Below are 95,809 nucleotides of genomic sequence, written 5' to 3'. Positions count from 1 at the left end.
GGTTTTGAATTTAAAATCAAGAACAAATTTGAAATTAATTTTTAAATTTTGTTTGATTTGTTTGGTGTTTCTTTTGCGTTACTAATTAAGCAACGAAAATAAGTTTACCAAGTATCAGCGCATCGGTCAAGCCTATTTTTGAAAATTTATTCAAATTTCTTTCGGGCATCCCGTAACCATGATTTACGACTTGCCTCAATTGGTGCAAAACCCGAGTTTAAATGATAGTTAGTCCAATAATTCTGAGACTGGCGATTTGGCCGTAAATGTTGATCTAATACCTTAAAATCAACGTTATTAACCCTAGTAGATAAACTAATTCGTCCAGTATATTCATCAATATCGATAATAACTGCTTCAACAACATCCCCAATTGAAAACAAGTCATGAATATCAGTTACATATCCTTCTCTGCATTCAGAAATATGAATTAAGCCTCGATACTCACCCATGATATCTACAAATGCACCATAAGATTGAACTCCTGTAACCTTAACTTGCATAATCATACCGACTTTTGGTTTCATTAAACATCGCCTCCTAACTTAAAAACATTTTACTTGCTTTCATACTAAGTGTCCAATGCCAAAAGTTTACTTTTTTATAAACACTACGCCATTTTAATTTTATTCCAACGGTTTTTGGTATTATAGTAACTAAACATTAAAGGGACTGATTTTTTGAGTACATTAATCGATTTTGTTCTCCACATCGATAATCATCTAGTAAACATTGTCACAACTTTTGGTAACTGGACTTACCTAATACTGTTTGCAGTTATCTTCATTGAGACTGGGGCTGTAATTCTTCCATTCTTACCTGGTGATTCGTTATTGTTCGCTGCTTCAGCTTTAGCTGCTAATCCAGATTATGGACTCCATCCTTGGGGATTCGTATTCCTGTTCTTAGTTGCTTCAATTTGTGGGGACTCACTAAATTTCTATCTTGGAAGAAAATTTGGCGAATTGATTCCTAAGCATCCTGTGTTGGGAAGGTTCATTAAAGAGAAGAATCTTCAAAATGCCCGCAACTTTTTTGATAAGTATGGGGCATGGGCGATCTTCTTAGCTAGATTCATGCCAATCATCCGCACACTAGTACCATTTGTTGCTGCAACATCCAATTTTCCTACCAAAGATTTGCCAAATATAATATCCCCGCTTGCATTACTTGGGTAATTATTTGCTGTGGCGGTGGTCATTTCTTTGGTAATATTCCATTTGTTAAAGAACATTTCTCAATGGTAGTAATTGGAATTGTATTGGTTTCTCTAATTCCGGCTGTGTTCGGATTTATAAAAAGTAAGTTATCAAATTCCTAAATTTATCAAATTACGATTTACAACCATAACTCAGATTGATATAATTATGGTTGTTGTGGTGAGTTGGCAGAGTGGTAATGCACCGGACTCGAAATCCGGCGAACCCGTGTTGAACGGGCGCGCAGGTTCAATTCCTGTACTCACCTTAAAAATAAAAAACGGACTAGTCTCATTGGCTAGCCCGTTTTTTTATGTCAAAATTACTTGCTATGTGCTTTTTCATAATCTGCGATAGCTTGCGTACCCTTATCAGTTAAACCATTTATAAATCGATCAGCGTTAATGTACCCTTCTGCAATCAATGGGCGCGGATCACCGCCAATTACATTATCACAATAATCGACAAAATGGCTTGGACTAGTTCCCGATTCCACTCTACCTGACTGAATTGCCTTTAAAATATTATAATCTGTTTCTGTTAGTTCCACGATGTACGCCTCCCCTTACTCTTATACCAAAATAATACCACATTGGTAATTTTTGCATAAAAAAAGCACTCACTCGAGTGCTTTTTAGCTTAATTAATAAGTAACCAAGCTTAAAATGTCATAGTCTGCGATCTTGTCGCGACCTTTTAAATCTTTTAGTTCAATAATAAATGCAGTTCCAACGACGATCCCACCAAGTTCTTCAACCATTCTAATAGTAGCATCAATGGTTCCACCAGTTGCCAGCAAATCATCGGTAACCAACACACGTTGGCCCTTCTTAATCGCATCTTTACGTAAGCAAAGGCTAGCTTGGCCATACTCAAGATCATAACTTGCAGTAATTACTTCACCAGGTAACTTATCTTGCTTACGAGCAGGTGAAAAACCAATTCCAAGTTCATTAGCTACAGGACAACCTACAATAAATCCCCGAGCTTCTGGTCCAACAACCATGTCGACGTCACGTTCACGAGCAAACTTGACGATTTCATTGGTAGCAGCTTTATAAGCATCCCCGTTTTCAAGCAGTGGAGAAATATCTCTAAAGAGCACTCCAGGTTCAGGGTAGTTTTCGTAAGAAGCTATATACTGTGTAAAATCAATTGCCATTTAATTTCTTCCTTTCATCAGTTTCTAAATATTGCGAAACGAAACTGACTAATTCACTTGTGTTTGCTAACAATAGGTGTTGTTCTGCGTCAATCTGCTTTTCACGGAGTTGATAACTAGGCGCCATTTGTAGCTGCTTGCTCTCAGGATTGGGATTTAGTTTAATAACATTCCCAGACCGTGAAACAAATCCCAGTTCCAAAAACACCTTAATCATAAACGCTAATGACCGCTTATCTAGCTTTAAGCCCTGAGCAGCCTGGTTTAATTGATTAACTATGTCAAAATCTCGATGACTTGAAACGAACTTAAATAGTTTAGCATAAGATTGTCTTTCTGGCATCCCTATTTTTGAAACCATCTGTTTTTTATATAAATAAAAGATGGTCGTAGTGGGCCTTGTACTTTCTAAAACTGCCTTTAAATCATCAACTGTATCTGGACAGTCGACAACAAACAACGTATTTGAATGAGTATTTTGATTAACTAAATCTGTAAACAAATACGCATCCCCAGATTCAGGCACCACTGATGCTAACTGACGTTTGATAGAATCGTGGAAAAAGACATACGTCCCAGAGTTAGTGAACATCTTAGTGTGCAATTGATTAGTCCTTAAATCAACAATTGGCGGCATAATTTGATCAATATCTTCCACCATAATCTGCAGATTAGTTCGGTTACGCCAAGTATTAGCACCTAGTTCACCAATAATTTTTGTAGTACATGTTTGATTTGCAAGTTCCTCAGCATAATGGCCAAGTTTAAAAGCAATGGCCGCTATCTGATTTTGATTCCCTTTAATTGCAAATTTAAGATGTGATGAATCCTGCCCAATTCGTTTAACTTCAACCACTTCATTAAAATTAAATTCAAAAATTGGTTCAAGATTGTCTTCACCAAATGGAGCTAATTTACGTAAGTCCTGATAAAAAGCATCGGTAACCCCATCAATATTAACTTTCGCTGTGATAATTTTAGTGGGTTTGGATGTTAAATCCAACCGTTGCTCCTGGGCAGCTTTGCCTAATTGCTCTCTTAATATTGAAACTCGATCGGCTGACATTGTTAAGCCAACTGCTGAATGGTGACCACCGAAACCAATCATTTGTTCACGAATTGGATCAATTGCTGCAAATAAATCAAAATTAGAGATACTTCTCCCTGATCCCTTAACCTCTTTTGAATCAACTAATGTGGTTAAAACAATTGCTGGGCGCTGGTACTGATCGACTAACCTGCTAGCAACAATCCCTAGTACCCCCTGATGCCATCCTTCGCCCACAACAACCGTAACTGAGGCATCTCGATGTTCTTCGTCGGCTTCAATCATATCGACAGATTTTGCAAAGAATTCATCAACTAATTTTTTGCGCTCATCGTTTTGGTGATCAGCAAAGTTAGCAATTTCTTGAGCCTCTTCCTCATCGAATGTATGCAACAGGTCAACACCAACCCTTGCGTCACCCATTCTCCCTAAAGAATTCAAACGTGGTGCTAATGCAAAACCAATATCTTGTTCATTAAATGTCCCAAGATTTACCTTAGCTTGCTTTAACAGTGCTAGTAACCCTGGACGCTGGGTATTTTGAATCGCTTGTATCCCGAACGAAACGATCACTCGGTTCTCATCGGTTAACGACACAACGTCGGCCACTGTCCCGATGGCAGCAATATCCAATAAATCGTATGGAACCTCTTCTAACAGCGCAGTTGCAACTTTAAAGGCAACCCCGGCTCCAGATAACATCCCAAATGGATACAGCTTGCCATCTGCGGCTGCTACTCGTGGATGCACAATAGCATAAGCATTAGGCAATACTTCAGGTAGGTCATGATGATCAGTAACAATCACATCACAACCTAATTTATTGGCCAGATCTATTGACTCATTTCCGGCCACCCCATTATCAACCGTAATCATTAGAGTAGTCCCACCATTAATGATAGTTTCAAACGCCTGATTATTTGGTCCATATCCATCTGTAAACCGGTTAGGAACATATACATCCACATTCCCACCCAAGTCTTCAATCGCTTCCGACATAATAGTAGTACTCGTGATGCCGTCAGCGTCATAATCGCCATACACCGTAATCTGTTCAGCATTCGCAATTGCTGTTTGAATCCTTTCTACCGCCTTTTGCATGTCTGGCAGTAAATATGGATCATGTAAATCATTAATATCTGGAGTTAAAAAATGCTTGGCATCATCAATACTATCAATGCCCTTCGCAATCAAGATGTTAGCAATTAATTCACTAACCCCTAGTTGGTCTACAAATTGAGTAACTAACTGTGGATTTGATTGCTTGGTTGCAACTTGCCAATTGTACTTAGAATTAATCATTAATTATCTACCTTAACTTATAATTACAAATTCTGGTTTAGCTTCTCAATTTGCCTTTCAAGTTCCGTAATTTGCTGGTCTTTCTCGCCAATTGTTTGCTTTCCTGTAGAATTTTTCAACCGAGTTTCCATCATTTTTAAGCTTTTCTTTAAATCTTGGATCTGGTTTGATAATTCAGACTGTTTAGCATCACTCAACTTTTCGAAGCGCTTCATTTGACGATTCTTCTTAACCGTCTGTGTTGAAGAAAATGTAAAGATAATCAGTGACCCTAATAAAAGTGAAATTAAAATCAAAAGTATTAGTGGTGACTGAACTCTAGCAAATCCAAAGTTAACTTCGACCGAATTTAAGTTCATCAATGAGAAAATCGCCACAATAATAATTAAGATGATGCCAACAATTGTCCCTATTTGCTTCTTCATTTTATCTCCCCCTAAAACTACTGATGTTACTTATTGAACGGAACGTCAATCACATCAAAATCCCGAACCACTTTAGTATCCGCAAATACTGTTTGTGCTTGTTTTTCTAGCTCATGAGCCATTTTTCCTGTATAGCGAGCAGAAATATGATTTAATAATAATTTCTTCGCACCAGCGCTTTTAGCAATATTAGCTGCCTGAATGTTAGTGGAATGATAGTAGTTACGGGCTAGCTTATTCTCACCTTTGCCAAAGGTGCTTTCGTGAACTAAGACATCTGCGGACTCTGCTAACTTAATGGCATTGTTTGTTTGGCGGGTGTCCCCTAAGATTGCAACGGTTCTGCCTGGTTGGGCAGGGCCAATCATCTTACTACCATCAATAACCCGACCATCCTTTAAAGTAACTGTCTCACCATTTTTTATACGGCCATAAACCGGCCCAGATGGAATATTTAGTTCTTTTAGCTTATCAACCATCAACTCGCCTGGATGATCATGTTCAACGACTCGATAACCAAAACTTTCGATTCTGTGATCTAATGGGGCAACATATACTGAAAACTTATTATCTTCAAAGATTAATCCTTCAGCATTTGCCTCAAGTTCATGATAACGCAATTTATAAGAAAGTCTGGTTCCAGAGACTCGCAAACTGACATCAACAAATTGCTTAATTCCTTTTGGACCATAGATATCTAGGTCGCTCTCACCACCTTGATTTGATCGACTACTTAATAAGCCTGGCAAGCCAAAAATATGATCGCCATGAAGATGAGTAATAAAAATTTTTTCAATTTTCCGAGGTCGAATAGTAGATCTCAAGATTTGGTGTTGAGTTCCTTCTCCCACATCAAATAACCATACAGCATTAATTTCATCTAATAATCTAAGCGCTAAACTTGAAACGTTACGAAACTTTCCTGGAGAACCGGCTCCAGTTCCTAAAAATTCAATTTGCATAATTTATTTTTCCTTGTTTAAGTCGATTTACTAATCTAATTTTCAAAAAACACTATATAATTGTATCATAATTCGGTATTAAATATTCACAGACGGAGGTGTAACTTTGAACCTAGACGAATTTGTAAGAGCAACTAATTCACTTAATCCGACCCTAATATTACTAGTTGCAAAGGGACAGCATTTTGAACCGGTTACTCAAATCTCCCTAATTGAATCCACGATTTTTCTACAAACCAAAGCTGACAGTCCAAGCATCAATTCAACCTTGAATCTGAATCAATTTATAAAGATGCTTAAGAAAGTTCCAAATTCTTATGATATTCGGTTCTTTAACACTAAAAAATTGGTATTTGGGTTTAGAATTATTGACAAGACATTAGTATTCTACTAGGGGGAAAAATATATGAAAAAAATCGGTTATCTATTAGGCATCACGGGGCTCGTCCTCAGTCTGGCTGCGTGTGGGAATAATAATTCAAAACAGGCAAATGATAACAGTCAAGATAAAGATTCCTACTCTGCTAAAATGCAAAATAGTTCCTCAAATAAATCCGCTAATTCAACTGCATCTAAGCAAAGTTCATCTTCAAAAACAGCCTCAAAGGATCCTCAGAAAAAAAGCCGCACCAATCTAGCTAACTATCACTACACGGTGCCAGCAGCAGAGCGTCATCAGCCAAACTACACTAAAAACGGCAATCTAACCAAGCCCAAACAATTTACCTTTGATAATTTTGGCACCCGGCAGCAACTATCGAAAATTAACAGTCAATCTAAATCATTAAGCGTCGATAATATTATTTATAAAGTCACTAAGGCTAAAGTTATTAAGAACACGCCTAAGACAGCGGCTGCTAAGCAAGCTGTTGCTCAAACTCTAAATCTGCAGAGCGTTCCTAATCAGTACTACACCTTTGTTATCAACTATACAATCACTAACAAGCAAAGCGACACAATTGCGCTTAATGGAATTAACAACGTTAAGACTGATCAAGGCGACACACTAGCAGTAAATAATCAACTTAGCGATTCTTCCGCTGGTAATCATATTGAGCCAAATGAGACAAAAACTTTCACTACAGTTGGCTACCTACGCGATTATGCAAATCAACCAACCAATAAAGTAACCCTTAACTTTGGCGATATTTATAATTTACAGGGTAACAAAGTATCATCTGCTCCAACTCAGGGCTTAACAATTGATTTGAATTAATAAAAAAAGAGTTTAATCTCAGTTGAGATTAAACTCTTTTAATTTACCCAAATTTTAAAATCTTACTCATATCAGTAGCGACTAACTGAACAAACTTAGTGTTTCCAGTTGGGTTTGGATGAACATTGTCCTGCCAGAACCAGCTTGAATTACCTTGACTGTAGCCGTGCCAATCAATCATATACATATTCGAGTGTTTTTTAGCTGCAAGAGCTATCGTTCGATTAACTTCAGCTTCCCAATTTCTCGTTGGAACATGACAATTAATCCAGAAAATTTTGCGTTTAGGACCGATTTCCTTAATAACACTGTCAATTTGTTGACTAGTCATTGGTGAATTGGTTCCTAGATTAATAACCACATTATTGGCTAGTTCGCCCTTACTCTTTAATTGCTTAATGACAGATGACGCTTGCCAGATTTGTCGACCAACGGCAGCTGACACATATGCTTGCTGAAAGACAGTTTGTAAATCGTGACTGGTATCCGCCATGATTGAATCACCAATTGCCGTAACTGGTTGCTGGTGAACAGTTAAATATTGGCGTTTGGTCAAGCCAAATCTATTGGCAATTTGTTTTTGGGTTGGAGTTAATTTCTTCTTTAACAACTTCTGCTGCCGTTGAGTACTCTTAGCAGCAGCTTCTGCCTGCTTTTGTTTAGCTAAAGCCAACTTATTCTTTTTAGCGGCCTTAGCTTGATTCTTAGTGATATCAGTCTGTAGTGCCGTCTTGGCCTCTTTACTTGGAGCAATTGCACTACCATAAGCACAAATCCCTACTAATAGCACAATTGGTACTGCCCACAGCCGTTTCAGACCATAAGTTGACTGTTTACCAAAAAGTTTCTGATTGCGCTTGGAGTTCGTGTGTAATGATATCTCCGAAGCGGGTTCTCAATGTATCGATAAGATAACTCACTAATGATACAAATGATTGCAATTTCGATGATTGCATTCATAAATGGGTGTGCAGCGATGTTCGTAACCCGCATTTCATAGAAAATCATTACTGGAAATTGATAAAGATAAATCCCATAGCTTCTAGTTCCGACCCATGCAAATACTGGATTAGTTAGCCAACGATTTACATCAGACCCTGGATGTGCACAAGCAGCAATCAACGCGACTGATGCCAGTGACATCAAGAACATCCCACCACGGTAGGTAATGATATTTGACCAGCCAAGGTAAAATACAGCCATCCCATGATGGCAAAAGCTCCAATTCCTAACCCATTTAAGGTCCATCGACCACGATTAGAAATTTTGGCTTTTAAATGAGTTGCTGGCCAAATTATCGCTAATGTGACACCAAGAATGATTGAAAACATTCGCGTATCGGTGCCGTAATATACCCGATTAAGAGCATCCGGTCCCGTGTAGATTACTCCCATCAATCCAGCTGATAGCAGTGCGAATGTGAACATAATCCAAGCAATAATCTTTTTTCGCTTGATTAAAATAATCATTGCTGTAAGCAGCAGTGGCCAAATTAAGTAATACTGACCTTCGATTGATAATGACCATAGATGAGTAAATGGTGATTCACCATTAAAGCGATCAAAGTAACTTTGACCATGTCCAACTTCCCACCAATTATATAAATAAACCAAATTAGTACTAATGATTGATCTTAAGTTTGCCAACAAAGACCGTTGAAATAACGTTATGTATGCTCCCGTTCCGATAAGCATCGCAACCAGAGCAGGATATAATCGTTTCAATCTTCGAATATAAAAACCAATAAAATCAATTCGACCATTTTGCTCCCATTCTTGAAGCAGCAGGTCAGTAATCAGGTAGCCCGAAACCGCAAAGAATATCGGTACCCCCATATAGCCACCTTGCAGATTGTACGGTAACAAGTGATAAATAATCACTCCTGCCACCGCTAAGGCTCTAATTCCGTCAAATCCAGTAATATAACGACTTTTTTTCAGCCGTTTTCCCTTACTATTAGTACTCCCTTGTGCTTGTTGCATGTTGAATTCCTACCTTGTTTTACTTTTTAATTAGTCAACATAAGTAAAGGAGAAATCAAGGATTGTTACGGTGTCCCCATCTTTAGCTCCGGCATCTCTAAGAGCTTTGTCAATCCCCATTCCCCTCATTTTGCGAGCAAATCTTAACATACTTTGTTCATGCATCGTATCAGTCATTTTGAACAGCTTTTCAATTTCTGCTCCTCTAATAACCCATGATTCGAGTTCATCATCAAACGTAATGCTAAGATCATTACTTGTTTTATGATACTCGTATTCAGCAGTTTCTTCCACATGCTTAGTAGGAATTGCGACAGTTTGCTCTAATAAGTCAGCAGTTTTTGCACTAATTCTTGGAGACCATCATGCGTAACCGATGAAATTGGTAGTACTTCGAAATTCCTTTGTTCATTATCTGCAAGCTGTTGCTTAAATTCAGCCAAATTATCAGCTGAGTTAGGCAAGTCCATCTTAGTGGCAACAATGATTTGTGGCCGTTCAAGAATTGCTTCATCGTAGGCTTCTAGTTCTTTGTTAATAGCTAAGTAATCCTCAAATGGATCACGTCCCTCTTCACCAGACATATCAACCAAGTGAAGAATTACTCGCGTTCTTTCAACGTGACGTAAAAATTGAATTCCTAGCCCAACGCCTTCTGATGCCCCTTCAACAAGTCCTGGTAGATCAGCAACCGCAAAATCACGACCATCATTTAATCTGACCATTCCTAGATTAGGTACCAAGGTCGTAAAATGATAACCAGCAATCTTAGGCTTAGCACTAGTTATTACTGATAATAATGTACTCTTACCAGCAGATGGAAAACCAACTAATCCAACATCTGCTAGCACCTTTAGTTCTAACTTAAGCGAAACCTCTTCCCCAGGTTCACCATTTTCAGCGATTTCTGGAGCAGGGTTCTTGGCGCTAGCAAAATGGATATTTCCACGGCCACCACGACCGCCCTTAGCCACAACTAGTTCTTGATCTGGTTCGGTCAGGTCGCCAACAACTTCACCGGTAACCTCATTGATTACCGTAGTTCCTTCTGGTACAGGAACAACCAAGTTTTCAGCACTACGGCCAGTCATCGACTTATTGGCCCCATTACCACCAGCTGGAGCCTTAAACTTCCGATGATAACGGAAATCCATCAGTGTATTCATTCCGGAATCTACTTTAAAGATAATGTCGGCTCCGTGACCGCCATCACCACCAGCAGGGCCGCCATTAGGAACGTACTTTTCGCGCCGAACGCAACCATTCCGTTACCACCGTTTCCTGCTTTAACATCAATTTTAACTTGATCAACAAACATATATTTTCACCATTTTTTACCTTAATCTATTTAGTTCAGTACAGATGTACCCAAAGTGCAGTATACAGAGAATATAAATCAACGTCAAAGTAATTCTGCTAGTTGTTAGAAACAATTACCTATTCCTTAGTCGCATCAGCTTTCGCAATTTTTCCAAGTGAAAATTTAATTGTTTTTGCAACGGTTTCGCTAATCCCTAAATCTCTAATTTCTTGTTCTGGCGCATCAGCGATTTTCTTTAACGATCCAAATTTACGAAGTAACTTATTTCTAGTCTTAGGTCCGACCCCTGAAATAGCATCTAGTCGGGAAGTCAATGTATTCTTCGTATGCACCTTGCGATGGAACGTAATTGCAAATCGGTGAACTTCATCTTGAATTCGTTGTAGCAGATAAAAGCCTTGGCTCTTCGGGTCTAAGTGAAGGGGCGTGTCTGCCTTTCCAAATAATAAGTCTGCCGTTTGGTGATGATCATTCTTAACCATCCCCCCTACCGGAATGTTCAAACCAAGTTCATTAACCAGGACATCCTTAGCGGCATTCATCTGAATGTCACCGCCATCCATTAAAATTAAATCGGGCATATCTGAATGCTCTTTAAGTAACCGAGTATATCGCCGCCGAATTACTTCTCTAGTACTAGCAGCTTCATCAGCATGATCGACAGTTTTTAACTTGTACTTTCGATACAAGTTCTTATTTGGTTGCCCATCTTCAAAGACTACCATGGCTGACACTATATCTGCTCCTTGAATATGAGAATGATCAAATGCTTCAATACGATGTCCAGGAGCTATCCCCATTGCATCAGTTAATTCGTTCATTGCCCCAGTAGTCTTAGACTCATCCAATTCCATTAACCGGAATTTCTCTTCCAGCACTAGCTTAGCGTTTGTACCAGCCATATCTAGCAAATCCCGTTTTTGTCCCCGTTTAGGTGTTCTTACTGGAACACCCTCCACAACGTTGCTAATCACATCAGCTGGCAACGTGCTGGTACCAAAATCTCTTTTGGTAAGATCTGATTCTTTTGTTGATAAAACTGTGCAATAAAGCTAACCATTTCTTCATCGGGATCATTAATGATTGGAAACAAGCGCTTTTCACGTTTCATCAATCGTGATTGCCGGATAAAGAAAACTTGAATTGATAGCCATCCTTTATCCATATAATAATTAAAGATGTCACGAGGCGTATTGTCATTGCTAATAATTTTCTGTTTTTCAACCGTAATTTCAATATACTTAATTTGATCTCTAATCTCAGCGGCTCGTTCATATTCCATTTGTTCAGCCGCTGCTTGCATCCGCTGTGTTAGCAATTTTTTTGCACTATCCACATTCCCACTTAAAAACGATTTAATCTTTTTGATTTGTTCATCATATTCTTCTTTAGGAACGTCTCTAAAACATGGTCCCAAACATTGGCCCATATGATAATACAGACATGGCCGGCCTTGGTACCCATTACAACGTCTCAATGGATAAACTTTCTGCAAAAAGTTAACTGTCTCATCAGCTGCATATACGTTTGGATAGGGTCCATAATAATAAGCACCATCCTTAGACAATGAGTTAACGATTTTAATTTGTGGATCACGTTCATTAGTTATTTTAATGTACGGATATCCACCATTACCTTGCTTTAACTTAATGTTAAAGTATGGCCGATGCTTTTGGATTAACGTAATTTCTAAAAGAAACGCTTCCTTATCGGTAGAAGTGACAATGGTTTCAAAGTCAACAATTTCCGAAACAAGCTTAGCCGTTTTCCCTTCATGACTACTCTTGAAATAAGAACGAACTCGGTTCTTAAGATTTTTAGCTTTCCCAACGTAAATAATCTTACCGTTAATGTTTTTCATTAAATAACATCCCGGCATATCAGGCAATAACGCTAGTTTGTGTTCTAAATATTCACTAGCCAAGTTGTCCACTTCCCTTTAAAAGTCTAGTCAAAATTATAACGCGAATACATGTTTGCTTCAATCAAACTGAATTACAATCAAAGAAAGAGTGTCAACGAAGGCTTATTCCCTTATTGACACTCTTTTATGCTGCATTCTCAACTAATCACCAATGATTTTAGAAATGAAATCTTTTGCTCGATCATTTTGTGGGTGCTGAAATAATTCTTTTGGTTGGTTTTTTTCTAAAATGTAACCATCTGCCATAAACCAAACTTCATCAGCAACTTCCTTCGCAAATCCCATTTCATGAGTGACAACGACCATCGTCATCCCATCATCTGCCAATTCCTTCATAACCGATAACACCTCACCAACCATCTCAGGATCAAGCGCTGATGTCGGTTCATCAAATAACATTACTTCTGGATTCATTGCTAACGCTCGCGCAATAGCCACCCGTTGTTTTTGACCACCAGACAAACTATCTGGATATGCATCAGCCTTTTCAGATAATCCTACTCGATCCAATAACTTCATAGCTGCTTCAGTGGCCTCAGCATCACTGATCTTTTTCACCCGTTTTGGAGCCAACTTCAAGTTGTCAAGCACTGACATGTTTGGAAACAAATTAAAGTTTTGAAATACCATGCCCATTTTCTCACGAATAGTAACCAATTCCTTATCAGTTAATTCTAGCAAATTCTGGTGATCAAAGGTCACGGTTCCGTTAGTTGGCTTTTCAAGTAGATTCAAACAACGTAAGAAAGTGCTCTTTCCCGCTCCTGAAGGTCCAATAATACAGATTACTTCCCCAGATTTAACAATTCCTTCAATATCCTTGAGAATCACATTCTCACCATATTTCTTTTCTAATCCTTTAACTTCAATCATTGACTTATCCAGCATGTTTCATCTTCCCTTCGTAGTAGTTCAATAGTCTCGTTAATGCAAACGTGATAATAAAGTAAATAATCATTGCAACGAATATTGGCATTACCCCACGATAGGTGTCAGCCCTGACAATATTGGCTTGGTAAATCAAGTCAGTAACTCCAATGATTGAAACAATTGAGCTTTCTTTAATCAATGAAATAAATTCGTTTCCAAGGGCTGGCCAAATATTTTTAAACGCCTGAGGAAGAACAACGAATCGCATCATATCTGATTTAGATAACCCTAAACTAGCAGCCGCCTCCGATTGACCTTCAGCCACTGAGTTAATTCCCCCACGAATAATTTCTGCCACGTAAGCTCCACTATTTAATGAAACTGCGATAATACCCGATAGTAAAGCCGGAATATTAACAATCAAGCCAATCCCAAAATAAACAAACATCACCTGAACCATTAGTGGAGTTCCTCGAACAAATTCAGTATAACTAATGGAAATTCCCCGAAGCAATTTTGATTTGCTAAATCTAAGCAATGCTAAGGTAACCCCCAGAATAACCCCAAAAATTGATGCCAGTACCGAAATTAACGCCGTATACTCAACCCCTTTTATGAAATAAGGTAAGTAATGCACCATTGATGTATTAACAGTATTAACTTTCATATACTTACCTGAATCAGCCAGATACTTTTCAGTTAAATTATGCTTTTTGATTTGATCAATACTTTTATTAGCTGCCTTGACTAAACTAGTTGAGCCTTTTTTCATTGCGATAGCAGCCCCAACCTCGTTAACATTCAAATTATATCCTGAAGGAATCATTGCCAACGACTTATCATTTTTAACGTAAGCCTCAGCTGATGGGGTTTCAATTCCTAGCGCATTAAGTTTATGAGTTTTCAAGGCCAGAATTAAATCCGTTGTCTTATCCATCCCTTTAACACTTGAACCGGGAATTTTCTTTTTGGCCAAATCATACTGTAATGTACCAGTCTGGGCCCCAATTTTGGTATTACTTAAATTTTTTCTACTCTGATACTTATTGGCATCTGCCTTATTGATTAAAAAGCTTTGCCCACCGTTATAGTATATTTTTGAAAAATCAACACTTTGTCGCCGCTCTTGGGTTGGATTAATTCCTCCGATGGCCATATCAGCTTTACCAGTCTCAATCGCAACTAATAGTGAATCGAAACTCATACTTTTAACCACTAACTTGACATGAAGGTCACGAGCGATCTTGTTGGCGACGTCCATATCCATTCCTTTAACTTCTTCCTTACCATTTTGATTAACCTGAAATTCATATGGCGGATAATCAGGGCTAGTAACCACAATTAACTCTTTTCGCTGTTCCACGTTTTTAAGAGAATTATCTGCCGCATATGTATTTATTCCTAATATTGCAATCAAGCTAAATGCCGCTAACAGAATTAGTGTTCCTGCTTTTATGCATTTTTTAATAATAATATTCATAAATATAACCTCTTTTAAATTTAATATTAATTAGATTACACTGTTTTTTCGTTTTATGCAATAAAAAAACGAAAAAATGATTTTTATTCATAAAATCAAATTTTTAATGCATATTTATATCCAATCCAATCATCAAGTGACATTATTAGTGATATCTGCTATTATGCAGTTAAAGGAGTGAGATTAATCCATGGGACTAAAAGTAAACCGTCAAGATAACCTTGATGCAATGTTTGGTAAGTTTGCCGAACTTGACCTTGATGATGAAAAACGCGATAAGTTTTTAAAACACGATCGTAAAGATGATAAAAAACGTAAAAACGAAAAACGGCCTGAAAACAAGCATCATGATGTTGATACCGATAAATAAGTACAATTAAAGAACCTGACAAAGACTATTCCGTCTTCGTCAGGTTCTTTTTTAGTCATCAGCCAATTCTGATTTAGCAGCCTTAATTTGCTTTCTTACTTGATCAAATCCCGTACCACCTAATGAGTGACGGCGTTCCACCGCAACTTCAGACTTTAAGTCCACATATACGTCAGGCGCTATCTGATCTGAAGCCGCTTGTAGTTCCTCAATTGACATGTCCTGTAAATTTTTGCCTTCATTAATTCCTTGAAGGACAAGTTTACCAACAATTGCATGTGCTTCTCTAAACGGCACTCCCTTAGCCGCCAAATAATCTGCTAATTCGGTCGCATTTGAAAAATCGTTTTCCGTTGCTGATTTCATCCGTTCTACATTAGGCGTGGCCGTCTTAATCATTCCATTGAAGACCTTTAAACAAGGTAAAATAGTTCTGACAGTGTCAAATACCCCCTCCTTATCCTCTTGCAGGTCCTTGTTGTAAGCTAATGGCAGTGACTTCATCGTTGTTAATAAGCCCATTAAATGGCCATACACCCGACCACTTTTACCACGTATTAATTCAGCCATATCGGGGTTCTTTTTCTGTGGCATAATTGAGCTCCCTGTGGTGTAAGCATCGCTTAACTCGAGATAATTAAATTCATGTGAAACCCACATACTAATTTCCTCGCAGAATCTGGTTAAATGCAACATCAGCATTGAAGCATTGCTTAAAAACTCTAATGCAAAATCACGGTCTGAAACCGCATCTAGTGAATTTAAGTAAATTTGTGAAAATCCCAGTTCATTTGCTGTATATTCCCGATCAGTAGGAAAAGTCGTTCCTGCTAACGCCGCCGCCCCGATGGGCGAAATATCTGTATGAACCTTATTAAACTCGAATCGTTCCTTATCACGTTTAAACATTTGGTAATAAGCCATTAAGTAATGGCCATATGAAATTGGTTGAGCATGTTGTAAGTGAGTATATCCTGGCATAATGGTTTCCACATTTTCTTCTGCCAACTCAACTAATGTCATTTGCAATGTGGTAATCGCATCAATTACTTGTGGTAAACGATTTCGAACGTATAAGTGAAAGTCCAAAGCTACCTGATCATTTCTTGATCTAGCTGTATGCAGTTTGCCAGCAACCGGACCAATTTTGTTTGTTAACAGTGCTTCGATGTTCATATGAATATCTTCATTTTCAGTAGTAAATTCTAAACTTCCAGCATGAAGTTCTGTCCTCAAATCTTCTAAACCCGCAATGATTTTATCACAATCATCTGCTGGTAAGATGTTGGTATGCTTCAACATTTTAACGTGAGCTAGCGATCCCTCAATATCTTCATCAGCCATCAACTGATCAAAAGAGATTGATGCCCCGAAATCGTCGACCCATTCCTCAGCTTGGTCCGTAAAGCGACCACCCCATAATTTCTTGGTACTCATTAATGGTTCGCTTTCTTGGAGCTGTTATCAACTGCCACTTTTTCTTTGGCCTCGCTGTGAATCACTGCATCAACAAACTGGGCTTGTTTGTTTTTTAATTGCACTTGTGAATAGACTTGAGTTGGAAGCCCCCAAAGCTTAATAAAGCCTTTAGCTGCCTCTTGATCAAATGAATCTGATGATGTATAAGTTGCCAAATCCTTATCATATAGTGATGAACCTGATCTACGACCTAATACCATCACATTACCCTTGAATAGTTGCAATTTAATAATACCGTTAACAACTTCTTGAGTCCGATCAATAAAGGCTTGCATTGCATCCATTAATGGTGAAAACCACAATGCATTATAAATCATTTCACTAAGTTGTTTCTCAATCACTGGTTTGAAGTGAGCTAAATCTCGTTCAAACGTTAAATCTTCTAACTCTTTATGCGCTTTCAGTAAGACAGTCGCTGCTGGAGCTTCGTAAACTTCACGTGATTTAATCCCAACTAATCGATTTTCAATATGATCGATCCGACCAACTCCATGCTCGCCAGCAATTTCGTTTAATTTAGTGATAATATCCGCAAAACTCATTGCTTGATCGTCTAAGGCAACGGGGATTCCCTTTTCAAAAGTAATCTGAAGTTCCACTGGTTCATCAGGCGTTGCCGCAATTGGATTAGTAATTGCAAATGCATCTTCAGGAGCACTTTTCCAAGGATCTTCTAAAATTCCGGCTTCGTTAGCACGGCCCCAGATATTCGCATCAATTGAATATGGTGAATCCAAATCAATTGGAATGGGAATATTATGTTCCTTCGCATACTCAATTTCTTGTTCACGAGACCAGTGCCAGTCACGAACTGGACTCAATACATCTAATTGGGGATCAAGTCCATGAATGGCAACTTCAAATCGAACTTGATCATTTCCCTTACCAGTACACCCATGGGCAACGGCTTCAGCATGCTCTTGATGAGCAATTTCAACAAGTTTCTTAGAGATGAGAGGGCGAGATAAGGCAGAAATCAAAGGGTAACTACCCTCATAAAATGCGTTAGCTTTAAGGGCCACCGCGGCATAATTATCTGCGAATTCATCTAATGAATCTAAGACATACGCTTTAATTGCACCGACTTTAAGAGCTTTAGATTTAACGAAATCCAAGTCCTTACCTTCACCAACATTAATACAACATGCAATTACGTCATATCCCTTATCATTTAACCATGCAATTGCAACCGAAGTATCAAGACCTCCAGAATATGCTAAAACTACTTTTTTATCTGCCATAAAATTTCCCTCTTTCATCTAATTGTTATACAAGAGAATAACACTAATATACATTTCAAACAAGGTTTTATTAATTTTTATTCAAAAAGCAGAGAAATGATATTAAAAATATTCATTTATTAGGATGAATATGATTAAAAAACAACTAAAAAAGACCGACTAATTAACTTAGTCGGTCTTTTTCCTTAACAAGTAATTTAATTATTAAGTGCAGATGGATAGCGTTGCTTTAAGCGGTTAATGTTGTTGTCAGCGACTTCATCAAATGGAATATCTGCCCATTCGGCAATTTGAGATAAGTACCATAATACATCGCCCATTTCTTTGACAATTGCATCATGATCTAGCTTTTCATTATTAAATGTATACTTCCGAATTAAATCAGCGACTTCACCAGCTTCACCAGTTAATCCTAATGCACAATTAGTTAATACTTGTTCTTTGCCCATTAAAGTTCGATTAGCTGCTTTTTGATAATCGTTAAAATCCATGTTTACATTCTCTCCTCAATCCATTTCCAAACTTCGTCCTTACCCTTTTTACTAACCGCAGAAAATAATACTAAATCATCTGACTGTGACATTGATAGGGTTTTTCTAATTAACGATTCTTGCTTATTCCACTTGCCTGGAACGATTTTATCCATTTTGGTAGCAACCGTTAACACATCAATATTGTAATAATTCAACCACTCACGCATTGAAACATCATCAACGCTTGGTTCATGACGACCATCAACAAGCGTAATAACTCCCTTAAGTTGATCCCGTTGACTTAAATATGTTTCAATCATTCGTCCCCACTTCTCACGGCTAGCCTTTGAAGCCTTAGCATAACCATAGCCAGGGACATCAACAAAAAATAGCTCATCTTCAACATTATAAAAATTCAAAGTTTGTGTTTTTCCGGGTTGGCCAGAAGTATGCGCTAAACTCTTACGGTTGATTAAAGTATTAGTTAATGATGACTTCCCAACATTTGAGCGCCCAACCAGCGCAATTTCCGGATAATTCGTCTTAGGATATTGTTTTTCTTCTACAGCACTAATCGTCAAATCGACATTATGAACGTCCAAAAGTAACCCTCCAATTTTATGTAAAAACTGATGCAAACCAATTGTAGTTTACATCAGTTTATTCCAAATTACGATGCTTGTTTTAATACTAATTCTGGATTTTGGTGATCTGTAACGGTTTCAGGAGTGATAATTACTTTTCAATATCAGTTCGACTAGGAATATCAAACATAATATCTCTCATTACCCCTTCGATAATTGATCTTAATCCACGAGCACCTGTGTTTCGCGAAATTGCCAATTGAGCCATGCTCTTAAGGGCAGCAGGTTGAAATTCCAATTCAACGCCGTCCAATGAAATTAGCTTCGTGTACTGCTTAACTAAAGCATTTTTAGGTTCAGTTAAAATTCTAACTAAATCAGCTTCGGTTAACTTATCAAGTGCTGTCAAAATTGGTAAACGACCGATAAATTCAGGAATTAACCCAAATTTAAGCAAGTCTTCTGGAATTACTGATTGCATAATATTGTTATCATCCAAATCAGGAGCAGAGTCGGAGTCAGTTCCAAAACCAATAGTCTTATCTCCTAGACGACTCTTAACAATTCCTTCAATTCCATCAAATGCACCACCAACAATAAACAAAATGTTAGTAGTATCAATCTGAATGAATTCTTGTTGAGGATGCTTACGACCACCCTGAGGTGGAACATTTGCAATTGTACCCTCTAAAATCTTTAATAATGCCTGTTGAACACCTTCACCAGAAACATCACGAGTAATCGAGACATTTTCTGATTTCTTAGCAATCTTATCGATTTCATCAATATAAATGATTCCCTTTTGGGCTCTTTCAACGTCATAGTCGGCATTTTGGAGCAACTTTAGGAGAATGTTTTCAACATCCTCACCAACATACCCTGCTTCAGTCAAAGTAGTGGCGTCAGCAATTGCAAATGGCACATTTAATGTCTTAGCCAAAGTTTGGGCAAGATAAGTCTTACCTGAACCAGTAGGCCCGATTATACAAATGTTACTTTTTTGCAATTCTAAGTCTTCATCAGGATTTTCGATCATGTCATTAACCCGCTTGTAATGGTTATACACGGCAACTGACAAGGTCCGCTTAGCATTTTCCTGACCAATAACAAACTCATTGAGCTTATCAAGGATTTGTTGTGGAGTAAGTACTTTTAATAAATCATCTGGGGTACTTTCGGGAGCAAGTTCTTCATCAATAATTTGTTTACACAAATCAATACATTCATTACAAATATATACTCCAGGACCCGCAACGATTTTTTTTACTTGGTCTTGTGACTTGCCACAAAATGAACAGGTCACAGTTCCGCTAGTTTCTGTATCATCAAACAATATATTCACTCCTCCTACATATCGGAAGCATCATTACTTATAAACAACAAAGGTAACTTTATCACATAACTACTAAAAAGCAATCATATTGATTAAGCCCAATAAGGGAAAAAAGACCGTCAATAAATAACGGATCTTTTTTAGCACAACAACTAATTAGTCGTTATCTTTAGTATCTTTTGCTTTAGTATCTTTTGCTTTTGCATCTTGCTTAGAAGAATCAACAATTAAGTCAATTGCTTTCTTGATAGCAATATCATGCTTCAACATATCTTCAGTCAATGCGTTACGAACTGCATCTTCCTTCATACCGTATTGGTCAGCTAAGTTCTTAACTTCAGCATCAATATCCTTAGCATCTGGTTCAATGTTTTCAGCGCTTACGATTTCTTCAAGAACTAAGTTAGTCTTAACGCGCTTTTCAGCACCATCGGAGAATTGTTTCTTCAAATCATCTGGAGTAGTACCAGTCAATTGGAAGTACATTTCTGAGTTAATACCTTGTTGTTGCATTCCTGCAAGATATTGATCCATTTGACGTTGAATATCATCATCCAACATTGATTGAGGAATATCCTTAACTTCAGCGTTATCAACAGCTTCGCTAATTGCGGCGTCTTCGATGGCGTCACGAGCTTCGCTCTTCTTTTGTTCCTTAAGTTCTTCTTTGATCTTGTCTTTCAATTCATCAAGACTATCAACGTCTTCGTCAACATCCTTAGCGAAGTCATCATCAAGTGCAGGCAATTCCTTAGCCTTAACTTCATGAATAGCAGTCTTAAAGATTGCTTCTTTACCAGCAAGTTCTTTTGCTTGGTAATCTTCTGGGAAAGTAACTTTAACGTCCACTTCATCGCCAGCCTTGTGACCAACTAATTGATCTTCAAAGCCAGGGATGAATGAGTTTGATCCCAATTCAAGTGAGTAGTTGTCAGCCTTACCACCATCAAATGCTTCACCGTCAACTGAGCCATCAAAATCGATAACGACAGTATCACCATTTCAGCAGCTTTACCTTCTTTAAGAACTAATTCAGCTTGGCTTTCGCGACGCTTTTCAAGTTCTGCATCGATATCTTTTTGGTATACTCGAGTGTTTTGCTTAGGAACACTAAGCCCTTCATAATCGCCAAGTTTAACTTCAGGCTTAACATAAACAGTAGCCTTAATTACCCATGGTTTACCCTTTTCCATTGATTCAACGCTAATTTGTGGTTGATCAACAGGATCAATATCAGAATCCTTAACTGCATTTTCATATGATTCTGGTAAAAGAATGTTTAAAGCATCTTCATAGAGTGCTTCTTCACCGTACATTTGGTTAAATACTTGGCGTGGAACCTTACCCTTACGGAAGCCAGGTACACTGATACTATTTTTGTTTTTTTGAATGCTCGTTCCAAACCATCTTGGATTGAGTCAGTACTAATTTCAAAAGTTAATTCTCCATCGTTAGTACCCTTTTTTTCCCATTTTGCAGACATCTTGTTTCCTCCGAGACAAAAGATTATTTGTACAATTTCTCATTGCATAACATTGTTATTTTAACTTATTAACCAGTAAAAGTAAAATACATTTAGAATTTAAACAAAAAAGCCATGGGAAAATTCCCATGACTTTTTTGGTAATGCCAGATAAGAGAAGGAAATTAGTCCTTAACTTCACCAACAACACCGGCACCAACAGTATGTCCACCTTCACGAATAGTGAACTTAGTACCTTTTTCAATGGCAACTGGCTTAGTTAATTCAACGTTGAATTCAACATTATCACCAGGCATAACCATTTCTACGCCATCTTCTAGTTCAATAACACCAGTAACATCGGTAGTATGGAAATAGAATTGTGGACGGTAGTTTGAGAAGAATGGAGTATGACGTCCACCTTCTTCTTTGCTCAAGATATAAACTTGACCAGAGAATTTTTCGTGGGTTTGGATTGAGCCAGGGGCTGCAAGCACTTGTCCACGAACAACTTGTTCACGGTCAACACCACGAAGAAGGGCACCAATGTTATCACCGGCTTGGCCTTCATCAAGTGTCTTACGGAACATTTCAAGACCAGTAACAGTTGTTTTCATTACGTCTTCGTGAAGACCAACGATTTCAATTTCGTCACCGACTTTAACGATACCACGATCGATACGACCTGATGCAACAGTACCACGACCTGTGATAGTGAAGACATCTTCAACTGGCATCAAGAATGGTTTGCTATCATCACGTTCTGGAGTTGGGATGTATTCATCAACAACGTCCATCAAATGTAAGATAACTTCTTCTTGTTCCTTATCGCCTTCAAGGGCTTTAAGAGCTGAACCACGGATAACAGGAATGTCATCTCCAGGGTAATCGTATTCTGAAAGTAATTCACGAACTTCCATTTCAACCAAGTCAACTAATTCGTCATCATCAACTAAATCAGTCTTGTTTAAGAATACAACGATGTATTCAACACCAACTTGATGAGCAAGCAAGATATGTTCACGAGTTTGTGGCATAGGACCATCAGTAGCGGCAACAACCAAAATAGCACCGTCCATTTGAGCGGCACCAGTGATCATGTTCTTGATGTAATCAGCATGTCCTGGGGCGTCAATATGAGCATAGTGACGAGTTTCAGTTTCGTATTCAACGTGGGCAGTGTTGATCGTTATACCACGTTCACGTTCTTCTGGAGCTGCATCGATATCAGCATAGTCTTCAGCCTTTGCAAGACCTTTAGAAGCCAATACTTTAGTGATAGCAGCAGTTAATGTAGTTTTCCCATGGTCAATATGGCCGATAGTACCGATATTAACATGGGGCTTTGTTCTTTCATAATGTTCTTTAGCCATTAATGAAACCTCCTGTTGTTTTCAAGAATTACATTGATTTTTGTCAATGCATTTCTGATAGATATTATACTACATCTTCTCTAAAAGACAAAGCCGTCAATTTTTCGAAGAATCCTTAAGTATTATATCCATTGTTAAATTGTTTGTAAACAGATTAATATTATTTTTTTATTTTTTATTTTATATTACATATATTTTATTCGTTGTTCTTGCTTAAGGATTGCCTCTAGCCAGCGGATCATCCCCTCATCAGCAACACCATCACCAATGACATGTTGTTCTAAAACATATCGACTAACAATTGTAACCCAAGCCTTAGGGTTGTTAATTACTTTGAATGCATACGGAAATAAATAATTTCCCAATTGATAAATTTGTGTGATTAAAAGTTGGGCAGTAATTGGATCATTATTTTCATATTCGCCCATAATTATATTTTCTGAATCGGTTAATGGCTTCATTGATTGATTTAAATCAATCTTGGCTGGAATCATTGTATGAATTTGATCATCTAACCATAGAAATTTAACTTGATCATCAATCTGCAAACTAATCAATTCGAATAGAAATTGAGTTTTAATTACTTGCCAACCAGCCTTATCTATCAAGACAGCGGTTACTCCTTCTAAATATTCAGTTAATGGCAAATGTAATGCTTCTTTAACAATTCTTGCTTGGAGATCTGCACTATGGCTACCAATATAGAATAGTTTTCGCTGTAATTTAACCAAATCATGCCGATGATTTCTTCGATAACTATGCTCTGCCATCACAATTTGATCAAGTATTTCATTTCTATGTGGTTGCCTTAATTGTGATACTAACTTTCGAGCAGAAATAAATTGTGAATCATTCAGATACGTGGTTACAATGAAGGTAACATCTCCTGGCTGAACCTCTTCATTTGCAATTTCGTTAATTATATTAATAGCCACCTCTTGGTTACCAAGTTTTGCGTATGCTCGAGCCTGCAACAATAATAACTCATAGCTCTCGCCTACTGTTACCCGTAAATTATCCATTTTCCTAATTGTCTGTTGATAGTTTCCATTTACAAAATCATCCTTAGCACTTTGAATAATCACTTTATCTTGTTCTGATAATGACATTTAATCACCTCTTCTTATGCCATAATATAGAAATAAGGTACAAATATATCTCAATCGAGGATATTTGTACCTTATTTATCTAAACTTCTGAATTTTCAGCAGATTCAACTTTATCTGATTTGCCGTTACCCTTTGAATGCTTTTTGTTTGTCCGTTTATGATGTTGATTAACTTCCATAATGACAGGCAAAATTACTGGGTGTCGCTTAGTTTGATGATATAAATAATCGCTAAGGCCATCCCGAACATCCTGTTTTAAGTTGCTCCAATCAAACTCTTTGTTCTCTAAGTTATCTTGAACCGTCTTTTTGATTATTTCCGAGGCTTCATTCATTAAATCTTTGTTAGCTTTGACGTAAACAAACCCTCTAGAAGTCAATTTAGGCGATGAAATAACCCGTTTCTTCTTCCGGTCAATAGTAATTACCGCCACGAAGATTCCATCCTCAGACAATACTTTTCGATCTCTGAGCACGATATTACCGATATCACCAATTCCACTACCGTCAATCATCGTATCAGCAATATCAAGTCCACCAGATACCCAGATTTCATCTTCACTAATGGAAATAACATCACCCTTGCTAGGAATCACAATCTGAGCATCTGTATAACCTAATTGCTTAGCTAATCTAGCATGAGATGATAATAACCGATATTCGCCTTGCACTGGGATAAAGAATTTAGGCTTGAGAATGTTCAATAGTAATTGAAGATCATTTTGACTGGCATCGCCTGCAGAGTTCATCTCATCAGAGATCATCTTAACTTCAGCATCAGCCCGATAAATCATATCCCTAGTCTTGGCAACAGTTGTTTCCATTGCGGTAGATGGCGTAGTGGTAATGAATACTAAATCACCTGGTTCAATGTTAATATCCTTTTCTTCTTTGTTCGCCATTCGTTGAAGAGCCTTGATTGGCTCACCCATCTTTCCGGTTTGAATAATTACTGTTTGGTTAGCGTCAAGCTTTTCTAAGTCGCTAGCGTTATTAATCAACAAATCTGGACTAGGGAGCTTTAACATTGATAATTTTAAGGCGGTCTTAACAATCTTATCTAAGTCTTTACCGCTTAAGAATACTTTTCGACCAGATTGAGCGGCAGCATCGAATACCTGTTGCATTCTAATGATATTTGAAGCAACACTGGCCACGATAATTCTTCCTTGATGGTCATTGAAAACGCCTTTGATGTAGTCGCTAATTTGATTTTCAGATGCTGACGGTGCAGGGTTTTCAGCATTACTTGAATCACTTAATAAAGCTAAGACACCTTGATCACCAAGCTTAGTTAACTGAGAATAATCCGTGCGATATAAATGAGTTGCGGTTTGATCGAATTTAAAGTCTCCAGTATAAACAATTGCTCCAGCATCAGTATGAACTGCAATTCCCAGTGAGCCTGGAATGGAATGGGTAGTTCTGAAGAATGTAATTCTCACATCTTCAAAGTCAATCTCACTTCGGTCACTAACTACATGGAAATCATCGAAACTAGCAGCTTCACTAGATTCGCTAACACTAATCTTGGCCAGTTCAATGGTCATTTTTGAACCAAACACTGGCACATTAAACTCACCTAAAAAGTATGGTAAGGCACCAATTGCATCAGCGTGTCCATGAGTTAAAAATACTCCAACGATGCGATCACGATTTTCTTTCAAGTATGAAAAATCAGGAATAACAACATCGATTCCCAATAATTCATTTTCTGGGTATTTAAGCCCACAATCTAATATATATATTCCATCATTGATTTCAACAGCATACATGTTTTTACCGTTTTCACGTACGCCGCCTAGTGGAATAATCTTAATCTTACTGTCCATGTTTCACCTCAAAATTTTTTTCTTTTTTTTACGTCCATAATTCAGCTTCCTTTAGTTTACCATATTTACGCTAATTGCGAAATTTGTATAAAAAAAAGGAGTCGAATATTTCGACTCCAAAATTAATTTTAATTTTAATATTAACGACGAAGGCCCAAGCTCTTGATAAGATCACGATAACGAGCAACGTCATTGTTACGTAAGTAAGCAAGAAGATTACGACGGTGTCCAATCTTCTTCATAAGACCACGTTGTGAATGGAAATCCTTACGATGATCTCTCATATGAGCATTAATTTCATCAATATCAGCAGTTAGAACAGCGATTTGTACTTCAGCTGAACCAGTGTCACCTTCGTGACGAGCATACTTTTTGATAATTTCATTCTTTTCAGTTTGAGTTAAAGCCATGATATATTTACCACCTTAGTATTTTAGTCCAACAACTGAGTACCCGGTAAGTGGCCCCGCAGTACTAAGTTGAGGGTTGTGTTCAAGACACAAATGATATTATAAGGGATTTATCCAGATTAAACAAGTGTTTTCTGACTTTTCACTATTAACCACCCTTGCAAACATATTCTCGATTCTGTATAATGATGCTTGTTGAAAATTTACTTATAATAGTTATCGACTCGGAGGTGAAACCAATGCCAATTATTAAATCAGCCATCGAACGTGTGAAGACTAACGAAAAAGCACAAGAAAGAAACGCTTCACAACTCAGTAAAATGAGAACAGCAGTTAAGAAGTTTGAAAAAGCTCAAGCTGCTGGTTCAGATGATGCCAAAGATCTTTACATCAACGCCATCAGCGCCGTTGATCACGCAAAGTCAAAGGGATTAATCAAAGCCAACAAAGCTGCTCGTGACAAGTCACGTTTAACTAAGTTAGCTAAATAATTAAAAAGCCCCATTATGTGAGAATAATCTCACATAATGGGCTTTTTTATGCCGTTTTTTTCATGAAGTTCACTACGAATAATTCAAACAATAATTCTGTCGAACGCGATGACGACTTCATTTCTCGTTCAATATTAACTAACCCTAAATAAGCTGATGTCAATTCTTCATAAGCAAATCTACGAATTGATTGTAATGCTAATTTAACTCGGTACGGATGAACTTTTAATGACGAAGAAATATTTCCCTGTGAGGACCCGTGCTGCTTCAATACCATCACTTGGATAAGCAATCTAAATTGTTGAATCAATACGGCATTAATTTGAATTGGATTATCACTTTCTAGAACTAGCTGGTGATAAATCTCTAATGATTTGGTTGGTTGTTTATCAAGAACCGTATTGACTAAATCAAACACATTCTGTTCCATTGACTTTGGTACTAACGTTGCCACCGATTTTGAGTCGATTCGTTTAGTGTCATTGTTATATATCGTCAGCTTAGGTATTTCATTCATCATCTTAGTTAGATTACCAGACGTTAATTCCATTAACTTATCGATTGCAGCATCATCAATTGCACAACCAGCTTTTGCAACTTCATTTTTAATAATTGCTTTAGTTTCATTTTCAGATGGTTGACCAATGCTTACCACAGTTGCCAATTTTTTTAACTGCTTGGTAATTTTCTTTCTGGAATCTAACTTATCATAAGCAGCAAAAATTACCATAATCGTGGATTCTTGGGGATGATTAATATATTCAATCAACTCGTCAACATCGTGGTCAATTTTACTTTTCTTTTTTGTTCCAGTTAAAAAGAACGGATGATTAATCATTACTAATCTTTTCTCACCAAAAAATGGCATAGAAACTGCATCTTCGATGGCGTTACTCAATGATGTCTCTTCCATATCGAACACAGATAGATTCATTGATCGTTCCTCTTCAGGGATTAGTTGAGTAAAAGATTGCTTAATTTTATCTGAAAGATAATCTTGAAAGCCATCAATCAAATATACCCCTGCTGGTGGATTGTTTTTAATTTGTCGCATAAATTCAGAATAATTCATTACCGTGTCCCTTCAAATTAACAACTGGTATTGCTACTTTATTCCAAGTGCTAATGGATCAATATTTAATAATCAATTGAAATCTTAATTAGTTTATCATCAAACTGTAAAACACAAAAGCAGACAATATTAATCGCTATATACTAATTCTAACTATCATCTTTAGTTAAGTTGACCGTTGCTTCAAATCTACCTAAATTGTGCCAATATTTATATCTTACCATTCCAGAAATTTGAGAATTAATGATCAATCTTCGTTTATTAGTTAGAGTAGCAATAGTCTCGTCGTTAGGATGATGATAACGGTTATTACGGCCGGCAGAAATAAGTGCAACTTGTGGCTGGATAGTATGAATGAATACAGGATCAGAAGAAGTTTTACTCCCATGGTGCCCCACCTTCAAAACATCAATTTGCAATCCAGGGTACTTATGGATCACGTCTAATTCTCCTTGTCGATCTAAATCGCCAGTAAATAACCAACGTTTGCCGCCATAGGTACCAAATAACACCATAGAATCATGATTTTCTCCCTTTCCAGGAATAAAGGGGTGTAGAACTTGCAAACCAGAAATAAAATTATTGTGCTTATTAGAGACTGTTATGACATGATCTAACGGATAGCCTGCCTGTCTTAACCGTTTAATAAAGCTCTGATTTTTATCCATACCCCAAGGGACGATAACACTATTAACTTGCATTTTATTAAGATATGCCGGCAAGTCGCCACAATGATCTGCATCTTGATGACTAATACATATTTCATCAATCCTACTAATTCCAATACTTTTAAAAAGTTAATTCCTAGACGATCAGCTTGATAATTTTGTGTTTCTCGCTGCCACACTTGCTCCTTAAAATGAACTTTGCCACCAGTATCAATCAGTGTCACATGACGATTAAATGGCTGGCGAATTAAGAAGCTATCGCCTTGGCCGACATCAATCATCGTCACTTCACCTGTTAATGGGAAATGTAGCCAGCTAAATGCACCCAAATATAAACTTACTATGATCATAATCGCTCGCTTTGAGTTGGCAATACCATTAACTGCCAAATAATATGTTAATACTAGTTCCAATATTATCAGCCAAAGTGGCGGTTTCCCAAACACGACCATCCCAGGTAATTCACCAACTTGATTAATTAATTCGTTAAATAATTTAATAAACCACTCACAGGTTGTGGTAATAAATATGCCATTACCAACAATACATATCAAAACCACCATTGGAAAGATAACACTGGTCAATATTGGTAAAAATATTACAGTTGCGGCAATTGACAGTAAATGCCATTCGTAAAAATTATAGATGATAATCGGAAAGGAAATAGCATTTAACATGACTGTCTTTGAGATCATCCGCCAATTGGCAGTCACAATTATTCCTAATGCCAGTGAATAACTAAGTTGCACGCTCAGCAAGTAAACTGCCTGGGGTAACACAAATAGCTGCATAATTAACGTTAAACTCCAGCAATCAATATTTGAAACTTTAAATTTAAAGGCTTGGCTTAATAGCCCGATAACTGCCATGACAACCGCTCTAAATAATCCTGGGCTACCACCAGCAAATTGAAAGTAAACAATCAGAGAGCCCACCTCAATAGCTATTCTAAGCTTATTAGGTAATTTGATCAGCAGCAAAATTTTATCAAGTAATATTAAAAAATAATAAACATGCATTCCCGATACTGAAAATACATGCATTAACCCTAATTTAGAACTTCCGATCATTGCTTGATAAAAATCACTATCTCGAAAGCCGATTATCAATGCCAGACAATATCGCCTAAGTTCTACTGGCAAGCCGGCAGTACGTAATAGTAATCCAGTCCTCAATATGTGAGGTAAATCAGACACACTAATTGACCTATCATTAGGTTGCATATGCAACTCAGATATTTGGACTAGCTGATTGATTCCTTGATAGTGATAATACTTTTTAATATCAAACTCATTAACATTAGTGGGATTCTTAAATCGAGAAAGTTTCGCACTTAAGCTTAAATTTATAGCCCGCGAATAATTCTGTAACATCCATTTTTGATCGTGACTTCTTAGCTGACCAAAGTACACTGACTTTTGCCGATTTATAGTATTAGTAGTTACAAAACTAATCTTATCTCCGTTAACTTTGATTTGATCTGGATAAAGTCGAATTTGTTCAGTATTCTTGATTATAGTCTTCTTTGGGTGGGAATACTTTAGTATTAAACACATCAAACGTGAATAACAGTCCCATTACCCCAGCCACCATCATTAATCTCCGGCATTTACAGTACCACACACGAATTCCCCAAACACAGAGGCTAACTAGTCCAATTACTGGGTGAACACTTGCTAAAGCTATAATCATTAGTAGTAAAGCAACGAAAAGCCATAAATCTTTAATTTTTAATCAGACAAATAGGCATCAAAAGGTACTTTAGTTAAATCATCATGGGTTAATTTAATCTTGTTTAGTTCAATCTGTTTTAACCGAATTAATTTTTGTGCATATTCATCATTATGATAATTTCGTAAATAATTAATTTTGGTAATTCCTGCCTGTAGAAGCATCTTCGTACATTGTAAACATGGAAAATCAGTTACATAGACTTCAGCACCATCAGTTTGTTCACCAAACTTGGCACACTGTAAAATAGCATTCATCTCGGCATGAATTGTCCGCACACAATGACCATCAACTACATAACATCCCTCATCAATACAGTGATCGTCGCCGGCAACGGAACCATTATACCCACCCGCGATAATTCGCTTGTCTCTGACTAAAACCGCTCCGACTGATAACCGCTCACAAGTACTTCTAGAAGCCAACAAAACTGCTTGAGTCATAAAATATTGATCCCATTTAATTCGGTTATCCATTATATTAACCTCCAAGAAATTTATATCGTTTAAAATTATCTCACGTTATACACAAATTGACGACTTTAAGTTCATAAATGTTTTATCACCAAATCCTGGAACATCCTTTAATTCATCGATTTTCTTAAAATTACCATGGGCTTGCCGATATGCGATAATTTGATCAGCTTTTTTTTCGCCAATTCCAGTAAGTTCCTGAAGTTTAGTCTTGTCTGCAGAATTAAGATTAATTTGGTTATTATCTGAATTAGTATTTTCAGAATTAATTATATCTTCGTTACTTTCTGATTGTTCTGAAGCAATTGGTTTCGCATCACCATCCTTAAATTGGTTACCTTTAATCTCTCCTCTGATAGGAATGTACACCACTTGTTGATCAGTTAGCCGCTTAGCAAGATTTACTTGTTTTTATCAGCTGAACGATTAAAACCCCCGGCTAAGTCAACCGCATCACAAATTCGCATATTCGACTTCACCTGATAAACTCCCGGATTTCTAACTGCCCCCTTAACATCAACATAAATTTGCTTATGTCCACCTTGAGTATTTAGTTTAGTATTTTCAGGATTTTGCCTTACTTCGGTAGATGATGAGTTGTCACTTGTTCTAGAATCTTCCTGATTAATGCTTGCTTGCTCACCCACACTAGTAGCTTGATAATTCTGAGCTATTGAAGGAGTAGCGGGCCGCATTATTAAGATTAACCCCAACAATAATCCTGCACATACTACAACCATGCCCCCAATAATTTGGTATAAATGATCTTCAATAAATTCCTTGAACCTATCCATCAGTCTCACCCCTTTCTATTATTAAATACGAAAAAAGAGTTGGATTTCTCCAACTCTAATTATTTTTTAAATATGAAACTGCTTGTGAAAATGTCGTAATCGGAATAACTTTCATATCCGGAGCATACTTTTTAGCAGTTTGTTTAGCAACCTCATAATTTGTCTTATGGCCCGGTTCCAACTTCAAAATTTCTTTATTAGGTTTAATATATGGCGCTAAGAAAATTTTAGCACCGGCTCGTTTAGCTGTGATAACCTTCTTATCAATTCCACCAATCTCACCAACATAGCCATTACCACTAATCGTTCCTGTTCCAGCAATTTTTTGATTGTGCCGTAAATTTTGATTAGTTAGTTGTGAATAAATTTGAAGTGAAAACATCAATCCTCCAGATGGACCGCCAACTTCTCCCGGGTCAACTTTGATAGGTATTTGGCTCTTTACGATCACGTCATCAGTCAATGTAATCCCAATTCCAGGACGATTCTTAGAAATTTCAGCTAACCTCCTTATAACTTGATACTGCTTGCCATTCCTAATAAACGTAACTTTAGCTCGATCGCCAATCTTTTGATGTCTTACATAGTTAACAAATCCCGCCGATGTCTTAAACGAGCGATTATTAACTCGTGAAATCACATCGCCAACCTTTAGCACCCCTTGAAAATTAGATTTTTTCGAAATATTTAATATATAGATTCCACGATATTTTCGTTCAACTTGTTTGTCAGCAGCTTTATAAGCAGTATAAATTGCCTCACTGATTGAACTTTTCATATAGAAATTTTGAACTTTATCATATTCAGCTGCATTTTGACCAGCAGTTACCGCGTCATCAGGCTCAATTGAGTAATGTGGATTCAACTTCGCATATAAATACGTAAATGGTCTTGCCTTAGCAATACCAACTGATGTCAATAAGAACTCACCCCTATGCTTATCTGGGTGATTCTTAATGGTCACTACTTTACTAAGATCAAACGCTGCTCCAGGCCCTTCTATGTATTGTGGTAACGGAAGAAGAAATCCTAGTACCACTAATACCATTACCACTATACTAATTAAAAACCGTTTTGAAACTGGTTTTTCATGAATGAAGAAGCCTCCCTAATTGAATTTAGAACTTAAAGCCACTGCCACATTTTTGGGGACCATCCCAGTGATATCACCATGGAACTTGGCAATCTCCTTAATCATTGATGAAGATAATGCTCGATACTTAGGATTAGTTGGTAAAAAGATTGTTTGAATTTTATCATTCAATTGCTCATTTAAATCAGCAATTGCCATTTCACTGTCGATGTCATTACTCCCGCGAACTCCGCGAACGAGGAATTTAGCTCCATGATCCAATGCAAATCTTACAGTTAATTCATTCGATTGCATCACTTTAACATTTGAAATTCCAACCAAAGCTTCTTTAATCATTTTCTCCCGCTCATCAATCGAAAACATTGCGTGCTTACTAGTGTTAACACTGACCACAACTAATACCCCATCAAATACCTTAGCCGCTCGTTTGATCACATCTACATGACCTAACGTAATTGGATCAAAACTACCAGCATACACAGCAGTTTTCATGTTAAACTTCCTCCTTATACTTATAGATTACTAAATTAGTTAATCCATAATTTTTCCGCTTGATTGCTGTAAAAGAATTATATTCTTCAGGCAAATCAACAGTATTATCGGTTTCTGCGATTACCATTGCATCATCATTAAGTAAGTTTAAATTTATTAATTTATCTAAAACTAGTAAGATCTTTTGTTGTTTATATGGTGGATCAATAAATACCATATCAAATTTAGTTTCATTAGCAGCCAACTCAGACAAAATAGTAAACGAATTTCCTTTAATTACTTGAACATTATCATCATGCAGCTTAGCCAAGTTTTCATTAATGGTATCAATGGCTTGCCGCGAACGATCAATCAAGATTGCCTGACCCATACCTCTAGAAATCGCCTCTAATCCAACAGCTCCAGATCCTGCGAACATATCTAAAAACACCCCGCCGTCAAAATAAGGACCCGTCATACTAAAAATAGCTTCTTTTAACTTATCCGTCGTGGGTCGGGTTTTGTCACCTTTAACCTGATTTAACCTAATTCCGCCATATTTTCCAGAAATAATTCTCATTCTTCTGTCTCATCCTTTACCTCAACTTCACCCGAAAGTGACTGTAATGCACTGATTCTTAACTTAAGTTGTCTTGATTCGATAACTTCTTTAACGTAATGTTTCGCCTTTAGTTTTAGCAATGACTTCTTCCTTTGCTTCAGCGTCAACGTAAATCAAAGCATATCTCAATCGTTTTGAAAAATAAATAACTTTACCAAATGTGTTTAAACTTCTCACTTGGCGTGGTGAATGAAGGTACACAATTAATTCAACTCTGTTACTTAGTGAAAAGTCCATAACCAATCCTCCTACTTACGATCTGCTTGTAGTCGTTCTTCTTTTTGGCGGCCACTGATATTAAGGACCACCCCTATACATAATGAAAGGGTTAAAATACTAGAACCACCATAACTAATAAATGGAAAAGTAACTCCGGTAATCGGTAATAAACCAACAACTCCTCCAATATTAAATAATGTTTGAATAGTAAAATATGTGGCCACTCCATAACAAATTAAGCTATGGAAGGTGTCTGTACTTCTGATTCCAATCAAGATGGTCCTAGCAACAATCAACGTTAATAATCCAATAATTACTAAAGCAGTAATGACTCCCAATTCTTCAGTTAACACTGACATTATAAAATCAGTATTGGGTTCTGGTAAGTAACCTGTCTTTTGGATACTGTTACCAAGGCCTACACCAAATAGTCCCCCGTTACTAATCGCGTAATATGAATTAACCAGCTGTTGTCCCGTTCCTTGAGCATGGCCAAAGGGATCCGTGAAGGCAATAATTCGTTGGAATTGATAAGAATTAGCCGCGAAACTTGTATGTGACAATGGAATTAAGATAAAGGCCACCACACCAGCGACTGCCGCAACGAATCCTCCTAACACGGTCATTGCTCTTTTAAATGAAATTCCACTCGTAATCATCAAAATGAAGAAAATCATGAAATTAATTGCCGCCCCACCAGAATCTGGCTGTAGAAGAATCAACATAATGCTAATCATGACTCGAATAATTGTCCCCCGCATGGCAATCCACCAATCACTAGCTGAGCCAATCATTTGGTCTTGAAGCTTATCCACACTATTAGCAACTCGGATAATCAAGAAAAATTTAAAGAATTCAGCTGGCTGAATATTTATAAATCCTAGATTAATCCAGCCAGCAGCTCCATTAATCTTACTTCCAAAGAATAGTAGTCCCACAAATGTAACCCAAAAAACAATTTCAATAATGGACAAAACATTTTTATTTTTTAATTTATTCAAATTAGCTGCAGTCATTGCAGCAACAATCACTAGACTAACTATTACAAACAAGCTCTGTTTAATTAAGTAACTTAATGGTGAACCGCCATTTTGATCACCAATATTCGCACTGGCTGAATACACCATGATAATTCCAACCGCACACATAATTATGTAAGGTAAAAATATATAATAATCTAAATTTCTTAACCTTTTCATACCCTGTTCCCACACCTTACCTATTTATTAAACCTCAATACGGACAATTATATCACAACCGCATAGTTGCAAATTCTAAACTTATCTTAATCCGTCATCTGTTTTAAATGCAAAAAACCGTAAAGACAAATGTCTTTACGGTTTTAATTATTATCCCCAATTACTTGGTTTAATTAGTTATGCTTACGACGCTTAGCATCCTTTTCACGTTCACTAGTGTTTAATAAACGTTTGCGGAGACGGACGAAGTTAGGTGTGATTTCACATAATTCATCTTCATTGATGAATTCCAATGATTCTTCAAGTGAGAAATGGGTTGGAGTCTTAATCCGAGCCATATCATCAGAACCAGCAGCACGAACGTTGGTCAAGTTCTTACCCTTAGTGATGTTAACAGTAATGTCGTTTTCACGGTTATTTTCACCAACGATCATTCCTTCGTATACTTCAGTACCTGGATCGATTACTAAAGTACCACGACTTTCGATTCCCATCATTGCATAAGTAGTAGCTTTACCAGAGTTCATAGAAACTAAAGTACCCTTTGACGACCAGGGTTCCAGTTCTTAATAACTGGCATGTATTTTTCAAATGTATGGTTCATAATCCCGTATCCACGAGTCATTGAAAGGAATTCTGTTGAGTAACCAATCAAACCTCTAGAAGGTGCAAGGAATGTCAAACGAGTTTGTCCATTACCAACACTTTCCATGTTTTGCATTTCTGCTTTACGTTTTGAAAGGCTATCAATGATTGAACCAGTGTACTCATCAGGTGTATCGATTTGAACAGATTCAAATGGTTCGCTCAAGACACCATCAACATCCTTATAAATAACCTGTGGACGTGAAGCTTGTAATTCAAGCCTTCACGACGCAAGTTTTCAATTAAGATAGAAAGATGAAGTTCACCACGACCGGAAACAGTCCATGCACCAGGGTTGTCAGTATCATCTACTCGAAGAGAAACATCAGTGTGTAACTCACGTTTCAACGATCTTCAAGTTGACGAGCAGTAACAAATTCCCGTCTTGGCCGGCAATGGTGATGTGTTAGTTCCGAATGTCATTTGAAGAGTTGGTTCGTCAATTCTCAACACTGGAAGTGCTTCTTGATGAGCAGCATCAACAACGGTTTCACCAACACTGATTTCATCCATACCAGAAATGGCAATCAAATCTCCAGCTTTAGCTTCTTCAATATCAAGACGCTTTAGGCCAAAGAATCCCATTAGCTTAGTAACTCGGAAGTTTTGAGTTGAACCATCAAGCTTCATAACAGTAACACTGTCCCCAACCTTAATAGTTCCACGGAATACTCGACCAATACCAACACGACCAACGAAGTCATTGTAATCCAACAAGGCAACTTGGAATTGTAATGGTTCGTCTGAGTTATCGATTGGTGCAGGAATATCTTTAACAATTGTATCAAAGATTGGCTTCATAGTATGTTCTTGAGTGCTTAGGTCAGAATCAAAACTTGAAGTACCATTCATAGCTGATGCATAAACAACTGGGAAGTCCAATTGTTCTTCGTCGGCGCCAAGTTCAATGAACAAGTCAAGGACTTCGTCAACAACTTCTTCAGGACGAGCACCATCACGGTCAATCTTGTTAATAACAACGATTGGAGTTAGATGTTGATCAAGGGCTTTTTTAAGCACAAAACGAGTTTGTGGCATAGTTCCTTCATAAGCATCAACAACAAGCAAAACACCATCAACCATTCGCATGATTCGTTCCACTTCACCACCGAATCGGCATGTCCTGGGGTGTCCAAGATATTGATTTGCTTACCGTCGTAACGAACAGCAGTGTTCTTCGAAAGAATCGTGATTCCACGTTCCTTTTCAATATCATTGGTATCCATGGCACGATCTTCGATTTGAACGTGTTCGTCAAGTGTATCTGATTGTTTAAGTAATTCGTTAACTAAAGTGGTCTTACCGTGGTCAACGTGGGCAATAATGGCAATGTTACGAATGTCGTCTCTTGTTTTCAAATTCAGTTGCTCCCCTTCATCTTTTAAATCATAAAGTTATTTTCTACAAATATTAGCATAAAAAAACTGTGACATGCGTCACAGTATGACTACTTCTTCACTATTGTAAGAATGTCGTGATGTGCATTTTCTGTCGCTAATAATACCGGTTCCGATGATAACACACCTAATTGATGTCCGTCAATAGTAGTGATTTTTAATCCGATGGTTTCGGCAAGGATCCTACCAGCACCAAAATCCCAAGGTTTTAGATAAGATATATATCCAACCAATTCACCCTTCAAAACAGCAATCATGTCAATTCCAGCACTACCATACACTCTCATTCCCAAAGACGTATTAGCAATTTCTTGCATATTAAAATCATTATGAATAACCATTGGTCCACTTAAACCAATTAAGCCATCCTTTAATTTTAAGTTATTAGCTTTGGTCATCTGATTTGAGTTCAAAAATACACCAAAATCTGGTCCGCCGTACAACAATTCATTGTTCATAACATCCATTATGAAGCCAAGAACTCCGTCACCGTTGATATATAAACTTATCATCATCGCAAAGTGATTGCGTTGTTTTACAAAGTTCATCGTACCATCAATTGGATCAACAATCCAAACTCGACCGTCAGAATTAGTAACCTGATCGCCAAAGCCTTCTTCACCCAAAATTTTTGCTTTTGAATCAAATTCCCTGATCTTATTCACTATAAATTGTTCATTTGATCGATCGATATTCGTGACTAAATCGCTTCGACTACTCTTAGTGGCTACCTTTAGTCTGGAATCAATTTGTCTTAAGACATTGTCCCTAGCTTCCATTAACCAGCTTCTAACAACTTTAACTGTCCTACTTAGTTCGTCATTATCCATTCCTATCACCAACTTTAATAAGGCTTGATTCAGTCTGTTCAAGTTGTTTAATCGCTTGGTATGAATCAAAACCAGATTCATCAGCAAACCGTTTTTCTAACTGTTTTTGTTCCGATTTAGCTGGAATGATTGCTCGAAATTTGTTATATGCACTTTGGAATTCACTACGCTCAATTCCCCCGCGGATTCTCATAAGCCTGTTCAACCGCATTATAAAATTCAATTAAATCAGAAAGTTCCGTTACACTCAATCCCTCTACCAGGGGGTACTCATAATTTTCTGCCATTAATTTTCTCCATCACTTTATTAAGTTAATTATAATCTAACCCGCTATTTGTGAAAAGTCATTTCACAAACTTTAGAAACAAGAATTTATTTTTTATTGGCACGTTTTTATCACCTGGTTTTAAACATAAAAATAATTAAAATTGGCAATCAAAAAACTCGTATTATCAATACTAATACGAGTCTTTTGATTATTAATTTGTCTAACAAGTCTAGATATGAGTTGGGAAACCAAGTGCAATATCAGCAGCTTCTTGAACTGGTTCACTCAAGGTTGGATGTGGATGAATTGTTAACGCGATGTCCTCAACATTCATTCGTCCATTTACTGCCAAACTTAATTCGGCAATTAAATCACTAGCGCCAGGTCCAGCAACTTCACCACCAAGAACTGTTCCTTCATCTTTAGTAAAGATTAGATGGACAAAACCATCAGCTTCGTAAAGGGAAACAGCTCTTGCATTTCCAGCAAATGGGAACTTAGCGGTTTGAACTTCGAGGCCTTGTTCTTTAGCTTGAGATTCAGTTAAACCAACAACGGCTAACTCAGGGTCTGAAAAACATACAGCTGGGACGCCAATGTAATCGTTGGCAGTCTTTTTACCCGAAATTGCTCCAGCTGCCACTTTTCCCTGGAAGAAAGCCTTATGAGCCAAAGCAGGACCAGAAGCAATATCACCAATGGCAAATATATGTTCAGAAGCCGTTCTACCTTGTTCATCTGTCTTAACTAAACCACGATCATCAAGTTCAACCTTAGTGTATTCGAGACCTAACTCATCAGTGTTAGGTCTCCGGCCAACCGTAACCATGCAATAATCAGCAGTCACAGTCGATTCTTTACCGTCAACTTCATAAGTGACAGTAACACTATTATCATCTTGAGTTGATGACTTAGCCTTAGCGCCTGTAATCACATCAACCCCTTTGGCCTTAAGTTGCTTCAAAACAACGGCAACCATATCTTTAGTAAATCCGGCCAATATAGAATCAGTCCCTTCAATAATAGTTACATGGGAGCCAAGATTAGCGTACGCACCGGCCAATTCAGTTCCAACGTATCCACCACCGATAACAACGAATTCTTTAGGAACCTCAGGTAAATTAAGGCCACCAGTTGAGTCAACTACTCGTCCGTCGAACTTAAATCCCGGAATTTCAATTGGATGTGAACCACTTGCAATAATCAAGTTATCAAAGTCGATTACTTGACCATTGTTGTTGTCCATAAATTGACGTGGACCAACTGGCATAACTCGTAATCGAGTATCACTATCTAAGACTGCTTCGCCTTGAATAACTTCAACTTTGTGCTTCTTCAATAACATAGAAACCCCATTAGTCATTCGATCAACCACGTCGTGTTGTTTCCATTCTTGAGTTTTAGAAAAATCGATTGTAGCACCTTGGCTAGTAATTCCATATTCATCAGAGTTATTAGCTTCTTGTAATCGATGTCCAGCCGCAATCAACGCCTTTGATGGTACACAACCAACGTTTAAACAAACTCCGCCCAAGGTATCCGATTTTTCAATCAAGGTAACCTTTTGACCAAGTTCAGATGCACGAATGGCGGCAACATAACCACCAGGGCCTGCTCCGATAATTACTGTTTCTTTCTTTTCAGCATCAGCCATTATTCAATCATCCTTCCATCAAAAGCATATCTGGATCATGTAACAATTTATTAAGCATGTTAAGTGCATTCTGAGCCAACGCGCCATCGATTAACCGGTGATCGTAACTCAATGATAACTTGAGCATGTTACCAACTTTAATTTCACCGTCATCATCAACGTATGGTTCTTTAGCAATTTTACCAACTCCAAGAATGGCAACTTCTGGGTAGTTAATAACTGGGGTAAACCAGCCACCACCAATTGAACCAACATTACTAATAGTGATTGAACCGCCACTCATTTTATCAGCGGAAAGTTTATTATCGTAGGCAGCCTGACTATTTTCAGTAATTTCCTTGGCAATTTCAAACATACCTTTAGAATCAGCATTCTTAACATTTGGTACATAGAGTCCGTGTTCAGTGTTAGTGGCAATTCCAACATTATAGTAATGTTTATAAACAATTTCTTGTGTTGTGTCATCAATTGAAGCGTTCAATTCAGGGTAGGCCTTCATAACAGCAACCAATGCTTTAACAATGTATGGCAAGAAGGTCAAGTGAATATCGCGATCCTTAGCAAGTTCCTTGTAACGTTTACGGTTTGCCATCAAAGCCGTTACTTCAACATCATCAAATGATGTTACGTGTGGCGCAATGTCTTTAGACAAGCGCATTTGTTTAGCAATTGCTTTACGAGTTAATGACATCTTTTCGCGTGTCTCTAATTCTGGAGTTGCTGAAGTGTAAGCTTGAATTGGAGTTGCAGCAGGTTTATCAGCCGCTGCTGTAGGAGTAGTGGCTGCGGGTGCACTTGTGGAAGCTGCAGGAGCTGCAATACTACCATTAAATCCATCAACGTCAGCCTTAGTAACTTGGCCATGATTTCCAGTGGCCGGAACAACTGAGATATCAATTCCCTTATCACGAGCATATTGACGAACAGAAGGCATTGCTAAAACCAATTTATTTGGGTCAGCAGCAACTGGAATTGTGCTGCTTGCGGCTGGAGCTGATTGTTCTACTGGGGCTGCACTAGCTGCAGGCGCTTCAGCAGCTGGTTTCTCTTCTGCTGGGGTTGCTGGAGTATCATCAGCTGAGTCAGCTGAACCATCATCAATGACAACTAACACATCGCCAATTTCAGCAGTTTCCCCTTCTTGTTTTTGAATTTCCTTGATTGTACCAGCTACTGGGGAAGGTAATTCAGAAACTGATTTATCGTTTTGAATTTCAACTAATGGATCGTCTTCTTTGACTTCATCGCCAGGTTTGACTAGCCAAGTGGCAACTTCACCTTCGGCCATTCCTTCTCCTAGCTCTGGGAGTTTAAACTTGTAAGCCATAGGGTCAAACTTCCTTTCTTAATTAGAATTAATAATTCAAGATTTCCCGTACTTTTTCTTCAATATCGTCGGCATTTGGAAGCCAGTCGTTTTCTGCCATTGCAAATGGGAAGATACTATCAGGTGCTGCCACTCTTCCAATTGGAGCATCTAATGACATAATCTTATTTTCTGCAATTTCAGAAGCAACATGGGCGCCAACGCCAGCCATTTTTTGGGCTTCTTGAACTAGCACGACCTTATGAGTTTTTTCAACTGAGGCAAAAATTGTGTCAGTGTCAATTGGTGAAAGTGATCGAAGATCAATTACTTCAACCGAAATGTTTTCTTTTTCCAATTTATCGGCAACTTTAAGTGCTTCGTTAACTTCAGCACTGTAAGCCACAATAGTAATATCAGTTCCTTCACGAACAACATTAGCCTTATCTAGCGGTACCGTGTATTTACCTTCAGGAATTTCGTCCTTCATTGAACGATATAATTTCAAGTTTTCCATAAACAATACTGGGTCATTATTTTCAACTGCGGAAATAATTAATCCCTTAGCGTCATAAGGATTAGAAGGTGTTACCACTCTAAGTCCTGGCACACCAGTAAAGATGTTTTCCATTGAATCACCATGAAGTTCAGCAGTATGTGTACCACCACCAAATGGAGTTCTAATTGTAATTGGCATTGACATCTTGCCATTAAATCTGAAACGGTTACGTGACATTTGACCAACGATTGAATCGACAGCTTCAAATGTGAATCCCATGAATTGAATTTCTGGGATTGGACGCCAGCCGGTAGCTGCTAGTCCAATTGATAGACCTAAAATTCCCGATTCGGCTAATGGTGTATCAAATACTCGATCTTCACCAAATTTTGCTTGTAATCCATCGGTAGTTCTAAATACCCCACCGTTTTTACCAACGTCTTCACCGAAAATAAGAGTCTTTGGGTCGTCTTGTAACACTTGATCTAATCCGTCGGTAATTGCTTTAATATAAGTTAATTTAGCCATGATTACTTCGACTCCTTTGCTTCATATTTTTCAATGTCCCGTTGAACATTAGGGGTTGGGGTTTCAAAAGTAGTCTTCAAGAAGTCAGTTACCTTTTGTTCAGGTGCTGCTTCAGCGTTCTTCATTGCTTCCTTAAATTCACCCTTGTATTGTTCAACTAATTCATCTTCTTTGGCTTGATCCCAAAGCTTTTTATCAGTAAGAACTTTTCTTAAACGAATCAATGGGTCACGATCGAACCAAGGTTGTTCTTCTTCTTTAGTCCGATAACGACTTGGATCGTCACCAGCTGAACTGTGGGCACCAAAACGGTAAGTCAAAGTTTCAACTAACACTGGGCCATTGCCAGCTGCTGCGAACTCACGCGCTTCCTTAGCAACTAAATAAGTTGCTAAGATATCCATTCCATCAACTTGAGTTGCAGGAACCCCTGAAGCAACACCCTTTTGGGCCAATGTTTCAGCAGCGGTTTGTTTGTATCGTGGAACTGAAATTGCAAAGCCATTGTTTTGAACAAAGAATACTGCTGGTGCTTGGAAAGCACTAGCGAAGTTAATTCCTTCGTAGAAATCACCTTGAGATGTACCACCATCACCGGTAAAGGCGTATGATACAGCATTTTCTTCCCCGTTCTTCTTAATTCCTAAAGCAGCACCTGCTGCTTGAACGTATTGAGCGCCAATAATGATTTGTGGGAAGAATGAGCGTGTTCCCTCAGGATTATATTGGTTTGCTAAATAGTGTCCCTTAGACCATAGGTATCCTTGTTCAACAGTCGCACCATGTTGGATCAATTGTGGTAAGTCCCGGTAAGCAGGGAATAAATAATCTTGTTTTTGCATTGCATGCGCAATTCCCATTTCCGAAGCTTCTTCCCCGTAGGTAGGAGCGTAAAAACCGAGGCGACCTTGACGAGAAAAGTTCATAGTTTGTTCGTGAAGTGTACGTTCCCAAACCATCTTTTCCATCAAAGTAACTAATTCATCATCGCTGAATGTATCAAACAGTTCTTGATTAACTATTTTTCCATTCTCATCGATTATTTGAACCGGTTTTTTGTATGGATCGCTCATTGTTGATTTGATTTTTGCGAAGTCAACAATATGCTTACTCTTTGCTGCCATATATAACACTTTCCTTTCCTAAAAAGCTAGACTTGTGATACACAAATGATCTTTTTCAACCACAACTAGAATTTATCATTGTTTCAGAAAATATGCAAGCCCTTTCAATCGCTTAAAACCAAGTTTTTCATAAACTGTTTCTAAAATTAATATACGGGTTTCACTATTCTTTCATTTTTATAGTTTGTGAAAAAAATATCAATCCCATCAAATAAAGGCTCATAGTATTTTTTCTCAAATTAAGCTAGAATAGAGTGTAGATAATTTTTATTTTGGAGGTTTTAATCGTGTTTCTTATGAAAGATATTGTCCGTGATGGTGATCCAGTATTACGACAACAAGCTCAAAAAGTAACCTTTCCCCTTTCAGATGAAGATCGCCAATTAGCACATGATCTAATGGAATATCTTGAAGTCAGTCAAGACCCAGAATTATGTGAGAAATATGGTCTTCGTGCAGGAGTCGGATTAGCTGCTCCTCAAGTAGGCGCTTCTAAGATGATGGCTTCCGTAATGGTCCCCGCAGAAGATGAAAATGAGGAACCGGTTTTCAAAGATGTTATTATCAATCCTGTGATTGTTTCTAACTCTGTTCAACGCGGTGCACTAACTGAAGGCGAAGGTTGTCTATCAGTAGATCAAGATGTTCCTGGTTATGTTCCCCGTTCAGCTAGAATCACCCTAGAATACACTGATGTGGATGGCAACAGTCACCATATCCGGTTAAAGAACTACCCAGCAATTGTTTGTCAACACGAAATCGATCATTTGCACGGCGTTCTATTTTACGATCATATTGATAAAGAGAACCCCTTCTCTAAATCAGACGATGAAATTTTCATATACTAAATTGAAAAATGATAAAAAGCCGCTATTCCTAACCATTAGGAATAGCGGCTTTTTATCATTTTTCATTAATTTAATCGATTTAAATCCTCAACATATTCAATTGTTGTTTGGTTAATTAAGAATGCAATATCAAAGTGGATTTTTCCTTCAAATTCCCAAATGTCAGTCACTCGGAAAACTGATTGTATTTCTGGCGTGGTACTTGCATCAAAATGATGATTCCTACTATATTCATGGAGTTCGTCAACCAACTGCTGTTTAAAATCCAGAAGCGTTAGCTGAAGTTTATCAACTGGTAATTCATATTCGAAAGCCATTACTCCTCGTCCCCACACTTTAGCGATGGCTTGAGACTTCAGTGTGCCTCGATAATCATCATCAATGATTTGGGGAAGGACTCGTTCAACCGCTTGGTCAACTATTGATTGGCTCATGTTTAATCGCCTTTGAGTGGGTCTAGTAACAAAAAATAATGCACAATATTATATAAATCACTGCTAGCACAATGCCAACAATCACCTGAAGCAAGAGCGTCATTAATATCCACCTCAATTCTTATTATCATTTTAGCACTTCCTATTTAAGGTTTGCTTAAACCAGTTACTAAAATCCAGATTTATATACTTATTTTGCAGTTATGGTAAACTACTTATTATTAGTTGTGCTAAAAGCAACCACCTGTGCGAAAAGGAATCATCGATTTCTTAAAAAACAGAAATAAATTTTAAAGGAGTTTTTTTTAATGATTTTTAAAGTATTATACCAACCTCAGGAAAATGAAAACCCAAGTCGCGAAAACACTCAGAGCCTCTATCTTGAAGCTGATACTGAAGTAACTGCTCGCCAACTCGTTCAAGACAATACTAACTATAATATTGAATTCATTGAACCATTGACAGGCAAACATCTAGAATACGAACAAGAAAATCCCGATTTCAAACTTACGGAGTTCAATAAATAATGAAAAAACTAAACGTCAAAAATAACGAAGCGGCTATTTACGGCGTTGGTGGTTTAGGTGAAATTGGAAAGAACACTTACGGAGTACAATTTCAAGATGAAATCATCTTGATTGATGCCGGAATCAAGTTTCCGGAGGATGAACTTCTAGGTGTCGACTATGTTATTCCAGACTACCAATATATCGTAGATAATAAGGATAAAATCAAAGCCTTAGTAATAACTCATGGCCACGAAGACCACATTGGTGGCGTTCCTTATCTGCTCAAAGCTCTTAACGTCCCTATATATGCTGGACCGCTGGCCATGGCTCTTATCAAGAATAAGTTAGACGAACATGGCTTGCTAAGTACAGCTGAATTACACGAAATTAATGAAAGTACTGTTTTAAAGTTTAGAAAAACTAGTGTTTCATTTTTCAGAACGACCCACTCAATTCCTGATACTTTAGGAATTGCGGTTCACACTCCCGTTGGCGTAATTGTAGAAACTGGTGATTTTAAGTTTGACTTAACTCCAGTTACTAAACAGGCCCCTAACCTACAGGCAATGGCTAGACTAGGTGAGGAAGGTGTCTTGTGCTTGATGTCTGATAGTACAAATGCTGAACGACCTGTTTGGACTAAATCTGAAAAATGGGTGGCTAATTCAGTTGCTCACATTTTTGATCAAATGGAAGACCGTATCATCTTTGCAACCTTTGCTTCTAATATTTCTCGAATTAAAACCGCCTGCGACAATGCTTTAGCTCATGGTCGGAAAATTGCCGTATTTGGGCGAAGCATGGAAGCCGCCATCGTGAACGGCCGCGAATTAGGATATTTAGATATTCCCGATGATGCGTTTGTTGACGCCAATGAATTACAATCATTGCCTGCTAATAAAACAATGATTCTCTGTACTGGTTCTCAAGGTGAACCAATGGCAGCCTTATCTAGAATCGCTAACGGAACTCACCGCCAAATTTCTATCCAACCTGGTGATACCGTTATTTTCTCAAGTAATCCAATTCCTGGAAATACTACTAGCGTTAATAGCGTTATCAACAAATTAGAAGAAGCCGGTGCTAATGTTATCCATGGTAAGGTGAATAATATTCATACTTCAGGACATGGTGGTCAAGAAGAACAAAAATTAATGTTACGCTTGATGAAGCCTAAGTTCTTTATGCCAATTCATGGTGAGTACCGGATGCTTAAGATTCATACTGAGCTTGCTGAAGAATGTGGGGTCCCACTTGACCATAGCTTTATTATGGAAAATGGTGATATCTTAGCATTATCAAAAGATAGCGCTCGCCTTGCTGGTCATTTTCAAGCTGGCGATGTTTATATCGATGGCAGCGGTATTGGGGATATCGGTAATATCGTCTTAAGAGATCGACAATTGCTTTCTGAAGAAGGAATTGTGGTAGTCGTTTCAACAATTAACTTAAAGAATCAAGAAATTCAATCTGGTCCAGATATTCTATCTCGTGGATTTGTTTACATGCGTGAATCAGGTGAACTTCTAGATGAGGGTCGTCGGTTAGTATTCAAAACGATTCGTAAAGCCATGCGTTCTAAAAAGGCTACTGAATCGTCAATTAGAAATGCAGTAATTGATGAACTTCAAGAATTTCTTTATGAAAAGACTGAACGTCGTCCAATGATTTTGCCAATGCTAATTATTAGCGATAAAAACAAGTAACAAGTAGCTTGAATCTAATAAAGATTCAAGCTATTTTAATACATATAATTAATTATTAGGAGAACTGTAATGTCCAAACATTTCATTTTCATCGTTAATGAAGCCGCTGGCGGTGGTAATGTTCGCAACCTTTGGCCAGAAATTGAAAACTATTTAAATCAACTTTCAGTTGATTATCAAAGCATCAAGACTCACTTTGTTGGTGATGGAATTCAGATTACCAAACAAATTCTCAGCGCCCTTGACAACTATTTAGATGATCAATTAGTATTGGTTGCCACCGGAGGTGACGGGACCCTCCATGAGGTCTTAAACGGTTGTAAAGAATTTTATCATGCTCACCCATTAACTAAACAAGTTCCCATTTCATTCTTACCAATTGGTTCTGGAAATGATTTTGCTCGCGCATTAAAAATTTCTAATAACTGGAAAATTGCCCTCCAACAAATTTTATCCGTCCAGCGACCTAAAAAACTGATAGTTGGTAAATACCACAATTTAAATCAAGCCAATACTGGATACTTCATTAATAATTTCGGGATTGGCTTAGATGCAACGATTGTTCATAAGGCAAACCACTCTAAAATCAAGCATAATCGATTTTTAGGTAAATTTAGCTATATCATTGCTGCAATTAACATAATTCGGACATTTGAACCGGTCAAGACAACTATTTACTATGGCGATAACTCACAATATGTGAGAGAATTCACTAAAGGCTTCCTAATAACTGTTACCAACATCCCCTACTTTGGTGGTGGCGTTAACATCGTCCCATCAGCTTCTACAAATGAAGATTCCCTAGATATTGTTATAATTGAGAAGCCAACTTGGCGGCAAATCATTATTTTCATTGTTAACTTACTTGCTAAAAGGCACTTAAAGTTGAGCTTCGTTAATCACTTTTCTCAAAAAAACTTTACAATAGTAACTAATGGGGATCGCTTTGGCCAAATTGATGGTGAAGAAACCTCAAAACAATCGTTTAATATTAACTTTAAAACCTCTACCTACTTATTTTGGGTCCATTAAGGGGTTTAACTACTAATAACGAGGTATTTGCGTATGTATTCAACTAGCTACCTGTTACTACAGGCCATGACTGCCGTTGCAGTCGGAGATGCCCTTGGAGTACCAGTCCAATTTACCGATCGGCCTACATTGCTTAAAAATCCCGTTGATCAAATGATCGGCAATGGGGCTTTTGATGTGCCTGCAGGTACTTGGTCTGATGACACCTCTTTAACATTGGCAACTCTTGCTAGTCTATCCCAAGGGTTTAATTTAGATGATATGATGATGCGTTACCGGCAGTGGTATGATTTTGGCGATTATACTCCGTTTGGTAAATCATTTGATATTGGTCAAACCACTCAAAGAGCGATCAATCGATATAAACATGGTGTACCTCCTGAAAAATGTGGCGGCGCTACGGAATCCGATAACGGCAATGGGTCTTTAATGCGCGTAATGCCATTGGCGTTTTATCTGTTATCGCAGTTTCCAAATTATCGCTTTAATAGTGATGTTGCCAATATATGTGAGCGATTCTCCTCGCTTACCCATCGCCATCCCCGATCACTTTTAGCAACATCAATTTTGGTTAATGTAACGACTACTGTCATCTTAAGCCCAAACAAATATGCAATGCTTAAATCCATTCGCGAGGTCTTGGATTATTATCAGGAACTCCCTAAATTTAAAGATGAAATCAAGTACTTTAATCAAATGGATGATCCTAGTTATTATCGCAAACCAAACTCCGAGGTTCAGAGTTCCGGCTACGTAATCGATACCTTAAACTCAGTTTTTTGGTGCTTAATGAATTCTGAAAAATATGTTTCTGCGGTAAAAAAAGCAGTCAATATGGGTAATGATTCAGATACCATCGCTTCTATCACATCAATGCTAGGATCGTTATTATATGCACCAGTATCATTTCCTCCCGAATGGGCAGTCTTGTTAAAGGGGAAGACCCACATCAAATGGGCGGTAGCTCTTGCTTTACAAACAACTTATTTTGACTCAAAAAGGGTTTCAATCGATAAACGATTGAAACCCTTTTTATTAAATAAAAATTCATCAGACAAGCAAAATATATTTGTATTAATCTTCGGAAGCATTCATTGCTTCAATTACCATACTTAAATGGGCACACTTATCATTTAAAACTTTCATTTCGTCGCCGAACTTTGGCTGAATTACCACGGTATCATCAGAATGATCATTTGCAGTGACAGTTTCGCTGTTTTTTAATTGATTTAACTTTAATTCTGCTTGTTTGAACTCTTCAAGAATTTCTAACTTATTACTCATAGCTAAAACCCCTTTAAGTGATTAAAATATCAACTCAAGTTGAATATAACACTTAAACCTTTTTTTTGTTAATGTATTGTTTACCAACGAAAAGTATCATAGCAAATACAAATCAACAAATCAATCGTTTATTTGTATTCATCAGTTAATTTTTTTACTAGTAGTGAAATATGTAATCAACTATTCTTGGCAACTAATTAATTTTTCTGACACTATCCCGTTCAACTAATGAAATTGGTAATGCAATTTTTTGATTTTCAATCTTCTCATTTTCAATTCGATTAATAATTAGTTTAGCAGCATTGGTGCCCATCTCAAAGGCCGGTTGATGCACCGTTGTTAACTTAGGAGTAACATATTCACTCAAATCGATATCATCATAACCAACAATTGAGATATCATCTGGAATAGATAATCCGGATTCTCCCAAACCACGATATAAACCTATTGCTAATTCATCATTAATCGCGAAAATCGCAGTTGGCTTATTAGCCAGCACGGCTTCAGTTGTTTCATAGCCGCCCTTTTTAGTTAATTCAGTCTCTATTATTTGTTCAGAGTTTATTACAATCTGGTGCTCTTGATAAGTGTCTAAAAAGCCCTGTAGCCGTTCTTTCATGTTTCTGGTAGGTTTAGATGCTGTCACAATTACAACTCGTGTATGACCGTTTTTTATCAAGTATTCGGCCAACAACTCACCACCATGGTAATTATTAACGTCAACCATATCACTTTTATGAATTGGTGCCTGATCAATTAACATATATGGAATTTGATTCTGACTTAAAACATTATCAATATAGCCCAGATCAGATACTGCAGAGGCAATAATCATCCCATCTGCCGCTCGTTTCACCGATTCAAACACATACCGCGATTCAAGTTGTTTATTATTATTAGATCCAAAAATTAAAGGAACGTAGTCCGCTTTAATCGCCTCATCTTCAATTCCGCGAAGGAAACGACTAAAAAATGGATTATTGATATTAGGAACCAGCACTCCAATAGTCTTACCCGACTTTCGAATCAAACTTTGAGCATTAAAATCAGCAACATAGCCCAATTGTTTTTGGAGTGAATTAACTTTATCAATGGTCTTTTTACTAAATCGTTGTTCTTTACCGTTTAAAATTTGCGAGACGGTGGTTACCGATACTCCCGCAAGTTTTGCTAGATCAGTAATTGTCACTTTTTTTGTCATCGCTTATATCCATCCAATCATTCTTATTACATCGATTATAACAAATAAAAGCACTAAACGGAGTAAATCCATTTAATGCCTTTATCTTAAGGATTATGATTTAACAATTGAATCGATTTTATCCAATTCATCTTGGGTGAAATCAAGGTTATCTAAAGCCTTCAAATTATCTAATAAATGTTCAACCTTAGAAGCACCCGTGACAATGCTAGCAACAACTTCGTCATGAAGTAGCCAAGCCACACTCATCTGGGCTAAAGTTTGGTTCCGGTTTTTAGCAAGATCATTTAATTCATTAAGCTTTTTAACTAACTCATCCTTGCCATTGTTGACAACAAAGTTATTACTCCAATGAAGTTTAACATCATCAGGGATACCGTTAAGATACTTATCGGTTAATAACCCTTCAGCTAATGGTCCATAAGCAACTAAGGCATCGTTATTAGCCTTTAAAACATCCAGCAGTCCATCATCTTCAACAGAGCGATTCAACATGTTATATGATGCTTGGTTAACTACAAATGGCGTATGAAGTTCCTTAAAGTACTTAATGATTTCTTCTGTTTGCTTATGATCATAGTTTGAAATTCCAACATAGAGAGCTTTACCAGACCTGACGATATCATTTAAAGCGTCAGCAGTTTCAGCAAGATTTGTGTCTGGGTCAAATCGATGACTATAGAAAATATCAACGTAATCTAAGCCCATCCGTTCCAAACTACCATCAATAGCATTAATCAATGTTTTTCTAGAAGAAAAGTTACCATAAGGTCCAGGCCACATATTAAATCCGGCCTTAGTGGTAATTACTAGTTCGTCTCGATATGGTTTTAAGTTAGCTTTGTATACATCGCCGAACATTCTCTCAGCAGCTCCTGAACCAGGACCATAGTTATAAGCTAGGTCATAACTAAAGATTCCCTTATCAAAAGCCTCTAGCATTACTTTTTCACTATCACCATAGTTAGCATCGTCCCCAAAACTATGCCACATTCCAAATGATAACGCTGGTAATTGGAGGCCAGAATTACCGGCCCGTCTCACAGCCATCTTATCGTATCTGTCTTCACTTGCTTTGTACATATACATTACATATCACCTTTCAAGTTAAGATTTATCTACCAAACAGTTTACCAACTGACTGTTGGTTATGAATTAATTTAATAGCTTCCCCAAATAATTTATCCACAGAAACCACCTCTAGTTTATCAAACTTTCGGTCATCACTAAGCTTAATTGAATCAGTAACGATAACTTTTTCAATTGGTGCATCAGATAAACGTTTAATAGCATCTCCTGAGAAAATTGCGTGGGTAGCAACTGCATAAATTTCTTTGGCACCTGACTTCTTTAAAGTTTCAGATGCAATTTGAGTTTTAATTGCGGTATCGATCATATCATCAACAACAATTGCCCGTTTACCTTTAACATCACCAATAACTGATTCTGGAATTGTATTAGCGTCCTCAGGGGATCGGTTATCAATGATAGCGATGGGAGCGTTCAACAACTCAGCAAAGGTTCTTGCTCTTGAAACACTAGCATGGTCAGGTGAAATAATTACTAAGTCGTCCTTACCATGTTGCTTTTCAAAGAAGTTAGCTAACAGTCTAGCAGCACGTAAATGATCAACGGGAATATCAAAGAAGCCTTGAATTTGATCCGCATGAAGATCAAGCGTAATTACTCGGTCAACCCCATCCATTTCCAAGAATGATGATAATAACTTAGCAGTAATTGGTTCCCGTGAGCGGGCTTTCCGATCAGCTCGTGAATAACCATAATATGGAATCACAACGTTAATCGAACCAGCAGATGCTCTTCGCAAGGCATCAACCATAATCAACAATTCCATTAAATTTGTATTTACTGGGTTAGAAATAGATTGAATAACGTATACTTCAGTTCCCCGAATGCTTTCATCCACACTAATTTTAATTTCATCATCGCTGAATTTTTTTACGGTTGATTTGCTTAAAGGAACCCCAACTGCTTCACTGATTTTTTCAGCTAGCTCCGGGTTTGAGTTTAGGGAAAATAATTTAATTTTTGGTCGGGTGTTGTCGTCCGTCATGATGGCCTCCAGAGTTATTGTTTATAAAAATCATAACATAAAAATTAATAAAATTTGAGTTTTTAATTCACTAATCAGCAGCTAAAAAATCTGCTGGTTTTAAACCACTCATTCCAATCATTGGATCAACTGTATTTTCTTGAATCATTTTCATTGTTAAAATACCGTCATTTTGTGGTTGAGTTGCTTTGCTAATTTGTTGTTTCTCCTGGTCATCGACCACAACTTCAGTAGATTCAGTATCAGTTTCTGAATTTGTGGTTTGCTGACCCAGAATGATATTTTGTAGTCTCTCAACTAAGCAAGTTTTACGGTTAGCTGAAACGGTGTTAACACATTGCTGATAAGCTGATTGTTCACCAACTAGTATCAAAAAGTTACTTGCTCGAGTAACTGCCGTATACAACAGGTTTCGCTGTAACATCCGGCTAAATTGCCTAACTAGTGGCAAAATTACCATTTGAAACTCACTACCTTGAGCTTTATGGATAGAAGTACAATAAGCCAAGGTAAATTGGAGCCATTCGTTTTTTGATAAGTGACTTCTATATCATCATAATCAATCGTGATCTGGGAAGGAGTATCTTCATCCTTAGCCTGTTTCATTGACACAATCATGCCAATATCACCATTAAAGACATTTTTTTCGGGATTATTTTCTAGCTGGAGCACTTTATCACCAATTCGATAAGTATGTTGCCGAATTGTAACCGATTTTGTCGATCCCGCAGCTTGCCAAACTTCCTGAATTGTATCATTAAGCTTGTCAATTCCGGCTCGCCCCCGATACATTGGTGCTAATACCTGAACGTCCATCTTGCTAAAGCCTTTACTCTTAGCCCGTTCGGTAACTTGCTGAACAACCGAAGCAATCTGATTTTCATCACAGGGAATAAACGATCGATCACGTTGATTAACCGTAAAATCAACCGGTAATTCACCTTGGTGAATCTCATGAGCTAAAGAAATAATTGATGAGTTAGCATCCTGTCGGTAAATGGTATCTAATTTCATATAAGGAACTGCCTTAGCTGTTAACAAATCATGAAACACCTGTCCGGGACCAACAGATGGTAACTGATCTTGATCTCCCACTAAAATAATTTTCATATGATTAGGAACCGAACTTACCAACATCTTGAACAAATAAGTATCAACCATCGACATTTCGTCAATAATTAACAGTTCACCATCAATATCTTTTGTGGCGGCCGCTTGCTCACTGTCTGAACGATTCAACCCCAATAATCGGTGAATCGTACTTGCAGGAAGTCCTGTGCTGTCAGTCATGTGCTTTGCAGCCCGACCAGTTGGCGCAGCTAAGATTACCGGAAACGGCTTATCCTTATACTGATTAATATCCATCGAATAATCATTCAATTCACAAAAGGTATTAACAATTCCGTTAATAATGGTTGTTTTCCCGGTTCCAGGCCCACCGGTCAACACAAACACCGGTGATTTAATTGCATCAGTAATCGCGTTGGTTTGTGATTGGTCATAACTAATTTGATACTTTCGTTCGACTTTTCGTAGTTGCTTCTCAATTTGGGCATCAGTAAATGAAACCTCATCGTTATTCTCGATGACTCGTTGCAGATGCTCGGCAATTTGAAACTCAGCTCGATATAAATTAGCCGGAAAAATCCTATCGGACTCACCAATAATTTGATTGCTCTTTGCTAGTTCCACTAGCCCTGCGGCAATCTTGTCAGCACTAATTTGTGGTTGTCCATTAGCTTCTAATAACCGAGTGGTCTCACTTAATAAAGGACCAGTAGTTGTATAGGTATCCCCATTTTTCCACAAAGTTGATCGATAGCATACATTAATCCGGCCGCAATTCGTTCTGATGAATCAACCTTAAATCCATTCTCTAAAGCAATTCCATCAGCTCGTTTGAACCCAATCGATGGAATATCGGTGACTAACCGATATGGATTTTCAGCAATAATTGATAATGCATCCCCCCGATATTTCTCGTATATCACCGAGCTAAGTTGGTTAGAAAAGCCATAGCTATTTAAGCCAATGATAATATTTTCCAAATTATCACTTAGTTCTAAGTTTTCAGTAATAACGGTTTTAAGCTTATTGCTTAATCCAACTTCATTTAAAACTTGAGGATCTCGATCAATTTTAGTTAATGCATCTGCTCCTAAAATATCAACAATTTTTTCTGCAGTCTTTTCACCCACTCCGGGGAATTTATCTCCAGACAAATACTTAACTACTCCTGTTCGGGTTGTTTTAGCTAAGTTTGAATAATTGGCCGCCTGAAATTGTTGACCATATTTGGGATGATTAACCACTCTCCCCGTAAAGTGATAAGGGTTTTCTTCAATCAGATCGCCAAAATTACCGGTGACCACAACTTCATCATCAGGTAAAGAGACGTTGGTATTAGTAACGTGAATTAAAATCACTTTATAGAAACTGTCTTCACTAGCAAAAAGACGGCCTTTAATTGCCCGTCAACATACTTTTCTTCATTTGGATTATCAAATAAGTCTAATGATTCAGCCACTTGAACTCTCCTATGCTATTGTTCATCATTCTTGTTAGAATCAGCATCTTTGTTTATCTGGATAAATTTTTCAATATCTTGTAATTTCTGTTGACCCTTTTCATAATAATCAGGATCTAATTGCTTAGCCTTTTCAAAGTAAGGTTGATAATTCTCACCATCTACCATAGCCACAAGACCCCGGTCAAAATTAACTGGACCATTATCTGGCTCTGTCTTTAAAGCTAAGTCATAAAACTCACCAGCCTGTTGAAAATTGCCTAATGATAATAAATTATCACCAATTAATTTGTTAACCTCTGGATCATCTTTAGCTTCGCTTTGGGCAGTAAGTGCAAATACCATTGCCCGCTTGTTATCACCTTTAGCCATGTAACTTTGAGCAAGCATTACATATGCCTTAACTTTTAATTGATGATCTTCCACATTTTGAAAGATATCAATTGCTTTATCATATTCTTCAGCCGCGTAATAAACGTTTCCCAAACCATATTTTAACAAATCTGTCGCAGGTTGGTTCGCATCTGAAAACAATCCTAAAGCTTTCATTAACAATTCTTCTGCCTGCTCATAATCCTTGCCTTCAACTAAGACAGTCGCTAATTCATAGTAATTATGATAATTGTTGGGCTCCTGATCAATCTTAGTTACTAGTTTGTGAACTATTTGCTTGGCCTTTTCTTCTTCTTGTTCACGGGTCCTCATATATTTACGTTGATTTTCTTGATTCTTTTTTTGTAAGTCCGTTACTTTTTTATCATCATTTTTCATTACTTTCACCTACACAATATCAGTCTTATCAATTCTACGATTTAAGTATGTTGTGTCATTCCAGCTAATCAATTCAAATGACTGGCCAGCATTTTTGGTTTCAATAGTTGTAGTACTAGTATTCGCTAACCCACCCCGTTTTTTCAAGTTGGGGAGGCTTGCGCCTAATAAATGATTCATTTCTGCATTTAAAGCCGCACCATGACTAACAATCATAACATTTTCAGTCGGATATTCCGTTACAATCTGCATAATCGCTGGAGTCATCCGCTCAATTACGTCTGGATAAGATTCGCCTCCAATTTTAATTGGATCATACTTATCAGGGTAATTTCGAAAATTGATAAACTCTTCAGGATATTGTTCTTGAACCTCAGTGAACTTCATCCCTTCCATTTTTCCTAAATTAAACTCAGCTAGCCGTGATAGTAACGTAATTTGGGGTCGGCTCTTCAAATGTTCTGCAATCGTTTCAGCGGTTATTCTAGCTCGCTTAATTGGACTGGCAAAATATGGGCAAAGTCGACATCATAGAAATGCTTAGCCAACTCCTCCATCTCTTCATAACTTTGCGTTAACAATGGTGAATCGCCACCTGATCCTTGATAACGGCTTTCTAAGTTCCATTCAGTCTTACCATGGCGAACAAAATATAGTTTTGTCAAAACGTTGCCTCCATAAATATCTCTATACCATTATGACAGGACTTGCTTACATTTTCAAAAGAATCCTCAAAGTGAATTTTCAAGAAAATAAAAAGTGAGCTTGACAGTTGTCATAGCTCACTTTAATTTAACTATTAAACGTATTGTAATTCCTTTTGGTCCTTATAAGCAGCATCGATGATTGCAGAGCCTAGACACTCTTCGCCATCATAAAATACAACTGCCTGACCAGGCGTGATTGCTCGAACTGGCTCGTCAAAGTCAACTCGAACTGTCTTACCATCATCACTAATGTGGACAGTAACGCCCTGATCCTTTTGGCGATAACGGAACTTAGCAGTACAGTGGAAATCTTGACCACGATCAAGGGTATTGACCCAATGAATATCAGAAGCGTCCAAGTAATCCGCATACAATAACTCGTTCTCGTATCCCTTACCAACATAAAGAATATTCTTCTTTAAGTCCTTACCAACGACGAACCAAGGTTGATTATCAACCCCATCGCCACCGATTCCTAGACCCTTACGTTGACCAATTGTATAGTACATAAGGCCAGCATGCTCGCCCTTTACTTCACCGTCAACAGTAACCATCTTACCTGGCGTTGCAGGAAGATAGTTGCCTAGGAACTCTCTAAAGTTCTTCTCACCAATAAAACAAATTCCAACGGAATCTTTTTTCTCAGCAGTTGCTAAACCAGCTGACTTAGCAATCTTACGAACCTCAGGCTTAGTCATGTCACCAATTGGGAACATAACGCGATCAAGTTGATCAGCAGATAATTGACTTAGGAAGTAAGTCTGGTCTTTGTTCATGTCAGTTGACCGAAGCAAATGATTATGACCATCCTCATCCCGAGTTAATTGAGCATAATGTCCAGTTGCAATGTAATCAGCACCAAGTTCAATTGCATAGTCTAAAAATGCCTTAAACTTGATTTCTTTATTACAGATAACATCTGGATCAGGAGTTCTGCCCTTCTTGTATTCGTCAAGGAAGTATGTGAACACACGGTCCCAATACTCCTTTTCAAAGTTAACCGAATAGTATGGGATTCCAATTTCATTGCAACCTTAGCTACATCTTTATAATCCTCTGTAGCTGTACAGAAACCATTTTCGTCAGTATCGTCCCAGTTCTTCATGAAACCCCAATCACGTCGTATCCTTGTTGCTTTAATTGATAAGCGACGACTGAAGAGTCGACGCCACCACTCATCCCAACAACGACTCGAGTTTGACTGTTGTCTTGCATTAAAACCACCATCATTTCAATATAGATTCTGGAGAATCCACGAGTTGAAGGTCGTAATTTCCAGTAAATGTTATGATAACTCAAATTGAAACGAAATTCCACACTTTTAGTAAGTTACTTTAAATATCCCGGTTAAATTAACAAGATGAGCGTTAAAGTCTAGCTTTAAACTTCGACCTTTTGAATCCAACCTTCGGGAGCATCCACATCACCGAATTGAATTCCAGTTAATTCATCATAAAGTTGTTTAGTTAATGGGCCAACCTCAGTCTCACTATAGAAAATGTGCTTATCACCATTATGGGTTAGACTTCCAATTGGTGAAATTACTGCTGCCGTTCCACAGGCACCGGCCTCTTTAAATTTATCAAGGTCATCGACGTCAACCACTCCTTGGGATGCCTTTAGGCCAAGACGATGTTCAGCAAGCCAGAGTAGTGAAAACTTAGTAATACTTGGCAGGATCGATGGTGATTTAGGGGTAATGAACTCATTATCCTTAGTAATTCCAAAGAAATTAGCAGAACCGACTTCCTCAATCGTTTGATGATTAATTGGATCCAAATAGATTACATCTGAATATCCAGCTTTATGAGCTTCGTCACCTGGAAGCAAACTTGCAGCATAGTTCCCACCAACTTTTGATTGACCAGTTCCATGATGGGCAGCTCGATCATAATCAGAAGTTACATACTTAGTTGGCACCATGCCGCCTTTGTAGTATGCGCCAACGGGCATAGCAAAAATGGTGAAATAATATTCTGTGGCAGCATGAACTCCGATGTTACCGCCAATTCCAATCATTAGTGGTCGTAAATATAATGTACCGCCTGTCCCGTATGGTGGCACATAATCAGCATTAGCTTTAACAACTTTCTTAGCTGCTTCGACGAACTTATCTTCTGGGAATCCCGGCATTAATAGTCGTTGACAACTATTTTGCATCCGCTTTGCGTTTTCGTCTGGTCTAAACAATTGAATAGAACCGTCTTTAGTGCGATAAGCCTTTAGGCCTTCAAAGTCAGCCTGGCCATAGTGGAGAGCAGTTGAACCTTCACTGATATGTAGAGTACTGTCTTCAGTTAATTTGCCTTCATCCCACTTGCCATCCTGATAGTGGGCAAGAAATCGATAAGGTAAATCCATATAATCGAATCCTAGGTTGTTCCAATCAATTTCTGATGCTGGTTGTGCTTTTGCCATAAGTATGCCTCCAATTCAAAAATAAATCTAATCGATTTTTAATATGATTCTAATTTTAAAATCCCTGACTGTCAATAGTATTCGCTAAATCTAGTTACAAGTATATTCAAAAAAATGGGTTGTTGAGGAATCCTCAGCAACGATTTTAATTTTAATCCTTGATTTTAAAAACACCACGATCAATTAGATTTTGCATTACAAATCTAAATTGTTCAACGCTTTCTTTAGTATCTTCAGTTTTAAAAATATTTACTTTAGCTAAACCATTTCCAGTAGTTGTCGACATCTTAAAGCCACTGAGGTCTGTGTTAACCATTATTTTTAATTTGTATGAAGCATTGTAGGGAGACGTTGGATCTAACGATCTATCTAATGAATAATTACCATTTTTAGTTTCCACAAATCCAACATCTTTAAGGGTAAATTTTTTAATCGTATCAGCGATTTCGTAAGTAATAGAATCGCCAAGAACGGTTACTTCGCTTGCGAATGCCATTAGCTCTTCACTCCTCTTTTTTCCAATCGACTAATTATACTAGCGATTGTATCAACTAATTTAGTAAGGTCGTCTTTGGTTGTATAACGGCCAAAACTAATTCTGATTGATTCACCAATTCGAGGACTGTCCTCACCAAACATGGCAACTAATACATGTGATGGCTCGATGCTTCCAGCAGTACATGCTGAACCACCTGACACGGCAATACCAGCCAAATCAAGGTTGGTTTGCATCACATACGTTGAAACCCCTTCAAGCCAGATGTTAAGCACATGATTTAGATTATCAGGTTCGACTTCACCATTAACCTTAAATTGAACACCCTTTTCTGTTAGTTGCTCAATTATATATTGCTTAAACTCATAGTACTTTTGTTGTCGATGTCGTTTTTCTGCTGAATCAATTGTTTCCACGGCTCGGGCAAATCCAGCAATTGCTGGAACATTTTCAGTTCCAGCTCGGCGCTTGTCCTCTTGTTGACCACCCTTAACAAAGCTTGGAAAGTTAACTCCTGCACTCTTATAAAGAAAACCAATCATCTTGGGACCATTAATCTTATGCGCTGATGTTGATAACAAATCAATGTGATCACGCTTAACATCAATATCTAACAATCCGTATGCCTGAACGGCATCCGTATGGAACCAAGCCTGGTGATCCTTTAAGATTTCACCAATCTCATGAATCGGCATTACGGATCCAACTTCATTGTTACCCATCATAATTGAAACCAAGATTGTATCGTCAGTCAAAGCAGCTTTGAAGTCAGCTAATGAAATGTTACCATTTTCATCAACTGGAAGATAAGTCACATTAAATCCTTGCTTCTCCAATGCCTCCATTGGTTGAAGTACCGCCTCATGTTCAATAGCAGTGGTAATAATATGATTACCATTTTCTTTTCTAGCAAGTGCCGTTTGCATAATAGCAGTATTATCGCTTTCGGAGCCACCACTAGTGAAGATAATTTCATCAGGTGCTGCATTAATACTGTTAGCGATAATTTCCCGAGATGTTTCCATGACAGATTTAGCTTCACGACCTAGTCCATAAAGCGTCGAAGCATTACCGTAAACATTCTTATACTTATCCATCATTTCTGTATAGACTTCATCCGACAACCGAGTAGTTGCCGCGTTATCTAAGTATATTTCTTCCATCTTTTTCACTTCCTCGATGCTTGTTCCTCAAATAAATTAATTAACATTTGACCGGAGCGTTTACCGGCATCAATAATAAATTCATCAAATGATTGGTCTGCGTCTTCATCTCCAACATCAGACATTGCCCGAATAACTGCATACGGAACATTATTCTCATATGCAACTTGACCGATTGCTGCTCCTTCCATTTCGCAACAAAGCGCGTCAGGAAAATTCTTTTTAATTGTAGCAATCTTTTGTGAATCAGCAATAAATTGGTCGCCAGATACAATTAATCCACGTTGTGATTCCATGCCACTAGCTTTAGCAGCAGCCATGATTTCATCAACTAATTCTTCATCAGCATCAAATCGAGCTGGAAGACCAGGTAATTGGCCGACCTCATAATTAGATGCAGTTACATCAACATCATGATAAGCAGTTTGGGTAGAAACCACAACTTCGCCGACTGATAATCCTTCGCCAATTCCACCTGCGGAACCAGAGTTGATTAGCGTATCCACATTAAAATTATTAATTAAAATTGAAGCAGTAATCGCAGCTTGAACTTTACCAATTCCTGATTGTACTAACACAACTGGTTGGTTAGCAATTGTACCTTCAAAGAAGTCGGTGTGGCCAACCCGTTTACTAGTGCCGTTTTCTAGTTTACCTTGCAAAATGGCCAATTCTTCGCCCATTGCACAAATAATTCCGTATGTCATTGTAATCTCCTAGTTTATAAAAATTAAAATTAAATACACGATAATAATTAAAGCAATTAAAATTCCCATTGCAATATTTAACCGGCGATTAATCCGGTGCCAACGAGGTGTTTTGTAATCTGTGCCATCCTCACGCGTTACATTTTCAGGTTTATTCCGACCAATTGGTTGCTCACTAACTGGTGGAACTGCTTCACCAGAATTTGATTCATCACGTTTTGGCCGTTTCCCGTCTTTTAACTCTCGATATTGTTTTCTAGTTAGTTTTCCTGGTTCATCTTGGTCATTATTCAAGTTAATCACCTACTTTTGCTTAAGCATTTGCCAGTAAAGAATAGCTGTGATAGTTTTAGCATCTTCAATCTTGCCATCTTTAATCATTGCCAATGCAGTTGGTAAAGAAACTGTGGATAATTCTAAGAACTCCCCTTTATCTCGAGGTAACTTGTCCTCAACCGGTTTTAAACCAGAGGCCAGGTATAATTCCATGAATTCATCACTAAATCCGACTGAGGAATAAAACCCACATAATTTTTCCACGCGATCTGGAACCATCCGAATTTCTTCATTTAATTCCCGATATACAGCATGGGTTAAATCAGCTTCATCTCGATCATCTACTTTGCCAGCAGGAATCTCGAGAACCGTTTTAGCTACTGGTGCTCGCCATTGTTTTTCAAGAATCATTTCATCCTGATCATCAATAGCCAAAATGCCAACAGCTTTAGCATGTCGCACAATTTCTCGATGACTGGTTTGACCGTCAGGCAACTCAACTGTTTGACGTTCCACATCAATGATTGCACCATTATATATCTCTTCAGTTGAAAGTACTTTTCTTCAAAATTCACAAAATCACCTATTTTCATCATTAAACCCATTCTACATAGAATAAACGCTTAATGCAATTCCTGCTTAAGCTTCATCTTCAATGATTGTAATTTTCGCACCCTGTGGACCTTTTTTACCTGGAGCAGTGACAAACTCTACTCGTTTGCCGGGAGCAATCTCACGGATTTGCTCTGGCCGTACAGCATCCTTAAAGAAGAATAAGTCGTCCTTATCCTCATCCTGATCAATAAATCCAAATGCATTTTTTTCGTTATAACTTTTAATTGTTCCTTTTAACATTATTATTGTTCCTCCTTAAATAAATAACTCCCACAGACTTAATCTACGGGAGTTATCAAGTAAATGCAATTATTTTTCTTCGAAACCTTCAGTAGCAGTTTCTGGGAACTCGCTACGAACAATTTCAGCACATGATGCGCATAGAGTTGGATAGTCGGCATCGGTTCCTAAGTCGTCCTTAGTTAACCGGCAACGTTCACATACTTCACCTTCAGCATGTTGAACTACCAGTGCCAAACCATCAGCATCAAATTTTTCTGCTTCATCACTGGCATCGGCAAAATCAGCAATTGAAAGTTTTGAAACCATTAGAACAGTTTCCAAATCCGTGTTTAGACTGGCAAATAAATCTTTGATTTCACTAGTAGCATAAATTGTTAAATGGGCTTCAGAAGATTTACCGATCAATTTGTTATCACGAGCTTCTTCCAGCACCTTTAAGACATCTCCACGAACGTCCATAAATTTATGCCAGTTAGTTATTAATTCATCGGCACCTGGATAATCAACCACCTCAGGCATTTCTGCAAGTTGCACGTAGTCTTCGGGTTCCTTAAGGAATTCCCAAACTTCTTCAGCAGTATGCGGTAATACCGGGGTCATTAGCTTAGTTAAAGCAACTGCAGCGGCGTACATAACTGTTTGCATTGAACGTCGGTTATGTCCATCTTCACGATCAATGTAGACAACATCTTTGGCAAAATCTAAATAAAATGCCGAAAGATCGTTAATAACGAAGTTAGACAATCGCTTATTCAAATCAAGGAAATCGTAGTTGTCATAATCAGCTTTAACACTTTTTACAAACTCATTCAAAGTTACCATCATGTACTTATCAGCAGGTTCTAAATCAGCAAAATCAACGCCATTTTCTTTAGGATCAAAGTCTGAAGTATTAGCCAATAGGTAACGAACCGTATTTCTAATTTTCTTATATGAATCAGAAATTTTAACGAAATTATCAATTGATACCCGAACATCAGCAGAAGTATCCACAGATGTTACCCAAAGCCGGACAATTTCAGCCCCCATCTTTTGAATAACTTCGTCAGGAGCAATTGTATTGCCAAGAGACTTACTCATCTTATGGCCTTCACCATCTAATGTAAATCCTTGTGACATAACTTGCTTGTATGGAGCGTGTCCTGAAACTGCCACACTAGTAATCAAACTTGAGTTAAACCAACCACGATACTGATCTGATCCTTCAAGGTACAAGTCCGCTGGATAAGTTAATTCTTCACGTTCTGCCAATACACCTTGGTGAGAAGAACCAGAGTCAAACCAGACATCCATGATGTCATTTTCCTTAGTAAACTTACCATTGGGTGAATGTTCGCTTGTAAAGCCGTCTGGTAATAGATCCTTAGCTTCGCGTTCAAACCAAACATCCGAACCATATTCAGCAAATAAGTCAGCAACATGGTTAACCGTTTCTTCAGTAATAATAGCTTCACCATCTTCACCATAGAAGATTGGTAGGGGAACACCCCACACCCGTTGACGTGAGATAACCCAATCGCCACGGTTCTTAATCATGTTAGCTAAACGAACTTTACCCCATGAAGGGAAAAATTCAACATCCTCGATTGAAGCCAAAATTTCGTCCTTAATCTTATCAACTGATGCAAACCATTGTGGCGTTGCTCGGAAGATGATTGGCTTCTTAGTCCGCCAATCAAATGGATAACTATGAACAATTGGCATGTAATGGAGTAAGAGGTTCTGTTCTCTTAACTTATTTAAAGCAATTTCGTTGGCGTCATCATAGAACACTCCAGCAAAATCTTTACCGGCTTCTTCAGTGAGATAACCCTTGTCATCAACTGGGGCAAAAATATCCAAGTCGTATTGCCGACCAATGTTAAAGTCATCTTCACCATATCCAGGCGCAGTGTGGACAAGTCCTGTACCAGCGTCAAGTGTCACAAAGTCGCCTAACATGGTAACCAACTTACGGCTGTGGTCAAAGGGATGCTCAGCAAGTACATATTCAAGGTCACTACCTTTAACAACCTTTAATTCTTTAACGTTATTCCAGCCAAATAAATCTTTGTCTTTAGCTAAAAGTTCACTGGCAATAACAAACTTCCGATCATCGCCTTCTGGTTGAACAACCGAGTAATCAAAGTCGGCATCAATGGTAATTCCTTCTGAAGCAGGAATAGTCCAAGGGGTGGTGGTCCATACAATCATGTACGTATTATCGTTTTCCAAGACACCTTTACCATCAATAACTTTTTCTGCGTAAAAAGCAGATGGTGAGGTAATATCATGGTATTCAACTTCGGCTTCGGCCAAAGCAGATTCTGATGACCATGACCAATATACCGGCTTCTTTCCCTTATAAATCAAGCCACGCTTAGCAAACGCTCCGAATACGCGTACTTCTTGAGATTCAAATTCTGGCTTTAAAGTAAGATATGGATTATCCCAGTCACCAGCAACCCCTAACCGCTTAAATCCAGCTTTTTGGCGTTCAACTTGTTCTAATGCGTATTCCCGACAAAGTTTCCGGAATTCATTAGTACTCATCTTTTTCCGATCATGTCCGGCTTTTGCCAGTTGTTGTTCAATTGGTAGTCCATGTGTATCCCAACCAGGAACATACGGAGCTCTAAATCCATTCATTGACTTATATCGAACAATAATATCCTTAGAAATTTTGTTCAATGCATGACCCATGTGGATATCGCCATTCGCATATGGAGGACCATCATGAAGTACAAAAGATGGTTTGCCCTCATTTAATTTTTGTCTGAGCTGATAAACCTTGTTTTCATCCCAGGCTTGTTCACGCTCAGCTTCCTTAACTGGAAGATTTCCACGCATCTTAAACTTGGTTTTACCAAGGTTTAAAGTATCTTTAACACGCATAGCTGACATCCTTTCTGTATATAATTTAGGTAATAAAAAAAGACCTCATCGCAAGGGACGAAATCTTCGTGGTACCACCCAAATTTAGAATTTTAACATTCTCTCATTAAACTTCGATATATGTAGAGCTGATCTGAAATTAACGTTGAATACTAACTCTCACCTACGTTAGCTCTCTGAAATTATCGTTAATGACTTTCTATTCTCTAATCGAAATACTATTCAGTTTGACCATCTGGAAAATCACTACGGTTTCCCCATCATCGTCAGTTGCAGGAGTATCTTCCACTAATTCAGCGGAATTTCCTGCTGTGAATTTGATTTTACGCTCTTAGATGAATTGCTGTCAAGCTCTGAAACAACCTTTTCAATGTCTTCATATGTTGCGGATCCTGAATCATCAAGCAATTGATCCCAATCACGACTTTTAATTACTTCAAGCTGACTTTCTAACATAACTTGAAGACGTTGACGGAATACCCGTGTGTCTTTTTTAAGATCATCCGTTTCAATCGCTAATTTTTTAGCCCGCTTGGAAGCTTCCTCTAAAATCCGGTTAGCTTTATCCGTTGCTTCATTGACCGTATCATTAGCTTGCTTTTGAGCTTCACGATTAATAATTTCAGATTCTTTGTTCGCATTAGTCTTAACTTTATCAGCAGCTTCCTGCGCAACAATAATTGATTGATTCAAAGAATCTTTTAAATCGTTAAAGTAAGTCAACTTATCGTTATTTTCATCTAGTTGCGATTTTAAATCGCGATTTTCTTGTAATACTGTTTGGTAATCTTTAATAATTTGATCTAAAAAATCGTTTACTTCGTCAACATTATAACCCCGTAATTTTGACGAAAACTCTTTATTATGAATATCTTGTGGACTTAATACCATGTGTGACACCCCTCCTATTTATTACGCCTCAATAAATTAATTACGATCCTAATTTTACCTTTTTTAGTAAGACCAGAAATTTCTTTAATTTTAATTCTACCAAAATGGCGAACCGACACGACATCTGAAACTGACACTTCAACATCAGGTCGATCAATCGTTTCCCAATTAAGGCGGACTGCTTTACCTTCTACTAATTCCTTTGCATGATGTCTAGACAAATTAAACCCTTCTGATATCACAGTATCTAACCGTAATGAAGAGACCGTTGTGCCGGTCTCTTCTGATTCATCAACCGGAAAAACCAGCTGGTCAACATCAATTGGTTTTAACTTAACCTTGATCTTACCGATTTTTTCAATTTGCGACTGTAAGAAATCGCTCATCTCGGATTCACAAATAAATTGCCAGGTATCTCCATCAGTGATAATGTCCCCAATAACATTCCGATTAATTCCACTGCCCATAATGGTACCCAGTATTTGTCCGTGGGATAAAGTAGCAAATTTAGTTGGATAATCAATTAAAAATGCTGCGATATTGAAATCAGTCGTCTTAGGCTCAAAATACTCTGGATATACTAACGCGCGTTTCATTTCAGCATTATCATATCCACCAAAGAAACGATAAGAAACGGAATCAAACCGGTTGGCTATTGCCTCAAAAATGTACATTTCACGAGGATTCAAAAAATCAGTTTGAATTGGACGATACTCATTTTCAACTCGACTACAAATATCAGCAACAGATTCGACAAACGCTTGTTCATCAGGGCGAAAGTGCTGTGACACATTTACATCAACCATCTTTTACTCCCCCGTTACTTAGATTCCAATCAGTAATTTACCAAGATAAATTATCCCCATTTGAATGAAATACAGGACCAAAATTGCCACCACTGGCGCAAAGCTTAGCATTCCAAATGAAGCAAAATTAAACATACTCTGGTATGGCTCAACGATTTTAGCAAGCCAACGCCCTAATGTGGAACTATACGCACCAGGAAACCAACTTAATAGTGCGTAAACCATAATTAAAATCATGTATAAATTAATTAATCTTGCCAGAATCGTAACGATATAACTTATGATTGTTACCAACTAATTTCTCCTTAAAGTACAAACTACTTAGAAACTTTAAAATTGGCTGGAGTACAAATAAAAATATTTTGTTCCAGTCTTGTGATAGAACCGTTGATTGCATAAACAATCCCGTTTAAAAAATCAACCATTCTTGCTGCTGAGTTAGAATCTAACTTATTGAATTGTACAATTACAGCAACCCCATCCATCAACTTCTGAGCAATCTCGTCAGTATCAGAATAGTTAGCAGGGGTACAAATAATCAATTCACTTTTCATTGGTTCTTTAGGTGCCATTGGCACGACATTATTTCTGTTTTGCTGAGGCTTTTGAGGTTGTTCATTTTCAACACCAAAAAAGTTAGCAAGATTGAATTTTTGTGACATAGCGGCTCCTTTCAAACGCAAATCCTAGCAATCGAACCTTTATTAATTAGCGATTACGGCGGTGCTTCAAGAATGGTGGAACATCATCGTCACTGTCACCATTATCGTTAATTTGATCATCGGCTGGTGTATCAGCTTGGAATGGATCAAAATCTCGTTTTTCAACGTTATTAAATTGACTATTGTCTGAAGTATCTGAACGCGAACTAGAAGGTTGGTTACGAATATCCCAATTACCAAGTGGGTCTTCATTTACTTGACGATCAGTAGCTGCATTAACATCACGATCAGTCATTTGATTTGGTTGATTATTAGTTTGTTGAGGGCTTGTAAATCTGTTGGTTGAACGGAGCCGGCTACCACGTTGTTGTTGATCACGACGTCTATCGATTCCCGTAGCAATTACAGTTACCCGTACCTCATCCCCAAGGTTTTCATCGATTGAAGTACCGAAAATAATGTTAACGTCACTAGTAGCAGCTTGGGATACGATATCTGAAGCATCTTGTGCTTCAAACAATGACAAGTCTGGACCACCAGTAATATTAAGCAATACTTGCTCTGCACCATCAATTGAAACCTCAAGTAGTGGTGACGAAATAGCTTTCTTAGTCGCCTCAGCTGTCCGGTTCTCACCATTGCAGTTCCGACTCCCATAAGAGCTGATCCCTGGTTAGACATAGTTGTCTTAACGTCAGCAAAATCCAAGTTAACATATCCCGGACTAGTAATTAAGTCGGAAATACCTTGGACACCTTGGCGCAACACATTGTCGGCTTCTTTAAAGGCTTCCATCATTGGCGTCTTCTTATCAACCATTTCTAGTAATCGGTTGTTAGAAATAACAATTAAGGTATCAACATTTTCTTTTAATTGAGCTACCCCATCATCAGCATATTTAGACCGTTTAGGTCCTTCAAAACTAAATGGACGAGTAACTACCCCAACGGTTAAAGCACCAGAGTCTTTAGCAATTTTGGCAACAACCGGGGCAGCACCGTTACCAGTACCTCCGCCCATTCCTGCAGTAACAAATACCATGTCAGCACCCTCAAGTGCTTCAGTGATTGCTTCTTCGCTTTCTTCAGCAGCTTTTTGACCAATTTCAGGATTAGAACCTGCCCCTAATCCTCTGGTTAGTTTAGGTCCTAATTGAATTCGAGTTTCTGCCTTAGATGTTTCCAATGCTTGGACATCAGTATTGGCAACGATAAATTCAACGCCTTTAACATCTTGGCTAATCATTTGGTTAACGGCGTTACTACCACCACCACCGACTCCAAATACTTTAATTTTCGCACCATGACTTTGTGCGGAATCAAGTGAATATTCCATAACTTTACTACCTCCGTTTGTTGATATTCCTAATCGAAGAAATCACTGAAGAAGTTTTTAATGCCTTCTCCACGCTTCTTTTTATTGTTTTTTTGATGTTTTGAATCATTCTGAGCAACAGGCTTACTACTTGTTGGTTGAGAGCTCCGTTCTACTACCTTAGGTACCGCGGTCATTGTTGCACTGACTGCTGATCTAACTGTTAGTTGAATATCTGATAAGTCTGAATAATATGAAACCAATGACAATACTGATGAGAATGATGGGTGTCTTAGGCCCATTTGATCAGGAATATAAACCCTAACGTTGGTGTTAAACTGATCCGCCGCCAAATCGGCGATTCCTGGCAAAGCAGCAACTCCACCAGTCAAGACGATGCCACCAGGCAACTCTAAAGCAGACACTTGCTCCAGTTGATCCTTGAGCCGATCAAAAACTTGACTCAATCGAGCTTCAATAATCTCAGCTAGGTACTTTTCATCAACATATGTTGGTTCTGATTGACCCACAACTTCCACGGGAAATTCATTATCAGCAGATGCTTGAAGTGAATCAGCGTAACCATAATCACGTTTTAACTTTTCAGCATTGCTCATCGATGAATTTAATACGATAGAAATATCCTTAGTGATATATTCCCCACCTTCTGGATCAGTCGTCGCAAACTTAAGTTGGTGATCATGGAATACCGTGGCCGTGGTTTGTCCACCACCCAAATCAACAATAATCGTTCCAAAATCTTGTTCACCATCATTTAAAAGCTGATGGCTTTCAGCTAACGGTGTTAGGATCATTGACTGAATATTTAAGCCAGCCTTTTCAACTGCCTTTTGTAAGTTATGCATGATGCCTTTAGAACCAGTAATTAACTTACCTCGCATTTCAAGTCTGACTCCGACCATTCCACGAGGATCTTTGATTCCATCAAATCCGTCGACAATAAATTCTTCAGGTTGAATATCAACCACTTCACGTTCTTGAGGTAAACTAGTCCCCATTGCTGAAGAAGCGACATTTCTGACGTCTTCAGCAGTAATCTCCCGAGAACGATCATCAATTGTAATCAATCCATTGCATGGTTCAATTTTTAACATGTTAGCTGGTGCGCCAACAATTACATCTTTAATTTCAATACTTGCTTTTTCTTGAGCTTGATCTACTGCACCCCTAATTGCTTCTGCCGCTTGGTCGATATCGACAATAACACCACGGCTTAAACCATTAGATGGCTCATTCCCCACACCAATAACGTTCAATTGCCCTTTTACTTTTTCTGCAACAATCACTTTTATTGAGGTGGTTCCTATATCAAGTCCCACATATAAACCTGAATTATCCATAATTATGTAAGGAACCTCCACACTATTAATTAATTTTAATACATTCCAATTCTACCACATACCGATTCAATAAAAAAAGATAATTAGACTTCAAAATCCTTATCTATCAGTAACGGAACGGGTGTTCTGTTTTTTCTTAGTAGCTCTTACTTTTGATTTTTTGGAAGCGGTGCCAGATGTAGAACTTTTCTTACTACTCATTGGATACGAATAAGCTCCAACTTGCATGTCAATAATACTTTTAGTAGTAAGCTTTTGTGCCATGCTAGGATAGTAATTCATCTTATTGCCAAAGGTTTTAATAGTACCTAAAACCACATTCTGATCATGCATTTTCAAAACGACTCGATCCTTATTCAACTTAGTCGGTGAATAATTAACGGTAACAATATTGGCTCGAACATTTGGCTGAATCTTTTTATACTGTGCCAAACATCGCTTAAGAATTTGCGGATCTTTAAAATTTTTCACAATTGGATAATCGGCATTAGGATTAAGCACTTTGCTTCTTAAAATCACGCCGCTCTCTAAAATTGGCTCATAACCGCGATCAACATATAAATAACCAATCGTCGGATATTCTTTAACCTTGATGTTGACGTTATTAAAGTTAGCTGTATTAACAGTTACTGATTCTAACCGTTGGCTTTTATCCTTTAGCTCGCTAGCTAATGCCCGTTTATGACCCCAAATTTTAATCATCGATTCCTGTGGTTTGATGGTTGTATATTTTTTAATTCCTGCGGTCGAAATCATCTCATTACCAGTAATAGTCACTTTGTTGACTCGACTATACGGAGTAATAAAAAATAAACAAATCATCAACCCTAAGATTAATAAAACCAGTAGTGGCGATAATCGCTTCAAGTTATCAACTTGAAAGTTACTAAGGTTTAGTTTAGGAATTTTAACATGCTGCCGATTATTCTTTTTTTGGCGTTTCTGCTTTTCTACCTGGTTTTCGGTATTTAACCGTTCCCAAGGTGTTAGTTCTTCTGTTTCTTTTTTCTTTTTTGCCATCGAACTTTCCCCTTAAATGGCTACTTATTGATTGACCTCGCTAAGTTAAGTACCCGATCGCCGAATCAACAACCCCCATTTTTTTCGACTGTTCCGCCATATGTTCACGCTGCTGGTTATCAAGCATTAAGTGATCAATACTCTTTAATAGGGATTCCCCATTTAATTCTGGTTCTTTAATCATCAATGCCGCATCATTTTCTACCAAACTAAGTGTATTTTTCGTTTGGTGATCTGCCGTGACGTAAGGGCTTGGAATTAAAATGGCTGGAATTCCCAAAGCCGTAATTTCCGCAATACTAGTTGCGCCAGATCGACCAACAATCAAATCAACTTTTGGTAAAACCGAAGGCATGTTGTCAATGTATGGCAAAACTTTAACATTATCAGCAACCTTAATGTTAGTTAGTTCTTGCATAATTCCATCATAACGTTTTTGACCCGTTACAAACACAACCTGATAATCTCTTTGACTAAATTTAGTAATTGTATCAACAACTGCTGAATTAATTCTAGGAGCTCCCTGACTACCACCAAAAATTAGGACGGTCCGTTTATCATCTGATAATCCGATACTAGACCATTTAAAATCCGATTTCATATTTGCAACTTGTTGAGCTCGAGGATTACCCACAAATTCAACTTTCTTTGCTGGAAATTGTCCTTTAGCAGCTTCAAATCCGACCCCAATTTTATCAACAAACCTACTTAGAAATTTATTGGTAAGGCCTACGACACTATTTTGCTCATGAATCAAGGTTGGCACCTTCATTCTGGCAGCAGCATATACTACTGCTCCTGATACATACCCACCAGTACCAATGACAACATCAGGTCTAAAATCCCTGATAATTTGCTTAGATTTTTTAACACTCTTTAAAAAAAGTGAAACGGTTTTAAAATTCTCTATGGATAATGAACGCTTAAAGCCTTGAATTTCCAGTGGAATAAATTTAATCCCTTGTTTTTTAACAATCCCGCCTTCTAATCCTCGCTCTGAACCGACATAGAGAATTTCCGAATCCGGTTCTTGTTGTAGTAAATCCTCAATAACCGCTAATGCTGGATAAATATGACCGCCAGTTCCACCACCAGAAATAATTAATCTCATTATGCTTCCTCCCGTTTATGCGTCAGATGCTCTACTTCCGTAATGAATTGGTCACCACGTTCTTCAAACGTCTTGAATTGATCCCAACTAGCATTGGCCGGTGAAAGGAGTACGATATCGCCGCTTTCACTATAAGCATAGGCCTTGGGGACGGCTTCGGCTAAGGTATCAACAACTGACACATTTTCAATACCAGCTTGTTTAACCGCATCTAATAACAATTCCTTAGTTTCCCCATACAACACTGCGGCTTTAACGTGATCCCGGATTTGTGGAACTAACTTATCAAATTTATAACCACGATCAAGACCACCAGCAATCCAAACGATTGGTCGATCAAACCCCTCCAAAGCAAATCTGGGTTGCTTCGATATCAGTAGCCTTAGAATCGTTATAAAATCTTCGACCATCTGATTCCAATACAAATTGTAACCGGTGACGAACACCCTTAAACGTTTCAAGGACCGTGGTAATTGCAAAGTTTGATTTTCCTAATGCTTTAGCAGTTGCAATTGCAGCGAGGGCGTTTTCAACATTTTGCTTACCAGGAACTTTAATATCGTCAGCATCCATAATAAATTCATCATTGTAGTATAGCTTACCATCGCGTTCATAAGCTCCCTTATCAGTGATTGACTCTCTGGCAAATGGGACAACTGTCGCTTTGGATTGTTCGCTTAGTTGTTTCCATTCATCATTATCAAAATTAACCACAAAAAAATCATCAGCGGTTTGATTCATCGTAATCCGCATTTTGGCATTAACATAGTTTTCTCGAGTTTTATGGTAATCCAAATGATTTGAGAAAATATTAGTTAGGACTGCAACATGGGGATGAAGTTCTTTAATACCTAGTAACATAAAACTAGAGAGCTCCATCACAATTGTGTCGTCCTTAGTCGCTTTTGGGCAACCGCGGTGGCAGAAATTCCAATATTTCCGGCGGCGTAAGCTCTCCCCTTTTCGCGGTTTTGATTAAGAATATCTGTAATCATGGTAACCGTTGTTGTTTTACCGTTGCTTCCAGTTACACCAATGATTTCAGCATCGGTAATTTTGGCGGCTAATTCGACCTCGGTAATGATGGGAGTACTCTTACTTTCGGCAGCAACTACCACCGGATTCTCATAATTAATTCCTGGATTTTTTACTATTACATCAAAGGCACGAGCAATTAAATCAGCGGGATGTCCCCCAGTAACCGTTTCGATTCCTAATTCTTCAATCTCATCTAATTCAGGCAGTTCAGTTCTTGGCTTAGAGTCATTTAGCGTGACAATTGCGCCTAATTCTCTAAGGACCTTTGCCGCATTGGTTCCGCTCTTTCCAGCTCCCAATACTAATACATGTTTTTGTTTATAATCTTCAATCATTTTCATGGCTTTATCCCTTCGAAATAACTTTAATGTTAAATATAATAAAAAACTGGATAAAATCCAGTTTAGTTAGACAATTGTAATGATTGCGAGAATTGCCATAATTAGCCCAATTCCCCAAAAAGTTAAATCAACTTTCCATTCCGACCATCCAAGCATTTCAAAATGATGATGGATTGGCGTCATTTTGAATACTCGCTTACCAGTTAACTTAAATGATGCAACTTGAATCATTACACTCATTGTTTCAAGTACAAACACAAGTCCAATGATTAATAATGAAAATTCATGGTGTAATAAAATTGATACCGCAGCAATTGATCCACCTAAAGCTAATGATCCCATGTCGCCCATGAAAATTTTTGCTGGTTTGTGGTTAAAAATAAAGAAACCAATCAACGCACCAACCACAGTAATACAGAACACCATAACATCAATTTGATGCTGCATATTCGCAATAACTGCATAGGCTGTAAAAGCAATGATGCCTAAACCGGAAACTAGGCCATCTAATCCATCAGTTAGATTAACCGCATTAGAAAAGCCAACAAGCCAGAAGATAACAAACAGTATATAAAAATAACCAATATTCCAGTCGCCTGCAAACGGGATTTTGATGGCCATTGGAAAGCCTTCGGCAATATAAACCCAAGCAAAAATAACCGAAATCACAATTTGACCAAACATTTTTTGCCATGCCTTTAATCCTTCATTTTGCCGCTTGAAAATTTTGATACTGTCATCGAACATCCCCAGTAATCCAAAACATACTAGTACAAACAAAAGAATCAATAGTGATGGACTGAGTAATCCACTAATACCACCATAAACCAAGTCAGCCAGAGTGATGGCAATGATAAACAAAATACCACCCATAGTGGGGGTTCCAGATTTCTTTTCGTGCCAAGAAGGGCCTTCTTCACGAATCATTTGCCCCTCTTTCTTATTTCTAAAATACTTAATTAAGCTTGGCATTCCTAACGCTGTTATTAAAAATCCAAGAATTGGTGGTATTAACCAATTATTCATTATTGTCTTCCATCCTTTTAATTATTCAAAATTTACTTTTAATACTTTATTTTCTTTGATTGCTTCGGAGGCCGTAATGCTTTGGCTATCAGCGTATCCTGAGCCTGTCGCCTCAAGTTTAAGACCAGTCAATTTGCAAAGTCGTTCAACATCGGCCTTCTGCCAACCGATAATTCTTGGCATCGTCAAGTTACCATTAGTAATCAAAATCACCCGCTGATCACCTTTGATTTTGGTGCCAGCAACAATTGATTGCTTTGATACCAAATTACCATTACCAATAACGGAAACATCAAACTCCTTATCAGTTAACAATTTTTTGCTGTATCAACCGATTTGAATTCCGTTTCTGGAACCGTCCTAACACTAACGTTTTCTCCCCCATTTGAACTCTGAAGAGCCCGACTAAGAACAGGCTTGAAAATCTGTGCCATTAACTGCGTAGCAGTCTTGGTTCCCGTTAATTTAGGTTGTTTCATAGTAATGTACATGACATACTTAGGGTTCTTGGCTGGTACCATTCCAGCAACTGAATATAGATAACTATCATCACCAGAAGCATAACCGCTGGCACCATTACTTACTTGTGCGGTTCCCGTTTTGGCAGCAACTCGATAACCTTTCATCTTATAATCGCCACCAATTCCGTAGCTCTTATAAACAACATCCTCCATGTGCTTACGAACTTTTTTCGCCGTATTTGAAGAAATTGGGTGGCCAACCACCTTGGGACTATACTTCTTAATTACCTTCTTGTTATTTGCGCTGGTAACTTTAGAAATGAAGTAAGGCTTCATCATTTTACCATCATTAGCAACCCCTGATAAGGCCCGCATCATTTGCATAGCAGTAACCTCAATTCCTTGACCAAATGCGGTATCCGCCTGTTCAATTGGGTATTTGAATTGAACTTTACCAGTCGTTTCACCAGCTAACCCACTATCCGTATTCTGAATAAATTGAAATTTTTTAATGTAGTTCCGCCAAGTATTAGCACCCATCTGTTGTTCCAAATGAGCCATCGCAACGTTACTTGATAATGCAAATCCTTTGTTATAGGTAATGTACCCCCAACCTGCTTGATTCCAATCGGGAACAATTTTGCCATCAATCGCATACCGACCAGATTCATAAAGAGCATTACCATTATAATTTCCTGAATCAATCGCAGCTGACATTGTAAAAATCTTCATCGTTGATCCCGGTTCAAATGAGTCTTGAACCAAATTATTAGTCCATGCAGTATCTAATCCCTTCAAAGTTGAGGCATTGAATGAAGGCCGCTGTGATACAGCAACGATTTTTCCCGTTTTAGCTTCCATTAAGATTGCATTCATTGAAACCGGATTAGCTTCTGCCTGAACCGCACTCATTTCAGTTTCCATCAAATTTTGTAGATGGTTATCAATGGTGGTATAAACATTATCCCCATTTTTCGCTGGTCGCTCCCTTTGCTTACGACCAGGCAACCGATAACCGTAAACATCATATTGGCCATCACGATAACCGTTCTTACCAGACAGCTCATTATTAAAGGCCTTTTCAATTCCCATTTGGCCAGTTAAATTATTCGTACCATTATCTTTAGCCGTAGCTAGTCCAACTAAATTAGATGCAAACATTCCATTAGGGTAAGAACGAGCCTGCTGTTGTACAAAATTAATTCCTGGCAACTTTAATGCTTCAATTTTCTCTTTAGTTAATACTGAAATTCCTGTTCCAGCACTGCCAAACTCAACCTGGAAAGTATCTTGATTCTTTGGATTTAGTGTTTTATAAATCTGCTTTTCCGACATTGATATGTACTTAGCTAACTGTTTTGCAGTTTTATGTTTATTAACTATATACAATGGTTTATTGTCGTTATCTACCTGATTCTTGCTAAGGACCGCATACATTGAATACGTACTTGTGTCTTCAGCAATTGGTTTTCCGTTCGCATCATAAATCGTTCCCCGCTTAGCCTTCAGTGTTCGCGTTTGCGTATATAATTGTTCAGCACGCTTTGACAAATTTACGTTCTTAACATTCTTACCAACCGCAATTACCAACATTCTTGATCCGAGGGTAAAAAAAACCAAAATAAAAAAGAAAAAGAGGGCCATCCCCACTTTTTTTCGATTTCGTTTTGGCTTCTAATTCTTCTTGAGTTTGATTAGGTGAATCGTTCATTTAGTAACATTCCTTATGTTTGCATTAGAAAGTGACATTCCGCTATCTTTAGCAATCTTTTCTAGCCGATTGCTACTTTGAAGTTCCCCAATTTGTTGCTTATAGTTAGTGTTTTGACTATGCACTGTCGAAATTCGATCATCAACTTGTTGTAATTCGTGTTGAGCATTTGTTAAAGCAATCTTAGCCGAAACCACAAATATCATCATCGCAACACAAACTAGTGCACCCACAGCAAATAGTACCTTTTCAAAAGTTGAAATACCGACTTTGGTCTCGGTTTGCGTTTTAGGCGCCGCAGGTGCCACCGGTTGTGTTGGTGTATATGTTGGTTCTGCTTGTTGAAAAATTTCCCTTGCTAAGTTATTTTGTGCCATAGTATGTATCCTCCCCTAATAATACTAATCCTTAATTTTTTCAATAACTCTTAACTTTGCACTATGTGATCGATGATTTGCTTCTTGTTCTTCATCGCTAGGCAAAATCGGCTTCCTAGTAATTAATTTAAATTTAGGTTTAATCCCTTCAGGAATAATCGGTAAATTAGATGGTAAATCATCTGGTAAAGAGCTCTTCTCTTTAAACATCGTTTTTACTAATTTGTCTTCCAAAGACTGAAATGTAATTACACAAATTCGACCACCAACATCTAATAGCTCAAACGCCGCCTCTAATGAATCTTCTAATGCCGAAAGTTCATCATTAACTGCCACTCTGATGGCCTGAAATACTTTTTTAGCCGGATGACCCCCATGTCTCCGGGCAGCAGCTGGAATGGCCTCCTTAATGATGTCCACTAATTGTCCAGTAGTATCAATCGGTTGCTGTTCTCTTTGCTCTTCAATTTTACGAGCAATTTGCTTAGAAAATTTCTCTTCACCATATCTAAAGAAGATTCTAACTAATTGTTCGTATGGCCATTCATTAACAACTTTCCAAGCATCCAGTGCTTGTTCTTGGTCCATTCGCATATCTAGTCGTGCATCATACCGATAACTAAAGCCTCGATCAGCGTCATCAAATTGGGGTGATGAAACTCCAAGATCATAAAGAATCCCGTCAACTTTAGAAATTCCCCGCTGATTCATTTCCAAAGCTAAATTTCTAAAATTACTATGAATCAATGTTAATTGGTTACTTTTTATGTAGTCACCAAGGTTTTCACTATTGTATTTAATTGCCGTTTCATCTTGGTCAAAAGAATAAAGATGGCCATTATTTAAATGTTTCAGAATATTGCTAGTGTGGCCGCCGCCCCCAAGGGTAGCGTCAATATAGTTGCCATCTTCACTAACGTTAAGCTCATTAACTGCTTCATTAAGCAATACCGTAACGTGAGAAAATTCCGCCATTCTTTAGTTCTCCATTTCTATTATTAATTAATCAGTTAAAAATCAATCATATTTTCAGCAATCTCGCTAAAGTTTGCTTCAGCATCCTCACTAAACTCGGACCATAGTTGCTCACTCCAAATTTCAAATCGATTGGAAACGCCAACTACGACACATTTTTTAATGATACTAGCATATTCCCGTAGGTTACTTGGTAAATTAATTCGGCCTTGTTTATCAAATTCACATTCGACAGCGGCCGAAAAGAAAAATCTAGTAAATGATCTTGCATCCTTCTTGCTAACTGGTAGTTCATTGATTTTATTTTGAAAACTTTCCCATTCAGTCATTGGATAGCCAAATAAACAGCCATCCATTCCCCGAGTAATAACAAATTTATCCCCAAGTTCTTGCCTAAATTTAGCCGGGATGATGATCCTGCCCTTGGCATCAATATTGTGTTTATATTCACCCATGAACATTCCATCACCCCCTGAAATGGTTCCGCATTCACATTCTACCACAATTCCCCACAATCAACCACATCACTCTAAAAAATCAACTGATTTTAATTTTTTCAACAAACATCAATGATTTCAGGGGCTGAATAAACCCTTCGGCTTTATAAAAAGATAAAAAAATAGAGCTAAAATCTACCAAGTCGTAAATTTTAGCTCTATCTGCATAATTCCAATCAACAATTGTGAATACTATCACTTATATTCACATTTAAATTAATATTCATTATCGTAACTATCCACTATAGAAATAATCCTAAAAATATGATGAATAGCCACGCTACCACAAACCACAAATCGGCAATTCGCCATAACATTACTGCAGATTTTCGATATGTTAATCGCTGATCAACAAAAATCCGCCAAGACAAGACTGCTAGGCTAACAATGATCCACCCTAATAAAACATGGGGAACGAATGAACCCTGGGCCTGATTGCTAGTCAATTGATAAATTGCTAGGATTAAAAATGGTGGCCACAAGTCTAAGGGCGTTAATTTTAAATACTTTTTTAACAGTTTGGCCCGCTTACCTAATTGTACTAAAATTGTTAGTCCAATTAGCACTAGCACTTGCATAATAACTAATTGCCAATTGATTATCATCGTTGCTAAGTCCAAAAATTCATCCCCTTACTAAAATGTTCATATTGCAATGATTAAGAAACAACGTTACACTATCAGAAGGTAAAATATTGAGAAAGTGGTGCAAATATTGGCTCGCAAAAAAAGAACTAGATTTCAAAAAATAACCCTTGTTTTTGTTTGGTTAATGATTATCGCAACTGTTGCTTCTTTGGTTTTATCAGCTGTGATTACCTTGATGGGTCAATTTTAACCCACATAATAATAACTAACATCTAACAGTAGAGAGTGGCGGATTTATTCCGTCACTCTCTTTTTTATGCTAATTATCATTATTGATTAGTCTTTTGTTTGTATACCTGTCTTGGTCGACTACCGTCTTGGGGGCCAACATACCCGCGCTGTTCTAAATCATCAATCAGTCTGGCAGCTCGATTATATCCAATTCGGAAATGCCGTTGCAATAGTGACGTACTAGCCTTTTGTTGCTCAACCACAAAATCTAGCGCATCATTAAACAAATCATCATCTGAATTTTCTTGCTCTTCTTCTTTAACTTCTTCATCGGTAACCATCATTGCTTCATCGTATTCCGCTGAAGCTTGTTGGGTAACAAAATCAACTACCTTTGAAACATCTTTATCGGGAATAAATGCCCCTTGAATTCTGATTGGGGTATTAGAATCGATTGGTAAAAATAGCATATCTCCTCTACCTAATAGCTTTTCAGCTCCGTTAGTGTCAATAATCGTTCGTGAATCAATTCCCGATGACACTGCAAACGCCATTCTAGAGGGCACATTCGCTTTAATCAAACCAGTAATAACATCAACCGATGGCCTTTGGGTAGCAAGAATCATATGTATCCCGGCTGCCCGACCCATTTGGGCTAACCTAATGATGGCCGCTTCAACATCATTTGAAACTGTCATCATTAAGTCGGCCAATTCGTCAACAACCACAACAATATATGGCATCGGTTGGAGTTTAACTTCATTTTCCTGATTATTTTTTACAGCAAACTCATTATAAGTACTAATTTTTCGTTGACCATACTTAGCAAATAATTCATAACGATTTTCCATTTCGGTAACTACCTTTTGCAAAGCTCGAGCTGCTTTTTTAGGTTCTGAGACAACGGGACTAAGTAAGTGGGGAATTCCATTATAGACTCCCAATTCTACTTTCTTAGGATCAATCAGCATCAATTTCACTTGACTAGGCTTGGCATTCAATAAAATACTGGTGATAATGCCATTAATAGCTACCGACTTACCACTACCAGTGGAACCTGCAATCAGTAAATGTGGCATTTTCGTTAAATCTGCTGTGATTACCTTACCATTCACATCTTTTCCCAGGGGCACTTGCAATAGATGACCTTGATTATCAGGTGATGATTCAACCACATCTCTAAAGGAAACCGTCGCAATTTGTCGATTTGGAACTTCAATTCCAATTAATGATTTACCAGGGATCGGGGCTTCAATTCGAATATCTCGCGCAGCCAAGGCCAATGCAATATCGTCAGCTAAATTAACAATTCGACTAACTTTTACGCCAATATCTGGATGTAATTCATATTTGGTAACTGCTGGCCCCAGACTAACATGCTTAATCTGAGCCTTAACCCCAAACTATTTAGAGTCTCTTGTAAAACTTTAGCATTCTGATCAATCGATTTAAGTTCTTCTGATTGGTCTTCCTGCTTAAATTCCGTTAATAAATCAGCCGTAGGTAGTTGATAATCGTCGTCTTCTTGAACATTGACTAATTGGACGTCATCATGCTTAGGCTCATCAATCTCAGGACTATTGCTAGAGGAATTTTCCACGGATTCCTTTTTTTGTTCAGGTTGAACTTTATTTTGGTTAACCTGCATCCCAGAAACCGTGATGTTAGCCGGTGAAAATGATTCATCGGGTACGGATTCGATTGACTCGGTTGATTTATCAAGTTTTCCACGTTTCTCACTAGGTTGTAAAGATTTGTCTAAGTCAGTCCTTGGTTTATCTCTAGCATCATTAACTTTTTGTTGAACATTTTTACCAATCTCGTGTCCCTTTTGTACAGACCTTTTTACAGTCTCAACGCACACAACCACTGCTTTTCTAACCGTCCTAAAGGTCTTAGCCGCTGAAACATTAAATAGGGTCAGTCCACCACCAAGAATTGTTCCAGTCGCTACAACCCCAGCACCAATAACCCCAATCAACAACTTAATTCCCGCAAATAATCCCGCAGCAATAATTCCCCCACCAATATTTGAAGTAGTATTAGCAGATTGAATATCATCAACTAATTTATCAACATTAGTCGTCACGAAGTCAACCGGTTGAGGAGCTGCCACATATTGAATTAAGGTTAACCATAGCGTTAATCCAATCACTATTAACAAGGTTCCTGACCAATATCTAAACGAGATTTTCGGAACCTTTGCGAATCCAGCAAGCAACACCCCAATAATCAGTAGGGCCACTAAGCCAATCACATAAATACCACCAACAAAAAAGCGAATGCAATTCACGATAAACGCGCCAATAATCCCAGCTGAGAACAAACCTGCAATTGCAAATAATGCAATTAGGATTCCTGTGATGTTAATCCAGTAACGAGTAAAAAAACTAGGTTGTTTTTTACTAGTTTTTTTCTTGCTAGTCGATTTACGCCGTTTTTTTTCGTAGCCATCACTTAATTCCCCCCAAAAAGATTCATTACTTCAATTTATCATTTTCGTAAGTATGTGTTTTTTCTAATTGATTAAAGTTCTGTTGTCGTAGTACTTCATAAATAACAATGGCACAACTATTTGATAAGTTTAATGCCCGAATATGACTATCATCTTGTGGAATTCGGATGGCCTTTTCAGGATTTTTACGCATAAATGGTTCTGGTAACCCCGTAGTCTCTTTACCAAATAAAAAGTAGTAATCCTGATCACTATTTGAATAATCAGGTTCCGTGTAATCTTGTTCAGCAAACTTAGAAACCAAGAATAGTTTGGTTGGATCATCAACCGTCGCCAAGAAAGCTTGCAAGTTTTGATGGTAATGAATATCAACTTTATCCCAATAATCTAACCCCGCTCGCTTTAAATGCTTATCGTCAATGCTAAAGCCCAGCGGTTCAATTAAATCAAGAACGGTATCGGTTCCGGCACAAGTTCTTGCAATATTACCAGTATTAGCTGGCATTAGTGGTTCAAATAATACGATATGATTTGCCATAATTATTCTCCAATTGATTATTAATCTTGAATGATAAACGAAATCAATTATATCACAGTCCCTGGCCTCTTTTAAAACCCAGCCAAAATAAAAAACCGTTCATTTAAAGTGAACGATTTTAAAAATCTCGAGCAGCAACATAATCTGCCATGTCAGATGTAATATCAGCATTCACAGTAATTTGTTGCTGACTAAATGGATCAAAGAAGCTCACGGTCTGACAATGTAACGCCTGCCGATACATTCGATGATCGCTTTCGTTATACAACCAATCACCAATTAACGGATGACCTAACGATGCCATGTGAACCCGAATTTGGTGGGTTCTTCCAGTATGCAGGACGACTCTAATTAGCGTACTATCAGCCATTCTTTTAACTGGGTAAACACTTGTATAGGCTTGTTTGCCATCATCTCTTATGGTGCGCTTCACAAATGAGTCTTCAGCCCGTCCTATTGGCAAACGAATCTCAATTTGATTAGATATTAACGTTCCATCAACAATGGCTCGATATTCTTTGTAGATTGAATGATCCTTCAAAGCTTTATCCAATACGGAATGAGCAAAATGATGTTTAGCAAATATAACTAATCCAGATGTATCTTTATCAAGTCTGGTTACAATATGAATTCGTTGGTCTGGCTTACCAGTTTCAGTAAAATATCCCTTAACGCGATTAACCAATGAATCAGTCGCATAGATATGAGATGGAACTGAGGCAACGCCGGCTTCTTTATTGACAATTAAATAATTGTCATCTTCGTAGGCAATAGCAATTGGTCCATATGATGGGGTCACGTGATCATTTCCCTCTTCAGGAGGCAAGATAACGGTAACGTCATCTCCTTGATAAATCATTGTATTTGCAAAAACTGATTTACCATTAACTAATGTATCACCGCCATGAAACTTAATTCTTTTTAGTAGCGTTCTAGTTACTCCATGTCCCATAATAAACGTCCGTAATTTCATTGGTTCACGTCCAGAGTATTGATAGCTAAATTTAATCACCTGTACCAACCTCGCCAATGAATGAATTAGTTACTCGTTTCCAAAACTGGGTATGACGATACTGAGCAAATGCCACCTTCCGCTTTGAAATTCGATATTCAACTGATGAAATCACTTTCGTTGAGATTATTTGCTGATCACAAGTTAAAACCGTTCGTTCATTACTATTGGGAAGAATCTTAATCCATTCATCTGGCGAAATAATTAAAGGTGATCCCAGCGTTCTAAACACCCGGTTATTAATTGATGAAATTTCTGCCATCTGAATTGCACTCAATGTTGGATTAATAATCGCCCCGCCAGCTGACTTATTATATGCCGTTGAGCCACTAGGAGTCGATATACATAAGCCATCGCCCCGGAAGCTTTCAAACAATTGCTCCTTAATAAATACGTCAGCCACCATTGATCCACTAATTTGTTTTAATGTAGATTCATTAAGGGCCATCCCATAATCACTTGGTGAGTGGTCGGCATAATTAACTTTAATGTCCAACAGTGGATATGTAACGCTTTGACCATCGTCATGTTCCAAACTGTCAATCAGTTCTTGAACCTCATAATCCCGCCAGTCAGTATAAAAACCCAAGTGCCCCGTGTGAATTCCGACTAACCGCACTTTTTCAATAATATCTTGGTAGTGATGAAACGCTGATAAGAGTGTGCCATCCCCACCAACCGAAATTACGATTTCGGGATTTAGACCATCCATGGTCAATACATCGGAGTTTTTTATTTTATCTTTTAGTAATGACGCTACCCGGTTAGAAGCCGGATTCAAATTACTATAAATCGCTATTCTCATTTGAAGGATCCCCCGAGTTATGTGTGTTTCCTACTTGATTTGTTTCTTGCAACTCATCCCTAATTTCGGACATTTCTTCATCTAACCTAAAAGCAGCTTCAGAGGCTCTTTGTAGTCTGGATTTTAATTCAGCAGGAAACTCACCTTGATATTTATAATTTAGCGAGTGCTCTACTGTTGCCCAAAAGTTCATTGCTAATGTTCTGACTTGAATTTCAGCCAAGATTTTCTTCTCACCAGTTAGTGTTTGCACGGGATATTCAAAACAATGTGATATGAACGATAACCGCTAGGCTTCTTGTTATGCACGTAATCGCGCTCTTCTAAGATTGTGATATCTGTTCGTTTTCTGAGTAAATCAACTACTTGATATATATCTTCAACAAATTGACACATAATTCTCAGTCCCGCAATATCTTCCATGTCTTCTTCGAGCCGGTCTTCATTGATATGCCGACGAACCATTTTTTCTTTTATACTGTCAACTGGCTTAACTCTACCAGTAACAAATTCAATTGGTGAGCGCCCATCAATTTTTAGGTACTCCCCACGAATCCCCCTAAGTTTGACCTTTAATTCGTCGACAGCTTGCTTGTAAGGAACTAAAAAATCTTCCCAATTGTCAACCAAGCTAACACTTCCCATCTAAAATTAATTTTAACATTCGATTATTTAAGCATCACCAATTTTACCACATTAACGAATGATGCTACATCATATCACCTATCTTTTGAACAAATATATTGAGTTTTGTTCAGAATTTGTTATTCTATTCCTAGCGCACAAAAAGAAAACACACTTGACGAGAATTAATAAACGGAGGAGTTTTATGCTTTTAGAAATTTACTTGTTTGTCGATCCACTTGATAAACAATGTTATGAAGCCGAAAAAGCGGTTGAAAAAGTGGCCCATAATTTAAACAATCAACTGGTGATCCACTTCATTCCACTTCTAAGCATTAACGTATTGAATCAGCCAAATAATCCATTTAAAAAGCGATTTAACAGTACTGTTCCATACGATATGGTAATTAATTACAAAGCTGCCTCCTTTCAGGGCCAACGTTGCGGTAGAAATTTTTAATGAGTTTGCAAGAGCAATTATTTGTTAACCAAGAAAAATACTGCTCTGAATTAGTTAAGCGAACTGCTGAAGGCCAAAAGTTAGACTTAGAAATGTTCAATGAAGATCGGAATTCAACTTTGGTTACCGAAACTTATCATTCTGACCAAGTTGCTGCAGTTAATATGAATGTTACTGAACCAGCAAGCGCAGTTCTTTTTAATACTAGATTAGATGACTGTGGCGTTGTTATTCGTGATTTTGACTATGATTCACTGCTTAAGTATTGCCAAGATAGTATCAAATCAGCAAACTACTTGGAAGAACTCAATTCAGCTAATGAAAGCAACTTAAGTGACCACAAAATTATTCAATACCCGAATCTTAAAAAGTTTATAGTAAAACAAAAACCGGCTAGTAGTGATTAAATCAAACTACTAGCCGGTTTTATTTTTATTTAGTTACCAATTTTTCAAATTCATTTAAGCGTTCTTCAAATATTGCGAAAGCTTTTTCCAAATAATCTGGTTTGGTCATATCGACTCCAGCTCGCTTCATCACGTTAGTTGGAGTGTCCGAACTACCAGCCTTCAAGAAACTAAGGTAATCGTCGACATCTTGTTGACTGCCTGTGACTACTTTGTTAGCCAATGTTGAGGCTGCGGCAAAGCCAGTCGCGTATTGATAAACATAAAAATTATAGTAAAAATGAGGGATTCGCGACCATTCAAGCCCAATTTCAGCATCAGAAACCACCGCATCTCCATAATACTTTTTATTCAGTTTACGGTAGCTATCATTTAAAAAGCTAGCTGTCAGTGGTTGTCCCGCGGCATCTTGTTCATGGATGAATTGTTCAAACTCAGCAAATTGCGTCTGCCGAAAAACGGTTCCTTTAAAACCGTCAAGATAATAATTTAAAATATGCTTTTTTAGATCAATATCTAAGTCTGGGTTATCCAATAATTGATTGGTCAACAGATTTTCATTTGTTGTTGAAGCAATTTCAGCAACAAAAATCGAGTAATCGCCATATTGGAACGGTTGATTATTTTTAGCATAATAACTATGCATGCTGTGGCCTGTTTCGTGGATCAGAGTATATAGATTATCTAAATTATCCTTCCAGTTCAGCAAAATGAATGGATTGGTATCATAAGTTCCTGATGAATATCCCCCTGTCCGCTTGTAACGATTTTCCACCACGTCAATCCACCGTTGATTAAATTCTTCATCTACATGACTCACGTAGTCATCGCCTAAAACTTCAAGTGCATTCCGGGCAATTTTTTTAGATTCCGCAAATGTATACCGTGGTGACTTTTCACCAACTAATGAAGTATACATATCATACATATGCAAATCATCAACACCCAATATTTGTTTACGTAACTTAACATATCGATGAAGCAATGGTAAGTGTTCGTTGACGACGTCGATTAAATTCTGGTAAACATCAGTCGAAATCTCATTTGCAGTTAAAGCCGCTTGTAATGCATTATCATAATGTTTTAAATTGGCCTTTAAATTATGTTGTTTGACATTAGTTGTTAATGTCGCACTTAACGTATGTTGAAATTGACCATATACCTCGTATAATTTTTTAAATGCTTGTTCACGAACTGACTGATCCGCTGATTCCAAAAGGACACCATATATTCCTTCTGATAATTTGATCTGATTACCCTCTTCATCAGTTACAACTGGGAATGATAAATCAGTATTATTTAAGACACCAAATGTCTTTTCGCCAGAATCAAAGACATCACTGGCTAATGCTAAAACGTGTTCAACGTCATCGCTTAAAATATGGTCACGCAAGCTGAAGGTTTGATCATAAAATCGTTGATATTCCCTTAATTTAGGTTCTTCATTGTAATATTTATTCATCGTTTGCTTGTCTAATTGGAGTAATTCAGGATCAAACCAAGCCGTTGCACCGGAAAATTGGGATGATAAATCTGACGCTTGAGCCACCATTGCTTGATACTTATCGATACTAGTATCTTGATCATTCTTTAATTGTGCATAAACGTATACTTTATACAATAAACGCGCACCCGATAAGATTTCAGTAGTGGCGGTTAATAAGCTTTGTGCACTATTAGCTAATGTGCCCACCAGCTGAGAATAATTGGCAATTTGTTTTTGAACTTTTTTAAAGTCCACATCAAAATCAGAATCTTTCTGATAGATAGTTGTTAAATCCCATGTTAAATCTGGGTCAACATCTTTTCTTAATGGCAATTCTGTCACTTCTGGCATAGTTACCCTCCTCAAATTATTGTTATGACTAAAGCCTACCATAAATTGCTAAATTTTCTCAATTACAAGTCGCTTATGATCATAATCTTGATACCAAGTAGGAGCAGAAATTAGCTTTATCCCATTGTTAGTGTATTTTACATTGCCTTCTTTATGAAAATCTCGGAAAAATCTTCGAAATTCAATTAAATAAAACTGCTGTATCCCATTTATCTGCGCAAATTCAATTTGACTTTGCTGAAGCACTTCCTGGTAGATTCGATTCAGATCACTATTACTTAAATAATTCCCCCAATTATCAGTTAACTTAAGCAGCATCCTAAGTCGAAATTCAAACCCACTTCGTAAAAAATCGGATAAAACCGATGACTAATTGAATGACAGATGATTGGTGCCCCGGTTAAAATATATCCACATCGATAGCACAAATCAGCTAATTCAAGATACTGCTGATTTTTTAGCATAACATTTACTTGAAGTCGATGGGCCTCCCTTGATACCTCTTGCTTCCGTAGCTTAAGTTTCGGTTTTATTTGCTGAATATCATCCCAATCCCGCCAACATTCTTGTAAACTTTGATATCGATTAACTTGATAAATAAAAATTCCGTTAGCTTCCTCAATATGACTCCATAACAAGTAACGGCTTTGTCGAACAGAATAAAAAACTAGGTAAAAACCACATTCAGGTTTATATCTAACAAACTTTTGCAGGGTTGCAAGAGTTAGCCTTCGATTTAAATAATTATCACCTAGTATCCACCAAACCTTAATACCAGAGTTATTATATTCTAACGTTCTGTTTGCCACTGATTTTAAAGAAATTGCACTGCACTGATACTCTAAGGCCAACGCCTTATTTGATATATAGATATCCGCCCGTTGTGCTTTATTATTCATCACTACTTCCATCTGAACACTATACTTTATTTTCAACATATCATTATATAAGCGCTGTTTGCCAGCCTTATGATAAACACTTTCAGCTTCTAACTTAACCGCTTTTGGCAGATGAGCAAAATACGGTCGCCGATTTTTCCCATTTTTTAATATTACTAATTGACCACATTGGGGACAATAATATTTACCATTTCTAACAGCCCCTACCGCCAAAATCAGTTTGCCATTCTCCTGAGCCATTAACATCAAATATCACCTTCCAATCAGTAAATACGCTTTTATAGTGATTTTTGTTTATAATTGATGTAACTAATGGACTGGAGGATGGAAATATGTTGCAAAATATCCTTGATAACATTCAGAAATCAGGACTTATCAACGAACTTAAAAAAAGTTCAATTGGCGTTGAAATCGAAGAACATCGAGTATTAAAGAATGGTCGCTTAAGTAACCATCCCTATCCGAGCGGCTTAGGTTCGCGGGAATTTCACCCGTACCTACAATCAGATTTTGCCGAAAGCCAATCAGAGCTGATTACTGACCCACATACCAATATTCAAGACACTATTAATCAACTGGATACTTTACAAACGGTTTTAAGTGATCATCTGAGGGATGATGAAATAATTTGGCCACTAAGTATGCCACCAGTCTTAACTAACAAAGAAATTGAATTCGTAGAAAATAATTTTGAAAGGCCTGCATATGCCGATTATCATGATTATCTAGCTGAAAAATATGGTATCCAGCCAAAAATTGTTACTGGAATCCATATTAACTTCAGCTTGCCTAATTCACTTTTAAAAAATTATATTCCCAATATGAGACAGAATATAATTCATTTATTCAGTTTAAAAATGATATTTACTTTAGCTTAGCTCAACAATTTGTTTTGCACCGCTACTTTTTAACCTATTTTCTCGGGGCTAGTCCAATTGCCGAAAAGGGATTCTTTAAGCAAACACCACCAGAACTAATTCACCCAGTTAGAAGTATTCGCAATAGCCACTTAGGGTATGTAAATCGCCCCCAAGACGACGTCAACGTTACTGTATATTCAAGTCTTAAACATTATGTCAAGATGATTTCTAATGGTATTACTAAAAAGCATCTCTATTCACCATCAGAATTTTACGGTCCCGTTCGTTTACGAGGACAGGAATCTTATCTTGATTATCCTAGTCAGGGAATTGAATACTTAGAATTCCGAGTTTTTGATATAAATCCCTTTGAACCTAACGGGATTAGCTCAGAAACCCTTATTTTCTTAAAGACCTATCTTTTATCGTTATTTGTTAACACGGTTGAACCTCAAAACATGCGGTCTGCATTAAAAAAATCGTTTGACGATAATGATCGTGTCGCCCTAGAATCCCCAGATAAAAAATCATGTATGGAAGCAGAAATGCGTAAACTAGTCACCGACTTAAATAAAACCGTTACTATGTTAGATGCCTCTGACCAAGTTTTCCAAGTGATTCAGCGAATCTCGCGAATGATTGATCATCCTGAGTTAACTCCTAGTGGCCGGCTATCTCAATTAATGGTTAACAATAGTCTCCAGAAATTTGGTAGCCAACAAGCATTAAAATTCAAACAGACACGAGCTAATCAGCCGACGGTTTTGCCGGCCTTAGCAGATTATTCAAATGGCGTGCAACAGCTTATTAAATTATTAATTGAAATAGGCGTTAAATATAAGCTTATCTCCAAGAATAAATTGCAAGTTAGTTTTGAAAACCATAAGTACGAAATCGATTTATCTTCTGTTACAGAAGCCAACTTTGAGAATCAAACTAGAACCATGTTTCCACAATTATTTTAGTCACAAAAAACCGCTACATTGCAGAAACAACTGCGACGTAGCGGTTTTATAGATTATTGGTTTATTTAAAATAGTAACGACTTAATTCTAATGCACTATTTTCCATTACCAAATCACCATATTCGATTAGTACATCATTGGTAACACTAGTTTTATTCCCATACTCATAAGCAATTGCAATTTCATCAGTAACAACAATATCCACTGGATCATTACTAAATAGTTGCAACCGTAAGTAATAATTGCCTTTATACAAGTATAAATCAGATGTCCCATTTTCAAGTCTTAATGCTTTAGCTAAATTGATGAAATTTTCTAAATCATCAAATTCAACAATTACAGTTCTTTTTTGATGACCAAATTCATCAGATTCGCTAGTATCTGATTTGCTTAATTTAGCAGCTTCCCGTTGTTCATCAATAAACTTAGAAACGCTATCCTTATGATCATCGTCATCTGGTCCCAGAATCAAATCATCTTTATCAAGATCAACATCCTTGCTAATAAATAGTTCTAAGCCATTCTGATTAGGTAACACTTGGAAAGTTACAGCATCATTATTTTGAAATTGGTGGTCTTTATCAACTTCTTCAAGAATGCTATAAAAGAAGCTTTCAATCTGTTTATGATTACCAAGTAAGTCAAGCACGGTAATTCCGCGCTTGTCTAAATCTTCAGTTCCAATGAGTACTCGAATCGTGTTCTCATTAATCCGTTCCATTTCCATGCTTGTCCACCCCATTCCATAACCAAGGGTCATTTGATATTTATTAATTGTAACACTAATATCATTCATGTAAATGATACGGCTTAAATTGATTAAAAACAAGTAATATCCTGTATTTACTGTGCCTCAGCAAGCATTTTCGCAAGATCATTTTTTCGAATGTGACGAGGTAAGAATCTTCTAATTTCATCATCGTTAAAACCAATTTGTAACCTATTTTCATCCACGATAATAGGTCGTCTAATCATTTCAGGATGAGCTGATAATAACTCTAATAAATCATTTAAGTTCATTGAATCAAGACGATGACGATATTCTTGAACTGCAAAGGACCTAGTTGAAATGAGGGCTTCTGTTCCTTCCTCAGATAACATCAAAATCTTTTTTAATTCTGCTTTAGTAAGTGGATTGGCGAAAATATTTCGTTCTTTATAGGCAACTTCATTTTCCTGTAACCAGGCCTTAGCCTTTCTGCATGAAGTACAACTTGGAGTTGATAAAAATTGAATTGTCATATTAAACATCCCCTTAACTTTAATTTGTAACTAAAGTATATAAGGAATGCCTTTTGATTTCCAGAAGTTCACAGTTATTTCTTTTTTATTATGATTTATTCACAGAAGCTTCATATTTCGATAGCTAGCCTTGTCTTAGCAGTTTGCACTTGGATTGGTTTGTTTAAGGCCTGGATGGTTTCTTGAACTAACCGATCCTGATCAGCAATTTCGGGTAAGTGACTAAGTAGCAATCGTTTAACATTTGCCTGACTAGCTAATCTACCAGTCTCAAAGGTTGTCATATGCCATTTTTGACCAACTTTATTCGCAAAGAAATTTGTATCAGTAATAAGCAGATCGGCGTCTTGGCAGATATCAATTAATCCATCAAAATAAGCACTGTCGGCAGTAAATACCAAAATCTTACCAGTTTTGATTTCCAAAATTCTTAATGCATAAGCAGTAACTGGATGATGGGTTTTCATAAATGTGATTTGATACGGTCCCAAATTCAACTTTTCTTCTGGCTTATAAGCAACTTTTTGAGTCGCACCTGACCATTCAAGACTATCAAAGTGTTGAATATCCTCTCTATGTCCATAAATGGGCAATACAGCCTCTTTAGGACGCTCAGCATGTAATTGCCAATAATATTGCATAACACCGACGTCAGCAATATGGTCGTTATGATAGTGTGTTAAAATCATTGCATCAATTGTTAATGGATCAGTTACCTTTTCTAAGCTCAAAAGTGCGCCACTACCAAAATCAATTAATAGCTTAAATCCATTCGATTCAAGTAAATACGAACTTGTTCCACCACCATGGCTTGGATAACCACCTAGGTATCCCAACACAGTTAATTTCAAATTAACCCCTCCCTTTTGGTTAAGTATAGAAATAATTATTCAGATTGTAAATGTTTGGTAGGCTCTGACAAAGAAAGTATAATTAAATTGAAACAGGAGGCAGGATTATGATTAAAAAAATTTCGATTACATTTGGTAGTGAACCAATTTTAAACAAGATCAAGAAAGCAAATCCTGATCGTGAACTAATTCTTTATGATGCACTAAGTAATCGCAACGAGCTAATGCTACTCGATGCTTCAGGAAAGGATTCAGTATTTAACTCGCCTGTGCAGTATGATGTCCTTAGTCACAGTGGCACTGATGACTGGCGTGGATTTGTAAGCTTTATAACTGCTCAAATTGATTCCGATCAGCAGAAGGTCTTCGACGCTCGGGTTAACAGGTTAATGAGCAACCCTCTGCCAGATGGTATGAGATCAATTTATTCACTTCATACTTATAAAAATATTAATGAGCGCGTGTTATTAACCACTTGGAACTCACCATCGCAATTTGAACTTTGGAAGAAAGCAAATCAATCCTTGATGCCAGCAGCATTTAATGACAACCCAAGCTTTTACAGTCACGAGTCTGATTATAAATTTGCTCGCTAAAAAAGCGAGATGATTAGCATCTCGGCTTTTTTGTTACAAATATTCTATTGTCATAGGGATTGATCCTTCAAGCGATGCGTGAACGGTACATTTTCTGACCACTTCATTCATAAAAAGTTATGGTCTTCAGGTGATAAATTTGTCTCTGCAGTGAGTTTAATATCCATGCTTGTTACTTTCGAACTACCATCAGGATATGTGGTGGTTTCACCGTAAACATCGACCTTAAATTTTTTAATCTTTAAGTCTGCTTCTTCATTTTCAATATTTCTAGCGGTAACACTCATGCAACTGCCAACGGCTCCTAATAAATATTGGACTGGATTTGGAGCGGCATCTGTTCCCTTGGCAACTGCAGGCTCATCAGCAAGATAAGCATGTCCTCCCGTCTGATTCATCACTTGGGTTCCTAATGGACGTAAAGTTGAATGTACTACATATTTTCCCATAGTCACTTAAATCTCCCAACATAAAATTAGTAATTGTATTCTATAATGTTTGTCATCAAATTACCATGATTTGAATTATAAATATTTTTAATAAATTAAGTATTAAAAAAGCGAAGTAGATTTCTACTTTCGCTTTTATCGACCGGTCCGTACGAGACTCGAACTCGTGATCTCCTGCGTGACAGGCAGGCGTCCTAAACCAACTAGACCAACGGACCAAAATTGCGGGAGCTGGATTTGAACCAACGACCTTCGGGTTATGAGCCCGACGAGCTACCAGACTGCTCCATCCCGCGATAATTAATATTTAAAATGTACGTTGGATGACCCGTACGGGATTCGAACCCATGTTACCGCCGTGAAAGGGCGGTGTCTTAACCACTTGACCAACGGGTCATATAAATAACAACGGAGAAGGAGAGATTCGAACTCTCGCGCCGCTTACGCGACCTACACCCTTAGCAGGGGCGCCTCTTCAGCCACTTGAGTACTTCTCCAATATGGGCCTAAATGGACTCGAACCATCGACCTCACGCTTATCAGGCGTGCGCTCTAACCAGCTGAGCTATAGGCCCATTAACTATAAAAAAGCGGGTGACGAGAATCGAACTCGCGACAACAGCTTGGAAGGCTGTGGTTTTACCACTAAACTACACCCGCATGATAAATATTTAATTAAAGTGGCGCGGGACAGAATCGAACTGCCGACACATGGAGCTTCAATCCATTGCTCTACCGACTGAGCTACCGAGCCATAACCGGTCCGTACGAGACTCGAACTCGTGATCTCCTGCGTGACAGGCAGGCGTCCTAAACCAACTAGACCAACGGACCAAAATTGCGGGAGCTGGATTTGAACCAACGACCTTCGGGTTATGAGCCCGACGAGCTACCAGACTGCTCCATCCCGCGATAATTAAAAGGAGGATGAGAGATTCGAACTCTCGCGTGGTTTGACCCACCTGACGGTTTTCAAGACCGTTCCCTTCAGCCAGACTTGGGTAATCCTCCATAATAAATACAAATAACATTATACTACATAATACAAACGTTGACAATAATGAGTCAATGGACCTTGTAGGATTCGAACCTACGACCGGACGGTTATGAGCCGTCTGCTCTAACCAACTGAGCTAAAGGTCCAAGACCTATATCGCGGCAGAGGGGATCGAACCCCCGACCTTCCGGGTATGAACCGGACGCTCTAGCCAGCTGAGCTACACCGCGATCGATGATAGTCATACCATTATAATAATTCTATCAATCGGGAAGACAGGATTCGAACCTGCGACCCCCTGGTCCCAAACCAGGTGCTCTACCAAGCTGAGCTACTTCCCGAAAAACTATGCACCCAGTAGGAGTCGAACCTACAACCTTCTGATTCGTAGTCAGACACTCTATCCAGTTGCGCTATGGGTGCATTATATGCCGAGGACCGGGATCGAACCGGTACGGTCATCACTGACCGCAGGATTTTAAGTCCTGTGCGTCTGCCAATTCCGCCACCCCGGCATAACAAGCGGAAGACGGGATTCGAACCCGCGACCCCCACCATGGCAAGGTGATGTTCTACCACTGAACTACTTCCGCAAAAATGCCGACTAGAAGATTCGAACTTCCGACCCCCTGTTTACAAGACAGGTGCTCTGCCAGCTGAGCTAAGTCGGCAATTTTTACATTAAATATGCTATGCGCTAAGATATATTCAATTGTAATGAGCCGTGGCAGTCTCGAACTGCCGACCCTCTGATTAAAAGTCAGATGCTCTACCAACTGAGCTAACGGCTCAATATGGAGGATACAGGGATCGAACCTGTGACCTCCTGCTTGTAAGGCAGATGCTCTCCCAGCTGAGCTAATCCTCCATAAATCGC

General features: G+C 37.9%; 77 protein-coding genes, 20 tRNA genes and 19 pseudogenes. 15 read left to right on the top strand and 101 right to left on the bottom strand.

Features of this window, described 5'->3' with window-relative positions:
• Window positions 1–146: 146 nt before the first annotated feature.
• Window positions 147–527 carry a CvfD/Ygs/GSP13 family RNA-binding post-transcriptional regulator gene (locus NBRC111893_RS09335; RefSeq protein WP_125008869.1) on the bottom strand — a complete coding sequence of 127 codons (381 nt, stop codon included), beginning with the start codon at window positions 525–527 and terminating at the stop codon, window positions 147–149.
• Between the two features lie 153 nt (window positions 528–680).
• On the opposite strand from NBRC111893_RS09335, the pseudogene NBRC111893_RS09330 reads away from it, so the two are divergent.
• Window positions 681–1,321, top strand: a pseudogene (locus NBRC111893_RS09330) (VTT domain-containing protein).
• Between the two features lie 57 nt (window positions 1,322–1,378).
• A tRNA-Ser gene (locus NBRC111893_RS09325) sits at window positions 1,379–1,467 on the top strand.
• Window positions 1,468–1,521: 54 nt separating this feature from the next.
• On the opposite strand, the gene NBRC111893_RS09320 is transcribed toward NBRC111893_RS09325, so the two are convergent.
• The 5 genes from NBRC111893_RS09320 to rnz all read right to left on the bottom strand — a co-directional run bounded on the left by NBRC111893_RS09320 (window position 1,522) and on the right by rnz (window position 6,098).
• Window positions 1,522–1,749 (bottom strand): hypothetical protein, encoded by a 228-nt coding sequence (locus tag NBRC111893_RS09320; protein ID WP_125008868.1) that lies wholly within the window; start codon window positions 1,747–1,749, stop codon window positions 1,522–1,524.
• Between the two features lie 93 nt (window positions 1,750–1,842).
• A complete protein-coding gene (locus NBRC111893_RS09315; protein WP_125008867.1) occupies window positions 1,843–2,361 on the bottom strand; it encodes an adenine phosphoribosyltransferase in 519 nt (172 codons plus the stop codon).
• A complete protein-coding gene (recJ, locus tag NBRC111893_RS09310; protein WP_125008866.1) occupies window positions 2,351–4,711 on the bottom strand; it encodes a single-stranded-DNA-specific exonuclease RecJ in 2,361 nt (786 codons plus the stop codon). Before recJ ends, NBRC111893_RS09315 begins: the two co-directional genes overlap by 11 nt.
• Before the next feature lie 23 nt (window positions 4,712–4,734).
• The gene (locus tag NBRC111893_RS09305) at window positions 4,735–5,136 is read right to left on the bottom strand and encodes a lipopolysaccharide assembly protein LapA domain-containing protein (protein WP_125008865.1); all 402 of its coding nucleotides are present in this window, start codon (window positions 5,134–5,136) and stop codon (window positions 4,735–4,737) included.
• Window positions 5,137–5,162: 26 nt separating this feature from the next.
• Window positions 5,163–6,098: a ribonuclease Z gene (gene rnz / locus NBRC111893_RS09300; protein WP_125008864.1), complete on the bottom strand. Its 936-nt coding sequence runs from the start codon at window positions 6,096–6,098 to the stop codon at window positions 5,163–5,165.
• Window positions 6,099–6,204: 106 nt separating this feature from the next.
• On the opposite strand from rnz, the gene NBRC111893_RS09295 reads away from it, so the two are divergent.
• Window positions 6,205–6,492, top strand: a complete 288-nt coding sequence (locus NBRC111893_RS09295; protein ID WP_125008863.1) for a hypothetical protein — start codon at window positions 6,205–6,207, stop codon at window positions 6,490–6,492.
• Between the two features lie 12 nt (window positions 6,493–6,504).
• Complete coding sequence (locus tag NBRC111893_RS09290; protein WP_125008862.1) at window positions 6,505–7,314, top strand: hypothetical protein; 810 nt, start codon at window positions 6,505–6,507, stop codon at window positions 7,312–7,314.
• 43 nt (window positions 7,315–7,357) lie between these two features.
• Here NBRC111893_RS09290 and NBRC111893_RS09285 read toward each other — a convergent pair.
• From NBRC111893_RS09285 to NBRC111893_RS09265, 5 genes and pseudogenes are all read right to left on the bottom strand, one after another.
• Window positions 7,358–9,296, bottom strand: a pseudogene (locus NBRC111893_RS09285) (acyltransferase family protein).
• A 30-nt stretch (window positions 9,297–9,326) separates the two neighbouring features.
• Window positions 9,327–10,614: pseudogene (gene obgE / locus NBRC111893_RS09280) on the bottom strand (GTPase ObgE).
• 119 nt (window positions 10,615–10,733) lie between these two features.
• Window positions 10,734–12,541 (bottom strand): annotated as a pseudogene (gene uvrC, locus NBRC111893_RS09275) (excinuclease ABC subunit UvrC).
• 141 nt (window positions 12,542–12,682) lie between these two features.
• Window positions 12,683–13,429, bottom strand: coding sequence for an amino acid ABC transporter ATP-binding protein (locus NBRC111893_RS09270; RefSeq protein ID WP_125008861.1), 747 nt, complete (start codon window positions 13,427–13,429; stop codon window positions 12,683–12,685).
• Window positions 13,419–14,891: an ABC transporter substrate-binding protein/permease gene (locus tag NBRC111893_RS09265; protein WP_191984847.1), complete on the bottom strand. Its 1,473-nt coding sequence runs from the start codon at window positions 14,889–14,891 to the stop codon at window positions 13,419–13,421. The genes NBRC111893_RS09270 and NBRC111893_RS09265 overlap by 11 nt, the downstream gene beginning before the upstream one ends.
• A 190-nt stretch (window positions 14,892–15,081) precedes the next feature.
• On the opposite strand from NBRC111893_RS09265, the gene NBRC111893_RS09260 reads away from it, so the two are divergent.
• Window positions 15,082–15,261: an SPJ_0845 family protein gene (locus tag NBRC111893_RS09260; protein ID WP_125008860.1), complete on the top strand. Its 180-nt coding sequence runs from the start codon at window positions 15,082–15,084 to the stop codon at window positions 15,259–15,261.
• Window positions 15,262–15,312: 51 nt separating this feature from the next.
• Here NBRC111893_RS09260 and argH read toward each other — a convergent pair whose 3' ends face one another.
• The 10 genes and pseudogenes from argH to rpsO all read right to left on the bottom strand — a co-directional run bounded on the left by argH (window position 15,313) and on the right by rpsO (window position 26,556).
• On the bottom strand, window positions 15,313–16,698 hold the full coding sequence (gene argH / locus NBRC111893_RS09255; RefSeq protein WP_125008859.1) for an argininosuccinate lyase: 1,386 nt from the start codon (window positions 16,696–16,698) through the stop codon (window positions 15,313–15,315).
• On the bottom strand, window positions 16,698–17,981 hold the full coding sequence (locus tag NBRC111893_RS09250; protein ID WP_125008858.1) for an argininosuccinate synthase: 1,284 nt from the start codon (window positions 17,979–17,981) through the stop codon (window positions 16,698–16,700). The genes argH and NBRC111893_RS09250 overlap by 1 nt, the downstream gene beginning before the upstream one ends.
• Window positions 17,982–18,178: 197 nt before the next feature.
• Window positions 18,179–18,472 carry a nucleoside triphosphate pyrophosphohydrolase family protein gene (locus NBRC111893_RS09245; protein ID WP_125008857.1) on the bottom strand — a complete coding sequence of 98 codons (294 nt, stop codon included), beginning with the start codon at window positions 18,470–18,472 and terminating at the stop codon, window positions 18,179–18,181.
• A gap of 2 nt (window positions 18,473–18,474) precedes the next feature.
• Entirely contained in the window at window positions 18,475–19,056 is a 582-nt protein-coding gene (gene yihA, locus NBRC111893_RS09240; RefSeq protein ID WP_125008856.1) for a ribosome biogenesis GTP-binding protein YihA/YsxC, read from the bottom strand.
• Window positions 19,057–19,124: 68 nt separating this feature from the next.
• Window positions 19,125–20,371: pseudogene (gene clpX, locus NBRC111893_RS09235) on the bottom strand (ATP-dependent Clp protease ATP-binding subunit ClpX).
• A gap of 156 nt (window positions 20,372–20,527) precedes the next feature.
• A pseudogene (tig, locus tag NBRC111893_RS09230) lies at window positions 20,528–21,854 on the bottom strand (trigger factor).
• Window positions 21,855–22,018: 164 nt separating this feature from the next.
• Window positions 22,019–23,206, bottom strand: coding sequence for an elongation factor Tu (tuf, locus tag NBRC111893_RS09225; protein WP_125008855.1), 1,188 nt, complete (start codon window positions 23,204–23,206; stop codon window positions 22,019–22,021).
• 185 nt (window positions 23,207–23,391) lie between these two features.
• The gene (locus tag NBRC111893_RS09220; RefSeq protein WP_125008854.1) at window positions 23,392–24,315 is read right to left on the bottom strand and encodes a hypothetical protein; all 924 of its coding nucleotides are present in this window, start codon (window positions 24,313–24,315) and stop codon (window positions 23,392–23,394) included.
• Between the two features lie 79 nt (window positions 24,316–24,394).
• Window positions 24,395–26,146 (bottom strand): ribonuclease J, encoded by a 1,752-nt coding sequence (locus NBRC111893_RS09215; protein ID WP_125008853.1) that lies wholly within the window; start codon window positions 26,144–26,146, stop codon window positions 24,395–24,397.
• 140 nt (window positions 26,147–26,286) lie between these two features.
• Window positions 26,287–26,556: a 30S ribosomal protein S15 gene (gene rpsO, locus NBRC111893_RS09210; protein ID WP_125008852.1), complete on the bottom strand. Its 270-nt coding sequence runs from the start codon at window positions 26,554–26,556 to the stop codon at window positions 26,287–26,289.
• Between the two features lie 239 nt (window positions 26,557–26,795).
• Here rpsO and rpsT point away from each other — a divergent pair, with 239 nt between their 5' ends.
• Window positions 26,796–27,047: a 30S ribosomal protein S20 gene (gene rpsT / locus NBRC111893_RS09205; protein WP_125008851.1), complete on the top strand. Its 252-nt coding sequence runs from the start codon at window positions 26,796–26,798 to the stop codon at window positions 27,045–27,047.
• A 46-nt stretch (window positions 27,048–27,093) separates the two neighbouring features.
• On the opposite strand, the gene holA is transcribed toward rpsT, so the two are convergent.
• From holA to pdhA, 18 genes and pseudogenes are all read right to left on the bottom strand, one after another.
• The gene (gene holA, locus NBRC111893_RS09200; RefSeq protein ID WP_125008850.1) at window positions 27,094–28,119 is read right to left on the bottom strand and encodes a DNA polymerase III subunit delta; all 1,026 of its coding nucleotides are present in this window, start codon (window positions 28,117–28,119) and stop codon (window positions 27,094–27,096) included.
• A 149-nt stretch (window positions 28,120–28,268) separates the two neighbouring features.
• Window positions 28,269–28,874 carry a ComEC/Rec2 family competence protein gene (locus NBRC111893_RS09195; protein WP_230402969.1) on the bottom strand — a complete coding sequence of 202 codons (606 nt, stop codon included), beginning with the start codon at window positions 28,872–28,874 and terminating at the stop codon, window positions 28,269–28,271.
• Window positions 28,875–29,182: 308 nt separating this feature from the next.
• Window positions 29,183–29,857, bottom strand: a pseudogene (locus tag NBRC111893_RS11480) (ComEC/Rec2 family competence protein); the annotation flags it as partial.
• A gap of 660 nt (window positions 29,858–30,517) precedes the next feature.
• A complete protein-coding gene (locus NBRC111893_RS09185; protein ID WP_125008847.1) occupies window positions 30,518–30,994 on the bottom strand; it encodes a ComE operon protein 2 in 477 nt (158 codons plus the stop codon).
• Window positions 30,995–31,039: 45 nt separating this feature from the next.
• Window positions 31,040–31,785, bottom strand: a pseudogene (locus NBRC111893_RS12320) (helix-hairpin-helix domain-containing protein).
• Between the two features lie 55 nt (window positions 31,786–31,840).
• Window positions 31,841–32,833, bottom strand: a complete 993-nt coding sequence (locus NBRC111893_RS09175; protein WP_125008874.1) for a SepM family pheromone-processing serine protease — start codon at window positions 32,831–32,833, stop codon at window positions 31,841–31,843.
• Window positions 32,834–32,893: 60 nt separating this feature from the next.
• Entirely contained in the window at window positions 32,894–33,370 is a 477-nt protein-coding gene (coaD, locus tag NBRC111893_RS09170) for a pantetheine-phosphate adenylyltransferase (RefSeq protein WP_125008846.1), read from the bottom strand.
• 1 nt (window position 33,371) lies between these two features.
• On the bottom strand, window positions 33,372–33,929 hold the full coding sequence (rsmD, locus tag NBRC111893_RS09165; protein WP_125008845.1) for a 16S rRNA (guanine(966)-N(2))-methyltransferase RsmD: 558 nt from the start codon (window positions 33,927–33,929) through the stop codon (window positions 33,372–33,374).
• Window positions 33,930–34,019: 90 nt separating this feature from the next.
• A complete protein-coding gene (locus NBRC111893_RS09160) occupies window positions 34,020–34,208 on the bottom strand; it encodes a DUF2129 domain-containing protein (RefSeq protein ID WP_125008844.1) in 189 nt (62 codons plus the stop codon).
• A gap of 11 nt (window positions 34,209–34,219) precedes the next feature.
• Entirely contained in the window at window positions 34,220–35,389 is a 1,170-nt protein-coding gene (locus NBRC111893_RS09155; RefSeq protein WP_125008843.1) for an FtsW/RodA/SpoVE family cell cycle protein, read from the bottom strand.
• A gap of 173 nt (window positions 35,390–35,562) precedes the next feature.
• Window positions 35,563–37,392: pseudogene (typA, locus tag NBRC111893_RS09150) on the bottom strand (translational GTPase TypA).
• A gap of 89 nt (window positions 37,393–37,481) precedes the next feature.
• Window positions 37,482–38,261: an inositol monophosphatase family protein gene (locus NBRC111893_RS09145; RefSeq protein WP_125008842.1), complete on the bottom strand. Its 780-nt coding sequence runs from the start codon at window positions 38,259–38,261 to the stop codon at window positions 37,482–37,484.
• Entirely contained in the window at window positions 38,254–38,454 is a 201-nt protein-coding gene (locus tag NBRC111893_RS09140; protein ID WP_261341448.1) for a UPF0223 family protein, read from the bottom strand. The genes NBRC111893_RS09145 and NBRC111893_RS09140 overlap by 8 nt, the downstream gene beginning before the upstream one ends.
• A complete protein-coding gene (locus tag NBRC111893_RS11915) occupies window positions 38,432–38,548 on the bottom strand; it encodes a UPF0223 family protein (protein ID WP_261341447.1) in 117 nt (38 codons plus the stop codon). Before NBRC111893_RS11915 ends, NBRC111893_RS09140 begins: the two co-directional genes overlap by 23 nt.
• A 211-nt stretch (window positions 38,549–38,759) precedes the next feature.
• Complete coding sequence (lpdA, locus tag NBRC111893_RS09135) at window positions 38,760–40,184, bottom strand: dihydrolipoyl dehydrogenase (protein ID WP_125008841.1); 1,425 nt, start codon at window positions 40,182–40,184, stop codon at window positions 38,760–38,762.
• A gap of 7 nt (window positions 40,185–40,191) precedes the next feature.
• Window positions 40,192–41,511 (bottom strand): 2-oxo acid dehydrogenase subunit E2, encoded by a 1,320-nt coding sequence (locus NBRC111893_RS09130; protein WP_125008840.1) that lies wholly within the window; start codon window positions 41,509–41,511, stop codon window positions 40,192–40,194.
• A 28-nt stretch (window positions 41,512–41,539) separates the two neighbouring features.
• Window positions 41,540–42,517 carry an alpha-ketoacid dehydrogenase subunit beta gene (locus NBRC111893_RS09125; RefSeq protein ID WP_125008839.1) on the bottom strand — a complete coding sequence of 326 codons (978 nt, stop codon included), beginning with the start codon at window positions 42,515–42,517 and terminating at the stop codon, window positions 41,540–41,542.
• A 2-nt stretch (window positions 42,518–42,519) separates the two neighbouring features.
• Window positions 42,520–43,641: a pyruvate dehydrogenase (acetyl-transferring) E1 component subunit alpha gene (gene pdhA, locus NBRC111893_RS09120; RefSeq protein WP_125008838.1), complete on the bottom strand. Its 1,122-nt coding sequence runs from the start codon at window positions 43,639–43,641 to the stop codon at window positions 42,520–42,522.
• A gap of 287 nt (window positions 43,642–43,928) precedes the next feature.
• Here pdhA and def point away from each other — a divergent pair, with 287 nt between their 5' ends.
• Window positions 43,929–44,489, top strand: coding sequence for a peptide deformylase (def, locus tag NBRC111893_RS09115; RefSeq protein WP_125008837.1), 561 nt, complete (start codon window positions 43,929–43,931; stop codon window positions 44,487–44,489).
• Window positions 44,490–44,554: 65 nt separating this feature from the next.
• Here def and NBRC111893_RS09110 read toward each other — a convergent pair whose 3' ends face one another.
• Complete coding sequence (locus NBRC111893_RS09110; RefSeq protein ID WP_125008835.1) at window positions 44,555–44,923, bottom strand: hypothetical protein; 369 nt, start codon at window positions 44,921–44,923, stop codon at window positions 44,555–44,557.
• A gap of 308 nt (window positions 44,924–45,231) precedes the next feature.
• Here NBRC111893_RS09110 and NBRC111893_RS09105 point away from each other — a divergent pair, with 308 nt between their 5' ends.
• The 4 genes from NBRC111893_RS09105 (at window position 45,232) to NBRC111893_RS09090 (ending at window position 49,286) form a co-directional block, all read left to right on the top strand.
• Window positions 45,232–45,450 carry a DNA-directed RNA polymerase subunit epsilon gene (locus NBRC111893_RS09105; protein WP_125008833.1) on the top strand — a complete coding sequence of 73 codons (219 nt, stop codon included), beginning with the start codon at window positions 45,232–45,234 and terminating at the stop codon, window positions 45,448–45,450.
• The gene (gene rnjA, locus NBRC111893_RS09100) at window positions 45,450–47,138 is read left to right on the top strand and encodes a ribonuclease J1 (RefSeq protein ID WP_125008831.1); all 1,689 of its coding nucleotides are present in this window, start codon (window positions 45,450–45,452) and stop codon (window positions 47,136–47,138) included. Before NBRC111893_RS09105 ends, rnjA begins: the two co-directional genes overlap by 1 nt.
• Window positions 47,139–47,207: 69 nt before the next feature.
• Window positions 47,208–48,170 (top strand): diacylglycerol/lipid kinase family protein, encoded by a 963-nt coding sequence (locus tag NBRC111893_RS09095; RefSeq protein ID WP_125008829.1) that lies wholly within the window; start codon window positions 47,208–47,210, stop codon window positions 48,168–48,170.
• Between the two features lie 33 nt (window positions 48,171–48,203).
• Window positions 48,204–49,286 carry an ADP-ribosylglycohydrolase family protein gene (locus NBRC111893_RS09090; protein ID WP_125008827.1) on the top strand — a complete coding sequence of 361 codons (1,083 nt, stop codon included), beginning with the start codon at window positions 48,204–48,206 and terminating at the stop codon, window positions 49,284–49,286.
• Here NBRC111893_RS09090 and NBRC111893_RS09085 read toward each other — a convergent pair.
• From NBRC111893_RS09085 to NBRC111893_RS08935, 31 genes and pseudogenes are all read right to left on the bottom strand, one after another.
• A complete protein-coding gene (locus NBRC111893_RS09085; RefSeq protein ID WP_125008825.1) occupies window positions 49,245–49,454 on the bottom strand; it encodes a hypothetical protein in 210 nt (69 codons plus the stop codon). The two genes, NBRC111893_RS09090 and NBRC111893_RS09085, sit on opposite strands and share 42 nt — an antisense overlap.
• Window positions 49,455–49,647: 193 nt before the next feature.
• Window positions 49,648–50,655 (bottom strand): ribose utilization transcriptional repressor RbsR, encoded by a 1,008-nt coding sequence (rbsR, locus tag NBRC111893_RS09080; RefSeq protein ID WP_125008823.1) that lies wholly within the window; start codon window positions 50,653–50,655, stop codon window positions 49,648–49,650.
• Window positions 50,656–50,748: 93 nt separating this feature from the next.
• Window positions 50,749–51,738, bottom strand: a complete 990-nt coding sequence (locus tag NBRC111893_RS09075; RefSeq protein WP_125008873.1) for an aldo/keto reductase — start codon at window positions 51,736–51,738, stop codon at window positions 50,749–50,751.
• Window positions 51,739–51,769: 31 nt separating this feature from the next.
• Entirely contained in the window at window positions 51,770–52,729 is a 960-nt protein-coding gene (locus NBRC111893_RS09070) for a ribose-phosphate diphosphokinase (RefSeq protein ID WP_125008821.1), read from the bottom strand.
• A 70-nt stretch (window positions 52,730–52,799) separates the two neighbouring features.
• Window positions 52,800–55,256, bottom strand: a pseudogene (gene recD2 / locus NBRC111893_RS09065) (SF1B family DNA helicase RecD2).
• A gap of 15 nt (window positions 55,257–55,271) precedes the next feature.
• A complete protein-coding gene (locus tag NBRC111893_RS09060) occupies window positions 55,272–56,027 on the bottom strand; it encodes a tetratricopeptide repeat protein (protein ID WP_125008819.1) in 756 nt (251 codons plus the stop codon).
• 9 nt (window positions 56,028–56,036) lie between these two features.
• Window positions 56,037–56,692 (bottom strand): annotated as a pseudogene (locus NBRC111893_RS09055) (histidine phosphatase family protein).
• A gap of 134 nt (window positions 56,693–56,826) precedes the next feature.
• Window positions 56,827–57,949 (bottom strand): annotated as a pseudogene (gene mnmA / locus NBRC111893_RS09050) (tRNA 2-thiouridine(34) synthase MnmA).
• Between the two features lie 165 nt (window positions 57,950–58,114).
• Window positions 58,115–59,152: a branched-chain amino acid aminotransferase gene (locus NBRC111893_RS09045; RefSeq protein ID WP_125008817.1), complete on the bottom strand. Its 1,038-nt coding sequence runs from the start codon at window positions 59,150–59,152 to the stop codon at window positions 58,115–58,117.
• 151 nt (window positions 59,153–59,303) lie between these two features.
• The gene (locus NBRC111893_RS09040) at window positions 59,304–59,648 is read right to left on the bottom strand and encodes a DUF1831 domain-containing protein (RefSeq protein ID WP_125008815.1); all 345 of its coding nucleotides are present in this window, start codon (window positions 59,646–59,648) and stop codon (window positions 59,304–59,306) included.
• Window positions 59,648–60,811, bottom strand: coding sequence for a cysteine desulfurase family protein (locus tag NBRC111893_RS09035; RefSeq protein WP_125008813.1), 1,164 nt, complete (start codon window positions 60,809–60,811; stop codon window positions 59,648–59,650). Before NBRC111893_RS09035 ends, NBRC111893_RS09040 begins: the two co-directional genes overlap by 1 nt.
• A gap of 5 nt (window positions 60,812–60,816) precedes the next feature.
• Window positions 60,817–61,518 carry a 5'-methylthioadenosine/adenosylhomocysteine nucleosidase gene (locus tag NBRC111893_RS09030; protein ID WP_125008811.1) on the bottom strand — a complete coding sequence of 234 codons (702 nt, stop codon included), beginning with the start codon at window positions 61,516–61,518 and terminating at the stop codon, window positions 60,817–60,819.
• A 9-nt stretch (window positions 61,519–61,527) separates the two neighbouring features.
• Complete coding sequence (locus NBRC111893_RS09025; protein WP_125008809.1) at window positions 61,528–61,812, bottom strand: hypothetical protein; 285 nt, start codon at window positions 61,810–61,812, stop codon at window positions 61,528–61,530.
• A 9-nt stretch (window positions 61,813–61,821) separates the two neighbouring features.
• The gene (locus NBRC111893_RS09020) at window positions 61,822–62,310 is read right to left on the bottom strand and encodes an NUDIX hydrolase (protein ID WP_439957183.1); all 489 of its coding nucleotides are present in this window, start codon (window positions 62,308–62,310) and stop codon (window positions 61,822–61,824) included.
• 123 nt (window positions 62,311–62,433) lie between these two features.
• Window positions 62,434–62,649 carry a cold-shock protein gene (locus NBRC111893_RS09015; protein ID WP_125008805.1) on the bottom strand — a complete coding sequence of 72 codons (216 nt, stop codon included), beginning with the start codon at window positions 62,647–62,649 and terminating at the stop codon, window positions 62,434–62,436.
• 69 nt (window positions 62,650–62,718) lie between these two features.
• Window positions 62,719–65,526, bottom strand: coding sequence for an isoleucine--tRNA ligase (gene ileS / locus NBRC111893_RS09010; protein WP_125008803.1), 2,808 nt, complete (start codon window positions 65,524–65,526; stop codon window positions 62,719–62,721).
• A 288-nt stretch (window positions 65,527–65,814) separates the two neighbouring features.
• Window positions 65,815–66,417, bottom strand: coding sequence for a DivIVA domain-containing protein (locus NBRC111893_RS09005; RefSeq protein WP_125008801.1), 603 nt, complete (start codon window positions 66,415–66,417; stop codon window positions 65,815–65,817).
• 14 nt (window positions 66,418–66,431) lie between these two features.
• Window positions 66,432–67,223 (bottom strand): YlmH family RNA-binding protein, encoded by a 792-nt coding sequence (locus NBRC111893_RS09000; protein ID WP_125008799.1) that lies wholly within the window; start codon window positions 67,221–67,223, stop codon window positions 66,432–66,434.
• Between the two features lie 18 nt (window positions 67,224–67,241).
• Window positions 67,242–67,517: a YggT family protein gene (locus tag NBRC111893_RS08995; RefSeq protein ID WP_261341446.1), complete on the bottom strand. Its 276-nt coding sequence runs from the start codon at window positions 67,515–67,517 to the stop codon at window positions 67,242–67,244.
• Between the two features lie 23 nt (window positions 67,518–67,540).
• The gene (locus NBRC111893_RS08990; protein WP_125008871.1) at window positions 67,541–67,885 is read right to left on the bottom strand and encodes a cell division protein SepF; all 345 of its coding nucleotides are present in this window, start codon (window positions 67,883–67,885) and stop codon (window positions 67,541–67,543) included.
• Between the two features lie 46 nt (window positions 67,886–67,931).
• A pseudogene (gene ftsZ / locus NBRC111893_RS08985) lies at window positions 67,932–69,220 on the bottom strand (cell division protein FtsZ).
• A gap of 29 nt (window positions 69,221–69,249) precedes the next feature.
• The gene (gene ftsA, locus NBRC111893_RS08980; protein ID WP_125008798.1) at window positions 69,250–70,560 is read right to left on the bottom strand and encodes a cell division protein FtsA; all 1,311 of its coding nucleotides are present in this window, start codon (window positions 70,558–70,560) and stop codon (window positions 69,250–69,252) included.
• Between the two features lie 99 nt (window positions 70,561–70,659).
• Window positions 70,660–71,580 carry a cell division protein FtsQ/DivIB gene (locus tag NBRC111893_RS08975; RefSeq protein WP_125008796.1) on the bottom strand — a complete coding sequence of 307 codons (921 nt, stop codon included), beginning with the start codon at window positions 71,578–71,580 and terminating at the stop codon, window positions 70,660–70,662.
• Window positions 71,581–71,620: 40 nt separating this feature from the next.
• Window positions 71,621–72,691 (bottom strand): undecaprenyldiphospho-muramoylpentapeptide beta-N-acetylglucosaminyltransferase, encoded by a 1,071-nt coding sequence (gene murG, locus NBRC111893_RS08970; RefSeq protein WP_125008794.1) that lies wholly within the window; start codon window positions 72,689–72,691, stop codon window positions 71,621–71,623.
• A pseudogene (gene murD / locus NBRC111893_RS08965) lies at window positions 72,691–74,070 on the bottom strand (UDP-N-acetylmuramoyl-L-alanine--D-glutamate ligase). The gene murG and the pseudogene murD overlap by 1 nt, the downstream one beginning before the upstream one ends.
• Window positions 74,071–74,136: 66 nt before the next feature.
• Complete coding sequence (gene mraY / locus NBRC111893_RS08960) at window positions 74,137–75,096, bottom strand: phospho-N-acetylmuramoyl-pentapeptide-transferase (protein ID WP_125008792.1); 960 nt, start codon at window positions 75,094–75,096, stop codon at window positions 74,137–74,139.
• A gap of 21 nt (window positions 75,097–75,117) precedes the next feature.
• A pseudogene (locus tag NBRC111893_RS08955) lies at window positions 75,118–77,201 on the bottom strand (penicillin-binding transpeptidase domain-containing protein).
• Between the two features lie 63 nt (window positions 77,202–77,264).
• The gene (gene ftsL / locus NBRC111893_RS08950) at window positions 77,265–77,645 is read right to left on the bottom strand and encodes a cell division protein FtsL (protein WP_125008790.1); all 381 of its coding nucleotides are present in this window, start codon (window positions 77,643–77,645) and stop codon (window positions 77,265–77,267) included.
• Between the two features lie 24 nt (window positions 77,646–77,669).
• Window positions 77,670–78,620 (bottom strand): 16S rRNA (cytosine(1402)-N(4))-methyltransferase RsmH, encoded by a 951-nt coding sequence (rsmH, locus tag NBRC111893_RS08945; protein WP_125008788.1) that lies wholly within the window; start codon window positions 78,618–78,620, stop codon window positions 77,670–77,672.
• A gap of 35 nt (window positions 78,621–78,655) precedes the next feature.
• Window positions 78,656–79,081 carry a division/cell wall cluster transcriptional repressor MraZ gene (gene mraZ / locus NBRC111893_RS08940; RefSeq protein WP_125008786.1) on the bottom strand — a complete coding sequence of 142 codons (426 nt, stop codon included), beginning with the start codon at window positions 79,079–79,081 and terminating at the stop codon, window positions 78,656–78,658.
• 278 nt (window positions 79,082–79,359) lie between these two features.
• Window positions 79,360–79,737, bottom strand: a complete 378-nt coding sequence (locus tag NBRC111893_RS08935) for a DUF3397 family protein (protein WP_125008784.1) — start codon at window positions 79,735–79,737, stop codon at window positions 79,360–79,362.
• A 94-nt stretch (window positions 79,738–79,831) separates the two neighbouring features.
• On the opposite strand from NBRC111893_RS08935, the gene NBRC111893_RS08930 reads away from it, so the two are divergent.
• Window positions 79,832–79,954: a DUF4044 domain-containing protein gene (locus NBRC111893_RS08930; RefSeq protein ID WP_125008783.1), complete on the top strand. Its 123-nt coding sequence runs from the start codon at window positions 79,832–79,834 to the stop codon at window positions 79,952–79,954.
• 79 nt (window positions 79,955–80,033) lie between these two features.
• On the opposite strand, the pseudogene NBRC111893_RS08925 reads toward NBRC111893_RS08930, so the two are convergent.
• The 5 genes and pseudogenes from NBRC111893_RS08925 to yjbM all read right to left on the bottom strand — a co-directional run bounded on the left by NBRC111893_RS08925 (window position 80,034) and on the right by yjbM (window position 85,375).
• A pseudogene (locus NBRC111893_RS08925) lies at window positions 80,034–82,159 on the bottom strand (DNA translocase FtsK).
• A gap of 256 nt (window positions 82,160–82,415) precedes the next feature.
• The gene (locus NBRC111893_RS08920) at window positions 82,416–82,928 is read right to left on the bottom strand and encodes a tRNA (cytidine(34)-2'-O)-methyltransferase (protein ID WP_125008782.1); all 513 of its coding nucleotides are present in this window, start codon (window positions 82,926–82,928) and stop codon (window positions 82,416–82,418) included.
• Window positions 82,929–83,046: 118 nt separating this feature from the next.
• Window positions 83,047–83,937 carry an RluA family pseudouridine synthase gene (locus NBRC111893_RS08915; protein ID WP_439957184.1) on the bottom strand — a complete coding sequence of 297 codons (891 nt, stop codon included), beginning with the start codon at window positions 83,935–83,937 and terminating at the stop codon, window positions 83,047–83,049.
• Window positions 83,933–84,745 carry an NAD kinase gene (locus tag NBRC111893_RS08910; protein WP_125008778.1) on the bottom strand — a complete coding sequence of 271 codons (813 nt, stop codon included), beginning with the start codon at window positions 84,743–84,745 and terminating at the stop codon, window positions 83,933–83,935. The genes NBRC111893_RS08915 and NBRC111893_RS08910 overlap by 5 nt, the downstream gene beginning before the upstream one ends.
• Window positions 84,726–85,375, bottom strand: a pseudogene (yjbM, locus tag NBRC111893_RS08905) (GTP diphosphokinase). Before yjbM ends, NBRC111893_RS08910 begins: the two are co-directional and overlap by 20 nt.
• 73 nt (window positions 85,376–85,448) lie before the next feature.
• Between yjbM and NBRC111893_RS12215 the strand changes: the two are divergent.
• Window positions 85,449–86,236 (top strand): annotated as a pseudogene (locus NBRC111893_RS12215) (DsbA family protein).
• 25 nt (window positions 86,237–86,261) lie between these two features.
• Here the strand turns inward: NBRC111893_RS12215 and pepF are convergent.
• Window positions 86,262–88,073, bottom strand: a complete 1,812-nt coding sequence (pepF, locus tag NBRC111893_RS08890; RefSeq protein WP_125008773.1) for an oligoendopeptidase F — start codon at window positions 88,071–88,073, stop codon at window positions 86,262–86,264.
• Between the two features lie 302 nt (window positions 88,074–88,375).
• Entirely contained in the window at window positions 88,376–89,218 is an 843-nt protein-coding gene (locus NBRC111893_RS08885) for a competence protein CoiA (protein ID WP_125008771.1), read from the bottom strand.
• A gap of 86 nt (window positions 89,219–89,304) precedes the next feature.
• Here NBRC111893_RS08885 and NBRC111893_RS12315 point away from each other — a divergent pair.
• Window positions 89,305–90,797: pseudogene (locus NBRC111893_RS12315) on the top strand (gamma-glutamylcysteine synthetase).
• 61 nt (window positions 90,798–90,858) lie between these two features.
• On the opposite strand, the gene NBRC111893_RS08870 reads toward NBRC111893_RS12315, so the two are convergent.
• From NBRC111893_RS08870 to NBRC111893_RS08860, 3 genes are all read right to left on the bottom strand, one after another.
• A complete protein-coding gene (locus tag NBRC111893_RS08870) occupies window positions 90,859–91,524 on the bottom strand; it encodes an adaptor protein MecA (protein ID WP_125008870.1) in 666 nt (221 codons plus the stop codon).
• Window positions 91,525–91,640: 116 nt separating this feature from the next.
• Window positions 91,641–92,039: a transcriptional regulator Spx gene (gene spx, locus NBRC111893_RS08865; protein WP_125008766.1), complete on the bottom strand. Its 399-nt coding sequence runs from the start codon at window positions 92,037–92,039 to the stop codon at window positions 91,641–91,643.
• Between the two features lie 110 nt (window positions 92,040–92,149).
• Window positions 92,150–92,890 carry an MBL fold metallo-hydrolase gene (locus tag NBRC111893_RS08860; RefSeq protein WP_125008765.1) on the bottom strand — a complete coding sequence of 247 codons (741 nt, stop codon included), beginning with the start codon at window positions 92,888–92,890 and terminating at the stop codon, window positions 92,150–92,152.
• Between the two features lie 107 nt (window positions 92,891–92,997).
• On the opposite strand from NBRC111893_RS08860, the gene NBRC111893_RS08855 reads away from it, so the two are divergent.
• Window positions 92,998–93,486 (top strand): monooxygenase, encoded by a 489-nt coding sequence (locus NBRC111893_RS08855; RefSeq protein WP_125008764.1) that lies wholly within the window; start codon window positions 92,998–93,000, stop codon window positions 93,484–93,486.
• Window positions 93,487–93,593: 107 nt separating this feature from the next.
• Here the strand turns inward: NBRC111893_RS08855 and NBRC111893_RS08850 are convergent, their stop codons facing one another.
• The 20 genes from NBRC111893_RS08850 to NBRC111893_RS08755 form a co-directional block, all read right to left on the bottom strand.
• Entirely contained in the window at window positions 93,594–93,935 is a 342-nt protein-coding gene (locus NBRC111893_RS08850; RefSeq protein WP_225417721.1) for an OsmC family protein, read from the bottom strand.
• 143 nt (window positions 93,936–94,078) lie between these two features.
• Window positions 94,079–94,153: transfer RNA gene (locus NBRC111893_RS08845), tRNA-Asp, on the bottom strand.
• A gap of 4 nt (window positions 94,154–94,157) precedes the next feature.
• A tRNA-Met gene (locus tag NBRC111893_RS08840) sits at window positions 94,158–94,231 on the bottom strand.
• A 28-nt stretch (window positions 94,232–94,259) separates the two neighbouring features.
• Window positions 94,260–94,331: transfer RNA gene (locus NBRC111893_RS08835), tRNA-Glu, on the bottom strand.
• A gap of 13 nt (window positions 94,332–94,344) precedes the next feature.
• Window positions 94,345–94,432: transfer RNA gene (locus NBRC111893_RS08830), tRNA-Ser, on the bottom strand.
• 4 nt (window positions 94,433–94,436) lie between these two features.
• A tRNA-Ile gene (locus NBRC111893_RS08825) sits at window positions 94,437–94,510 on the bottom strand.
• Window positions 94,511–94,524: 14 nt separating this feature from the next.
• Window positions 94,525–94,595: transfer RNA gene (locus NBRC111893_RS08820), tRNA-Gly, on the bottom strand.
• A gap of 21 nt (window positions 94,596–94,616) precedes the next feature.
• Window positions 94,617–94,689 (bottom strand) — tRNA-Phe (locus tag NBRC111893_RS08815).
• Window positions 94,690–94,694: 5 nt separating this feature from the next.
• A tRNA-Asp gene (locus NBRC111893_RS08810) sits at window positions 94,695–94,769 on the bottom strand.
• A 4-nt stretch (window positions 94,770–94,773) separates the two neighbouring features.
• A tRNA-Met gene (locus tag NBRC111893_RS08805) sits at window positions 94,774–94,847 on the bottom strand.
• 9 nt (window positions 94,848–94,856) lie between these two features.
• A tRNA-Ser gene (locus tag NBRC111893_RS08800) sits at window positions 94,857–94,946 on the bottom strand.
• Window positions 94,947–95,004: 58 nt separating this feature from the next.
• Window positions 95,005–95,078 (bottom strand) — tRNA-Ile (locus NBRC111893_RS08795).
• 10 nt (window positions 95,079–95,088) lie between these two features.
• Window positions 95,089–95,162, bottom strand: a tRNA-Met gene (locus tag NBRC111893_RS08790).
• A 37-nt stretch (window positions 95,163–95,199) separates the two neighbouring features.
• Window positions 95,200–95,273 (bottom strand) — tRNA-Pro (locus tag NBRC111893_RS08785).
• A gap of 8 nt (window positions 95,274–95,281) precedes the next feature.
• Window positions 95,282–95,355 (bottom strand) — tRNA-Arg (locus tag NBRC111893_RS08780).
• A 6-nt stretch (window positions 95,356–95,361) separates the two neighbouring features.
• Window positions 95,362–95,447, bottom strand: a tRNA-Leu gene (locus NBRC111893_RS08775).
• Between the two features lie 6 nt (window positions 95,448–95,453).
• Window positions 95,454–95,525: transfer RNA gene (locus NBRC111893_RS08770), tRNA-Gly, on the bottom strand.
• Window positions 95,526–95,530: 5 nt separating this feature from the next.
• Window positions 95,531–95,603, bottom strand: a tRNA-Thr gene (locus NBRC111893_RS08765).
• A gap of 47 nt (window positions 95,604–95,650) precedes the next feature.
• Window positions 95,651–95,723, bottom strand: a tRNA-Lys gene (locus NBRC111893_RS08760).
• 4 nt (window positions 95,724–95,727) lie between these two features.
• Window positions 95,728–95,800 (bottom strand) — tRNA-Val (locus NBRC111893_RS08755).
• Window positions 95,801–95,809: the final 9 nt, after the last annotated feature.

The sequence above is a fragment of the Lentilactobacillus kosonis genome, assembly GCF_003864335.1.
Taxonomy (GTDB): domain Bacteria; phylum Bacillota; class Bacilli; order Lactobacillales; family Lactobacillaceae; genus Lentilactobacillus; species Lentilactobacillus kosonis.
The sequence above is the reverse complement of the archived record's forward strand: the minus strand, read 5'-3'. Positions and strand labels throughout refer to the sequence as shown.

What these genes read in the sequence shown, in the direction of transcription:
- NBRC111893_RS09335 (WP_125008869.1), bottom strand. Translation starts at nt 527, where the DNA reads ATGAAACCAAAAGTCGGTATGATTATGCAAGTTAAGGTTACAGGAGTT.
- NBRC111893_RS09315 (WP_125008867.1), bottom strand. Translation starts at nt 2,361, where the DNA reads ATGGCAATTGATTTTACACAGTATATAGCTTCTTACGAAAACTACCCT.
- recJ (WP_125008866.1), bottom strand. Translation starts at nt 4,711, where the DNA reads ATGATTAATTCTAAGTACAATTGGCAAGTTGCAACCAAGCAATCAAAT.
- NBRC111893_RS09305 (WP_125008865.1), bottom strand. Translation starts at nt 5,136, where the DNA reads ATGAAGAAGCAAATAGGGACAATTGTTGGCATCATCTTAATTATTATT.
- rnz (WP_125008864.1), bottom strand. Translation starts at nt 6,098, where the DNA reads ATGCAAATTGAATTTTTAGGAACTGGAGCCGGTTCTCCAGGAAAGTTT.
- NBRC111893_RS09290 (WP_125008862.1), top strand. Translation starts at nt 6,505, where the DNA reads ATGAAAAAAATCGGTTATCTATTAGGCATCACGGGGCTCGTCCTCAGT.
- NBRC111893_RS09270 (WP_125008861.1), bottom strand. Translation starts at nt 13,429, where the DNA reads ATGCTGGATAAGTCAATGATTGAAGTTAAAGGATTAGAAAAGAAATAT.
- NBRC111893_RS09265 (WP_191984847.1), bottom strand. Translation starts at nt 14,891, where the DNA reads ATGAATATTATTATTAAAAAATGCATAAAAGCAGGAACACTAATTCTG.
- NBRC111893_RS09260 (WP_125008860.1), top strand. Translation starts at nt 15,082, where the DNA reads ATGGGACTAAAAGTAAACCGTCAAGATAACCTTGATGCAATGTTTGGT.
- argH (WP_125008859.1), bottom strand. Translation starts at nt 16,698, where the DNA reads ATGAGTACCAAGAAATTATGGGGTGGTCGCTTTACGGACCAAGCTGAG.
- NBRC111893_RS09250 (WP_125008858.1), bottom strand. Translation starts at nt 17,981, where the DNA reads ATGGCAGATAAAAAAGTAGTTTTAGCATATTCTGGAGGTCTTGATACT.
- NBRC111893_RS09245 (WP_125008857.1), bottom strand. Translation starts at nt 18,472, where the DNA reads ATGGATTTTAACGATTATCAAAAAGCAGCTAATCGAACTTTAATGGGC.
- tuf (WP_125008855.1), bottom strand. Translation starts at nt 23,206, where the DNA reads ATGGCTAAAGAACATTATGAAAGAACAAAGCCCCATGTTAATATCGGT.
- NBRC111893_RS09220 (WP_125008854.1), bottom strand. Translation starts at nt 24,315, where the DNA reads ATGTCATTATCAGAACAAGATAAAGTGATTATTCAAAGTGCTAAGGAT.
- NBRC111893_RS09215 (WP_125008853.1), bottom strand. Translation starts at nt 26,146, where the DNA reads ATGGACAGTAAGATTAAGATTATTCCACTAGGCGGCGTACGTGAAAAC.
- rpsO (WP_125008852.1), bottom strand. Translation starts at nt 26,556, where the DNA reads ATGGCTTTAACTCAAACTGAAAAGAATGAAATTATCAAAAAGTATGCT.
- rpsT (WP_125008851.1), top strand. Translation starts at nt 26,796, where the DNA reads ATGCCAATTATTAAATCAGCCATCGAACGTGTGAAGACTAACGAAAAA.
- holA (WP_125008850.1), bottom strand. Translation starts at nt 28,119, where the DNA reads ATGAATTATTCTGAATTTATGCGACAAATTAAAAACAATCCACCAGCA.
- NBRC111893_RS09185 (WP_125008847.1), bottom strand. Translation starts at nt 30,994, where the DNA reads ATGGATAACCGAATTAAATGGGATCAATATTTTATGACTCAAGCAGTT.
- NBRC111893_RS09175 (WP_125008874.1), bottom strand. Translation starts at nt 32,833, where the DNA reads ATGGTATTAGTGGTACTAGGATTTCTTCTTCCGTTACCACAATACATA.
- coaD (WP_125008846.1), bottom strand. Translation starts at nt 33,370, where the DNA reads ATGAAAACTGCTGTGTATGCTGGTAGTTTTGATCCAATTACGTTAGGT.
- rsmD (WP_125008845.1), bottom strand. Translation starts at nt 33,929, where the DNA reads ATGAGAATTATTTCTGGAAAATATGGCGGAATTAGGTTAAATCAGGTT.
- NBRC111893_RS09160 (WP_125008844.1), bottom strand. Translation starts at nt 34,208, where the DNA reads ATGGACTTTTCACTAAGTAACAGAGTTGAATTAATTGTGTACCTTCAT.
- NBRC111893_RS09155 (WP_125008843.1), bottom strand. Translation starts at nt 35,389, where the DNA reads ATGAAAAGGTTAAGAAATTTAGATTATTATATATTTTTACCTTACATA.
- NBRC111893_RS09145 (WP_125008842.1), bottom strand. Translation starts at nt 38,261, where the DNA reads ATGGATAATGACGAACTAAGTAGGACAGTTAAAGTTGTTAGAAGCTGG.
- NBRC111893_RS09140 (WP_261341448.1), bottom strand. Translation starts at nt 38,454, where the DNA reads ATGAGAATCCGCGGGGGAATTGAGCGTAGTGAATTCCAAAGTGCATAT.
- NBRC111893_RS11915 (WP_261341447.1), bottom strand. Translation starts at nt 38,548, where the DNA reads ATGGCAGAAAATTATGAGTACCCCCTGGTAGAGGGATTGAGTGTAACG.
- lpdA (WP_125008841.1), bottom strand. Translation starts at nt 40,184, where the DNA reads ATGGCTGATGCTGAAAAGAAAGAAACAGTAATTATCGGAGCAGGCCCT.
- NBRC111893_RS09130 (WP_125008840.1), bottom strand. Translation starts at nt 41,511, where the DNA reads ATGGCTTACAAGTTTAAACTCCCAGAGCTAGGAGAAGGAATGGCCGAA.
- NBRC111893_RS09125 (WP_125008839.1), bottom strand. Translation starts at nt 42,517, where the DNA reads ATGGCTAAATTAACTTATATTAAAGCAATTACCGACGGATTAGATCAA.
- pdhA (WP_125008838.1), bottom strand. Translation starts at nt 43,641, where the DNA reads ATGGCAGCAAAGAGTAAGCATATTGTTGACTTCGCAAAAATCAAATCA.
- NBRC111893_RS09110 (WP_125008835.1), bottom strand. Translation starts at nt 44,923, where the DNA reads ATGAGCCAATCAATAGTTGACCAAGCGGTTGAACGAGTCCTTCCCCAA.
- NBRC111893_RS09105 (WP_125008833.1), top strand. Translation starts at nt 45,232, where the DNA reads ATGATTTTTAAAGTATTATACCAACCTCAGGAAAATGAAAACCCAAGT.
- rnjA (WP_125008831.1), top strand. Translation starts at nt 45,450, where the DNA reads ATGAAAAAACTAAACGTCAAAAATAACGAAGCGGCTATTTACGGCGTT.
- NBRC111893_RS09095 (WP_125008829.1), top strand. Translation starts at nt 47,208, where the DNA reads ATGTCCAAACATTTCATTTTCATCGTTAATGAAGCCGCTGGCGGTGGT.
- NBRC111893_RS09090 (WP_125008827.1), top strand. Translation starts at nt 48,204, where the DNA reads ATGTATTCAACTAGCTACCTGTTACTACAGGCCATGACTGCCGTTGCA.
- NBRC111893_RS09085 (WP_125008825.1), bottom strand. Translation starts at nt 49,454, where the DNA reads ATGAGTAATAAGTTAGAAATTCTTGAAGAGTTCAAACAAGCAGAATTA.
- rbsR (WP_125008823.1), bottom strand. Translation starts at nt 50,655, where the DNA reads ATGACAAAAAAAGTGACAATTACTGATCTAGCAAAACTTGCGGGAGTA.
- NBRC111893_RS09075 (WP_125008873.1), bottom strand. Translation starts at nt 51,738, where the DNA reads ATGTACAAAGCAAGTGAAGACAGATACGATAAGATGGCTGTGAGACGG.
- NBRC111893_RS09070 (WP_125008821.1), bottom strand. Translation starts at nt 52,729, where the DNA reads ATGACGGACGACAACACCCGACCAAAAATTAAATTATTTTCCCTAAAC.
- NBRC111893_RS09060 (WP_125008819.1), bottom strand. Translation starts at nt 56,027, where the DNA reads ATGAAAAATGATGATAAAAAAGTAACGGACTTACAAAAAAAGAATCAA.
- NBRC111893_RS09045 (WP_125008817.1), bottom strand. Translation starts at nt 59,152, where the DNA reads ATGGCAAAAGCACAACCAGCATCAGAAATTGATTGGAACAACCTAGGA.
- NBRC111893_RS09040 (WP_125008815.1), bottom strand. Translation starts at nt 59,648, where the DNA reads ATGGCATTCGCAAGCGAAGTAACCGTTCTTGGCGATTCTATTACTTAC.
- NBRC111893_RS09035 (WP_125008813.1), bottom strand. Translation starts at nt 60,811, where the DNA reads ATGGAAGAAATATACTTAGATAACGCGGCAACTACTCGGTTGTCGGAT.
- NBRC111893_RS09030 (WP_125008811.1), bottom strand. Translation starts at nt 61,518, where the DNA reads ATGACATACGGAATTATTTGTGCAATGGGCGAAGAATTGGCCATTTTG.
- NBRC111893_RS09015 (WP_125008805.1), bottom strand. Translation starts at nt 62,649, where the DNA reads ATGTTAAAAGGAACAATTAAAAGTTATAACGAAAAAAATGCATTTGGA.
- ileS (WP_125008803.1), bottom strand. Translation starts at nt 65,526, where the DNA reads ATGCGTGTTAAAGATACTTTAAACCTTGGTAAAACCAAGTTTAAGATG.
- NBRC111893_RS09005 (WP_125008801.1), bottom strand. Translation starts at nt 66,417, where the DNA reads ATGGTATTAAGTCCACAAGATATTCATAATAAAGAGTTTTCGTCAAAA.
- NBRC111893_RS09000 (WP_125008799.1), bottom strand. Translation starts at nt 67,223, where the DNA reads ATGGTTGATGTAAATGTGTCACAGCACTTTCGCCCTGATGAACAAGCG.
- NBRC111893_RS08990 (WP_125008871.1), bottom strand. Translation starts at nt 67,885, where the DNA reads ATGTCACAAAAATTCAATCTTGCTAACTTTTTTGGTGTTGAAAATGAA.
- ftsA (WP_125008798.1), bottom strand. Translation starts at nt 70,560, where the DNA reads ATGGATAATTCAGGTTTATATGTGGGACTTGATATAGGAACCACCTCA.
- NBRC111893_RS08975 (WP_125008796.1), bottom strand. Translation starts at nt 71,580, where the DNA reads ATGGCAAAAAAGAAAAAAGAAACAGAAGAACTAACACCTTGGGAACGG.
- murG (WP_125008794.1), bottom strand. Translation starts at nt 72,691, where the DNA reads ATGAGATTAATTATTTCTGGTGGTGGAACTGGCGGTCATATTTATCCA.
- mraY (WP_125008792.1), bottom strand. Translation starts at nt 75,096, where the DNA reads ATGAATAATTGGTTAATACCACCAATTCTTGGATTTTTAATAACAGCG.
- ftsL (WP_125008790.1), bottom strand. Translation starts at nt 77,645, where the DNA reads ATGGCACAAAATAACTTAGCAAGGGAAATTTTTCAACAAGCAGAACCA.
- rsmH (WP_125008788.1), bottom strand. Translation starts at nt 78,620, where the DNA reads ATGGCGGAATTTTCTCACGTTACGGTATTGCTTAATGAAGCAGTTAAT.
- mraZ (WP_125008786.1), bottom strand. Translation starts at nt 79,081, where the DNA reads ATGTTCATGGGTGAATATAAACACAATATTGATGCCAAGGGCAGGATC.
- NBRC111893_RS08920 (WP_125008782.1), bottom strand. Translation starts at nt 82,928, where the DNA reads ATGGCAAATCATATCGTATTATTTGAACCACTAATGCCAGCTAATACT.
- NBRC111893_RS08910 (WP_125008778.1), bottom strand. Translation starts at nt 84,745, where the DNA reads ATGAGAATAGCGATTTATAGTAATTTGAATCCGGCTTCTAACCGGGTA.
- pepF (WP_125008773.1), bottom strand. Translation starts at nt 88,073, where the DNA reads ATGCCAGAAGTGACAGAATTGCCATTAAGAAAAGATGTTGACCCAGAT.
- NBRC111893_RS08885 (WP_125008771.1), bottom strand. Translation starts at nt 89,218, where the DNA reads ATGTTAATGGCTCAGGAGAATGGCAAACTGATTTTGGCGGTAGGGGCT.
- NBRC111893_RS08870 (WP_125008870.1), bottom strand. Translation starts at nt 91,524, where the DNA reads ATGGAAATGGAACGGATTAATGAGAACACGATTCGAGTACTCATTGGA.
- spx (WP_125008766.1), bottom strand. Translation starts at nt 92,039, where the DNA reads ATGACAATTCAATTTTTATCAACTCCAAGTTGTACTTCATGCAGAAAG.
- NBRC111893_RS08855 (WP_125008764.1), top strand. Translation starts at nt 92,998, where the DNA reads ATGATTAAAAAAATTTCGATTACATTTGGTAGTGAACCAATTTTAAAC.
- NBRC111893_RS08850 (WP_225417721.1), bottom strand. Translation starts at nt 93,935, where the DNA reads ATGGGAAAATATGTAGTACATTCAACTTTACGTCCATTAGGAACCCAA.